A 115,343-nucleotide genomic window follows, 5' to 3' on the forward strand; every position below is an offset into this window, starting at 1 on the left:
TGACAAAATTTTTTATACAGATGAAAATAATGAAAAATACAACTTAACATTTGATGAATATGATAATGTTACATTTAAATTTAAAGTTGGCCATGTTTATAAACTAAATATTGATTTTAAACATTTGACAAGATTTATTTTTAAAGATTCTGAAGGTAATATACTAGGTTCGCAATGATTTAAAGATGATGAAAATAATATGCTTACTCCCGATATCAATTTAAAAGCAATTAACGATAAAGAGGCAGAAGGATTTTATATAGAGACAAATAAGCTAAAATATGAAGTAGATAATTCAAGCTTTTCTTCTTCAGTGCCTATTCCCGATTCAGTTGCTGATAATTATAATAATATTTATGTAATTACCAAATTTAGATTAGGCAAACAAATTTCTATAGAAACAAAAGAGTTTGAAGAAGATTATGCCCAAAGCATTTCATCTAAAATTTTCTTAAGATTAGATGGAAGATTGCAAGAAAAATATGTTCCTAAAGATGTTGATTTTTCTTGATATAAAGGCGAAGGAAAAGGAATATTTACCCATAGCGAATTTCAAAATAATGAAGCCCTTGACAAAAGAAGTGAACAAGAGAAAGAAAAGGGTATAGTTTTTGATGGATGATATGCTGATCCTCAATACAAATATAAAATCGAATTTAAAGATGGTATATCAACATTTCCTATTTTAGGTAAAATGATATATCCAAAATTTGTTTCTGGTAAATGAGATAAGATTAGAGATATTCGTCACATTTTAGATGCAGTTTTTACTATTCTTGCTACTGCTGCTAATGTAGCAGGCGTAAAACCAGAGATTGAAAAGCACTCTAAACCAATTGAGCATGGAATTAATATTGTTAAATGAATTATTTTTTTAGCTTTGGGAGGAAAAATGAAATTATCCAAATTTTGAGACGGCTATCAAAATATTAATGATTTAATTTTTACAACAACAAAAGATAAGATTTCAAATTTGTGTAGTGCTTGTCAATGCGAAGAAAAAGATAAACCATGTAAGAATGAAATTTATGAAGCACTATTATGATTGTCTAAAGACTTATCTAAAAATATTTTTGGTATTTACCAAAAATATTCAAAAAATAAATTTAAGGGCACAGCATTTTTAGAAAGTAAGGATAATTTAGAAGATTGAAGTGTAGAAAATATTTTAGGTAAAGCTGATGAAGATGCAGAACTTAGAACTAAATACTTAAAATGTGCTTTTATGTGTTGTTGTAAAAATGTACAATCTGAAAAAGATGGCGAAAAAAGCAAAGCGGAAAAATTTGCTAATGCACTTGTTGGAAAAAGTGGCATTCTAGAAATTATTAAAACATTAATTAAACTTATAATTGATTCGGTTGCAAAAGAAATAAATACTACGCTTTTAACTACTAAGATTGTTCAAATTTCAGTTCAATTAACAATTGCTATTAAAGATATTGTTGCAAATAAATTTTGAGAAAAAGAAAATAAATAAAGGGAGAAAAAATGAAAAAAATAAAATTAATATTATTTTCATCTATTTTAACCTTGCCTTTTTCAATTATATCTTGTTCTTCACTCGCTAATGCTAGTTCTAAAATGATTTATTTAATGTCTAAAAAGAAATTAGAAAACTTTATTTTAAATAATATTGAGTTAAATACTAAAGAAATCACTATTTATGATGCACTTTTAGACTTAAATAGTATTATTCCTTTAAAAATTACTAATAATCGTAACTTTAAAAAATTAAATATTAATCTGTGATTTCATGAAACTACAATAGATTATGATAATGAACAACTTTTAATCACTTTTTATTATAAATTAAGCAATAGAAAAGAGACTTCGTTACTTAAAATAGCTAAAAACTTTTTTGAATTTAAAGAAATTGACCGAGATGATTGAGAAAGAATTTTTGCTAATTTAGCAAAAATATCTCAAATTGAATGGTATGAAAAAACTGATAAAGAAAGTGGACTTTTAAAAGTAAGTAATAAATATGCTACAGTTAGTAAAATAAGTTCAAGACCTATAAATTTAAAACAAGTAAGCCCTGATGATGTTTTATATCAATTACAAATTAATAATTCAAGAAAAATTACTGGTGAATCTAATGATAAAAGTTCTAATTCATTATTAAGTGGTGGTGTTTTATTATATAAAAAGAAAGTGCCTATAAAATTTAAATATCCTGATAAAGAAATAATATTAGAATCTTATCTTAATAAGATTAAGCCACCTAGCGAGATTCCTTTACTAGATAATCATATTTTTATTGGTTGATCAACAAAACAAGATGCTAAACAGCCTGATGCATTTCTTTCTAATTTTAATGGTCAATTTAGCGAAAATACAGTGTTTTATCCTGTTTTTAAAAAAAGAGCCGCACTAATTATTAATATTCCTTCTTTCGAAGAAGCAAAATTGCAAAAACAAGAGTTAATTATTAAAGAAGAGTTAAATAAAAATGATATCTTAAATTTTATTCATAGCAATTTACCACAGCCCGAAGATAAATGATCTTATCAACTTGATAAATTGCAATTCATTGATCAAAATCAGCAAATTTGTGATTTTATTTTTGATGAAAAAAATAAATTAATTAATAAGTTTGAACTTGAGCATAATTATACTATTAATATTCATTATAAACACAAACCCGTGTTTATATATCTTGATAATTTCGATAATAAATTTTTAGGTTATCAATGAATTGAAAATGATGAAAAAAATAATTTATATTACACGCCCGAAATAAATATTGACTTTACTAATTTTGAATCTATTGGTAAATATCCGATTTCTTATTTTTATAAAGATAGTAATGAAGCCTATAAACCTAAAACATTATTAAAAAATTATGTTGAAAAAGAAAATGAAAAAATATATATTCTTATTAATTTTCAGCAAACACAAAAAATAACAATTAATACTGAACAATTGGATAAACAAAAGTTATCTATTTTTGATTTATATTTAACGCCGCAACGAAAATTAAAAGAAAAATATTTACCTAAAGATATTGATCCTACTTGATATAAGGGCAAATATAAAAGACAATATCCTAATGAGGAAAACAACGAATTATTCGATAGGAGAAGTGAACAAGAAAAAGAAATTGCCCTTGTTTTTGAAGGATGATATACTGATTCTCGATTTAAAAATAAAATTAAATTTAAAGATGGTGTATCAACAACATCAATTAATTCTTCTTTTATATATCCAAGATTTGCATTAAGTAAATGAGAAACGATTCAAAACGCACGTGAAATAATTGATGTAATTTTTACGTTGGTTGAAAAATCTGTTAGTGCTGCAGCAGAAATTAAAGAGGAAAATGATTACATTATTATTGCGGAACACACAATTAAAATTATTAAATGGATTTTATATTTAATGTTGGCCGGCAAACAAACAGATGAAGCATTTTGAAAAAGTTTTGATAGCATTGCTGATTTAATTGTTGCCATAAATAAAAAAAGTGAGTTTATTAAATTTGGAGATAAGATAAAAGATGATACTGGTAAAGCCAATGCTATTAAAGCTTTATTTTGAGCGAATAAAGAAATTTTAAGAGCTATAACTGGTATTAATACTATATATAGCAAAGACAAATTTAAAAATAGTGTTTTTATTAATAAAGAAGTATTAGAGGGGTGAACAGCAAAAGATATTTTTAATAAAGAACAAAATGCTATTTTTAATCGTAATTTTTTAGGTTATTTAATTTATAAAACTTTGGTTAATAGTGGTGGTAGTTCGGATAGTAATTGTAATAGTAGTTTAGGCAACAATGTTTCAAATACAAACACACAAGATTGTTATACAAAATGAGCTACTGGCGAAGGAAAAAATATAGCACAAATTATTGGTGCACTTGTAAATCAAAATGGTGTTCAAGATTTAATTTGAGCACTTAAAGATTTAATATTTAATTCACAAAATAAAAAAAATTCTCAAATTGCTTTAAAAGTAATTGATTTAGCAGCTGATTTAGGTAGATTAATAAAAAAAGTTGTTGTCAATGTTTTAAAAGAAAAAGGAGACCAAAAAAACAAAACTAAATAATTTTAACTTTTGCTATTTGTTTTGCTTTTACAAATTGAAAATAAAAAAAACTCAAATATGGCTATTTTTAAGTCATTATTTGAATTTTTATTTAAAAAATAAATAACTTAATATTTTTATTATTAATATTTAAAATAACTATTTGAGTTTTTTAGCAAACTTTTTATATGTTTTTTAGGTTATCAATGAATTGAAAATGATGAAAAAAATAATTTATATTACACGCCCGAAATAAATATTGACTTTACTAATTTTGAATCTATTGGTAAATATCCGATTTCTTATTTTTATAAAGATAGTAATGAAGCCTATAAACCTAAAACATTATTAAAAAATTATGTTGAAAAAGAAAATGAAAAAATATATATTCTTATTAATTTTCAGCAAACACAAAAAATAACAATTAATACTGAACAATTGGATAAACAAAAGTTATCTATTTTTGATTTATATTTAACGCCGCAACGAAAATTAAAAGAAAAATATTTACCTAAAGATATTGATCCTACTTGATATAAGGGCAAATATAAAAGACAATATCCTAATGAGGAAAACAACGAATTATTCGATAGGAGAAGTGAACAAGAAAAAGAAATTGCCCTTGTTTTTGAAGGATGATATACTGATTCTCGATTTAAAAATAAAATTAAATTTAAAGATGGTGTATCAACAACATCAATTAATTCTTCTTTTATATATCCAAGATTTGCATTAAGTAAATGAGAAACGATTCAAAACGCACGTGAAATAATTGATGTAATTTTTACGTTGGTTGAAAAATCTGTTAGTGCTGCAGCAGAAATTAAAGAGGAAAATGATTACATTATTATTGCGGAACACACAATTAAAATTATTAAATGGATTTTATATTTAATGTTGGCCGGCAAACAAACAGATGAAGCATTTTGAAAAAGTTTTGATAGCATTGCTGATTTAATTGTTGCCATAAATAAAAAAAGTGAGTTTATTAAATTTGGAGATAAGATAAAAGATGATACTGGTAAAGCCAATGCTATTAAAGCTTTATTTTGAGCGAATAAAGAAATTTTAAGAGCTATAACTGGTATTAATACTATATATAGCAAAGACAAATTTAAAAATAGTGTTTTTATTAATAAAGAAGTATTAGAGGGGTGAACAGCAAAAGATATTTTTAATAAAGAACAAAATGCTATTTTTAATCGTAATTTTTTAGGTTATTTAATTTATAAAACTTTGGTTAATAGTGGTGGTAGTTCGGATAGTAATTGTAATAGTAGTTTAGGCAACAATGTTTCAAATACAAACACACAAGATTGTTATACAAAATGAGCTACTGGCGAAGGAAAAAATATAGCACAAATTATTGGTGCACTTGTAAATCAAAATGGTGTTCAAGATTTAATTTGAGCACTTAAAGATTTAATATTTAATTCACAAAATAAAAAAAATTCTCAAATTGCTTTAAAAGTAATTGATTTAGCAGCTGATTTAGGTAGATTAATAAAAAAAGTTGTTGTCAATGTTTTAAAAGAAAAAGGAGACCAAAAAAACAAAACTAAATAATTTTAACTTTTGCTATTTGTTTTGCTTTTACAAATTGAAAATAAAAAAAACTCAAATATGGCTATTTTTAAGTCATTATTTGAATTTTTATTTAAAAAATAAATAACTTAATATTTTTATTATTAATATTTAAAATAACTATTTGAGTTTTTTAGCAAACTTTTTATATGTTTTAATAATATTTTTTAAAAATATGTATTATAAATTGCTTCTAATTTTATTAATTTTTATTGTAATAAGAATTCTGATACAAAAGGCAAAAAATAAGAAATAATTAAAAGATAAACTAAAATTGAAAATTTTTTTATAAAAATTTAAATTTTAGTCTTGTTCTTAAAATGTACTTGTATTTAAATTTAATATTGTTTTAATTAAATATTAAATTGTTATACAATTTCTTCTTGTTCTAACAACTTAATGTCTTGATTATAACTTATACTTGATGAACCTGATGGAGTAATAAATTTAGGGTTTTTAACAAACTTATTAAATGCTTTTGAAACTTGCAGTTGTTGCCCAAAATCTCATCCATAAATAGAACTAATTTCCTGTATTAAAGATATGTGTTCTTCTATTGAATATTCTTCTTGAACATATAAAAAAAATTTATTTAATTGTGTTCTAAAACTTTCAATTCCATATTCTTTTAACTTATTAATTTGCATTAAATCTTGTTGATCTTTTTCATCTAATTTCTTTAATTCTCCATTAACTAATTTTGTAAATGAAAAATCTATATTTTCGTGCAGTACTTGAAAGTTAGTTGCCGTTGAAATATATTTTAATTTATAAGGTAAATATAAAATTTTATGTGCGTTTTTGCTATTTTTTTGCGGCTCATGCCTAACAAGTGATTCCATTTTTTTAGCTAATTTATATAAATGGGGAAGTTCTGTTTTATAAATATTGTTCCCTTTGCTTTCTTCCATTAAAATTGATGAAAGCAACATTACTAATGGAGATGCTGTAAAGCTGCTTAGTGCGCCATAATATTGTCCTATTCCTTCATAGTCATAGCCCCAGCTGCCATAAGATTTTGTTCCTTTATGCAAAATTATAGCGTTTTTAAGTTCAGAATAATCGGATGGAACACTAATTTTAAAATCTAATCTTGAATCAAGACCATTAACTAATTTTTCAAAGTTTCTTATCATTTCTTTCATTTTTGCGTCAGGGTTTGAATAACGATAAACATGATTTCAAGATACTTTTTCTTTTGTACTTCAGTTATTTTTTTGATAAATTTCATCTAATAATTCTTTCATTAATTGCTGAAGTTCTGTATAATATTTGCTTCTTAATCTTTCTAATGAGCCTACTTTATTCATAAATGAATAATCTGCATTGATTATATTTTTGCTATCTACAAAAGTATGCTTTTTTCCATTTTTATCAAATACAAATGTGCTGTTAAGTTCTTCTAGTTTATCTCTTATAGTTAATGATGTATCACTTTTAAAAACAGAATCGGGTGCCATTCCAGGAAGCAATGGTTGATCCAGTCCCAATGATATATAATCAACAAGTGCATACATGTTGACACTATTCATATAAATTGATCTAAATGATTTTGCATATTTTAATATATGGGAAAAAGTCGAAACATTTGTTTTATTATTTAAAGAAAGTTCTTTTCTTGTTAAACCGTACATAATTTTACTGTATTGATCATTAAAGTAAAATTTATCAATTTCGCTTAAAATTTTATTTTGAATTTCAGGCCTTTTGTCATTAATATCTTTAATGTTTGATAAATATCAAGGGTCTGGCGCCTGCGTTTCTATTAAGTTAAAAATAGTTTTGTTTTTGTTTTCTGATTTTGAGTAAACTATTGGCATTCCAGGAACACCTGAAATTAGCTCTTCTCTTGTTGATTCTGGTAAATCTACAAAAGAAATTAAATCTATTAATCCAACCTTATAGGCATTTAATTGTTCAGATGCAAATTCTCTTGGAGATAATGGAAAAGTTTTGTATTCGTTTTGAATTATTTTGATGTTATTAGGCGATTTAACTCATTGTTGATCTCAGAAGTTAGGGTTTTGAAAGTAAATTTTCTTTTGCGTAAACTGATCATATTTTTTTGGAATATATGGTCCAATATATAAAACATTTTCTAATGATTTACCATATCAGTAAAATCCAAGTTTTCAAGATAAAGAATCTTTATCTTGAATTAATTCCTTTAATGAAAGTTTTCCATCATAATGATCTTTATCATTTTGATCTTGAATATATTCATAAGGTAGGGGGCTAAAAGTTGAATCATTAATAAATGTAAAAAATAAGTTATGAAAATCTCCACCTATTTCTTTATTCTTAGCATGTAAAGTAAATGCCATTTCTTCTTGCATTGAAGAGCCTTTTATTGCTTCAATTGTTTTTTCTTTTTTTGACATTCACTCCAAATTTATATTAAAAAGTTCAAATAAATAAGCGTTAGGAAAAATTTGATCCGGCCTAAACATTTTAATGTTTGGGTCATTTAAAACAATTTTTATTTTTTCACCAATAGCATCAACTTTCGCTTTGCCTTCACCTAAAGAAATTCCGCCATTTTCCATTCTATAATGGAATGATAATAACTGAGTGTTTAATCAAGAATAATAAAAATCTTCTGCTTTTAATTTATATTTTGTTTTGTTTCCTAAATAATCTGAATAATAAACATCGCGAGGAATTAAAGAAATTTTTGACGCACCTTTCATATTTTTTAAAAAATCAGGATGGTTAATTGATTGTGGATCATTTGAAGTTAGTTTTAATGAGACACTTTTTCCATCTCATTTATATAAATTTTTTATCTCTTCAATAGCTAATTTATGTTTTCCTTCTTTTGCCATTTTATCTCATTTTTGAATTTCTTCTTTAGTTGGCATTTTTTCATGTTTCGAGTTTGTATATAATACTTGTTCGCCATTTAATTTTGTTATAATAATTTCTTTTATTAATTCGAGATTATATCATTCAAATGTTGGTCTTAAAATTAATTCAGAACTTGCTTTTCAACTTTTTTTATTTTTATCTTTAACATCAACAATATAGTCAATAACTTTTGTTTCTCCCATTCTTTTGTATCTTCAAAAGTTACCTCCTATATCAGCCGATTTATATGAACCATAACTAGCTGAAGCATTATTTGTGAATGGATCATCTTTTTTTGTTGAGTTATATCTTGTAATTAATTTTTGTCTTCTCTCTAATGATTGATTTTTGATATTATCAAGAACATTTAAAGAGCAGCTTGCTGAAATACTTGTTAAATATAATGGGGCGCTAGTCGCAACAATTAAAAAAAATTTTTTTAATTTCATATGTTTTCCTTTCTTTTATATTTTCTTGTTTTGAGTGTTTAGTATACTTTGCAAGCTTTAAAAAATTATTTAAGCTTACTTAAGTTAACGATTGTAATAAATTTCTTTAATTCCGCTTTTCATCATTTTTCCTTTATATAAAACAAAAACGATAAAGATTATTCCTTTATCGTTCACAAATAAATATAATAAAACAAAAACGATAAAGATTATTTCTCTATCGTTTTTATAAATAAATAATTTATACTAAATAAAAAATTAAACGATAGAAATAAAAATATGTAAAGAAATTACAATATTATTATTTCTATTTGATTTTTTAAATAATTTAACACTCATAAATTTAAATATATAGAAAAAAAATAATTTTTTTTAAAAAAATGCTACAAATTTTTTAAAAAAAGTAATTTACAAAAATTTAAGAAAAATATAAGTAAAAATGTTTGTTTAAGTCTGTTTTAAACTGGGTAATTAAATTTTTACATATATTTAATTTAATATTAAATTAGTTAAACATTTATTAAATAAATTATGTTATTAATAAAGATATACCTCCAATTAGTGTGCTTATAAATGAAATGATGTTTATATTTTAATTTGAGCTTTTAAGAATTTAATATTTGATTCATAAAAAAATCAATTTATTTTAAAAATAGTTGTTTTAGTGACAATTTTGATAAATTAATAAAAATAATTATTGATAGTTAAAAAACAATCTATATAAAACTAAAATAAAAAAATGCCACAGTAAATTACTGTAGCATACTATATAATAGTTTAAATGTTTTTTATTTAATTTGCTTTATGTTTAATTTTTTTAATCCAATATTACTTTAATTCTAAAATTAAATCCATAAGGCAATTCATTAATTTTTTGTAATTCTTCTAAATCTTTTTTAGGCAATTTAACGAAAAAATCTAATCATTTGCGTTCATTGACATAACTTGCAATAATTTCTTTTTTATCTTTTAATTCTTTATTTTCAGAAGTAATAAAATCGTCAGAATAAACTAATTCGTAAAAATCGGGTTTTGTTTCGCCTTTAATATTTTCCAATTCATTAATAGGAATATATTTATTATTAAAAGAAACTAATAATTCGGGCGTAAACACTTCAACAACAACTTCATCAAGTTTATCATTTATATATTTTTTAAAAATTTTATTAACTTTCAATGAAGTTTTAGATTTTAATACGCCTATTTTATTTTCATCTTTTAAATTTGCTAATTTAGGGCCATAAATTTCAAGAATATTTTGTGGCAAAGAAAACTCTACTAAGTAATTTTCATCAAATAAACTTTTATCAACAAATTGTGATAATTTTCTAAAATTTTTTGCTCCTTCTACATTTGAAAGATCAATTGGATTATAAGAAGTATAAGCTTTAAAACCTGAACCAATAATGTCAACTGCTAAATCTTTTTTATGAATATAATCACCATTATCCATAACTGTTGAAAGATTTTCATATTTTATTTCTTTTTTTACTACGCCATTTTTTATATCGTCAATTAGTTCATCAAGATCCTCAATTTTTCTAACAATTTTAATGTAATTAGTTCTTAATTGTTGTGCTGTTTCACTAACTTGTTGAAGTTTAATAAAAGAATCTCTAGCTTCTTTAGCTAGCATTTTTGATTTTTCATTTAATCTTAAATAATTTAAGGTTTTTTGATAATAATCTCTTAGCTTATCATTTTTTTCTTTTTTAATAAGTTCTTCTAAATCATCGCTTTTTTGAATTGAAAAGCTTTTTTCAAGTTGTATAAGTAAACTTTCAATATCACTTAATATATTTGAATTTACTGCTAATGTTAAAGAAGCATTAACTTGTTTAACTTCAGGTTTATTATCTTTATTTTCAGCTTTTGGAACATTTTCATTGTTAACTGTTGGGTTTTGTTTTGATTTATTTTCTTTTTCATCTTCAATTTTTTTTGCTTCATTATAAGCAATAATTCCGGCTGAAATAGCAATAGTTCCTAAAAAAATTCCGGGTGTTGCTAATGCAATTTTTAATTTTTTATTCATTTTATACCTTTCATTATTAATTACTTATTGAAATTAAATTCTATATAATTAATGTTTTTGCCTTCCGAACTTCATTTTTGTTCATAACCTGTCATTATATTATTTTTATTTTTGATGCTGTTATGTAAATCACTTGTTTTAAAAATTATGTTAGCTCCAAACTCATTAAGTGATTCAATACTAAATTGAAATAAAAAATCATTATCCGTTTTAAATTTAATAATTCCGTTTTCATTTAATATTTTTTTATATTTTTCTAAAAAATCTTTATAAGTAAGTCTTCTTTTGAAATGCCTTTTCTTTGGTCATGGATCGCTAAATGTTATTCAAATTAATGATACACTACCAATTAAAAACTCATTAATTTTTTCAATATCTTCACAAATAATAAATAAATTATTCAAATTATAATCAAGTGCTTTTTTAGCAATTTTACTAGCAACTGTTGGATACTTTTCAATTGCAATATACCTTATATTAGGATTATTTTTTGCTAGCTCACAAATCATTTCGCCCTTACCAGCTCCAAGCTCTATAACATCATTCGTTTTTAATTTAAAAGGAAATGTATCAACTAGAAGTTTGCTTTCTTTTAATTTTTCCATTGCATAGGGGTCATTTCTTAATCTCATAGCTTTAATTATAAAAAAAGAAATAATTTTTATGTCTAAATAAAAGAAAAAGAAGAATATTTCTTCTTTATTTATTATCTTTTTCTTGCAATAATTAATGTTGAGTGCGGTGCAACATAATTATCTGCTTTAATCTCTGAGCTTGGAATTCCATTCTCATTAGCAAGAACTATTCATTTATTTTTTCCAAATCAATTTGTTAATTTCATATCAATTTTTTCTCATGTATCTTTTGGATTAGTTACAACAATAAATTCTGAATATTTTTTATTATTTGGAGCTTTAATATGAAATTGAATTGTTTCAGCTGCGGCTGTATAATTTTCTGGATATACTTTTTGATTAGCAATAAGTAAATCAACAGTCGCACTTTTTTCTGAAGAAAGGGAAGAAATTGGTAACTTAGTATTTGCTAATCCTGCATATGCAGAATCAATAGTTTCTCAACTACCTTCTTCTTTTACCAATTTAAAGTTAAACTCATTCCCATTTGTTCCTCAATTGCTATTAATATTTTTTTCAAGATTTTTAAATGCTTGACCTTTTATAATTACACTACCTTTGCCTTGAAAATCAATATCAACATATGCTGGCATATTATTATTTAATCCATCTTTAGCTGCTTCTCCTGCTAAATATCATCTTTGATTACGATATTTTTCAGGCGCATTAATAAAATTAATTTTAAATTCACCATTTAAGTCACTTAATGTTTTATATGGTCCAAATTTATTACTTATTTTTTCTTCGCCGAAAAATCTAACATTCTCTTGAATTTCTTTAGCTGTTTCAAATCTAAATTCATAATTTTCTTGTCTTATTCTAATTAAATCTTTTACATAATTTTTTAATTTTATAAATTCTGAATTAGCATATCCTTTTTTAATTCTATCTCATTTAAATGAGTTGGCAAAATCAGATGCTTTATAAGAATTTTCATGATATCTATTTCCTATAACATCTTTAATATCTGGAAATAGTTTTAAAGAAGAAAGATTATCTGAAGTATTAGCTCTTTCGGGATTAGCATCACCTAATGAAAGGGGCTTACTTCTTCCCATTTCATCACCACCTTGTATGACAATTCTGCCTTGAGAAGTTAATAAAATGCCAAATGCTTGTTTCATTAATCTAATTTTATATTGAAGTTTTTCTTCTTCTGTTGCATTTTTTATGTTTTTTACTGAAAGATTAATTTTATCTCATAATGTAAATCCATCATGAATGGCTAAATATTGAATTGCCTCATTAGGTTCATCAGTAAATCTTGAGTAACTTGGTGAATTATCAATATTTGTAAAATCTTTTTTTGTTTGTGTAGATGATTGAGGAAAATTTTTAATTCCAGCTATAATTCCGGCCCTTACACGAGGTGCATCTTCAAAATTTCCTTGAATAAATCCTTGATTCAGTGCTTCACCATGCCCGGCTCCACCTTTAATACCATCTCTAGTAGAATCGTTGAAATAACCAACATTAGCAATCCCCGCTTCTAATGATGAAATTTCACCCTTAACAAGTCTTTCACCTTTAGGTAAGTCAGAAAAATCTCAAGATTCGCCGTAAAGAATAATGTCATGTCCTTCTTTTGTCTTTACTTTTTCTTTAATTAATTTAATTGTTTCTTTATCAATGAACCCCATTAAATCAAATCTAAATCCATCAATACCATATTGATCTACCAATCATTTAGCACTTTCAACAATAATTTTTCTAGTCATTTTATTTTCTGAAGCTAATGCAGGAGCGCCAACTGGTTGAGGACCTCCTGGATTTCTGAAGTAATAATTAGGAACAATATCGTCAAGTATTTTATTATCGTACATATGGTTATAAACTACATCGGCAATAACGCCAATATTATTGTCATGTAGTTTTTTTATTAAAGCTCTTAATTCTGAAATTCTTGAATATGGATCTTTTGGATTTGATGAAAGTCATCCTTCAATTGAAAAGTAATTATGTGGGTCATAGCCTCAATTGTAATTAGGATTTTTTATATTTTTTATTTCATTTTTTTCAACTTTTCCTTCACCTTTAGCAAACATTTTATCTTCTTCGTTGACAGTTCAATAATTTTGAAGCGGTAAAAATTGAACATGTGTATATCCAATTTCTTTTAAATATTCAATACCTTTATCTCAATTAGCAAATCCCTTAAATGTTCCTTTATCTGGTATATTTTGAGTAATTGTATAATCTCTAACATGAATTTCTGTTGCAATCATTTTATTCAGTTTTCCTTCCATGTTACCTGAAAAAATACCTTTTGAAGGAGAAAGAACACCAGCTCTAGGCGAATTAAAATTAACAAAGGCGCCTTTTCCAGGATGGTTATCTTCTGGAGAGAAGCTAGCCATTGATTTAGCATAAGGATCTAAAACAATTTTTTCAAATTTAGTTCCTTTATTAAGAATAAGCTCATAAAAGTATCCATCAAAATTTTCTAAATTGGTATTTTCTTTATTTAAATTTATTTCAAAAATACTTTCTTTTTTGTCGTTTCCTCTTTTTAGTTCAATGGCATTACCAACTGCATTATTTTTATTATTTTTATCATATAGTTGAATATGAACTGTTTTTGAAACTGGAGCTCATAATTTAATATTAACATTTTTAAAATCATCACTTAATGTGGCACCTAAATCTGGTACTCAAGAATTTTCATTTTCATCATATTCATTTTGTTCCATTTTTAAAAGTTGCCTTGAATATGTATGTTCGCCAACATTAATTAAATTGCCTTTTGATCCAAATTTTGCAAAGAATTTATCTCCAAGAGTAATATTTTTATCTTTAATAGTTACTTTTAAAATATGAAAATGCTTACTATTTTCATTTTTCCTTAAATATTCTACTGTGTATTTTTCTTTTTCATATTCATTATCTGTAAATAAATCATAAAGTTTTAAAAGTGTAGGATCAATATTTTTTTCCTTTTCACTCCCCGCTAATTTAAGTACTATTTGATTTTTTGCTACTCTTGAAAATTCTGAAATAAGATATTTGGGTCTATCACTATTTGGATTTACATTACCTTGTGTAAATCAAAACTCATTTCCTTCATTTTTAGGAATCATAGCATCTGTATTATTCTTTAAATCACCTTTATGAATAATATAATTAACGCCTTTTAAAATATCTGCATTTTTAACAGTGGCTCTATAAAAACCTGCTACATTAATAACATTGCCATTTTCATCTTTATCACCAAATAAAATCGGTTCCGTTCATTGAATAACATCACCAGTATATCCTTCTCCCCAAATATGAAGACCTCAGTTTTTATAATCATTTGGATTATCTGGTTTAAATCAAAAATAAATATAATCTTTTTTTGCTGGTAATTCAGAATCTAAATTAGCTTTAAAACCATCAATTTCTATAGTTATTGTTTGCTTAAATGAATTAGAATCTAAAATTGGATTATCAAATTCATCTGCTTTTGAAAATGTAAAAACATCAATTTTTGCATTAAGTGAAGTTTTGTCTTTACCTATATTATTTTCTATAGAACTAATTTTATATCAAGAGTTATTAGGGAGCGTTAAACCATTTTTAAAAAGTATATTTCTTTCTTGTCCCGATAATAATTTACTTAATGTTTTAATATTAATATTTTTTGTAAAATCTTGATTAATGCCTTGAACTTCAAATAATGATTTAATATTAATTTTTTTATTAAAAATTAATGAAAAATCAATATTTTTTTCAAGATTACTTACTTCTATTTTAACTTTTTTAAAAGTTATGTCTTTATATGGAGACACTAATTTAACATATAAAATTAATTTATCAGAACCTGCAATTTCATTTTTTTCTATACTGTCAATTTGTAAAAAATATCCACTTTTTAATTTATCTTTTAAAATTGCTCCATTAAATCCATTTTGAGAGTATGTTTGTTGAGAAAGTAATTCTCTTCAAACTAATGAATATTGATTTGAAAGAGCAAATGGCATTCTATTACCTTTATAATTAAATTTTGCTTGAACATTAGTATTAATTTTCATTAATTCATTGTCATATTCTTGTTGCTTTAATGTGGAGCAACTTATTAAAGTTAATGCTGTATTTGCAACAAAAGTTAGTGCTATTGTGCTTAGTAGGAACTTTTTATTTTTATTTATTATTTTTTTCATACTTATAATTATATGAATTTAGTATTTTTGTAATTAGTATCAAAAATCTATGTGGTAAATTTAAGAAAAAACACGATCACAAAAATCGTGCTAATTAAACTTTAAGCTTTATTTACTTTATCTACAAATTTTGAATTTAAGGTATCTTCATAACTTTCAATACTTTCTCTTAATTTTTTTGTAATTTTAGAATTGAGAGTTGGTAATTGTAATTTTAAAATTAAAACCATTGAACCATTTTTTGAAGCAATACCTTTATTTTTAATAGTAATTCTATCATCAGTTTTATATGAAGATTTCATCTTTATTGTAACTGTTCCATGTGGTGTTGGCACGACAACATTTTCTTCATTTATTAATGAAAATACTGAAACAGGAAAGTCCATTATAATATTATTTCCATCTCTTTTATAATATGGATGCGGTTTAATATTAATTTCTATATACAAATCACCATTACCATCTTCGCCAAATTGACCTAACCCGCTAATCTTCATAGTGCTTCCATCCCTAATACCTTCAGGGATTTTTAATTTGACAGTTTTCTTTACATTATTGTATTTTTTTCCATGACACATTGAACATTTTTTAGAATATATTGATCCCTGCCCATCACATTCTTCACATTTAACTGTTTTTTTGCTTCTTCCAAAAATAGATTGAAACATTTTTGTAACATGTCCAGCACCCTTACATACTTTACATGTTTCTTTTGTGGAAGAAAGATCATAACCGGTTTTATTACATTTATTACATACTTGTTCAACATTAAAATCTCTTTCAATAGTTGTGCCTAAAATTGAATCCACAAATGAAATATAAATCTCCGTTTTATAATCATGACCAAAGCGCTGTTCTTCTTGATGTGATCCACCATGATTAAAGAAAGATTCAAAAATATCAGAAAAACCACCAAAACCTGAACTAAATCCAGCTGTATTGAATCCTGAAAATCCGTGAGCACCTGGGCCTTCATGGCCAAATTGATCATAATTTCTTCTTTTTTCTTCATCACTTAATGTTTCATAAGCTTCATTAATCTCTTTCATTTTATCTTCGGCTTCTTTTGAAGGATTTTTATCAGGGTGATACTGATTAGCTAGTTTTCTGTAAGCTTTTCTAATTTCTTCTTTACTTGCATCTTTAGAAACGCCTAAAATTTCATAAAAATCTTTTTTATTCATAATATTAAATTTTAGCATATTAATTATTTAAGTGCTAAAATTTGTTTCCTTATTTATGTTTTAAAAATTTGTTTTAAATATTTTGAAATTAAATTATCAAATAATGAAAATATAAAGGAAAATGAGGCTGTCGTAGGGCCATTAGTAATATTAATTACTGAATTAATATTTCCATATCTAACTAAACTTAATTCAATTTCTTTTTCAAGATATATTCCACTAGTTAATATTAATGAAATAATCAATGTTAAGTATATATATCACCTTGTAAAAATAGCTGCTTCATTTTCCCAATTACATAACATTAAAAATCCAACTGTTAAAATAATAAAAATTGTATTTTTATATAAAGTGATTTTTGGTATTATTCCAATATTTTTAGCATCAGTATTTAACTTTAATTCTTTATTAAGTTTTATAAATTTCTTATAAAAAACTACTGCAATTAATTTTAAAAATAATAAAATAATTATAAAAGCAAAAATCAATGTAAATGTTCTTCAAATAAATCCTAAAAATGATTTTAAACATATCTCTATAATTGAAAGATATCCAGCAAAATATATAAATATTATATTAAATTGAGTAATATTAATTGAAGTTGTTTTTAAGCGGGAATAAATTTTTTCATTATTAAGTTTGTAAATTACATAGCCAATTAAAATAGAAAAAAGATAAGCAAAAAGAATAAAAACAGATGTTTGTCACATTTCAATTAATTTATAAAAACTAGTCAAATAATTGATAATTAATAAAATATTGTTTGAAAAATTAGCTTTTTGAATAAATATATTATTCGAAGAAACATGCATATAAAAAGAATCAAATGCTCTGGGTCTAAGTAAATAGACAAATAATAAAGTTATAATACTAATTATGATAAAAATAAAGTTATTTATAAGTATTTTAATTCATTTACTGCTTATAATTGCTCTTGTTTTAAACATTGAAAATGTTGAAGTAATTATTGCCAATATTACATAAATAAAACTTAAAAATAAAAATATAGAAATTATAAAAGTATTCGTTGATGAAATGTAATTAATTAATCTAAATAATTGTATTGATGAAGAATCAATTAACTTGAATTCCAAAAAATAAAATGAAATTAAAAATGAAATTATTACAGCACTAAAAAAACAAATTCCTTGTGCTAATAAATTTTTTTTAAATTTAATGACTATTAAAGAACTAATTACAAAACTAAAAATTAGCACTAAGAAAAAAATAAATAAAACATTCATAAAAATAATAAAAAAGACACTAGTCTATTAACTCTATGTCTTTAAAATCAAATTCATATTCAATTAATCTTCCAAATGTTTCAATTTCAACAATTACTTTTTTAATAACATCATCACTTTTTAAAATTTTAACCTCGGTGCCTGAAAATGGGCCATTAATAATTCTAATAAATGCACCTGGAATATATTCTGTTTTAATAATTCCATTTTCAAAATCATCATGAGCTTGTTTTTCTTTATTAAACATTTTTTTCATTTCTCTTGAAGAAACTGGTGTTGGTTTGGCTCCTTTTCCTGAAGATCCAATTAAACCAGTAACATATTGTGTATTACGAATAATAAATCAAGCTTCATCAGTCATAATCATTTTAATAAAGATATAGCCTACATACATATTAACCATTTTTACCTTATGCGGCTCTCCAGCTTCTTTTTTAAGAAGCTCTTTTTTTGTTATTCTTGGTTCCTTAAAAATATGAATTTCTTCAATTACATCTTGAAGCTGCTCAGAAACTATTCTGTTTTGCAATGATTCAAATACCTTATCTTCTTTGCCAGACATAGTAGAAATCATATATCATTTTTTTGTATTAATTAAATCGCTCATTTTATCCTCCTAATGATGTAATAATTATGTTAACTATTGTTGTAATTGCTAAAGTAATTAATGTAAATATTAATGTAAATACTAAAACAATAATCATAGATTTTTTCATCTTTTTGCCATTTGGCCATCTAACCATTTTTAACTCTTTAATAAATTTTCTCATATAGAGCTTTTTATTTCCAAGAGATTTACCATAATATTTTTTATTTAATTCCTCATACTCTTCTTTAGCTCACTCATTAATATAATTTGTTTCTGCTTCTTTTCACTTTTTTAATGAAATTCATTTATTATGAATTGCTTCATATAAACTTTTTCTAGAAAAAGATTTAGAATTATTCTGAGTTTTTCTAACTTCTTCTTCAAAATTTTTATACTCTTTTATTTTTTGTTCATACTGAATTTGAAGTTCTTGAAGTTTATTTTTTCTTTCGCATTTTAAATTTTCTAAATCCTCTTTAAACTTTAAAGATAATTCTTGGAGCTGCTTTTTTTCTCGTTCTTTTTTAAGTTTTTTATTTTCTTTTTCATTCATGCTATTTCTCTTCTTTATGTAATGTATGCTCTTTACATTTCATGCAATATTTTTTAATTAGTAATCTTTTATTAATTAATGAGTTATTAACTGTGTAGTTTCTAATACCGCACATTTCACAAGCTAATGGAACTTTTTTAATATTTTTCATAATGTATTTAAATTATATTAAAAAATCTATTTTTTATATAAATAGACTTATAAATATCTTTACTTAATTTTATTTGCAATATCTCTTAAAATATACATTACTTTTCTTATTGGACGACGAGGGATATTTAAAATATTAACTACTTTTTTATAAGAATAACCACTTAAAAAGAGCATAAATATTTTCTTTTCTGTTTCTGCCAACTTTATATACTCTTTTTTTAAAATTGATAAAAAATATTCTTTATTTAATTTGTAAATAATACTTTGAAATGCTACGGGATCAACCACGTCCATTTCTCCACCTGTAAATATTGAAATATTTGTTTGTTTTAAAATAGGCTTATAATTAGACTTAAAAAAATATCTTATATGTATAGATAAATGGTTAATTAAATATTTATGAAAATCAGGATACTTAATAACATCGTACTTTTCTAAAATTATTGGAATTTTAGTTAATGAATAAAATATTGCATCATTAATAGTAAAAAGATGAAATGAATTTCAATGATTCATTCAATAAGTTGATAATTTTTCAAGATCAAATTTTAGTGATTTATAAATAAAACTAATTTTCTTTTTTCTGCTAAAAGATGATAATTTTTCTATTGTTATTCTATTTTCTTCAATCATTCATTAAAATTCCTGCTGCTACTGATGCATTTAAAGATTGAATATTTCCATACATTTTAATATGAACTAAAATGTCCGCCATATTGATTGTTGATTTAGAACATCCGGTTGCTTCTGAGCCAATCACTAATACGCCAGGATAATTGATTTCTATTTTTTTTATATCTACAGATTTAGAATTTAAAACGGAGGCATAAATTCAATATCCCATATTCTTTAATTTTAATAATGTTGAGCTAATTGAATTAACTTTAATAAATTTAATATTTAAAAACCCTCCAGAAGATGTTTTTAAAACTGTTGAAGTGATTTGGGCAGCGCGATCTTTAGGAAAAATGATATGATTAAATCCAAAAGCATTTGCACTTCTGATTATTGCTCCAAAATTTCCTACATCTTGAATATGATCAAGGACAAGCACATTTTGTGCTTGATCTTTTTTAATACTATTTAAATCATAATAAGAAATATTCTTAATTATAGCTATATATCCTTGATGATTTGTTTTTGAATACTTTTCAAAAAAAGATTTATTTTTAAGTATAAACTTAACATCACATTCAATTTTTTTTGAAATGTTATCAATATAAACTACTGAAATTGGTCAATTATTTTTAATTGCATCAATTACAGAATTTTTACCTGATATGTATAAATTTTCATTCATTATATTCATCCTTCTTTTAATAAATTTTCTCGTAAAAGATCCGCTTTTTTGTAGTTTTTTTTCTTCAATTCTTCTTTTCAGTTGTAATATTTTTCTAAAATATTATTTAAAGAAAATTCATCAATAAAGCTAAATTTAAATACTTCAAAAACTTTTTTGAGTGTATTTAAATTTAAATCAACTTCAACGTTTTTATTAATATTTTTTATTATTAATTCAATAAAAAATATAGCTCTATGATAGTCAAAATCATAAAGTGCTTTCATAATTTCCTTAACAGCGTTTTCATTTATATCATTTGAGGTTATTAACATTGACTTTAAATAATTTTTACGATATTTTATTAATATTTTTTGTAAATTTAAAATTGTATCTTGATTAATGTCAACTTCAGAATTAAATCGATGATTAAGAACTAACAATCTCAGCACATCACTACCATACTTAGTAATAAAATCTTTAGCTAAAATTACATTGCCAAGCGATTTACTCATTTTAATGCCATTATGTTTAATGGTTCCAACATATTTTCAAATATCTGCTAATGGCTTTTTATAAAGTGAATAAAACTGAGCATTTTCATTCTCATGATGTGGAAAAATTAGGTCAATTCCACCTGAATGTATATCTATAGTTTGACCTTTAAAATTCTTATCAATTATTGCAACGCATTCTGTATGTCATCCAGGTCTACCACTACCTCAAGGAGAATTAAATTTTACGCCTGTTGTAGTAAATTTTCACAGGTAAAAATCTTGTTCGTTTTTTTTGTTTTCATCAAACGCATTACTTATTGTGTTGCTCATATTTAAATTAGATAGCTTTCCATATTCTTTATTACTCTCAACATCATAAATGACACCATTTTTTGTTATATAGGCCGAATTATTAAGAACTAATTTTTCAATAAAATGAATTAAAATATTCATATTTTGTGTGACATTTTCAATTTTAGTAATTGTATCTATATTAAGCAAATTTAATAATTCAAGATATTTAGAAAAGTAAAATGAAGAAATTTCCATCTCACTTTTACCTTCTTGTTGGGCTTTTTTAATAATTTTGTCATCAATATCAGTTATATTATGTATAAAATTAAAATCAATATTCAAGTATCTATAAGCTTTAAGAACAAAATCGATTGATATTATTGGTCTTAAATTTCCGATATGAATATCGGAATAAACGGTAGGGCCACATACATATATTTTTTTCATATTTTAATTATATATAAATATTTTTTTATATTTAAAACTCCTTCCAATATTAATAAAGCAAAAATAATGACATTTTTCAAAAAAATAAAAAAAATAGGAAATATAATTGATTATTTCCTAGTTAGATTGCTTTAAATATCCATTTTTTAATAAATATAATATATTATCAAAATTTGTTTGAGGCATATTTTTGTCATTTTTATTGTGAATATCTTTTTTATCAAAATAATTAATATATGCAATTAAATTATCTCTATGATATTTTCTTTTTGGAAAAATTCCTAAAAATGAAAGCCCATCATAAGATTGGTCTTGTCAATCTTTACCAAATGTAATTTCAGCCAAATCACTAGAAACATTTAAAATATTAACTTTTTCTTGAAATGGCTGTAATGAATCATAATAAGCTTCTTTAAGTGCTATAAACATTTTTGTACTAATTGAAAGCGGATTTCAATCGCTTCAAAATGCAGCTGAATCTGCTTTAACTCTAATTAAATAGGCAAAAAGTGCTGTAATTCTATTTAAGGCATGTAAATCCTTATTAGTTTGAATCTTAATTTGACTTAAATCACCTTGTGAATTTTTGGCAATATTTCTTGCAAATGGAATAATTAAACTTTTATATAAATCTTTAATATTTGAAATATAATAGTCGCCTTGAAAAATATCTGAAATAGAAATATCTATAGAAGACGATTTATCATTTGGTAACTCTCTAAGAATTTCAAATAATTTAGAATTGTCTTTAGTTTTTTCAAAAATTGTATTAATCATTTTTACATATAAATTATCATCTCAATTTTTATCATTAATTGATTCATAAAGCGACTTATTTACTTCAGGAAGAATAGTTGAAAGTAAGAAATTAATTTGCGTAAAATTATTATCTTCAATAATTTTTTTAATAAAATTAATATCTAAAGCATCAAATCCTTGATTTAAAATTTTTTCTAGCGCCTGCTCAATTAAATAATCTATATTGCGACCATAAAAGGCATTTAATAAGTTAGAATTGATAATTTTTTGAATAACAACTGAAATATTTTGCGATTCAGCTCCAGTAGAATAATCTTCTCCAGTTAAAGAAGAAATTTGAGATAAAGCTATATTTGAAATTAAAGAAGTATTTTGATTAATTAATTTTATTCCAACTTTAAGTATGTGTTTAACGTTTTGCTTTAATTTTGGATCGGTAATAATTGTTTGTTTCGTTTTAAAAATTAGGAAATTTAAAACATCTCTAAATGTTTTAAAACTTGGGTTTTTGAAAGCATGTAATATTCACTCTTCAAAATAAGTAATTGAGTCTTTAACTAAATTAAAAATAATTGAATCTCTTTTAATAAAATTGCTTATTTTTTGAATGCTTTCAGCTGAAGTATTTTGAAGAAGGGGTACTAAATTAAAAATTTGTGTTAAGAATTTAGACAATAATTTTGAATCATTGTCTTTAAATGCATAATCTAAAACTTTAAATAAAATTTCTTTAAGAGTTCCGCCACCAATAATTTCACTGTCCAACATATTTCTTAAAAAATTCATTCATAGTTGTTCATTAAGAATTGTTTTAGAAACAATATCTTTAAAAATTTCTGGAGTAATATTTTTATATTTATAATTTCCCTTATCATCTTTTTCTTCTAATATTTTTTGAAACTCACTTAACATATCTCTAATAACATTATTATCAACAAACTTAGTTAAAAGATCGAAAACAACTTTAAAATTATCTTTTGAAAGATAAGCATAAATTTTTCCCTCTTTATCAAAAACATCAAGAATATTATCTTTAAATGACTTAATTAAAATTGGTACTGAAGGAACATAATATGGTTCGCCTTTTTTAGATTGTTCTATATAATATCTAAAAAGAAGATCAATTTTTTTGTAATATTCATCGGCTACTGAATAATCTTTTATTAAATCAAAAACTTTTGATTCAATTTCACTTTTATCAAAAATTCATTTAGCGCCATCATTGCCAAATGCTCTTTTTAATACTTCTAAATCATTAATATTAAATTCAATTAACTTGTCATTTTGAATGAATTTTTTGTAATAATCATCATCTAAGAAAATTTTATTTTCTTCTAAATCTTTTTTATTTTTAGAAGTTGAAATAGCTATAAAAATATCTTGAGCCAATTTTTTATATCCCTTGATTGATGGATGAATTGAAAAGGCTATACGCCCAACTTTGTCGGCATTTTTTATTCAATACTTATTATCAAATGCATTAACAATTTTAATATTTGGATTAATATTTTGTGAATATTTTTCAATTACTTCATTCATTGTTCTATTAACAATATTTAAAAAATCATGAATAATTGTTAATTGTTCTTCTGAATTAAAAAGAATAGATAAATATGTATTAATTACATCAGCAAGACGAATTAATGCTAAAGGATAACTAATAAATAAAATTTTAGCGTTAGAATTAATCAAAGTAATTTTTTCAAGAAATGCTGTTACTTCTTGGCGAATTGTTATATCAATTTTGTCAAAAATTCTTACTACTAAATCTAATAAGTAATTTTTTAAATCTTTACCTTTTATTTTAAAAAATGCACTAAGATCAATTTCATTATAAAAATATGTTAACATGCTTTTAATATAATCATTAGCACCCAAAGTAATAGTAATTAAATTCGCATCCTTTATTTTGCTAACATATTCTTCTTGGCTTAAATTATTATTTCAATCTTTAAATGTTGAGCCTGAAATTGCAATATTTTCGAATGAAGAAAGTAATTTCGGATTAACTTTTTGAATTAAATCTGCTAAAAAAGATGGATATCCATAACCTGATATGTTTCCAGATTCAAGTTTTCCTTGTATTAAATTATTAATTTCAGAAGTAAAACCATCAGTAATAGAATCGCCCAGAGCAATATATTTTACTGGATTAGATTCATTAAAAATACCAACATTATTTTTTATTTCATCATTATTAGAATTTTCTTTAGCATTAAAATCAAATGCTTTGCCATTATTATTTTTATCATTTTTTAATCTAATATTAGGATCTTCAGATTCAATTACTTTTTCTTTATTAAATTTATTTGAAAGATATACAGTACCAACAATAAGTGCTGTGGCAGCAGTAATTGTCCCAACTAAAATTCAAAATAGCTGTTTCTTTTTCATAAAACTCCTTAAATAAACATAGTTTTAATTATATTAAAAAAAGCGTTTTAATAAAAAAAATGCTTTTTCAAAATTTAATTTAATAGATTAATTTTCTTCTATCTGTTTAATTCTTTGAATGTGTCTGCCGCCTTCAAATTCTGTATGTGTAAATGCTTCAATCATTTTTCTTGCATCACATATTGAAGAAATTCTTCCGCCTATTACAAGAATATTGGCATCATTATGTTTTTTTGCTAACATAGCATCTTGTTCAGAAGTACATCTTGCCGCTCTAATTCCTTTATGTCTATTAAGAGCGTAAGAAATTCCTAATCCTGTTCCACACATACCAATGGCTAAATCTTCCTGATTTTCTAATACATAATGTGCAAGCTTATGCCCTTGCAATGAATAAGAAGTTGGTTCATTAGTTATTGGTCCTAAATCTACAACTTCATATCCTTTTTCTTTTAAATAATCAATAATTTCTGCTTTTAATTCAAATGCTGCATGATCTGATGCTATAACTGCTTTCATAAACTCCTACTTTTCCTAAATTTTTCCTTTTTTTAAAAATTATATAGCATTTTAACATATTGACAATTAAGATGCAAAAACAAATAGATTTAAAAGATTGTGGATTATTCGCAATCGCGTACTTATATAAGTATTATGAAAAAAACAATTTAGAAATTAATGAATTAAAAATGAAAGCAAAATATGATGTGGAGGGAATTAATCTTTTAGAATTACAATACATTGCTAAAGAATATGGTATTTTTCTTGAATCGTATGAAGGTAGTTATGAAGCATTTTTAAAATTAAAAATTGAAAAGCCATTTATATGTGTTATTAAAAATAATGAAATATATCATTATGTAATTATTATAAAAAAACATAAAAATATTTTAAGTATTTTTGACCCCGCAAAGGGAAAAATAAAAATGAGTATTGAAGAATTTAAAAAAATTTATTTAAATATTATAATTACTGCAACTTATAAAAAAGTTATTAAAAATAACACAAATTATCAAAAAACTAATAAGATATTTGTTCCTAATATGTTAATGTTGCTTTTAATACCTTCATTACTCTTATTACTTATATCTAATTTTATTATGAATGGATTTATTAAAATTATTTTAGATTTTTTTGCACTAAATAAAAATAATTACATATTTATTATATTTATAGTTTCATACTTATTTTTAATAATAATTCACGGATTGAATAAGTTTTTTTATTCACTAATCACTAAGTTTATAGAATTAAAAATAGCCAAAAATATTTGACAAGAAATTTCAAAAAAAATAGCATCATCATACTCTAGTTACATCAGAAAACTAACTAAAGAAGATTATATTCGTAGATATTCAGTTATTTTTGAAGTTGCATCATTTCAATCAAAATATATCTATACATTAATTTATGAAGCAATAGTATTAATATCATCTATTTTATTATTAATTTACTTTGAATATAAATTATCAATTATTGCTTTTATTACTTCGATATTAATTTGTATTATTTCAATATTTTTTCAAAATTTGAAAAATAAAAAATATGAAGAAATTCTCAAACAAACACTTGAAAACAATTATAAAAGTATTGATTTTATTTTTAATATTAATAATTTAAAAAGAAATGAAAATTTATTGATAGATTGAGAAAAGTCAAACAAAAAACTAATAATTCAAAACTTTAACTATTATAAATATGAACAATTAAATTTAATGATTAATATTATTATTTCATTAATAGCACCAATATTGATAGTGTCATTTTCTCTTGAAAATATTTATAATAAAACGCTTAGCGTGGGAACATTGGTTTTATTTCTTAACCTATTTAATTATTTAAATAATTCTTCAATTTATTTTTCCGGTTTTATATCCAATTATAAAAAATATAAAATTAATATAGAGATGTTGAATTTTATAATGAATTTCAAAACAGAAAAAGATAATGATAATGGTTTTGAAATTGACAATATTGAAAATATAGAAGTACAAAATTTAAATTTCGAATATTCAAAAGGTCATAATGTGCTTAATATAAAAAATTTTAAAACAACTAAAAACTTTAATATAAAAGGAAATAATGGTAGTGGAAAATCAACTTTGCTTTCGATTTTTGCGCTTGATGAAAAAGTAGAAAATGTTTTAAGAATCAATAATATTGATATAAATCAATTTAATAAGCGGAGATTTAGAAACGAATTAATTTTGCTAAATAGTAATATTATATTGCCAACAACATCAATTATTTCATATTTAACTAAAGGTAATTACTTATTAAAGAAAGAATTATTTGAAAATATTAAAAAATACAATTTATTATTTGTATTTAATGAAATGAACTTTAATATAAATTCTTCTATGATAAATGCAGGAAGTAATATGTCAAAAGGGCAACAAGATTTAGTTAAAATACTAAATTTGTTTTGCAAAAAATATAAATTAATTTTATTAGATGAAATATTCGAAAATCTTGACAAAAAAAATTTTGAATATTTAAAATTTGCAATAAAAGATTATCAATGTAATGCTTTTTTTATTGAAATAAGTCACAATAATAATTATATTTATGAGGAGGAAACTCTTGAAATTTAAAGATAATTTACATTGATTATTTTGATCATTTTTAATCGTAATATTATTGTTAATTATAATTATCTCTATAATTTTAACAATTAAATTAGATGTAAAAGTTAATATTAAAATTTCTAAAGAAAACTCTACATTAGTAGGATTTTTAAATAATGAACAAAGAGTTAAAATTACAAGTGATTTAAAATTGATGTTGCCATATAAAAATGATATTTATAAGTTACCAATTAAAGACTTTTTAAAAATAGAAAATAATATTTGAAAATACGTTTTTGAAACTCCAAAAGATATAAAAATTAAAACTAATTCTTATATAAATGGTTGATTCTTAATAAATGAAATTAATATATTAAATATATTATTTAAAGTATAATAATTTTATGAATTTAAATCATGAGGTAAATTTTCAAAATAATACAAATTATAAGTTTAATTTCAAAAATGAAGTTGATCAAATTATTAATGAATTTGCAAAATACTTTAATATTAAAACAAAAATTATTGTAGACCTTACTTTTGAGAATCCTGATGTTGTCCATCAACTTAATAAAGAATATAGGGGGGTAGATAAAACTACTGATGTTCTTTCTTTTGGACTAGAAGCAATTGAATTTTATAATCAAATGAATATTTTGCCACTTGGAGATATTATTATTAATTATGAAAAGATAATTTCTCAAGCAAAAGAATTTAATCATTCTGAAAAAAGAGAATTTTGTTATTTATTTACACATTCGCTTCTTCATCTATATGGTTATGATCACATCAAAATCTCTGAAGCAAAAAGAATGAATTTTATTACCGAGTGAATTATGAATAATATCAATGTTAGGAGAAAAAAAATGAATGAATCAATGTTTAGTAAAGTAAAATCTCTACTTAAAAAGTCATATGCACCACACTCAAATTTTCAGGTTGCTTGTATTTTAATTGATAAAAATGGAAAAGAATATAAAGGGGTTAATGTTGAGTCTATTGCTTACCCAAGTGGTTTGTGTGCTGAAAGAAATGCTATTTTTTCAGCTGTTACTAAAGGGGCAAAACCCCATGATTTTAAAGAAGTTCACATTATAAGTAGAAAAGAAGATGATGTGATTAATTGTTGTGGAGCATGTTTACAAGTAATGAATGAATTTCTTGATAACGATTGTGTAATCTACTGCTATAACAATAGTGGCTCAAAAGTTAGAAAATCTTCTATTAGAGAAATGATGCCATTTGCTGTTGATAGAGGATTATTTAAATAATGAAAATTTGTTTTGCTACTATTATAGGTCGTCCTAATGTTGGAAAAAGTACATTACTAAATAAATTATTAAATTTTGAAACAGCTATTACTTCACCTGTTGCACAAACAACAAGAGATCAGATTCTCGGCGTTTATACAAATGGTAATTTACAGATTGTTTTTACAGATACTCCTGGAATTCATAAGCCACAAAATAAACTTGGTGAAAAATTAAATAAAAATGCTATTGAAAGCTTAGAAGATATTGATTTAGTAATGTTTTTAACACCGATTAATGAACCAATTGGTAAAGGCGATTTATATATTTTAGATTTAATTAAAAATATAAAAAATAAAGTTGCAATTATTACAAAAACTGATTTAAATGTTTCTATAGATAAATTTCAAGAAAAAGAAAGAGAATTAAAAGAACTAGGTTTTAGTGAAATTTGAATGTTTAATGATAAAATGCAAGGATATTCAAATTTAATTATAGAAAAAATTGAAAAGTATGCTTATGAAGGAGCTTTTTTCTATGATGAAGATACTATTACTGATAAACCATTAAGATTTTTTGCAAGCGAAATTATAAGAAAATATGCCAATGAAAATTTAAGAGATGAGCTACCTCACTCTATTTCAGTACAAATAGATGAGTTTAATGAAGGCGAAGAATTTTGAGATATTTTTTCAACAATATATGTTAAAAAAGAATCTCAAAAAGGTATTATTATAGGGAAAGCTGGCTCAATGATTAAAAAGATTGGAACAGAAGCAAGAAAACATCTTGAAAATCAATTTGGAGTTAAAGTTAATTTAAATTTAAAAGTTAAAGTTAATAAAAACTGAGTTGATAATGAAAAACAATTAAAACAATGAGGTTATTAAAAAATAAAAATAGAGATTTACTAGTCTCTATTTTTATTTTAATTATTTCGTCTTATAAAAATGATAATCCACCAATAATAAAGCCTGCTATAATTGGTGCTATAACTGGAATTCATGAATAAGCTCAGTTTGCGCCAATATATTCTTGTTTTCTTTTTCTTAAAAAAATTTTTTCAGTAAAAAAGTAGATAATTCTTGGTCCAAGATCACGCGCTGGATTAATGGCATAACCTGTACTTGATCCTAGTGAAATACCAATTGACATAACTAAAAATGTGACAGGCAAGGGGCCTAAATTAGAAATATTTGCTTTTCCTATTGCTACAATTGTTCCAAGCAAAACTAATGTGCCAATTAATTCATATGCAAAATTAAAAATAGTTCCGCCTTCTTTATGATTATATGCTGGTCCTGTTGAGTGTGCTGAACGAACTACAATTAATTCTGTTTCTTGAATATGTTTTCAGTTAATAAAGTTTAAAATAATTTGAGCGGCCATTGCTCCTAATATTTGCATAGGTATAAATATTAATTGTAAGTGATTTGAAAATTTACCTGATACTCAACTTCATATAGTTACTGCTGGATTTAAGTGTGCGGCTCCATTAAGTGCTAAACTTATAATTACACCAACCATAACTGCAAAACCTCAACCCATTACAATAACTATTCATTTTCCTGATTGGTTTGCAAACATGCGTTTTGCAGATACGCTATATACAACACCATTACCAAGCAATATTAAGAATAATGTACCTAAAAATTCCGATAAATATATCATGTTACTCTTCTATTAAATTTCAATATCATTTGTTCAGTTTAATGTTTTTGAAACTGCAGTATTTCAGCCTTTTAATAAACTTTGTCTTTGTTTTTCTTCAATTTTAGGTACAAAAACTTTATCAGGCATATTTAATTTTTTGAGTTCATCAATATCTTTTCAATAACCTACAGCTAATCCGGCTAAATATGAAGCGCCCATACCTGTTGTTTCTGTATTTGTTGGACGCTCAACATTAATATTTGTAATTGATGATTGAAATTGCATTAAATAATTTGATTTTGAAGCTCCTCCATCAACTTTTAATAAAATAATTGGTTTTCCAAGATCTTTTTGCATTGCATAAATTAAATCATTTGACTGATAAGCAATTGAATCTAGTGCTGCTTTAATAATGTGTTCTCTTTTTGTTCCGCGTTCTAATCCAAAAATTGCTCCACGCGAATGCGAATCTCAATATGGCGCTCCCAATCCTGTGAATGATGGTACTATATAAACCCTTTGATCGTCATCCACTAATGAAGCAAAGAAGTCTGATTCAGCTGAATCATAAATAATTCTAATTGAATCTCTTAATCATTTAATTGCTGCTCCAGCAATAAATACCGACCCTTCTAAAGCATATACTGTTTTTTCTTTTCCAATTTTTCAAGCAATTGTTGTAAGAAGCTTGTTTTTGCTTTTTATTGGTTCATGACCTGTATTAACTAATGTAAAGCAGCCTGTTCCATAAGTATTTTTCACCATACCTACTTCTGTACACATTTGACCAAATAATGCAGATTGTTGGTCACCAGCCACACCAGTAATTGGAACTTCTCCAACCGCTTTATTTGATCAGTGCGTTGGTTTTACATATCCATATAATTCTGAAGATGATTTAACTTCTGGCAAAATGTCTTTAGGAATTTCTAATAAATCTAAAATTTCTTGATCTCATTCTAGTGTATGAATGTTAAATAATAATGTTCTTGAAGCATTTGAAACATCAGTAGCGTGAACTTTACCGTCTGTTAATTTTCACATTAATCATGTATCAATAGTTCCGGCTAATAGCACACCTTCTTCATATTTAAGTTTTGCTTCGGGAACATTTTGTAATATTCATCTGATTTTTGTACCACTAAAATAAGGGTTAATAATTAGTCCTGTTTTTTTAGTAAACATATCAGAATATCCTTGTTCAACTAATAAATCACAATATTCTGATGTTCTTCTATCTTGTCAAACAATGGCATTATAAACGGGCAAGCCTGTTTCTTTATCTCATAGAACAATAGTTTCACGCTGGTTTGTAATACCTAAAGCCGCAATATCAATTGATTTAATTTTAGCTTTATGTTTTGCTGATTGCATTGTAGAAAGTTGAGTATTTCAAATTTCTAATGGATCATGTTCAACTCATCCAGATTGTGGAAACATTTGCGTAAATTCAGTTTGTGAATTAGCAATAATTTTCCCTTCATGATTTACAACTAATGTACGACATGATGTCGTACCTGAGTCTAATGTAATTATATACTTTTCCATATTTACTCCTGCTTTGTATTAAAACTCAACTTTAAATTTTGGATTATAGTTTAAATCTTTTTCTAATTTTATTCCTGCTTCTTCTACTAATTTAGCAATTTCAATAGCAATAGCTGGTGATGATGCTATAGCTGGAGATTGCATTCCGGCAGCATTAATTCATTTTTTATTTTCTTTTGCTGACCTAATAATAAAATCATTTGTTTCTATATCAATAGGACGAGATCCAGCAAGAGTCATTTCTGTTTTTTGTAGACGGATCGTTGGGATAATTTCTGTACCAATTTTTCCTATATAATCAAATTTTTCTTTAGTTACTAATCTTGTTTCTTCTTTAGGAACACCTTCTTCAGCAGTTGGTCCCACTAAAACGCGGCCATCTAACATAGGGGCAACAATTACACCTTTCCCGTGAATTGTAGGAACTTTAAAGCAAATTGAATTTACAATTCCCGCTTCACTACGCGCTAAAATTCTATATTCGCCGCGTCTTGTTGTTTGTTTAAAATCGCCATATCCTGCTTTTTCAGCAAGAATATCAGCATAATGGCCAGCTGCATTAATAACTACTTTTGAATAAATTTTTTCGCCATTTTTTAATGTTAATTCAAATATATCATTAATATATTTTATATCAATAACTTCGGCATTTGTTTTTAACTCAGTACCATTTTGTTCACTAGCACCCATAAATGCATATGTAGCGCGCACAGGATCAATTGCTCATGAGCTTGTGCATAATAATGCGCCAACAACATTTGGATTAACATTAGGTTCTTTAGCTAAAACCTCTTCTTTTGAAATAACTTTCAAAAATTCTTTTGGAACTTTATTTACTAAACCACGTTCATATAACATGTGAACATGTTCCATCTCTTCTTCATTAAAAGCTAAAATCAATGAATCTAGTTGTGCTTTTGGAAACTCTAAATCTTTAAATATTTTAGTTCTTCATAATTCATTACCTAACACATTTAACTTTGCCTCAATTTTATGTGGTTCTGGGTCAAATCCGCCATGTATTGCGCCTGAATTTGCTTTTGATGTTTCATCGGCAAATAATGGATTTTTTTCTAATACTATTGTATTCAACTTATATTGAGAAAGTTCATAAGCAATAGTCCCGCCTATAATCCCTCCGCCAATAATCGTTATGTCATATTTTTTCATTTTAAAATTATCTCCTTTTTATTTTTTGTTTTGTCTACATAATTAATTTTAAAATTTTAAAACCTATTTTTCTTTGTGACAGACGTGTTATATGGAAAAATATGAAAAAATTGCAATTTAAATATAATAGAATTAAATTTAAATAAAATAAAAATTAAATTGTAAATTAATTAATTATTATTTTATTTAGTACAAAAGTAATCATTTTTTTGTTTTGTTATTTGCAGATATATAAAAAATAGAGCCTTAGATCTCTATTTTTTATATATCAATTTCTTGTTCTTTTAGTTTTTTTTGTTCCTGTTTTCTTTTATATCATTTAGAACAAATTATATAATGGATTGCAAGAGTTTGACTAATTGTTCATATACCACCTAATATTCAATAAATCTGAACACCAGCATTAATTGCTAAAATAAAGAATGAAAATATAGCAATCATAATATATTGAATTCTATTTTGTTTTCTTATTTGTTGTTTTTCAAGTAAGTTTGTGCGTTCTTTATTTCTTTTGGCAGTTAATATCATTGGTAATAACATTGAAATAGCTTGCATAGTAATAGCTAAAATTAATAATGGCAAGTAAACTCAACCTCCAGATAAAAGAGAGCTTGTTGAGTTTGCTGAGAATGTAATTCCTAATCATGTAGTTGATTTTAATTCAGGAATTGAGTTAATGCCTCTATACATTGCTAAAAAAATCGGCATAGAAACTACTGCCATTATAATAGGACTAAACATATTTAGACCATTTTTTTTATAAAGATCTTGAATTTCCATTCTTTTTCTATTTTCCATCATTTTATTGCCTTTATAGCTAGCATATTTTGCTTCAATTTTAGCCTTTTTAGGTGTAAGTTCTTGCTGTTTTTGTTGTGAAAATAATGATTTTCTCGTTATTGCTAATGCAATAAGTCTTACAACAATAACACTAACTATAATAACTAAAATACTTGATCAACCATATCCATATGGTAATACATCTAAAAATGAAGTCATCATTTTAATTAATGGGAAAGCAACTAAAGCATGGAAATGATCAATTTTTCAAGCATCTAATCATGAAGATAAAACAGTTTGATAATCGGGATTATAAATATTTTGTTTAATTGTTGCTTCACTAAATTTTAAATTTGCTTTATATGGTGCGACATCTTGTGAATCTATTTGATAACCTAAAAGTCTAAAATATGAAGTTACTGCTTTAATATAAGTATCTAATAATACTTTTTCTGGTTGAGATAATTCTTTATCTACAGGATTATAAATATTTTTTTCTTCATCATAAGTTACTAAGCTATTAATAAAGTCTAAAACTGATGTCTGTTTAATTTCTTTTAAAGCATCCACATAATATTTTTGTGTAAATGTTTTTTCTAAAAGTGAAGAAAGTACATCTCTAGCATAAATTTCATCAATATTTTTAGGATTCATCAATCCTATTCTTGAAAAATGAATATGTTCAATTTTATTTGGGTCAGTTACTTTATAAGTAACTAAAGCATTATCTTTTGTCATCAAATACTTTATTTCATCTTTGTTAATTGATAAAATTTTTTGAGATGGAACTAAATAATCAACTAATTTGTGACCTAATACATTATCAAAATTATTTAAAGGTTCATATGTATGCAAATTATTATTAGTTCTATTTAATTCTTCTTGTTTTTGTGTTGGCTGATATCTAAATAAGTATCTTCCATTTTTTGAGTATGGCGCTTTAATTGCATTGCCTTTAACGATTTCTTTTTCATCATCAAAAACAACTGATGAAGAATAGCCTTCACCGTAAGTTGAAAAATCTTTTTCACTTTGTTCAATTAATGGCTTTGTATAATCTTTATGAATATATTTAATGTCCTCATTATTTATTTCATAAATTTTTGTTATTTCATTATATTTAAAGGTTTTTACAATAGGTGATGCTTCTTCTCTTTTTGTATAATATTCAAAACCTGACCCTGGTATAGTACCAGTTTTAAAAGCTAACAACTGTACACAGGCTGTAAGTGCTATTGTTAAAAGAAATACAAATGAAATAATTTTCGCAACTTTTCAAATAATTCTTATAACTTTTTTTATTTTATGATTTTTATTATTTTCAGGGTCATTAGTTTTTGCACTATTTACAAAATAATCTAAAAATTTAGATCTTTTTTTCTTATTTATTGGCAAGGGCACCTCCTAACTTATTAAATATATTTTTTAAAAATTTGACTTTTTCTTCGAAAGCTGCATCAATATATTCTTTTCTAATTATTAATACAATTCTTAATTTAAGATTAAATAAATTTAAAGTTCTTAAAATGGCTTTTGTTTGTCTCTTAATCTTATTTCTACTAACGGCATTTGCAAACTTTTTCGGTATTGAAATTCCAATTTTAAAACTTTGACTTTCTTTATAATATAGGACCAATCACTTGTTAATTACTTGCTTTTTAGAGGCCATTATCGATTGAAAATCTCAATTTTTTTGTAATCGATATTTTTTTTGCATTTAAATTATTTATCAGATACTGTTAAGTTTTTTCTTCCTTTAGCACGTCTTGCTGCTAAAACTTTTCTACCACCAACAGTTGCCATTCTTGCTCTAAAACCATGTGTTTTAATATGTTTTAGTTTATTTGGTTGATATGTTCTTTTCATGACTCTCTCCTTTTATTTATATTTGTTCTACATCAGTTAAAACTGATTGTCACTGTCATACAGCTTTTAACATTCATTTATTTAAATTATCGATGACTGGTTGCATTAACATATTTCATTGAGTTGTTGTTGTAAATTCTAATATTTTTTGAAAATCTTCAATAAGAATATCGGCAATAAATAATGAATCAAATTTCTTGCTTGGTTCAGAATTTATTAATGATTCTTTTGAAATTTTATTAAATTCTACTATAGGCAATCCGCCTAATTGAATAATTAAATCACCTATCTCATCATAGCTAGATGAGCAAGTAAAAATCAAATCATTTAATTGTTTATAAGCTTCAAAATGATCTAGGCCAACAACATTTCAGCGGAAATTCTTTAGTTTAAACTCCATTTGTGCTAAAGTTGCATGAAGTTTCATTAATTTATTCTCTAAATCTCTCATCACTAACCCTTCTAAATCAATGTTTATTTATAATATTTCATAATTATAATATAAAATATATTAATATAATTAAAAAAAGAAGGTAGTGAAAATGCTTGATATTAAACACATTTTTGAAAATAAAGAAACTGTAAAAAACAAGTTAAATTTAAGAGGGTTTAATACTAAAATTATTGATGAAATTTACAAAAAGGGTAAAGATTTAGGAAAAATTAAGTTTGAAATCCAGAATTTACAATCTGATGTAACTAAGAAATCAAAAGAGATAAGTTTAAACATAAAAGATAATAAAAAAGTTGAAAAAATAAAAGAAGAAATTTTAAAAATTAAAGAACAAATTTTTCAAAAAAATGAAAAATTTGAGCAACTTAATTCTTTTATTTTAAAGGAAATGTTATTAATTCCAAATCTTCCACTTGATGATGTTCCTGTAGGCAATTCAGAAGAAGAAAATGTAGTGATATCTACACATGAAAAATTGGGTAGAGGCTTAGTAAAACAAGAAATTTCTCATTCAGATATAGCTCATGATTTAGGAATAATTGATCTTCCAAGAGCAGTTAAAATGTCAGGTTCAAGATTTGTTATTTACAAAAATGATGGAGCAAAATTAGTTAGGGCTTTACAATGATTTATGTTAGAAGAACATATTTCTCGCGGTTATGAAGAATATAATATTCCTTTATTAGTTAAATCACAAATGTTAAAAGGAACTGGACAATTACCAAAATTTGAAGAAGATTTATTTAAAATTGCTAATGAAGATTTATATTTAATTCCTACAGCTGAAGTTAGTTTAACTAATGTCTGAAATAATGAAATTTTAAATCTTGATGATCCAATAAAAGTAACTGCTTTTTCTGAATGTTTTAGGTCAGAAGTAGGTTCTGGAGGCAAAGATAATAAGGGAATTATTAGAAATAAACAATTTAAAAAAGTTGAATTAGTAAAAATTGTTAAAGAGGAAGATATTAAGCATGAATTTGAAAAAACTCTTGATGATGCCAAAAATATTTTAGAAAAACTTGAAATTCCTTATAGAGAATTACTATTATGTACTGGTGATTTAGGCTTTTCAAGTGAACAAACTATTGATTTAGAGTTATGAATGCCTTCTGAAAATAAATTTCGTGAAGTTTCAAGTGTTTCAAGATTTGGAGATTTTCAAGGCAGAAGAGCAATGATCAGATATAAAAATGGTAAAGAAAATAAATATGTTTTTACAATTAATGGTTCAGGCTTAGCTATTGATCGTTTGATTGCTGCTATTATTGAAAATGGTTATAATAAAGAGGATGGGTCTGTAAGTATACCTAAAGCTCTTATTCCTTATATGCAAATTGATAAAATAACAAAAAGAAAATAGCCAATCAAGCTATTTTCTTTTTGTTTCAATTAAATTATCAAAAAGCGAAAATACTGTTAAAGGTCCAACTCCACCTGGAACTGGCGACATCAATGATACTCATCTGTCAAGTCCATCTGGATCAACATCACCTATAGGCTTACCTAAATTATCTTGATCTTGATTAATTCCAACATCAATTACTATAGAACCTTTTTTTAGGTTTTCTTTTTTCACAAGTTTTGCTACACCTGTTGCAACTATAACAATATCATTATTTTCAAGACCGCTAATTCCTGTTTCTTTATCATATCTAGAAAGTATGGCGCCACGGCGGGCTAATAGTGTAGAAAGTGGTTTCCCAACTAAATCAGATTGTCCAACAACTCCAACAGTTTTTCCTTCAACTTCTATTTCATAAACATCAAGCAATGTTAAAACAGACTTAACAGTGGCAGGAATAAATGTTTTTTGATTTGAATATAATTTTTCAAGGTTTTTAGTTGTTAAGCCATCCACATCTTTGTCAATTTCTATTAAGTCACAAACTTTGCGCTTATCAAGATGAGATGGAACAGGAAGCTGAATAATTATCCCGTCATAATGTTCATTAATATATTCCATTTCTTTTTTTATTTCTTTAAAAGAAATTGTTTCTGAAAATTTAAATAATTTTTTATTAACGCCAAGTTCAGTTGCTTTATTCATTTTAAATTGAATATATTTATTCGAAGCAAAGTTATCACCTATTTGAACTATTGCTAATGTTGGTTTTTTTGTTAATTTGTTGATTTCATCTTTTAAAATTTCTGTTAATTTTTGAGAAATTTCTTTACCATTCATTAATTGCATAATTTCTCCTTTTGATAAAATTTTAGTTGAGATTTATAATTCTCATATTTATCTCTTTCCTCTTGAATTTTAGATTCAGGAGCTTTAGAAATAAATTTTTCATTGCTTAAAATTGCAAGAGATCTTTTAACTTCGGCCTTAAAAAATTTAATTTTTTCTTCTATTTCTTGTTCTTTTTTAATTTTAATCTCATCAGTTAAATAAAATGAAATAATTCCAGTTTTAAGTGAATGGCTTGATACACTCTCATCTTTTTTAATAAATAAAGAATTAGTCATTTTCTCAATAGTTTTACTCATTTTTTCAATACTTTTTGTATATTGTTCTTCAAGAGATTCAAAGTTTCACTCAACTAATTGTTTATTGCTAATTTGATTATTCTCGCGATGAACTCTTATTAAGGTAACAATATCAATAATCATTTCTACATCAATGTTATCTTCATAATTTTCAAAATTTGGCATTGTCATTTCAAATATTGAATCATTAAATAATTCTAGATGAATTGCTTCTGTAACAAATGGTAGAAATGGATGAATAATAAATAATAATTTTTTAATATTTTCTAAATTAAATTTTTTATTATTTTCGTTTTTAGAAAGTTCTAAATATCATGAACTAAATTTATTAAAAATAAAATCAGAAATTTCCTTTGTAATTAAATTAAATTCATATTTAGATATATGTTTATCAATTTTTTCATTTAATGAATAAAGCTCATTTTCAATTCATTTATCATAAATTGTTTTAGAACTTTCAGATTCTTTTTTAGAATTTATATATCTTGCAGCATTTCATAATTTTGTAATAATTGCTTGACTATTTACAAAATCTTTATTACCAATTCTTAAATCTGTGCCTGCTTTCGTTCCTGAAATAAGTGCTCATCTAAGTGCATCGCTTCCATACTTATTAATAACATCAATAGGATCAATTCCATTGCCTAATGATTTAGAAAATTTGACATTATTCTCATCTCTAACAAGTCCATGGATCATAATATCTTTAAAAGGTGCTTTTGATTGAAATTCTAATGAAAACATGTACATTCTTGCAATTCAAAAGAAAATTAAATCTCGACCAGTAACTAATAAATCAACAGGATAATATCTATTAATTAATTTTTCTGATTGTGGTCAACCCATAAAAGCAAATGGCGCTAATCCCGAACTAAATCATGTATCAAGAACATCTTCATCTCTAATTCATCCTTCGCCAGGAGATTCAATTTGAACTAAAACTTTATCATTTTTATATCATGCCGGAATTTGATGCCCTCATCAAAGCTGTCTTGAAATTGTTCAATCATAAACTTTATCCATTCATAACTTAAGCTCTTTTTCAAATCTTTCTGGATAAAATTTAGACTTGTTTTTACTTTTTAAATCTTTAATAATCATATCAGCAAATTTATCCATTTTAACAAATCATTGCTTTCTAACAAGAATTTCAACTACTTCTTTACTACGATCACTAATTCCAACACTTGATATAGTTTTTTCAATTTTTTCAATAAAATTTTGCTCTTTTAAATATTTAATAATTTCTTTTCTAGCAGTAAAACGATCAAGATTATTAAATTGATTTGCATTATATAGAATTCCACTCTCATCAATTGTCTCATTGATTTCTAAGCCTAATTTTTTAATAATTTCTATATCATTAGAAGCGTGAGCAGATAATTTCATTAAACCTGTCCCAAATTTCATATCAATATATTCATCACTAAGAATTGGTAACTCTTTATTTAAAAGTGGATGAATAATTTTTTTATTTTTTAAATGTTTGAAGCGTTCATCAGCAGGATTATAAAGAACAGCTACGTCAGAAAATAGTGTCTCTGGTCTAACTGTAGCAATTGTAAGAAAATCATTACTATTTGCAATAGGATATTTAATATATACCATTTCTTGTTCTATTTCTTTATTAATAACTTCTACATTACTTAATGCGGTTTTTAGTTTTGGGTCTCAGCTAATTGCTTTAGAATCACGATAAATTAATCCTTTTTTATATAATGTTATAAATGCTTTTAAAACTGCTTCATTAGCATCCTTATCAAGAGTAAATCTTTCATTTTCATAATCTAAAGAAAGACCAAGCCTATCCCATTGCTTATGAATATTTTTTGAATACTCTTCTTTTCATTTTCAACATTCTTCAAGAAATTTTTCACGACCTATATCCAATTTATTAATTCCTTGTTGATATAATTTTGACTCTACTTTTGATTGCGTTGCAATTCCAGCATGATCAGTTCCTGTTATAAATCAAGTATCAAATCCTCTTAATTTTTTATATCTTAAAATTGAGTCAGGCAAATAAGTATCAAGAGCATGTCCTAAATGTAAAACACCTGTAACATTAGGAGGAGGCAATAAAATTGTGAATGGCTTTTTTGCTTCGTCTCTTTTTGTAAAATATTTAGCATCTTGTCATTTTTCATAAATTAATTTTTCATACTTTGCAAAGTCAAATATTTTTTCCATATACACCTCTTAAGCCAAAGTTTTATGACTTGTATAATATAATTATTATTATATTAAATAAGTGATTTTTTATATAATTTTATAATATGAATAACGCAAAAAAATTAGTTAGTGGTATAACTGCAACTGGAAAATTAACTTTAGGAAATTATCTTGGAGCAATTAAAAATTTTGTTAAACTTCAACATGAATATGATTCATATTTTTTTGTTGCCGATTTACATGCTTTAACAATAGAAATTAGTCCGAGCGAATTAAGAAAAAATAGAAAAGATATTTTTGCATTATATTTAGCTTGTGGGATTGATCCTGAAAAATCTACAATATTTTTTCAATCAGATGTATCACAACACTCTGAATTGTATTGAATCCTTACAAATAATTCAACAATAGGCGAATTATCAAGAATGACTCAATTTAAAGATAAAAGCTCAAAAATAAAAAACTCAAATGGCACTGAAAGCGTTCCGACTGGATTATTTATGTATCCAATATTAATGGCGAGCGACATATTATTGTATAACGCTGACATAATTCCTGTTGGTCATGATCAAATTCAACATGTTGAATTAACTAGAAATCTTGCAAATAGGATTAATAATAAGTATAATCTTAATTTAACATTACCTAACGCTTTTGTTTCAAAAGTTGGAGCAAAAATTAAATCTTTAACAAATCCTGAAAAGAAAATGTCAAAATCTGATGAGAATTCAAAATCTACAATTTACTTACTCGATGACCCAAACATTGCTTACAATAAAATTATGAAAGCAGTTACGGATAGCGAAAATAAAATTTATATTTCAAATGAAAAGCCTGGAATTACAAATTTATTAACAATATATGCTTCATTAAATGAGATTACAATACAAGAGACCGAAAATATATTTAAAGAGAAAAGTTATTTTGATTTAAAACAGGCGGTTGCTAATGATGTTAAAAACTTATTGATTGAAATTCAAAAAAAATATCAAGAATCTTTAAAAAATATTGACAAGTATTCAAAAATAGGTGCACAAAAGGCTTGCTACACAGCGAAGAAAGTGATGAACAAAATTTATAAAAAAATTGGTTTAGGAGACAAAAATGAAAGTAAATAAAAACTTAAATCACACTACAGCACATTTAATGGCTGCTGCTGTATATGAACTTTTTCCAGATACTCAATTAGCATTTGGACCGGCTATTGAAGAAGGTTATTACTATGATTTCAAATTTGCTAATCCTTTATTATTAGAGGATTTGATAAATATCGAAAAAAGAATGAAACAACTTTCAAAAAGAAATATCCATATGATTGAAGTTGATGAAAAAACATATTTTGAATTTTATTCAAAAAGAAATGCTGATCAACCATTTAAAAAATATATGCAAGAAAAATTAGCAACTGAAGAAAAAAACATTACATATTACTCATTATTTGACGAACAAAAAAAAGAACATGTTTTTGTTGATTTATGTGCTGGCGGCCATGTTGAGAGTGTTTCACAAATTAAATACTTTAAAGTGCTTAATTTATCAGGTTCATACTGATTAGGCGATTCAAATAATGAACAGTTAACAAGAATTTATGGAACTTGTTGAGAGAGTGATTCTGAATTAAAAGAATATTTAGATCTTGTTAAAATGAGAAAAGAAAATGATCACCGCCAATTAAATAAACAACTTAAATTATTTAGTTTTCATAAATTAGGCGGTCAAGGTTTACCATTTTGACTTGAAAACGGAATGAAAGTACGTAATTCATTAAGAAATTTAGTTTTAAAATTAGATAAAAAATATGGATTTACTGAAGTTTTAACTCCTCACTTTGGTAGTGAAGATTTATATAGAACATCGGGTCACTTAGATCATTATAAAGATGATATGTTTCCCGTTATTGAAGCTGAAGGTGAAAGAATGATCCCTAGACCAATGACTTGTCCACACCACTTAGTTTTATTTAATTCAGAATTTCACTCATATAGAGATCTTCCAAAAAGATATAGTGAACAAGCTAGACTTTATAGATATGAAAAATCTGGAGCTTTAACAGGACTTGAACGTGTTAGAGGGATGGATTTAACAGAAGGTCACTTACTAGTTACTCCTGAACAAATTGAACAAGAAGTATTTGCAATGTATTCACAAATTACTGAAATGTTATCAAAATTTGATTTAAAAATTGATTACATTTCTTTATCGTTAAGAGATAAAGAAGATAAAGAAAAATACTTTCAAGATGATTTAATGTGAGAAAGTTCAGAAAAAATGTTAAAAAATGTTTTGAGCAAAATGAATGTAGTTTATGAAGAAAAAATTGGCGAAGCCGCTTTTTATGGACCAAAAATTGATATTCAAATTAAAACAATGCTAAATCATGAAATTACTGTTTCAACTATTCAGCTTGATTTCTTATTGCCAAAAAGATTTGATTGTTGATACATAAATAAAGATAATGAAAAACAAACACCAGTAATGATTCATAGAGGATTAATTGGTACTTATGAAAGATTCATTTCTATTTTATTGGAACAATATAAAGGTAACTTCCCTCTTTGATTGGCACCTAATAAAATTAAAATTATTCCTGTAGCTTTAGATGATAAATTAGTTGAATACTGTAAACAAATTCAAAAAGAATTTGCATTTAACGAATTAGATGCTGAAATTGATTTGAAAGATGAAAGACTACCTAAAAAAATTCGTGAAGCTCACTTTGAAAAATACAAATACCAATTAATTATTGGTGAAAACGAACTTCAAAATAATGAAATATCAGTTCGTGAATTTGGAAGTAATGAAACAAAATTATATAAATTAGATGATTTTATTTTATTAGTTAAAAACAAAATAAGTAAATATGAGTAAGAAAATCAAAACATATCTTTTTATAACTTTCACATTAATATTTGTTGTTATTCCGCTTTTTATCTTGTGAATGTTATTTGGTAGAGATATATTATATAAAGAAAAAAATGGAAGTAGTTCTGTTGAACTACTTCCATTGAAATATAATTTAATTATAGTTATTTTTGTATCTTTATTAATAATTGTAATTAATGTCTTGTTGATTCATTTTAATATTTTTGAAATTAAATCAATAACTTATATACTACCATTTACAGTTGTTATGATTGCTTTAATATATACAGGTTATCAAAAAGAAATATTAAAATGATGAGGTAGGGTTTTAATAATTCTTTCTACAGTATTAATAGCTATTCCTACAAACATAATTGCTTTTAGATTTGAAGAAAAGCAAATAGCTAAAAATATTAATAAAATAAGAAATAATAATAAATAAATTTAATTAAAGTAAATAAAACTCAAATACAGATTCAAATTTCTGTATTTGAGTTTTTTTTGTTTTAAAATCTTGGAGCAATTGAGTACACTTAAAGTGATAATTCTCTGTGCCTTTTCAAGTATTTTAAGAAAATAACAATAAATTGCTCTTTAAGTATCATAATTTTATAAATTGGAAAATTAGGAAATTAAATGTAGATGAATATGAAAAAAGGAACGAAATTGGCCGGCGTGCTTACTGGTATAGGCGCACTGGATATTATTACACTATCTTCTAGTTATTCTTTCATTCAAACTACAGAAACTAATAAAGAAGTTAAGCTGAAAATTGATAATTTATAAAGACCAAGAACAAGTTATAAAGTTCTAGAAAAAAATGCCGCAATTACAACAACTCATTTTAAAATTCCAAGATTAACTATTAAAAAAAGAAAAAAGCAAAAGCTCAAGAAACTAGAAAAACTATCATAGATCAATATCTTAAATATAAGCAAGAACATGAGAAAGAACAAAGTAATGGTCTACTTATTGTTATAGGTTCAGTTCTTGGCAGTGCTGCTTTTATTGGTAGTATTATAGGAATTGAATATTATTTTGAAGAAATAAATTCAGTTACAAAACACAATATCAAAACTTCAGTTATTTCCAAACTTTATGTTAATATAGCTCATAAAATCTTTGTATATCCAAATCCACAAATTACTAAAAATTTCAAAAAGTTATTATGAGATATTTATGATGCTAATGATAAAGATTCAAATAGTGTTTTGAGTTGATTAAAAGCTAATATTCCTAATATATTTAGTCAAAGCGATCTTATTAAACTTTTTTCTTCTAGTACAACTGATGAAATAATATCTAGTTTAGAAAATTTTAATTTTAAAGAGACTTTATACAACTACAAAAACTCAAAAGACCCAAATGGATTTTTTTCTCTATTATTTAAAATATTTAAAAGCGATTTATATTTAACTAATTCATTTTTAGATTTTATATTTTCATTAAAAAACAATAAATCTAAATTAAATAATAATAGCTATTTAGACTTTCTTTTAAGTGGATATGTATGAAAATCCAACATATAAAGGCAGAGGAAGAGGGTTATTAGGAACAATTCTTTCATTTCTTCCTAACCCAGAAAAAATAGCTTTAGAAAAACGTATAAGGGAGCAAGATCCTAAAGTTTTTATTGGCTTGTTTAAAAAATATACAAAAGAAAGTATTGAAGAATCCAAATTCATTAACTTTTTAGAGATTTCTTAGATAAATATGGTGATTTGCATCCATTAGATACAATATATGCTTTAAGTCAATTTGAATGAGTTGTTGATAAAAGCTATATTTCATTTTATTTTAAAGATTTATTAAACTCTATTGACTTAAATACAATTTTTGTTTTTTTGAGAAACTTAGTCCCAATGCTGTAACTTTTAAGGGTATTCTTGATGTTTTTAAAGAGGGATTAGAATCTTTAAAAAAAGGAATAAGAAAAATAAGGGGACAAGAAATTTCTGAAAAATTAAAAAATGAAATTTACTAATTAGTTGAATTTCTCAACAAATTGATTGATAGGTGTTTTTTAGCAATTTACGGTCTTTATCAGCATTCAATAGATTTAAAACCCTATTTAAAAAATTATTTATATGGCGAAAACATTAATTTTAAAACTAAGGAAGAACTATATGAAAAGTAGAGAGGTTAAATTCAGCTTCTCTATATTTTTATAATGTTAAAAATTTATTAATTTAGCAATATTTACACAACTAATATGGCTATAAAAACAAATTTCTTTCTAAATTTTGCATAAAGTTTTCACCATATAAATAGCTTTATAAATTTAAGTAATCTAATGAATAATAAATTAAGAATATTGAGCACGCATATTGGTATAAGTATAATGAGTTTAGCTTCATTTTCTACTAGTTGTACTGTAAAAAATAAATCTAAAAAGAGTAAAACATATTACAAAGATACAACTTATTAAATAAACAACAAGAAGTTAAACAAATTGAAACTAAACTTGTTTCATTAGAAAATTCTCATTTAAAAATTCTTAAATTACTTTCTAATAATTACCAAAACAATAACAATGTTTCAATCCTTAAAATGGCTTTTAATAAATCGAAATCGACCACTAAAGAAATTAAAAAATCTTTTTATGACTTTTAAAAAAAGGATAAAATAATCTAGAAAAAATAATAATAGTTGATGAAATATTCAAAACATTCTTACAGTAGTGGGGGGGGCAGCTTAGGTGCTGCAGCTGCTGTTGGACTTGGTGTAGGTTTGGGTTATTATTTTGAAAATAAAAATGAGAGCACTAAACACAATTTGAAAAGTTGATTCTATTCAAATATATATCAAAATATTGTTAATAATATTTTGATAAACCACTCCGCAGAATCAACAGCAGCTTTTAAAAAGATACTTAGAAAGTTACTTATTGAAAATGATTCAAAACCAAATGATGTTTTGAAATGATTAAAAGATAAATTCGGAGCTGTTTTTAAATCTAAAAGATTATTCAAATTATTAAACCAATTAACTTCTGATGAATTTAATAATCTTTTAAAAACTTTAAACTTAGGTGAATTGTTACACTCGTATATTTATAAAAAAAGTAGTTCAAATTTTATTTCCATATTATTTAAAACATTTGAAGAAGATCCAGAATTATTAAAATTATTTTTAGAATATTTTTCAACATTAAAAGGTGTTAACTTAAAGAATAAAATTATTGACGGGTTTGATCAACTTACAAGAACTGATAATACTGATTACGATAAAATTAAAAGAAATAAGCTAACTATTACCTTTGGTGATGATATATATAATATACTTGAGGCAGATCAAATTTATTGATGAAGGATTAAAAACTCCGCTGAATCTCTTTCTAAAATTTTTAGTAAGTATTCAAAAGGTTATGCTGATGTAAATTTTTTAACTGACTTGTTTAGCAATTTTTTTAACTCACAATGGTCATTTGCACCCTTATGATTTAGTAGTTGTTCTTGGTAAATATTCGTTAAAATATTATGTTACATTTTATAACTTAACAGAACAAATTGATTTTAACTCAATGTTCGACTTATTAAAATTAATGAATCCTAACGCTGTGACATTAAGCAACTTTTTCAAAGCAATGAGAGATGGACTAGAATCTCTTAAAAAAGGAGTTGAAAAACTCAAAAAGAAAGAACAAACTGACAAATTAATTAACGAAGTTAAATGAATTGCTGAAGTAAATGCAAAAATCATTAACAATTATTTAGCTAGATTATATAGTGATCATGAATATGGTTTTGACATGGCTGGTGTTATTTTTAGATACTTGTATATAGAAGCAGCAGCTAAAGAGAGTTCCTACTTACTTGAAAAGGGTTATAATTCATATAGCGATTCTATCTATCCTGAAAAATAAAAACATAGCTAGATTACTATCCTAAATCCAAATTTAAATATACATAAGATTAACTAATAGTTAATCATTTAATTTTAATATATCTACTGTTGAATTAAAGTACTCATATATTTCTGTTTCAAAGTTCTTTTTTAGATTTTTAAACTCTTTTGAGAAACTTGATTTTTTCTCTTTAAAGAAAGATGAAATTGTATAAGGATCAAGATTGATTTCGCCTTTTTTAAAACAGTTTTCATAAACATTTCTAAATTTTACTCCATCAAGATTATATTTTTCAATTAGTTCATCAATTTTTATATTATGATCATTTTTTGAAAATTCAACAAACTCTTTAATAAATACTGAACTGATTGCTGCCATTTCTCATCTTTGTTCTCCAGTGTAATAATCTGAATTGAAGAAAATTAAAAAACTTCTTATCTTATCAGCTTTTAAGTGTTCAACATTTGAAGATCTTATTGCATTAGTTTGTTCATCAATAGTTTTATAGCTGATGGTATTCGACTTTTCATGCTGAGAATTATTAATAATTATTTCATTAATTGTTTTTCAAATATAATCAATACCAATATCAGTTGAATCAGCTAAACCATTTTTGAAAGCTAGTGATTCATTAATATTTATTTGTTTGCTTCTTAATGCATTATTTTGTTTTCTATAAAGCTCATTATAAATAGCTTTATAGTTATTAAATTCATAAGGAGTCATTAATCATAACTCTTTATTACTGTATCATTTTTCAAAATTTGTTAAGTAGTTTCTTCTTTCTAAAAGTTGACCAAATATATTAACAAAATGTTTCTTTTGTTCTGGATCTGAATTATTTCATTCACTACATGTTTTAGATCTAACAACTTCAACTATTTCTTTTCAACTTCTTTTAAAATCTTTATGGTCAAAACCATTGTAATAATCTTCAAAATCTTTTATTAATACTTGTTCGTCATGATTTTCACCACAAAATAGTCTTATAGCTTCTTTTAAATCGCTTTTTACTCTTGGTACAAATGAAACAATATTACCAAAAGGTTTTGCAGCATCATATATTCTATTTGTTCTTGATATTGCTTGAATTAATGAATGATATTTAAGCGGTTTATCTAATCATAAAGTATTCAGTTTAACAGCATCAAATCCTGTTAAATACATATTAACTACTAATAGAATATCAATTCTATCTTTTTTTTCTTCTTTTATATTACCAAGTCTACGAGAAATATCATTATTATAATCAGCAAATGCTGAAGCATTGTCAATTGAAAATTTTGTTCCAAACTGTTCATTATAATCTTTTACAATTCTTGCTAATACTTGTTTATCACTTTCTGATAAATTATCAAATCCTGATATTGCTTCAGTATTAATATCATTAGATAATATTTGAAAATCATTTTCATTAGTTTTATTAGGTTCATAACTAAAAATAGCTGCTATTTTTAGTTTCTTTAATGGATCTATATCTTTTTGTTGTTCTTTAAATTCATCATAATATCTTCTTAAGGTATCAATAGAATAAGAAGCAAAAATAGAATTAAATCTTCCACCTACTGTTTTATTTTCAAAATTTTTTAGAATGTATTCAACATTCTTTCTTATTCTTTCAGGCGCATTCCAAATTGCATCTGTATTAATAGAATGTTTAGTAGTTTCTTCTGATTGTTCTTCTTGATCTTTTAATCCTATTAAACCAGCAATTTCTAAATTAAATTTTAATACATTCTCATCATTAATAGCTTGAGCCATTGAGTATTTATGTAAAATATTACCAAAAATTTCTTCTGTTGTATTTTGTCTGGTTGAACTGGAATTAATTTCAATTTTAGAGATATCAGCAGTGCCTTTTGTACTATTTATTTTAAAAATAGGTGTTCCTGTAAAACCAAAAATTAAACTATTATCAAACGATCTGATAATATACTCATGTTGTGTTCCAAATTGAGAACGATGACATTCATCAAAAATGAAAATCATTCTTAAGTTTTGTTTTTTAATTGATTGATCTTTTACTAATTTTGCTAATTTCTGAATTGTGGTAACAATCAACTTATCATTATCTTTTTTTAGAAGCTTATTCTTTAAATCATTTGTTGAATCCGGTGAAACAGCACTTTCTTTTTTAAATTTATTAAAACTTTTAAAAGTCTGGACATTTAAATCTCTTCTATCAACAATAAATAAAACTTTATCAATTATTTGATATTTATTGTTGATATTTTGTGTTATAAGAGTTGCAACTTTAAAAGAGGTTAGAGTTTTACCTGAACCAGTTGTATGTCAAACATAACCACCTGTTAAATTCTTTTTTCTAGAATCAAATAAGGTCGGATCTTCAATAGCCTGATCTACTTTAGCTAATATTGATTCAGTTGCCGCAATTTGATATGGTCTCATTACTTTTAAAACATTATCTGAATCAAAAACACAATATTTAACTATTATGCTAAATATAGTGTTTTTTTGAAGAAAGGTATTAGCAAAATCAATAATATCGCTAATTTTGCGGTTTTGTCTATCTGTTCAAAAAGAGGTATATTTAAAATTGTCAGAAAAAACTTTGACCTTTTTAGAAGTATTAGTTTGGAAATTATCAACAGCTATTTCTCTAACACTGTTTGCAAAGTACTTAGTAAATGTACCATTAGAAATAATGAAAATCTGAACAAATTGAAATATTTTTGATTCTTCTCCACTTGAAAAAGATTCAAATTCATATCTTCTTATTTGACCAAAAGCTTTTTCAATTTCTTGACCGCGTTTTTTTAGTTCAATATGAACTAAAGGAAGACCATTAATAAGAATTGTTACATCATATCTATTTTTAGTTTTACTATTATTTGCTTCATATTGATTAATAACTTCAAAGAAGTTATTATCTAAATTTTCTTTATCAAATAAATTGATATTTTTAGAAGTGCCATTTATATTTAGATTATATAAACTATTTCCTTGAATAATATCCGTCTTATCAGTAAGTATGGAATTTCTTTTAAACAATCATTTATCTTTTAACTCATTTCAATCTTTATCGCTCAATTTAACATTATTAATCTTTTCGATTTTCTCTCTTAAATTGTTAATTAATGATTCTTTGTTTTTAATATCGTTACGATATATATAACCATTTTTAACAAGTCTATTAATTAAGTCTTTTTCCATTGCTTCTTCTGATTCGGAGAAAGGGACATTTCCTTGAGGAATAATTGATTGATAATTATCTAGAATAATTGGTTCATATTTTCTTTTTTGTTCCATATTTGCCTCTTTTTTATTAGTTAAACTCTAATAATTTTTTTAAATAGTATTGATATTGAGTTTCTCTTAACTCAATATCTTTTGGTAGTAGTCCGGTTACTTGTTTTGTGTAATCATCAAATTTATCAAGTAAATTGATTAAACAGTTTTGAATAATAGGATTAAAATAAGTTATTTTAAAGTTTTGAATATTACTTAATTTGATAAATGGAATTACACCACCTACAATAACATCTTTAATGCTTTCTTTAAAGAATGCTTCAAAGAAATATTTAGCATATTTCATATTAATTAAATCTGTTTTTCTCGTTAATACATATGTTCATTGATATGCATTAAATTTACCTTTATAGTAATTAATATGTCCAAAATTTCCATTACCAGCAATTAAAATAGCTTCCGAATCAAAAGCATGCGTGTTGATTCTTTTAGGATTTTCATTACATGTGAAAAATGGAAATTTACCATCTTTTTCTTCGGCATTTGCTTTTAATATACCTGTTTGAATCTTAAATAAAACAGAAGAAAATATTTTTCTTTCAAAAAATAGATTAAGTTCTTGGATCGCAAGAGCTATCTCTCTCTTGTGAAGTCTAATAATCTATTTAGATAATATTGATGTTGAATCTCACGAAACTGTACTTCTTGAGGTAATAAACCTTGAATGTTTTGTGAATATTCTTGTAATTTGTCTAATAAATTAGTAATTGTGTTTTGAATTTCGATAGGAGGGATGGGTATTGAAAAATTCTTAAGAGATTCTCTTCTAAGAGAAGGTAAAATTTGACCTTGTTTTAATGAATTTATTGTTGGTTCATTTATTTTTAAAATATAAAAAAGGAATTTCTGTGATACTTTGCTTTCATCTATTGTATTAAGAATATAAGAGTGGGCACCAGCTCAAAAATCAGTTTCCATATATTGAGCAAATCCAGCAGTAGGTCCGCCTTGTATAACAGTTATACAACCTTTTTTATAATTGAATTTATCTCAATATCCTGTTGGTTTCACTCCACCATTTATAACAGGATATTTACCTGTTTGAGATAGCAAATTCTTATTAACTTGTTTACTAATTTCAATTATAGAAACTTCACCAATAGTCTTATATTCTGTTTTACTTATTTGTGAAATTTGCTCTTTTAATAGTTCATTATTAAATGGAATTTTAGAATCAACACTATTAAGTAATAGCGAACTAATCGCAAGAGCTATCTCTCTCTCTCTCTCTTGTAAAGTCTAATAATCTATTTAGATAATATTGATATTGAGTCTCACGAAGCTGTGCTTCTTGAGGCAATAATCCTTGAATGTTTTGTGAATATTCTTGTAATTTATCTAATAAATTAGTAATTGTGTTTTGGATTTCAATAGGAGGAATGGGGATGATAATATCTCTTACATTATTTGCTCAAAATTTCTGCATTCCACCAACTCCTTTAACATGAGCCTTAGAAACCATGTTAAAAATCAATGCTAAAAATTTTTCTGAAATCAGCATATTATCTTTTGATTTTAAAACACCACAATTTTTATTTACACTGAACTTACCATTTCTATATGTTGCCTCACCCGCTTTACCTGCTGTTGTTCAAGTTACATATTCTCCATCATAATCATAATGGTTAATTCTGCCTAATTCACCATTATTCAATGTGGCGCTTGAATAGACTGGATATTCTCCTTTGTTGCTTTCAACATATCTTTTGTCGTATATTCCTTTGCCTACAAAAATATCACAAACATCTTTTATAGTCTTATATTCTGTCTTTTTAATTTCTTGTTCTAAGTAATTAGGAAGAAGCTTTTTAAGATATTTATTATTTGATAAATTATCAATATTTAATAATTCACTACGATAATAATTGTATTGTTCACTCCTTGCTTTTAGCTCCGCTTTTAGCTCCGCTTTTAGGATATCGAATTTATCCAAAATTCGAGCAATTTTTTCTTGGATTTCAATAGGTGGGACGGGGATTACAATATCACTAACCATTACTGTATTTAATTTGTGATATCCTTTTTTTGTTCCTTTAATATAGTTATGTGAAACTTTATTAAATACTGCAGTTAAATATTTGTAATTTAAAATATTTGTATCTTTTATTTTTAAAACACCACACAAAATTGTTGCACTGAATTTCGCATTTCTATAAAATGCTGCTCCAGCATATCCATCAGCAGTTCAAGTCATATATTCGCCATCAAAATCATATGTATCAATTCTTCCAAATTCTCCATTATTAAATGTGGCACTTGAATAAACAGGATATTCTCCAACGTGAATATTTACATAATGTTTAGAATAAGATTTGCCTCTATATATATGGCACAACTCGCCAATAGTCTTATATTCAATCTTATCTTGTTCAACTAGCTCATCAATAAGTTTAAAAATATTTTTACTCATCTTCTAACTCCTTAACAATATCTGAAATTTCATTTCTTAAAGTTTGAATGTTTGTAGCTAATTCTTCAAGTTGAGCATTTAATTTTTTAATATCAATTTTTTCGGAATTATCAACTTTAGGAATATAAGTGTTTACTGATAATAAATAATTTCTTTTGATAATTTCTTTTTTAGTTACTAATTTAGAAATACCTTCAATATCTTTTCTTTCTTTTAAAAGAGTAATAATGTTTTGAATATTTTCAGGGCTTAATTTATTATTTTTACCTTCTTTAACAAATTCATTAGCAGCATTAATAAATAAAACATCTGAATCTAATTTGTTTTTTCTGAATACAATAATGATTGTTGAAGTACTTGTTCCAAAAAACATATTTGAAGGTAATTGAATAATAGCTTCAATCATGTTTTCTTTAACAAGTTTTTCTCTAATGGCTTGTTCTTTTCTATCACGTTCTAAAATACCTGGAAATTCAACAATAGCCATTGTTCCGTTTTTTTCTAGCGAATAAAGAGAATGAATGATGAAAGCAAAATCACCACGTTTCTTTTCATTAGGAAGTGGTCAGTTAATAAAACGCTCATCGGTTTCTAATTCAGGATTGTTTTTAGTATCAAAAGTTTGAGAAAATGGCGGATTAGAAACAATAGCTTCAAACTTAACATCAATGTGTTTAGGGTCTTTTAAAGTATCTCCTCATTTAATATTAAATTTTTGACGAGAGATGTTGTGTAAAATCATATTCATTCTGCCCATGTTGTAAGCATTTGCTTCAATCTCTTGTCCATAAAATTTATCTACTACAGAAGATGAGTTTTTTAGAAGTTTAACTAATTTAAGAAGTAAAGAACCTGAACCACAAGTTGGATCATAAGCATTTTTAATATTTTGTTTTTGTCTTTTATCTTTAGAATTAAAATCAATTAAAACAATATTAGCAAGGAGCTCACCAACTTCTTGAGGTGTAAAAAACTGTCCTCCGGTTGATCCAGATTCAGCTGCTATTTTTGACATTAAAAATTCATAAATGTCACCAAGAATATCAATCTTGCTTTCATTAATATCATTAAGCGGGAAGTTAGCAATACCATTAAGTATTTTTCTTAATACTCTATTTCTTTCAACTACGCTATTACCTAGTTTGTCATTATTTAAATTAATAGATTTAAATATACCACTCAAATCTTCTAATTCAATATTGACATTTGCTTTGATTTGGTCATATTCTTTAAAACTATCTTCAATCTGTGCAAAAGCATTAGCTAATTTTTCATTTAAATTTTCATCATTAGATGATTTCAATATATTTTCATATAAGTTATTTGGTTCAATAAAATAACTTAAATTTCCCATAACATCGTATTTAATTTCATAAGATGCTTCATCATTTATATCAAAATTGAAATCTTCATATTTACCTTTAAACGGTTTTTCATCTTCAGTATCAATCTTAGCCATTTCAACATTAATAAACATCTTTAAATTTTCTGATAAATATCTGTAAAAAATAAAACCTAAAATATAATCTTTTGAGTCTCAAACATTCATTGAACCTCTTATTTCGTTGGCTATTTTTCACACTTCACTATGCAATTTTGCTCTTTGTAAATCTCTATTCTCCATTATTCTCCTGATTCTATAACCTTAATATTATTAATATTATAACATATTAATAATTAAGGAAATCGTGCCAATAACTATTATTAAAAAGATAAAAAATTGCAAAAGAAATAAGTTGTGGTATTTGTGGATAATACCTAAAAGAGGATAACAAAAACTCAAGCAGGCTTTATTGCTTGAGTTTTAGTATTAATAAAAATTTATTCTTTGAATAATAACTATTTTTAATCAGGTTTATAGTTATGAGTTAATACTCTATGACCTTCTTCAGTAACAAGAACATCATCCTCGTTTCTTGCTCCACCTAAACCTTCTATATAAATTCCTGGTTCAACAGTAATAACCATTCCTGGTTGCAATATAGTATTTGATCTAGTACCAACAGAAGGAAATTCGTGAACATCAATACCTAAACCATGACCTGTTGAATGAACAAAATATTGTCCATATCCTTTTTCTTGAATATAATCACGACATATTTTGTCAATTTGTGCAGTTGAAACTCCTGGTTTAACCGCCGCTCTACCTAAAGCTGCTGATTCTTCAACTATTTGAAGAATTTCAACTAATTTTGGATCTGTAGCATTTTCGTTTCCGCCAAAAATGTGAGTTCTAGTTACATCAGCACAATAACCTTTATAAAGAGCACCAAAATCAATTTTAACGATGTCACCGAATTTAAGTTTTCTATCAGTAGGGTGGTGATGAGGTTCTGCTGCATTTTCACCAAAAGCGATGATGTTGTCAAAACTTTCTTTATCAGCGCCTTCTTGTTTTAAGTAGTAGTTTAATTCGTGATCAACTTCTTTTTCACTAACACCCTCTTTAAGTCAATCTTTAACCCTATAATATGCTTTCATTGAAATATCAATAGCTTCTTGCATTAGTTTAATTTCATCTTCATCTTTTAAGATTCTTAAATCTTGTCCACTAACATATCCTACTTCAACATTTTCGTTTGCTAAAGTTATTAAACTTTTTAAACGATCATGAACTTCGACAGTTACATAATCCTTTTCAAAAGCAACTTTAGAATATTTTTTTTCTAAAAAGAATTTTTTTAGTGAGTCAGCAACTAATAATTTAACTTCTACATTTTTAGCATTATTTTGTGCATATTCAATATATCTACCATCAACAAATAAATATGCTTTTTCTTTTTCTATTATTATATATCCATCAGAAGTAGCTACTTGTGAATATCATAATCTTGTTTGTGGTGCTTCAGATATAATTGCATCATAATTATATTCTTTAAAAACATCATTTAAAACTTTACGTTGCATAAGTTCCTTTCTATAAGAAAAAACAAAGAAATTATTTTTTTTCTTTGTGATTTACATGTTTTTGGCATTTTTTACAGTATTTTGATAACTCTATTTTTTCTGTTTGAGTTTTTTTATTTTTCTTACTAATGTAATTTTCATCTTTACATGCTGTACATTGTAAAGTATATCCTTCTCTTGGCATAAATCCTCCTAAACTTTTTTAAAAGTATATAAATAAAATATACTATTTATTATAAATTATTTTAAAAAATTCAAAACATTTTATTTTAATGAATCATTTGATTTTATCTTTTAAAATACTGAAAAATTAATAATTATTTGTATAATTTTCAATATGTCTAAAACGCTAAAATATTCTATTGAAGAGCAATTTAATGAAGAGGCGAGAAAACTAATTGAATATTTTACTAAAAATAAAATTAACTCAATAGTAGAAGGTTTTTCTTTTATAAAATCAATAAAAGAAAACTTCATAATTTTTGATCTTTCAGAAAGTTCATTATCTCAAACGCAGAAGCTTTATTTAAAAGAAAAAAAGCATTTTAAAAATTTAATTAAAATTATAAAAAAAGATTTATTTTTAATTTATTTTAATAACTTTATCGAAATAACGCTAAATGATATAGAAAAAATTCAGCAAAATAATATTTTTAATTTTAAAATTATTGAACAAACAAAATTTGAAGTTATTGTTGATAATATTATTAAGAATGAAGAAAATTTCAGTGGGTCTTGTGTTTTTGATTTATCCTATATTTGAAATCAATTTTTTAAAAATAATCAACAACAAGATTATTCAAAATTTATTAAAAAAATCAAAAAGTCGATAGAAAACAAACGAATATTAATTTTAAAAAATAATTGAATAATTCGTTTCGAAATGTATAATGAGCTTGAAAATATAGCGAAATCATTAAAGAAAATTTCACAGCAAACTAATATTAAATTACCAATTAGCTATGATCTACTTTCCAAATTTGATTATGAAAAGAAAAATGCGATTGAATTAATTAATAATAATAATATTTCAATAATTTATGGAAATGCAGGAACTGGGAAATCAAAAATTATTGAAATATATACTGCTATTCTTAATGAAAATGAATTTGATAATTTTGCCATTTTAACCCCAACAGGAAGAAGTGCTAGAAATTTAAAAGCAAAAATTCAAAATGAATATGGAATTGTTCCATACTTTATTAAAACTATTCATTCTTTCTTGGGTGTATATGACAATTTAAATAGAAATATTAGATATAACTATGAAATGTTAAAACAAATTAATATTGTTATTATTGATGAATTTAGTATGGTAAATATTCACCTTTTAAATAAATTATTTCAAGATCTAGAAAATTTAAAAAAAATTATTTTTGTTGGTGATAGTAAACAATTGCCGGCAATTGGTCCTGGAGATTTATTAAATGATTTTATTAATTTTGATAAATTTGCAAGCTTTGAATTAACTAATAATTATCGTTTAACTATTGAAAATAATTTGACACAAATTATTAAAAATGTTATTCAAAATAAAATACCATATGATAATAATATAATTTTTACTAATCAAATGGTAAAAGATGTTGGTAATTTATATCTTCAAAAAATTCAAGAATATAATCAAGATAATGTAATTATTATAGGGCCTACATGAAAAGGCGCTAAAGGACTTGATGTTTTAAATAACTATATTCAATCAAAGCTTACACAAAATAATAAAATAGTTTATGAATCTAAATTTATTAATAATAATATTAATATGAGACCAAGATTTTTTATTGGTGATAAAGTAATGATTATTAAAAATCTTGCAAATGGTTTATGTAATGGCGATATTGGATATATCAAGAATTTTATAAATAATAAGATTTATGTCAAATTTGTTGATGAAAAAAATGAATACGCTTTTGAAGCAAATGAATTTGCTTCACTATTCAAACTTTCTTATGCAACAAGCGTGCATAAATATCAAGGTAGCGAGGAAGAGTGTGTTATTTTCGTGAATAGTTCGGAACCATATTACAAAATGAGAGATAAAAATCTTGTTTATACAGCGATAACTCGAGCTAAAAAAGAGTTGATTGTTTATGAAGATGTTGATTATGAACATGAGAAGTTATGATACTGGATTTATAAGAATAAAACAAATAGAATAACGTTAATGTCTCAATTTTTAAATAAGTTTTTTGATAAGTAAAAACTAGCTTGTTCAGCTAGTTTTTTTTCAGTTTTATGTTCAAATTTGCTGTGTTTTAAATAACTTTTTTAAGGTAAACTTTTCCTAGAGGAATGGGGGTTTCCTTTTCCTCAAATACTTGAATAATTTTTCCATCTATTTCAATACTATATGAATCTCCTAATAGATAAACATCTAAATAACCATTTTTAAGAACATCATTCAAATTAAATGATTTTGTCTGATTTTCAGCTCCTTCATTAGCTGTTTTTAGAATAATATTAGTTTTATTTGTGTCAGTGACATTCTTTAATATAGTAGTGTATTTTCCATTTCCTTCGTTTGTAAGTGTAATATTTGCATTATCATTTTGATTTGTTCCATTATTAAATGTACCAATTTTGCCACCCTCAAATCCTTCACCAAAACCATATATAGATCAAGATTTTTCTTTATATTTATCTTCATCCACTCGAAATGATAACTCATAATTTTTTGATTCATCTAATAGTCTTTGATGTTCAATAGCTTTATGAATTCCATATCCAACACCACCAAGAGCACCTAAACCAAATAATGAAAGAAAGCCACCAACCAAATATTCTTTAAGACCAAAATTAGAAAAGAGACCAGATAATATTCCAAATTTTCTAGGGTTTGATGTTTTAAAAGTTTGTAATCTAGCTTCTGGAAAAGTCACTGTATTAGAAACAAAGCCTTGTAAATGATTTTTAATATCTTGCTCTAAAGATTCATTTTCTAAATCAACATTTTCAATTATAATTTCTTCATTTAAATTAAGATTATTATATTCTTCAGTAAATTCTTCTTGTAATTTTAATTTTTTATATCCATATGAAAGAACGATTTTATCTAATAATTTTAGCAATTTAATATCTTTATTATTTGAAGAAAGAAAACTTATTTTAGCTTCTTTGAAGCCTTGATATTCTTTTATAAGGTTAGGTTTTAAAACAATGTCGCCAGTTTCTAAAGAAGATATGTTATCTAAGGGAAAGTTATATTTTTCATATACTCAATTAACAAAAATATAACCTTCTTTTGTTTTAGGTATATTTAAATTTGTATTTTGATTGGCCGTATAACTTCTTGTTAAATTGTTAATGTAAATATTGTCAATTTCAGAATAATAAATTGAAAACTGTTTACCAAAATTTTTTGTTGAAATTAATGGTAAGGTAATAATTGGAACACTAATTGTTGCTAATAAAGTTTTAATTTTTTTGTTCATATTTTCTTCTTTTATTAAAAAATAAATTTAGTTTACTCATAATTATAAAATTAATGACTATATAATTTAAAAAATTTTTCAATAAAGAAATTTAGTTGTTATAAAATGGATTATGATAAAAATATTGACACCTAAACTAGGACAAAAAATGGCACTCTTTTATAGAGTGTCTTTTTATGTTACCTGTATATTATAGGAAAAAAATGTCTAGACACTTTACTAAAAAAGAAAAGAAATAATTTTTAAAGAGCATGAGCAATTAGGGACAGCAAGAGCTAAAATGGTAGCCATTAACATTTCTCCCAAGTTAGCTTTTGTCGATAAGCGTAGCTTGACCAGAAGGATTAGAAAGATTGTTTGATATTATAATAAAGGAATGCAAGATTTATTAGTTGAAGGTAAGCGGGGCATAAATAGAAAACCTGGTAGCGGCGCTCCTGGTAAGAAGAAATTGAGAAATAAAAGTACATTGAAAGAAATGAATCCTACTAAAGTTGATAAATTGCTTTCAATCCTTGAAAATAATATTGCTCTTACTAAGGAACAAATGAAATTGATAGTAAGAGATTATAAAAGAAAGTTATCAACAAATGAATTAGCAAAGCTGTTTAATGTTTTTAAAAGAACGCTATTTAGATGAAAAAAGTCAGCAAATGTTGTAAAAACTAAAAATTATGATGATATAGTCATAGATGCTTTTGTTTCATTTAGAAAAGTTTATGGAAGAGTGTGTTTAAGTCAATTTATTGCTAAAAAGTACAATATTTATATAAATTCACGTACTTTAAGTCGTGATATGAACCGTTTAGGTCTAAAATGCGAGATTAGAAGAAAACGTGAAGAACGCAAAAAGAAAGATACAGCTGTTAAAATTGAGAACATTGTAAATAGAGATTACAATGATAAACAAAATTGAAATATCTATGCAACTGATGTTACTTATATTGATGGTACAATTGATTCTAAACAAAATTATGTTTTTTTCTGCAATTATAAGTCATAAAACTAAACAAATTGTTAGTTGAAAAATTTCAACTAGTAACGACTTAAATCTTGTTTTAGATAATGTTAATGACTTATTTAAAATAACAAATGGTAAAAAATTCATTATTCATTCTGATCATGGATTTCAATATACTAACAAAGTATATATTGATAAAATAAGAAATAATAATGGTTAAGTATCGCTTTCAAGAATTGGCAATTCACTTGATAATAGCAAAATTGAATATTGATTCTCAATTTTAAAGTCAGAATATTTAAACAGAATCAATATAAGCAAAATGAGATTAAAAGAACTTAAAAAAGTTATAAGAAATTTCGTAAATTGATACAACAATGAAAGAATTCAAAGTAATTTAGGATGAAAACACCACAACAAGTAGCCGTGGTATAAAGTAAATTTAATGGTGACATTTTTTTGTCCATGTTTATCTATAGTTACTTTTTTTATTCTTTGGACTTGCAATATAAAACTAGTTAAATTAGCTAGTTTTTATCTTAAAATTTTCCTTCTGGAACATAAACAAAACCTTGAACATTTCTTATATGTTGAACATTTATAAAGGCGTTAGGATCAAGTTTATGAATTCGTTTAATCATTCTAGGAACATGCGTAAATAGTGTAATTGATATAGTCATTTTATAATCTTGTTGCGAATATCCAGCTTTTACATCATAAAATACCATTTGGTTAAATGAGCGCTCGTCTTCTAAAATAGCTTTTTTAATTTGTTCAATTTCCTTTGAAATAATTTCAACACGCACAAATTTATAACGTGGATATAGCTTGTTCAAAAAAACAGTAAATACAAAATTTGAAACAAATGTGGCAAAAAAATTGGGTGAGAAATACATGTCTGCTCTAGTTCAAAGTGGAATTGATGTATATTTAAGCAATCCGCTTTCATATAATAAAGTTTCATTCAACCCCATTGAATTTACTTTAGATAATAAAATATTACCAGCAAGATATGAACCAATAAATATTGAAACAATCATAATAGCAAAATTCATATAACCTGCTATTTGTGCAAATGATTTGTGTTTAGCTCTTGAATAAATTTCACCAATAATACCGCTAACTCCAGCAGTACCACCTAAAATTCCAATAATAGCAAATGAAATTGCTAATACTAATCCATATAAAATAGCATAAACAACCATTAAAATTGTTTCCCCGCCATCAGATCAAGTGATTGGTAAAATACTTAAAACCTTTGAAGGAGTTGAAAGAGAAGAATTTCCTACTTTTGAAATTTCTCCAAATGGTAATCAATTAGATAGCCCGTATTTATTTAAAAAAATACCAATACTATTAGCAACTAATGTGCCAATTACTAAAAAAACAACCGAAATAAATGTAAATTCTTTACCTAATTTTTTATAACTTAATATAAATAATGGAATTGAAATAATAATATATAACGATCAAAATAATATTTCATATAAAATTCGCAATTGGTCTGGCGTAATGTTAATATTGCTATTTCATAATAATGCCATTGTTAGCTTGGCAATTCCTTGTCCAATTGCTGCAATACCAAAATCATAAATTCCTGTGCTACCAACTAAAAATACTCTAGTAGTGCCATAAATAATTCCTAAAATTGTTGAAATAAATAATATAAATCATAATTTTCTAGGTTTGTACAAAAAAGATAATTTTAATGCAAAGTTAGAAATATAATTTCTTTTATATTTTGTATTTAAACGAAGAATAGCTTTACGGTGTTTTGGTGGTTGTGATAATTTTTTATATTTATCTTGTGCTTTTTTAAGTCTATTGTATTTTATGCAATAATAAATTTCTATTAAATTTTTGTTTTCTTTATTTCTCAATAATTTATATTTTTCAATCATTAAATCAGTAATTTTTTTAATGTGCTCATATTTTTCGCGATATTTAATATTTTTTCTTGAAAGGGGGGATTTTTTTTCAGCAGAAGAAATATTCTCTTTTTGTGTTTTAATTTCATTGATTAAAAAATTATCATTTTTTTCTTTTTGAAAACTTTTTTCTACTTTTTTTTCATTTATTTCTTCCATATTAACCTCTCTCTGCCAATAAATACAAATTCTCTATGCAATATTATTATATACCTATTAAATGTATTATTATTGATAAAAAAGATTAAGAAAAAGCATTTAAATAAAGAATTTTTCTCTATTTAAATGCTTTTTAAAATGACATTAACTTTAAACTCTAAACAGATTTTTTAATTTTTTGAGTCTTTTTAGTTTTAACTATTGTAAATATTACAGAACCAATTAAAGTAATAATCATTAAAGTAGCTCCAACTACTAAACCTCAAGTTCTAAAAACACCTTCATATAACTTTGTTCCTAATGTAGAAGTATTAGATAATAATCTTGTAACAATAAAATCATCAAATGAAAAGAAAATTGAAATTGTTGAAGAAAAGATAATTGATGGAATCATATGTGTTAAATATAATTTGAATCATGATCTTATTTTTGAATAACCTAAATCTTGAGATGCTTCAAATTGATTTTTATTAAATTTTTCAGAAGCTGGATACATGATAGAAATACAGTAAGGAAGCGAAATAATCACATGTCCAAAAATTGCTCTTAACATTCCTTCTGATTTATAACTTAAAGTAATTCCCATTGCACTAAAAGTGATAATTAATGATATGGCGGTTATAACTTCAGGATTAATTAAAGGAATATTATATGTTGTTTTTACAACTGTTTCTGGAAGTTTGTTTTTTTGTCTTCATAAAGCGAAAACTGTTATTAGTGAAAGTGGAATAACTATTAAAATAACACTAATAGCAATAATTACCGAGTTAATTAAAGCTATGTCTCTTGATTCATTAAAAAATGTTGTTCAATTTGAAATAGTAAATCCATTTCATGATGTTGGAACATATCCTTTATCTGTCGGTTTATTAAATGAGAAGATTAATGCAAATATTAACGGAATATATGTTAAAACTAAAATTAATATAATAAAAGAATTACGAAACGCTTTATTAATTTTACTCATATCTTCTCCCTCTAAATTTGCTTATTAACTTAGGAATTAAATATAAAATAATAGAAATACCAAAAATAACTAAAGTAATTAAAATAACTAAGGTAGAGGCAATTGATAAATCAAGTTTTATTCCTGGATTAGCATATTGATTAATTAAATTTCCAACTGTTTTAAGAGCATTAGGATTTGACACTAATTTATCTGAAATTACAATTGAAGTTGCTGAAGAAATAAATACTAAGGTTATCCCTGAAATTATTGCTTTAAAACAGTAAGGTATAACAACATTAAACATTGTTCTAAATTTTGAGTAACCTAAATCTTGAGATGCTTCAACAATATTTCTTGGCATATCTTTCAATACAACATAAAGCGGCATAATCATAAATGGCAAGTTAAGATAAACAAGCCCGACTATCATAAATCACATCGCATTTGTATTACTATCATTATATAAAAATGTTAAAAAAAGACCTCTAATAGCAAAAATTTTGGCAATTGTAAAAATTAATAAAGGGCTAATTATTAAACACATTGTCAAAGTGGTAAAAATTTTATTTTTTGATGTCGCAATAATATAAGCAAATGGAAAAGCAATAATTAATGAAATAATACATGTTGATATTCCTAAAATAATTGATCTTTGAATAATTACTCATGTTTTCCATTCAGTAACAATTGTTAATGATGAAGAATTTGCACTATTATTACTAAATGCTTCAACAATAATTAAAATAATTGGCAATACTATAAATAATATGGCAATAATTAAATAAGGAATTAAAAGTGATGCTCTTAAATTGAACTGAAAAATTGATTTAATTTTCTCTTTCATCTTTTTTCTCTTTTTTCATTAAGTGAATTGAGTCTAATGTTCAATCTAAGAAAATTATTGTTCCAACTTCGTAATGCTTAGTAGTTTCAACATACATAATAAAATCTTTAGAAATTTCTACTGTTGTAAAGTAGTAACTTCCTCTATAAATATTTTTAATAACTTTTCCTTTTAATTTGCCCTTATGTTCATGGATATCAATATCTTCAGGTCTAATTAATACATCAACTTCTTCATTTTCTTTAAATTCATTATGAATTGTTTTAAATTGATGTTTATTAATTTCTACAAGTTTATTACCTAAAAATCTACCATTCATAATATTTGAGTCGCCAATAAATTCTGCTACTCATTTATTGATTGGATAATCATAAATATTTTTTGGTGAATCATATTGTTCAATTCTGCCATCACGAATAATTGCTACTTTATCAGATAATTCTAATGCTTCATCCTGATCATGAGTAATGAAAATAAAAGTTAATTTTAGTTCTTTTTGAATATTTTTAAGTAAAACTTGCATTTTAACACGAATTTTTGCATCAAGAGCACTAAGCGGCTCGTCAAGTAGTAAAATACTTGGTTCAATAACTAAACTTCTAGCTAAAGCTACACGTTGCCTCATTCCACCTGATAACTCACTAATAAAGGCTTTTTCGTTTCCTTGTAAACCTACGAGATTAATCATTTTAGTAATTTTTTCTTTAATCTCTTCTTTAGTTAATTTTCTTTTTAAATGAATATTTTCAAAATTCTTTGTTTTAAGATCAACATAAGTTTCTCAATAAGAATATTTAAAATCAATATCATCAAGCTTATTTTGAAGACGATGATACTTAGGACTTCCTTCTTCAACAAAACTTTGTGCCGTTTCTAACTTTTCAATAAGTAAATCCAATTCCTTCATCTTTAAAGTTGCTTTTTTGGTTCACTGTTTTTTATTGTATTCAAGCTTATCTTTCACATTTTGCGAAATATTTTCTTTAAATATTCTTTTTAAGTGTAATCCATACATAATATTTGATTCAACATTTAAATGTGGAAATAATGCATAATCTTGAAAAATTGTCGAAAGATCTCTTTTGTGAGGTTCTAGATCTTTAATATCTTTATTATTAAATAAAATTTCTCCTCTTGTTGCTCATTCAAACCCAGCAATTAATCTTAAAATTGTAGTTTTACCAGAACCACTAGGTCCAAGTAAGGTTACAAAATCACCCTTTTTAATATCTAAATTAATACTTTTTAATACTTTTTTATTTTCAAATTCTTTAACAACATCAACTAATTCAATGATGCTTTTATTTTTTTTCATATTTACCTACTATTTATATTTTATTATGTTTTATATCTTCAATAACTTTAGATAATCCTCCAGATTTAAAAGAATAAGGAGCAACAACATCAGCTAATGCTTTTACACTTTTACTTGCATTATACATAACTATTAATTTACCAATTTTATTCTTTGTTGTACTATCATTCATTGAATCTCCAATATGAAATGAATGAGAAGGATTTACTCCAAGTTGCTCACACATATATAATTCAGCATAACCTTTTTGTGCATCTATATGCGTAACTTCCATATAATTTTTATGTGTATTTAAAGCTATAATATCTTTAAAATTATTATTTATATATTCAACTGCTTTTTTAATTTTGTTCTTATTTATTGAAAAGAACATAATCTTATTAATATCAGAATTGATAGCCATACTTTTGTAGCTATATGTTTTTTTATAAGTAAAAAATTTTATTAAAAATCTAAATCAAGAACTCTTAACATAAATTTTATCCATATCAGAATTTATAATGATATTAAGATCATGTTCTTTTGCATAATCAATAATTTGTTTAGCTTTTGACTTTTCAATGACTAAATTTTTAACTAATATATCATCAATCACTATTCCTGCGCCGTTTCAAAAAATATAATTTTTTGAACCTATAGATTTTACAATTCTTTTAAGCTTTTTATTATTTGCTCTTCCTGTGCTAATAATTACTTCATAATTATCCGGAAGATTTTTTATTGATGATATATTCTTGATGGACATTGCATTAAAATTATTAAATATGCCTTTTTCGATTTTTTTATCAAGAGCAGTACCATCTAAATCAATAAATATAATTTTTTTAATCATAAAAAATATTATATAGTATCTTTTTTTTAATATAATTTTTATTAATTGAAAGGAATTTTAAATGAAAAATATAAATTTAAAAAATATTAAAAATGTGCAACAATTATGAAATGAAAATCATATAAGTTTTAGGAAGTGAATGTATGCGGCTATTTCCTCAATTATATTTCTTTCTTTCTTATTTTTAATTCAATTGCTAATTAATATCATTTTTAAAGATTTAATAATAAACACTATTCAAAAAAATGCTGAAGAAATTATTAACAATAATGCTAAGCAAGGATCTATACCAACTAATGAATTGATTTTAGCTAAATTATTAGTTCAACCCTTATTATTATCAATAATATCAATATGAACTGCAGTATTATTTGTTTTATCATTTATTAGTGGAGAAAAAAATAAAACATATGAAAAAATTTCTGGTGGGGTAAATTTATTTACTTTAATAATGACTTTTTTTTCTATTTATCAAATTATTTTTTCAAGTGTTATATTGATTTCTAATAGTTCTTCTAATAATTCTTCAATTTTATTGATTATTCAAACACCAACATATATTGTATATTTAACAACACCTTTTTTATGGGGTTTTGTAATAAGAAACATAACAATTATTAAACGTTCATTTATTAGTGTTAGAAATATCGAACAAATGCAACAACTAATGAAGGATGAAAATATTAAAAAAATTTTTAATATGTTTAATATTAATATTGATGAGAATACAAAAAATGATGTTTCTGATGAATCAAAAGATTCTACACAAAATAGCTCACAAAATCATAAAGCTGAAGAAGTTAAAAAAGTTGATCCTATTTTAAACAAATTAGAAACATTAACAGATGAACAATTAGCTTCTATGGCAGAAAAATTAAATATTTATGATTTTGCTAATCTTTCTAGAGAAGAATTAATTAAAAAAATATATGAAAATATTAAAAAGTAAGACACAAGAGTATGTCTTACTTTTTAAACATCTATATTTTTAACATATTTCGCATTTTCTTCAATAAATTCACGACGAGGAAGAACATCTGCGCCCATTAATGTTGAGAATATATTATTTGATTCACTAATGTCATTTATTTGAACTTGTAACATTCTTCTTGTTTGTGGGTCCATTGTTGTCTCTCATAGTTGTTCAGGATCCATTTCTCCAAGACCTTTATAACGCTGTATTACATATTTTTGTTCTTTAAGATGTTGATTAATAATTTGTTCTTTTTGAGTATCTGAATATGCATATCAAATTTGTCTTCCTTTAGATATTTTATATAAAGGGGGTTGTGCTATATACACAAAACCATATTCAATTAATGGTCTAAAATATCTATAAATAAATGTTAAAAGTAATGTTCTGATATGAGCGCCATCAACATCTGCATCTGTCATTATTATTATTTTTTGGTATCTTATTTTATTAATATTGAATTCTTCACCAATACCTGTTCCAATTGCTGTAATTAAAGTTCTGATTTCTTCATTTGCTAAAACTTTATGCAATTGATTCTTTTCAGAATTAATTACTTTACCTCTTAAAGGCAAAATGGCCTGAATTTCTCTATCTCTACCCATCTTTGCACTACCGCCAGCCGAATTACCTTCAACAATATATAATTCAGTTATCTCGGCATTTTTCGAAGAACAATCAGCTAATTTTCCTGGTAATGCCCCAATATCAAATGGTGATTTTTTTCTAGTGGCTTCACGAGCAGCCATTGCTGCTTCTCTACCTTTTTTAGATAAGAGTGCTTTTGCGCAAATTTCTTTTGCTTCTTGAGGATTTTCATTTAAATATCTTTCAAATATTTCACTAAATACAATATTTACAGCTTTTCTTGCATCTTTATTTGCAAGTTTTCCCTTTGTTTGACCCTCAAATAATGGATCAGTATGCTTAATTGAAATAATTGCAGTTAAACCTTCTTTGATATCGTCTCTAGTTAATTTTTCTTTTTCTGTTTTAATTAAATTATTTGTAATTATATAGTTATTTAAAATTCTTAATAAACCATCAAAAAATCCTGTTTCATGAGTCCCGCCTTCAGGAGTAATTATATTATTTGCATATGAAATAATATTACTTTGAAAATTTTCAGCATATTGTAAAGCAACTTCGACTGTTACTGGAATATCATCTTTACCAGGATATTCTCCTTCAGCATAAACGGGGGCGATATTTAAAACTCTTCTATTTTTATTTAGCTCATTAATATAATCAATAATCCCGCCTTCAAAACAAAAACTTTTAAAATAGTTAACTCTTTCATCAGTAACTGAAATTAAAATTCCTTTATTTAAATATGCTATTTGTTTTGCGTGATCTAGAATAATAGATAAATCAAAATCATTATTTTCCATAATTGTAAAATCAGGTTTAAATTTAATAATTGTTCCGGTTGAATTATCATCAACTACACCAATAATTTCTAATGGTTTTAAACTCTTGCCACCATTATTAAATTTAACATAATGAATTTTTCCTTCTCTTTTTACTCATGCTTCAAGTTCTTCACTAAGAGCATTAACTACAGAAGCACCTACACCATGTAATCCTCCAGAAACTTTATAAGTGGTAGAATCAAATTTTCCACCAGCATGTAAAACACTTAAAACAGTTTCAACAGCCGATAATCCTGTTTTAGGATGTTTAGAAACAGGTATGCCTCTACCATTATCTTCAACTGAAACAGAACCATCATTTCCAATTATAATTTTAACTTCTGAAGCAAACCCAGCCATAGCCTCATCTATTGAATTATCAACAATTTCTCAAATTAAATGATGTAATCCTTTTTTTCCTATACTTCCGATGTACATTCCCGGTCTTTTTCTTACTGCTTCAAGGCCTTCTAAAACTTGTATACTGCTTGAATCATATGAACTACTATTTTGTGACATAAATCCCCTTTATAAAATATTAATAATTATATAATAATTATTAAAAAAACCTCTTATTAGCTATATAAATAAGCAATATTTTAATTTTATATGAATATAAAAAGTTATTGTATTTATTAAAGAATAAAATAACTATTTAATAGTAAATATAATAAATATTATTTTTAAAAATGATTAATAATTGCCAGATTAAAATTTACTTATAAAATTGTATAATTTTAATTATGTTAAAAATTAATGAAATAAGACAATTAGATAGTGTTTTAAATTCGCCTGGTATTTATATTTGACTTGATGCTAATCAAGAAATTATGTATATTGGCAAAGCTATAAAACTTAAAAATAGAATGAAACAATATTTTAAAGGTCGTATTAATTCATTTAAAACTGAAACGATGGTTAATAAAATTTATTATTTTTCAGTTATGTATACTAGAAATGAACGTGAAGCTTTGAAACTAGAACAAGAATTAATAAAAAAACATCGACCTAGATACAATATATTATTACTTGATGATCGTAAATATCCATATTTAAACATTAATTACAGTAGCAAAACATTATTATTCAAAAGAATATATCATTCAAAAGATACTGGATTTACATTTGGACCCTTTATTCCTCATGGCGGAATAAAACAGCTAATTGATAATTTATCTTCAAAATATTTATATGAAAATGGTATCAAAATTAAAATTGTAGATGAAAAATACTGAGAGAGTAAATATAATGAAATTATATTTAAACTTAAAAATATTAAAAAATTTAAAACAGAATTAGAAAATAATATTGAAAAATATTCAAATAATCTTGAGTTTGAATTAGCTAATGAAGATAATAAATTACTTGAAACATTAAATTCATTTAACGATGTTCAAAATATAGAAATAAATAAAACAAATAATATTGATGTATTGGCATTTGAAAAAAATGATGATATTTTATATGTTCAAACACTTTATTATAGGGGTGGTATGCAACTTTCTTCAAATTTTATTATAGCTAAAACAGAACTAAATTTTGCAAACTCAATTAATGAATATATATTTAATAATTACTATAATAGTGATACACAGCTTATACTTGATACAAATATAAAAGATATAATTTTAGAAAATTATAAAATAACATTTCCTCAAAGAGGTGAATTAAAAATGGTTTTTGATTTATGTAAATTAAACTTAAGTAATAATATTAAAACATTTATTTCACAACAAAAAACTGCTAAAAATATTCTTTTAATGTTTAATAAACTTCTTAAGATTAAAATTAATAATTTTTTAATATTAGATATTTCTCATACTTCTCAAAAAGATAAAATTGGTGCTATAAACACTTATATTAATGGTATACTTCAAAATAACTTAAATAGATATTTTAAATTAAGTAGCAAATCCAATTCTGACTTTTATTTAATGAAAGAATTAGGCGAAATAATTGCTAAACATCATTTAATATCAAATTGAAATATTGATACAATATTTGTTGATGGTGCAAAGGCTCAAATTAAAGCTATAAAAGAAACTATTAATAATGAAATTAATATTATTGGCATTGTTAAAAATGAATACCACATTGCTAAATATTTAATATTTAAAAATATTCCTATTTTTATAGAAAATTCTAATTTACTTAATTATATTAAAAATATTCAATATAAAGTTGATAAATTAGCAAAAATAAAAATGAATAAAGCAAAAATAAAAAGCTATTTTGTTGATACATTACTAAATATTCCAGGTATAGGTGAAGCTACAGTTAATAAGCTAATTTCCAACTTTTCAACTTATGAAGCTATTGAAAATGCTTCTTTAAATGAGCTTTGCGAATGTGTAGGAAATAAATTTGGTAAAAAAATATATGATTATTTAAAATAAAAAAAAGCAATTGTTTTAGCAATTGCTTTTTTATATGGCAGAGGTTGTAGGAATCGAACCCACACAAGCAGGTTTGGAGTCTGCAGTACTAGCCATTATACTAAACCTCCATTTATTTATTATATCATAAAAAAATAAAAACACCCTATAGGTGTTAATAATTCTTTAAAAACTGAATGCATTAATTATTAATAAATGGTCATTTAAATATCTCAAAAAACTTAAATATATTAAATCTATCGATAAATTAGTAATGGTCAGCTAAATGTATTACTACACTTACACCTCCATCCTATCAACCTCGTAGTCTACAAGGTATCTCAAGGGAATATTCATCTTTGAGGAGGCTTCCCGCTTAGATGCTTTCAGCGGTTATCCTTTCCGTACTTAGCTACCCAGCTGTGCTTCTGGCGAAACAACTGGCACACCAGTGGTACGTCCACTCCGGTCCTCTCGTACTAAGAGCAGCTCTCATCAATATTCCAAACGCCCACATCAGATAGGGACCGAACTGTCTCACGACGTTCTGAACCCAGCTCGCGTACCGCTTTAATGGGCGAACAGCCCAACCCTTGGAAGCGACTTCACCTCCAGGATGCGATGAGCCGACATCGAGGTGCCAAACCTTCCCGTCGATGTGATCTCTTGGGGAAGATAAGCCTGTTATCCCCGGGGTAGCTTTTATCCGTTGAGCGACGGCCTTTCCACGAAGTACCGCCGGATCACTAAGTCCTGCTTTCGCACCTGCTCGACTTGTGGGTCTCGCAGTCAATCACACTTTTACCTTTGCGCTCTACATACGGTTTCTGACCGTATTGAGTGTAACTTTGAACGCCTCCGTTACCTTTTAGGAGGCGACCGCCCCAGTCAAACTACCCACCACGCACTGTCCTCCAACCAGATAATGGTTGCAAGTTAGAAATTCAATTTAATAAGGGTGGTATTTCAAGGATGACTCCAAGTAAACTGGCGTCTACTCTTCATAGTCTCCCACCTATCCTACGCATATTAAACCAAATTTCAATACGAAGTTGTAGTAAAGCTCCACGGGGTCTTTTCGTCTTGATGCGGGTAGCCAGCGTTTTCACTGGCACCATAATTTCACCGAGTCTAGTGTTGAGACAGTTGAGAGATCATTGCGCCTTTCGTGCAGGTCAGTATTTAGCCGACAAGGAATTTCGCTACCTTAGGACCGTTATAGTTACGGCCGCCGTTCACCCGGGCTTCACTTTCTTGCTTCGCAATTGCTAACAAGTCCGCTTAACCTTCGGGCACTGGGCAGGCTTCACCCCCTATACTTCAGCTTGCGCTTTAGCAGAGAGTTGTGTTTTTGATAAACAGTTGCCCCTCACAATTTACTGTGGCCTATTTTAAATAGGCCCCCCTTCTCGCGAACTTACGGGGTTAATTTGCAGAGTTCCTTAACACTAGTTTTCTCGCTCGCCTTAGAATACTCATCTTGGGGACGTGTGTCCGTTCTCGGTACAGGTCACCATTATTTTATAACGTTTAGAAGCTTTTCTTGGAAGTATGAAATCATTTAATTTGGTACTAACTTACGCTTTCCCTATGCATAATAACTCACGGTTAAACAGTGCGGATTTGCCTACACTGACCACTAATTACTTACCCCGGAATCCAATAACCGGTAAAACTATCCTTCTCCGTCACTCCATCACTAATAATAGCAAGTACAGGAATATTAACCTGTTGTCCATCGACTACGCCTGTCGGCCTCGCCTTAGGTCCTGACTAACCCTGGGTGGACGAACCTTGCCCAGGAAACCTTCCCCAATAGGCGTGGGAGATTCTCACTCCCAATCGTTACTCATACCGGCATTCTCACTTCTAAGCGCTCCACCAGTCCTTACGGTCTGACTTCAACGCCCTTAGAACGCTCCTCTAACGCAATTTAATTTTGCCCGCGGCTTCGGTTTCGTGTTTACTCCCGTTACATTATCGGCGCAGGGTCTCTTGACTAGTGAGCTATTACGCACTCTTTAAATGATGGCTGCTTCTAAGCCAACATCCTAGTTGTTTATGAAACCCCACAACCTTTCTGACTTAACACGAATTTGGGACCTTAGCCGGCGATCTGGGTTGTTTCCCTCGCGAGCATCGACGTTATCACCGATGTTCCGACTGCATGACAATACATATTGGTATTCAGAGTTTGATTGTAGTCAGTACAGCTAGGCGCCGCCATTCCACATTCAGTGCTTTACCACCAATACTTAACGTCACACGCTAGCCCTAAAGCTATTTCGAGGAGAACCAGCTATCTCCAGGTTCGATTGGAATTTCACCGCTATTCACAAGTCATCCGGGCACTTTTTAGCGTACTACGGTTCGGCCCTCCACTATGTTTTACCACAGCTTCAGCCTGCTCATGAATAGATCACCTGGTTTCGGGTATATATCAACATACTAAACGCCCTATTAAGACTCGATTTCTCTTCGGCTCCGCTTTTTTCTACTTAGCCTTGCATGTTAACATAACTCGCCGGTCCATACTGCAAGATGTACGCCATCACCCATTAACGGGCTCTGACTAATTGTAAGTAAGTGGTTTCAGAATCTATTTCACTCCCTTTTCAGGGTTCTTTTCACCTTTCCCTCACGGTACTATTTCGCTATCGGTGTCTAGTTAGTATTTAGCCTTACCGGGTGGTCCCGGCAGATTCAGACAGGGTTTCACGTGCCCCGCCCTACTCAGGATTCATTCAAGAGAATTACACATTTCGCTTACGGGAGTATCACCCTCTTTGCTTGCTTTTTCCAAAGCATTCTGCTATATGTAATTTTTGTAACTCTATTTAGAATGTCCTACAACCCCGTCAAAATGACGGTTTGGGCTTTTCCACTTTCGCTCGCCGCTACTAATGGAATCATTATTTATTTTCTTTTCCTCTTGCTACTAAGATGTTTCAATTCACAAGGTATTTCGTACTATTAGCTATGTATTTACTAATAGTCAATTAGAGATTAATCTAATTAGGTTTCCCCATTCGGAAATCCCCGTTTCAAAGCATATTTCCAGCTAAACGAGGCTTATCGCAGGTTATCACGTCCTTCTTCGACTTCTAGACCCAAGGCATCCACCACAAACTCTTACTTATTTAATATTACTCTTACTTATTTCAAGTTGATTAAGTATAGTATTTTCCTATTGTTGTTTTGTTTTTATTAAGTATTTTAAGACATTTAAATAATCATCTATTTAAATTTAACTCAGTAAAATTATTTTTTATAAAACTATAAAAACTAATTTTTAATTTGATGTCTTTTCATATTAATGCATTCAGTTTTCAAAGAACTACTTTTTTAGAGAGTAGAACTCTCAAAACTAGATATGAATAAATGTTGGCACCATTAACATAACAGACTTTAATACTTAAAGTGTATTAAAGATTTTGGTAAATTGCCAAGTAAAAAGATTGTACTCTCCGTAGAAAGGAGGTGATCCATCCCCACGTTCTCGTAGGGATACCTTGTTACGACTTCACCCCAGTCACCAGACCTGCCTTAGACAGTTGCCTCCGAAGTTAGCAAACCGGCTTCGGGCATTTCCAGCTCCCATGGTGTGACGGGCGGTGTGTACAAGATCCGAGAACGTATTCACCGTAGCGTAGCTGATCTACGATTACTAGCGATTCCGACTTCATGAGGTCGAGTTGCAGACCTCAATCCGAACTGAGAACGATTTTTTGAGGTTTGCTTGCCGTTACCGGGTTGCTTCTCTTTGTATCGTCCATTGTAGCACGTGTGTTGCCCCACACGTAAGAGGCATGATGATTTGACGTCATCCCCACCTTCCTCCCGATTACTCGGGCAGTCTCATTATAGTCCCCAACTTAATGATGGTAAATAATAATAGGGGTTGCGCTCGTTGCAGGACTTAACCAAACATCTCACGACACGAGCTGACGACAACCATGCACCACCTGTCATTCTGTTAACCTCCGCTATATCTCTATAGCATTGCAGAAGATGTCAAGTGTGGGTAAGGTTCTACGCGTATCTTCAAATTAAACCACATGCTCCACCGCTTGTGCGGATCCCCGTCAATTCCTTTAAGTTTCACTCTTGCGAGCATACTACTCAGGCGGATCATTTAATGCGTTAGCTGTACCAGCGAATATCTCCGCCAGTTAATGATCATCGTTTACGGCGTGGACTACCAGGGTATCTAATCCTGTTTGCTCCCCACGCTTTCGTCTCTCAGTGTCAGTTGATATCCAGTTAGCTGCCTTCGCCATTGGTGTTCTTCAATATATCTACGCATTCCACCGCTTCACATTGAATTCCACTAACCTCTATATAACTCTAGCTTACCAGTATCTAACGCGGAATGGGGTTGAGCCCCAAGATTTAACGTCAGACTTAATAAACAACCTACAGACGCTTTACGCCCAATAATTTCGGATAACGCTTGTGACCTATGTATTACCGCGGCTGCTGGCACATAGTTAGCCGTCACTTTCTGACAAGGTACCGTCAAGACTAATTCATTTCCTAATTAGTTTTTTCTTCCCTTATAACAGCACTTTACACCCCGAAGGGCGTCATCGTGCACGCTGTGTCGCTCCATCAAGCTTTCGCTCATTGTGGAAAATTCCCTACTGCTGCCTCCCGTAGGAGTCTGGGCCGTATCTCAGTCCCAGTGTGGCCGGTCAGTCTCTCAACCCGGCTAAATATCATCGTCTTGGTGAGCCATTACCTCACCAACTAACTAATATTCCGCACCCCAATCTTTTAGTAGGGCAATCGCCCCTTTCATATTTTTTTCATGCGAAAAAAATAAACATTCGGTATTAGCAACTGTTTCCAGTTGTTATCCCAATCTAAAAGGTATGTTAAGTACGTGTTACTCACCCATTCGCCGCTAAGCTCTAAAAGCAAGCTTTTAAAACTCCGCTCGACATGCATGTATTAGGCACACAGCCAGCGTTCATCCTGAGCCAGGATCAAACTCTCAAAAAAATTGACTGTTATGATTTCATATCTAGTTTTCAAAGAACTACTACATTAAATTTTTAATATTTATTAAAATTTAATGCCTCAATATTATATAATAATTTATTTAAAACAAAAATTTATTTTTTATTTTTAAATAAATTAACGTTATTACATATATTATTAAATATTAAGTAGTTATATTATATGTTATAATTTTAAATAAATATAAAAAAAATATAAATTTTTTAATGTTATTTTTGTGCTATTTTTTTACATTACTATAATACAAAAAACTATAAATATTATTACCATATGATGTATAATAAAATATTTTATTAGTATTTTTAAATTGCTTTAAAATTTAAAAAAACACCCTATAGGTGTTAATAATTCTTTAAAAACTGAATGCATTAATTTATTAATAAATGGTCATTTAAATATCTCAAAAAACTTAAATATATTAAATCTATCGATAAATTAGTAATGGTCAGCTAAATGTATTACTACACTTACACCTCCATCCTATCAACCTCGTAGTCTACAAGGTATCTCAAGGGAATATTCATCTTTGAGGAGGCTTCCCGCTTAGATGCTTTCAGCGGTTATCCTTTCCGTACTTAGCTACCCAGCTGTGCTTCTGGCGAAACAACTGGCACACCAGTGGTACGTCCACTCCGGTCCTCTCGTACTAAGAGCAGCTCTCATCAATATTCCAAACGCCCACATCAGATAGGGACCGAACTGTCTCACGACGTTCTGAACCCAGCTCGCGTACCGCTTTAATGGGCGAACAGCCCAACCCTTGGAAGCGACTTCACCTCCAGGATGCGATGAGCCGACATCGAGGTGCCAAACCTTCCCGTCGATGTGATCTCTTGGGGAAGATAAGCCTGTTATCCCCGGGGTAGCTTTTATCCGTTGAGCGACGGCCTTTCCACGAAGTACCGCCGGATCACTAAGTCCTGCTTTCGCACCTGCTCGACTTGTGGGTCTCGCAGTCAATCACACTTTTACCTTTGCGCTCTACATACGGTTTCTGACCGTATTGAGTGTAACTTTGAACGCCTCCGTTACCTTTTAGGAGGCGACCGCCCCAGTCAAACTACCCACCACGCACTGTCCTCCAACCAGATAATGGTTGCAAGTTAGAAATTCAATTTAATAAGGGTGGTATTTCAAGGATGACTCCAAGTAAACTGGCGTCTACTCTTCATAGTCTCCCACCTATCCTACGCATATTAAACCAAATTTCAATACGAAGTTGTAGTAAAGCTCCACGGGGTCTTTTCGTCTTGATGCGGGTAGCCAGCGTTTTCACTGGCACCATAATTTCACCGAGTCTAGTGTTGAGACAGTTGAGAGATCATTGCGCCTTTCGTGCAGGTCAGTATTTAGCCGACAAGGAATTTCGCTACCTTAGGACCGTTATAGTTACGGCCGCCGTTCACCCGGGCTTCACTTTCTTGCTTCGCAATTGCTAACAAGTCCGCTTAACCTTCGGGCACTGGGCAGGCTTCACCCCCTATACTTCAGCTTGCGCTTTAGCAGAGAGTTGTGTTTTTGATAAACAGTTGCCCCTCACAATTTACTGTGGCCTATTTTAAATAGGCCCCCCTTCTCGCGAACTTACGGGGTTAATTTGCAGAGTTCCTTAACACTAGTTTTCTCGCTCGCCTTAGAATACTCATCTTGGGGACGTGTGTCCGTTCTCGGTACAGGTCACCATTATTTTATAACGTTTAGAAGCTTTTCTTGGAAGTATGAAATCATTTAATTTGGTACTAACTTACGCTTTCCCTATGCATAATAACTCACGGTTAAACAGTGCGGATTTGCCTACACTGACCACTAATTACTTACCCCGGAATCCAATAACCGGTAAAACTATCCTTCTCCGTCACTCCATCACTAATAATAGCAAGTACAGGAATATTAACCTGTTGTCCATCGACTACGCCTGTCGGCCTCGCCTTAGGTCCTGACTAACCCTGGGTGGACGAACCTTGCCCAGGAAACCTTCCCCAATAGGCGTGGGAGATTCTCACTCCCAATCGTTACTCATACCGGCATTCTCACTTCTAAGCGCTCCACCAGTCCTTACGGTCTGACTTCAACGCCCTTAGAACGCTCCTCTAACGCAATTTAATTTTGCCCGCGGCTTCGGTTTCGTGTTTACTCCCGTTACATTATCGGCGCAGGGTCTCTTGACTAGTGAGCTATTACGCACTCTTTAAATGATGGCTGCTTCTAAGCCAACATCCTAGTTGTTTATGAAACCCCACAACCTTTCTGACTTAACACGAATTTGGGACCTTAGCCGGCGATCTGGGTTGTTTCCCTCGCGAGCATCGACGTTATCACCGATGTTCCGACTGCATGACAATACATATTGGTATTCAGAGTTTGATTGTAGTCAGTACAGCTAGGCGCCGCCATTCCACATTCAGTGCTTTACCACCAATACTTAACGTCACACGCTAGCCCTAAAGCTATTTCGAGGAGAACCAGCTATCTCCAGGTTCGATTGGAATTTCACCGCTATTCACAAGTCATCCGGGCACTTTTTAGCGTACTACGGTTCGGCCCTCCACTATGTTTTACCACAGCTTCAGCCTGCTCATGAATAGATCACCTGGTTTCGGGTATATATCAACATACTAAACGCCCTATTAAGACTCGATTTCTCTTCGGCTCCGCTTTTTTCTACTTAGCCTTGCATGTTAACATAACTCGCCGGTCCATACTGCAAGATGTACGCCATCACCCATTAACGGGCTCTGACTAATTGTAAGTAAGTGGTTTCAGAATCTATTTCACTCCCTTTTCAGGGTTCTTTTCACCTTTCCCTCACGGTACTATTTCGCTATCGGTGTCTAGTTAGTATTTAGCCTTACCGGGTGGTCCCGGCAGATTCAGACAGGGTTTCACGTGCCCCGCCCTACTCAGGATTCATTCAAGAGAATTACACATTTCGCTTACGGGAGTATCACCCTCTTTGCTTGCTTTTTCCAAAGCATTCTGCTATATGTAATTTTTGTAACTCTATTTAGAATGTCCTACAACCCCGTCAAAATGACGGTTTGGGCTTTTCCACTTTCGCTCGCCGCTACTAATGGAATCATTATTTATTTTCTTTTCCTCTTGCTACTAAGATGTTTCAATTCACAAGGTATTTCGTACTATTAGCTATGTATTTACTAATAGTCAATTAGAGATTAATCTAATTAGGTTTCCCCATTCGGAAATCCCCGTTTCAAAGCATATTTCCAGCTAAACGAGGCTTATCGCAGGTTATCACGTCCTTCTTCGACTTCTAGACCCAAGGCATCCACCACAAACTCTTACTTATTTAATATTACTCTTACTTATTTCAAGTTGATTAAGTATAGTATTTTCCTATTGTTGTTTTGTTTTTATTAAGTATTTTAAGACATTTAAATAATCATCTATTTAAATTTAACTCAGTAAAATTATTTTTTATAAAACTATAAAAACTAATTTTTAATTTGATGTCTTTTCATATTAATGCATTCAGTTTTCAAAGAACTACTTTTTTAGAGAGTAGAACTCTCAAAACTAGATATGAATAAATGTTGGCACCATTAACATAACAGACTTTAATACTTAAAGTGTATTAAAGATTTTGGTAAATTGCCAAGTAAAAAGATTGTACTCTCCGTAGAAAGGAGGTGATCCATCCCCACGTTCTCGTAGGGATACCTTGTTACGACTTCACCCCAGTCACCAGACCTGCCTTAGACAGTTGCCTCCGAAGTTAGCAAACCGGCTTCGGGCATTTCCAGCTCCCATGGTGTGACGGGCGGTGTGTACAAGATCCGAGAACGTATTCACCGTAGCGTAGCTGATCTACGATTACTAGCGATTCCGACTTCATGAGGTCGAGTTGCAGACCTCAATCCGAACTGAGAACGATTTTTTGAGGTTTGCTTGCCGTTACCGGGTTGCTTCTCTTTGTATCGTCCATTGTAGCACGTGTGTTGCCCCACACGTAAGAGGCATGATGATTTGACGTCATCCCCACCTTCCTCCCGATTACTCGGGCAGTCTCATTATAGTCCCCAACTTAATGATGGTAAATAATAATAGGGGTTGCGCTCGTTGCAGGACTTAACCAAACATCTCACGACACGAGCTGACGACAACCATGCACCACCTGTCATTCTGTTAACCTCCGCTATATCTCTATAGCATTGCAGAAGATGTCAAGTGTGGGTAAGGTTCTACGCGTATCTTCAAATTAAACCACATGCTCCACCGCTTGTGCGGATCCCCGTCAATTCCTTTAAGTTTCACTCTTGCGAGCATACTACTCAGGCGGATCATTTAATGCGTTAGCTGTACCAGCGAATATCTCCGCCAGTTAATGATCATCGTTTACGGCGTGGACTACCAGGGTATCTAATCCTGTTTGCTCCCCACGCTTTCGTCTCTCAGTGTCAGTTGATATCCAGTTAGCTGCCTTCGCCATTGGTGTTCTTCAATATATCTACGCATTCCACCGCTTCACATTGAATTCCACTAACCTCTATATAACTCTAGCTTACCAGTATCTAACGCGGAATGGGGTTGAGCCCCAAGATTTAACGTCAGACTTAATAAACAACCTACAGACGCTTTACGCCCAATAATTTCGGATAACGCTTGTGACCTATGTATTACCGCGGCTGCTGGCACATAGTTAGCCGTCACTTTCTGACAAGGTACCGTCAAGACTAATTCATTTCCTAATTAGTTTTTTCTTCCCTTATAACAGCACTTTACACCCCGAAGGGCGTCATCGTGCACGCTGTGTCGCTCCATCAAGCTTTCGCTCATTGTGGAAAATTCCCTACTGCTGCCTCCCGTAGGAGTCTGGGCCGTATCTCAGTCCCAGTGTGGCCGGTCAGTCTCTCAACCCGGCTAAATATCATCGTCTTGGTGAGCCATTACCTCACCAACTAACTAATATTCCGCACCCCAATCTTTTAGTAGGGCAATCGCCCCTTTCATATTTTTTTCATGCGAAAAAAATAAACATTCGGTATTAGCAACTGTTTCCAGTTGTTATCCCAATCTAAAAGGTATGTTAAGTACGTGTTACTCACCCATTCGCCGCTAAGCTCTAAAAGCAAGCTTTTAAAACTCCGCTCGACATGCATGTATTAGGCACACAGCCAGCGTTCATCCTGAGCCAGGATCAAACTCTCAAAAAAATTGACTGTTATGATTTCATATCTAGTTTTCAAAGAACTACTACATTGATATAATATTTTACTAACAAATCAATGTACTAATATTATATATAAATATTTAAAAATCAAAATTATTTTTTTATTTTTTTCTGATGACTTTTTCTTATATTAATATTAAGTATATGCATTATACATAAAAATATAAAATGTACAAAAAAAATAAAAATTTTTTTGTTGTTTAATAAAAAAATAAATATGCAAAAAATATTTAAATATAATCAAAAATAAAAAATTATCATCAAATAATGATAACTTTATAAAACTTATTCTATTAAATTTGTTTTATTTTATATATAGATTGTTGTAATAAATCAGTATTAAATTCCATTACAACACCATTAATTTGGCATTTATTATTGCTTACACTAAAACGAGAATTTTCATTATATCTCATTTTTAAATAAACACTTTCAAAACTTACACCAATAGCACTTTGTATTGGGCCACACATTCCAGCATCTGATATATATAAAGTGCCATTTGGCAATATTTGATCATCATTAGTTTGTACATGAGTATGAGTTCCTGCTAGTCCATTAATTTTTCCATCTAAATATAAAACTATTACATGCTTTTCACTTGTAGTTTCACCATGAAAATCTATAAAATGAAAATCTGTTTTTTCTTCAAGAAGAATTTCATCAATTTTATCAAAAAAATTATCCGCATATTCTTCATTTCAAGGCCGATTTAATTTATTAAAAGTAATACCCATTAAAGATGTTATTCTAATACTAATATTATTAATATAAAAAATATTTGTCCCTTTGCCTGGATAGTGACTTGATATATTAGCTGGCCTAATTACATCTTCATTTTCAATAATTTCATGAATATCTTCATTTGCTCATACATGGTTGCCTAATGTAAAAACATTAACTCCTGCTAATTTTAAACGATTATAATCAGAAGGAATAAATCCTTTTCTTCCACTAACATTTTCAGCTTGAGCAATAACAAAATCTATTTTATGTTGAGCAATGATGCTCGGTAACTCTTTTTCTACTATTTTGATGCCTGGTTCTCCAAAAATATCACCTAAAAATAAAATTTTTAACTTTTTGTTTTCTTGTTTTTTCATGTTTCATTAATAATTATATATATTAATTAAAATAATTTAATTCAATTGTTTCAAAATTTCATTATATAAATCTTCATTTTCTTTAAGAAGGGTTGTTAAATTTGAAATTCCTTGAGCAATATTTTCATTATTGTAAGAGTATCATGTCCCTTTGCGCTCTATTACTCCTTTTTCTATAGCTAATTGAATAATTTCTCCTATTATATTTATTCCTTTTGAATAAATAATTTCAGATTCAACAGTTTTAAATGGTGGGGCTAGTTTATTTTTTACCACTTTCATTTTAATACCATTGCCAAGTGTTTCTTTGTTTTCCGTAATCTGCGATAGTTTTCTTACTTCTACTCGAATTGAAGCATAAAATTTTAATGCCCTTCCTCCAGGTGTAGTTTCAGGGTTTCCAAATATCACACCAATTTTTTCTCTTACTTGATTTATAAAAATAATCGAAGTATTATTTTTTGATAAAGTTGCTGTTATTTTTCTTAATGCTTTTGACATTAATCTTGCTTGTGAACCAATAGTTTGATCTTTCATCTCTCCATTCAATTCTACTTCAGGTACTAAAGCTGCTACTGAATCTATTACAATAAGATCAATATGACCACTTCTAGCTAAAATATCAACAATTTCTAAAGCTTTTTCTCCGCTATCTGGTTGTGATAATAATAATTTATCAATATCAACTCCTAAATTTTTAGCATAATTCGGGTCAATAGAGTGCTCTACATCAATAAAAACTGCTGTTCCACCACGTTTTTGAACTTCAGCTATAGCATGTAAGCTCATTGTTGTTTTACCAGAAGATTCTGGTCCAAAAATTTCAATGATTCTTCCTTTGGGTCATCCATTTATTCCTAAAGCATTATTAAGGAGTAATGAACCTGTTGAAAATGTTTCTACTTCTAAAGAGGGTTTTTCACCTAGCATTAATAATGTCTCTTTTCCGTATTTTTTTTCGATCTCTTTAATGAGCTCTTTTAATTTATTTTTTTGTTCCATATGTTTACCTCATTCGCAATAACAAAGAGTCTTAATAAATTCTCAAAAAAGGAAAAAATTAGGAATTTTTGTAAAAATATAAAAAATGGCAGGAGTAGCAGGACTCGAACCCACAACACACGGGGTTGAAGCCCGTTGTTCTACCGATTGAACTATACTCCTAATAGCCAAATATTATTATAAATTATTTTCAAAATTCAATAATAAAAAAACAGCATTATTTAAAAAAATATTTAGTTTATAATTATTAAAAAGGAGTTTTATGCCTGAATTACCGGAAGTGCGTGTTGTTGCCAAAAGTTTAAAAAATGCAATTTTAAATAAAACTATTATTGATATTGATATTATAAACACTAAATTTATTAAGGAAATTGATTCATTCACTTTTAAAAAAGCAATAATCAATCAAAAAATAATTGATATAACTAATAGAGGAAAATTTCTTTTATTTTTTCTTTCTAATAATAATATTATTTTATCACACTTAAGAATGGAAGGAAAATATGCTACTATTAAAAAGGGAAATTTTCCAAAACATACATATTTAGTTTTCAAACTTGACAATGATGAATCTTTATGTTATTCTGATTCAAGAATGTTCGGAACTTTTCATTTAAGAAATATCGATAATTATAATAAAATATTACCTCTATCAAAATTAGCAAAAATTCCTGCTGAAACAAATTTAAATGAGTTGCATTTTAAGCTACTTAAAAAGAATATTGCTATTAAAACCGCTTTACTAGACCAAAGTTTAGTAGTTGGTTTAGGAAATATTTATGTAAATGAAGCATTATGGGCATCAAAAATAAATCCTAATAGAAAAGCAAAAAATATATCTAAGGAAGAATTAAAAAATATTCTTGATAATTCAACCAGAATTATGGATGAATCAACTATTTTGGGTGGATCTACAATTTCAAGTTATCAGTCATTAAATTTTCAAGAGGGTTCATATCAAAACTTTTTAAAAGTTCATAATAAAGAAGGGAAAAAATGTCTTAGATGCGATAACTTAATAATTAAAATAAAAGTTAATGGAAGAGGGACATATTATTGCTCTTATTGTCAAAAGTAGGAAAACAGTAGTTTTTTAGGCTACTGTTTTTTTAGGTTATATGTCCCAATATAAGGAAGATTTCTTAAACGATCTTTTAAATCTAAACCAAAGCCAATAACAAATTCATCACCTATTTCAAAACCATATATATCTGGAAAAACATCAGTTTTTCTATGTATTTTCTTTTCAAGTAATGTAATAATTTTTAAACTTTTTGGTTTTCTTGCTAAAAGAAGTTTTTTAACTTTATCAAGTGTTTGTCCAGTATCTATAATTTCTTCTACAATTAAAATATTTTTATCTGTAATATCTCTGTCCAAGTCAAGAACAATTTTCACATTATTTGTTGACTGAAAATTATCTCCATAAGATGAAACAATCATGAAGTCTAAAATGCACTCAACTTCAACTCCTTTTATTAATTGCATCATAAAAGGTAATGCCCCTTTTAAAAGACCTACCATAATTAGTGGTTCTTTTTCATTTTTATAGGTTTCATTAACTCAAGTAGAAAGCTCACTAATACGAGCTTCTAGTTGTTCTTGCGAAAATAAAATCTTATCTACTTCATTGTGTTTTTCCATATCTTTCCCCTTTTTATTTACAGTATTGTATAACAAAAATAAAGAAGATAATAAAAAAACCTGAAACTATCAGGTGATTTTAATCATATGGTGGCTCCGGCAGGAATCGAACCAGCGACACACGGAGCTTCAATCCGTTGCTCTACCTACTGAGCTACAGAGCCATGGCGGTCCAGACGGGGATCGAACCCGCGATCTCCTCCGTGACAGGGAGGCGTATTAACCACTTTACCACTGGACCATTGGTTGCGGAGATAGGACTTGAACCTATGACCTTCGGGTTATGAGCCCGACGAGCTTCCAACCTGCTCCACTCCGCGATATGATTTTATATATATTTAATTTTAATTTAGTACCTGCAAAACAGGTATATGGCGGGCAATGAGGGATTCGAACCCCCGCGGGCCGTGAAGCCCCTGTCAGTTTTCAAGACTGATCCCTTCAGCCGGACTTGGGTAATTGCCCTTGGTGGACCCAGCAGGACTTGAACCTGCAACCTACCGGTTATGAGCCGGGTGCTCTAACCAATTGAGCTATAGGTCCTACTGTGTATTTCCGTATGGTAGCACTGAAGAGGCTCGAACTCTTGACCTTCCGGATATGAACCGGACGCTCTAACCAACTGAGCTACAGTGCCATATGGTGGAGAGGAAGGGAGTCGAACCCTCTACCTCCTGCGTGCAAGGCAGGCGCTCTAGCCAGGTGAGCTACCCCCCCAAATGGTGAAGAAGACAGGATTTGAACCTGCGACCACTACGTCCCAAACGTAGCGCTCTGCCAAGCTGAGCTACTTCTCCGCATTATTTGCTAATTTATTATACTATAAAATAAAAATTGTTTAAAACTTTTTTTATTTTTTTCTCAACTTGACTATTATTATTATATATAAAATTATTTTTTAAAAATATATTTTTGTAAAAATAAAAAGGAGAAATATGAAGGTCGTTTTGTGTGGTACACCAAGCTTTGCTGTTCCTGTTTTTGAAGAAATTAATAATAATATTAATGTTATTGCTATTATAACACAACCTGATACACCCTCAAATAGAGGACAAAAATTGAATGAAAGCGCAGTTGCAACTTGAGCAAAAGAAAAGGGAATTAAATTATTTAAACCTAATAAAATAGGCGAAATATATGAAGAGCTGAAAGAATTGGATTATGATATTATGTTAACCTTTGCTTTTGGTCAATATATTCCAGAAAAAGTACTTGAATTACCTAAAATAGCATCAGTAAATATTCACGGCTCTTTACTTCCTAAATATAGGGGGGCAAGTCCGGTTCAATATACTTTATTAAATAATGATGAATATGCTGGTATAAATTTGATTTATATGACTAAAGATATGGATGCTGGTGATATTATTTTTGAAGCTAAATTAAAAATTCAAGAAGAAGATACAACAAGTAAGTTATTTGTAAAATTAGCAAATTTAGCTAAAGAAAATATTGTTGAATGACTAAATAAGCTTTACAAAAATGATATTGTTATTACTAAACAAGATGAAACACTTATTACATTAACAAAAAAATTACAAAAAGAAAATGGTGAATTAAGTCAATGCGATGATATACAAACAAATTTAAATAAAATTAGAGCTTATGCCGATAATCCTGGAGCTTTTTATTTTAATAATGGAAAAAGAGTGAAAGTATTTATGGCTAAAAAAGAAATTATTAAGAATGCGCCAGTCATTCCATGTGCCAATGGCAATCTATATGCAACTGATTATCAATTTGAATCTAAAAAAAGAATTAAATTATAAATAAAAAATGTCAAGGTTTCCTTGATATTTTTATTCTTCTTCTTTTTCTATAACAGTTAATGCTTTTGTAACACTTGGGTTAATTTTGTTTGATATTTTAGTAATTGTATCTGTTAAATTATTTGCAGTTGTTAAATCATCGATTATTTTTTGTGCTTTGTTTTTTGAATTATCTAAATATTTTTTAATATTAGCAAATTTCTTTTGAATATTATCAAGCAGCTCTTGAATATTTCCAATATGCTTGTTAGTTTCAAAATTCTTTCATTGTAATAAAATGTGATTAATAAAAAAAGTAATTGTTGAAGGGCCAGCTAAAAACACTTTATATTTGTTTTGTAATTCAAAATTAAATTCGCCATCTTCAACAGCTTGTGCATAAATTGAATCACTAGGTAAAAACATAATTGCATAATCGGTAGTAATGCCTTGCTTCAAATATTTTTTAGATATTGATTCAGCTTGTGATTTAATTGCAGTTTTAAATTGTTTTTTAAGTTTTTTTAATTCTTCTTTTGAGTTAGCTTCAAAAATTTTATTGTAAGCTTCGATTGGAAATTTTGAATCAATTGGTAAAAATTGTTTTTCGTTTTTCTTGCTAATAACTTCAACAACAAAATCTACAATCTCATTCTTGATTTCTACTTCATGCTCATTTTTTAATTTTGAAAGATTAACTTGTGATTTTCATAAAACATTTTCATTGCTTAAATTATTAGTAAGTATTTTTTGTAATGATATTTCACCAAAAATCCCTCTCACTTTTGGATCATTAAATGTTCTATTTAATTTTTCTAGTGATTTATCAACAGTTTCAACTTTTTGAAGATTATTCGTTAAATCATTCATACTTTGATTAATTGAAGTAAAATGCTCTTGAAGTTGTTTTGACAATTTAGATTCAAAATGTGCATCCATTTCTTCTTTAATTTTTGCTAATTGTAGATTGTTATTCTTTTCCAAATCATTAAGAGTTGTTTTTGTCTCTTGTTGAATTTCTTTAATTCCATTATTAATTTCTTTAATTAAATCAATCATTTTATTATTGATCAATTCAATAATATTTTGATTAAAATTATTAATTTTTTCTATTAGAGCTTCTGACAACTTATTTATTGAATCATAATTTAAATTCAATAAAGTTAAAATAGATGAAAAATTTTCATGCATTTTTTCTTTAAACTCTTGCGCTTTTTTATTTTTATCTTTTTTTTGAAAATAAAAAACAATATTTAATATTATTATCAAAAAACTTAAAGCTATTAAAAATGCTAGAAGTCAATAAATATTATTCATAAATCCTTTTCCTCTTTGTTTTAAAACAAATCAGAACAAGTAGAATTTTCCTTGTTCTGATTATTTTTAAATTATTTTGTTATTGCCTAATATTATAAGAATTATTATGATTAAAATAGAAACGCCTAATAATCCAATTGAAATTAAAAAGAAACGATCAAGTTTTTTCTTAATATTTTTTGAATTTAAAGATACAAAATCTTCATATGTAGGTTTTCTTGGTACTTTAACTGAAACATTATTTTCAAAGTCTACTGGACAAAATCCTGCTTTAGGCTCAGAAACTATTTCTGCTTCAAATTCGTTACCTTGTTCTATATTTTTTTCTTCATCAAAAAACATCTTGTGCCTCCTTAGTTAATTTTAACTTCTTCTCAAAATTCAAGAACATCATCTTCTTGAATATTATTGAATCCTTTAATATGTAATCCAAATGTTTTACCTTTTACTACTTCTTTAGCATCATTTAATTCTCTTCTTAATGAATCAATAAATCCAAAATGAATTACATGATTATTTCTAATAACTTTTACTTTAGAATTATATCTCACAACTCCCTCATCTTGAACGCAACCAGCAATTTTTCCTACCTTTGAATAAGTAAATACCTTAATAATGTGAGCAAGACCAATTTTTTTATCTTCGTAAATAGGCATTTCATTATTTGAAAGAATTAATTCAACATCTTCAATAATCTTATAAATTGTTGAGTGAGTTGTATGTTTAATACCCATACTTTTAGCACCTTGTCTAATAACTGCATCAGGCTTTACATTAAAACAAAAAATATAAGCGCCTGATGTTTGAGCTAAAAGAAGATCAGATTTTGTTAATTGACCGCCTGCAGATGATATTACTCTAATAATTGCATCATTATTAGATTTTTTATCAATAGCGCCCTTAATTGCTTCAGCAGTACCTTGAGTATCTGATTTAATTATTACATTAATTATTTTTTTGCCGTCATTATCAACATCTTGAGATTTTTCATATAAATTTACTTTTTTATCATGTTCTTCTTTTTCAGTTGCTAATTTTTTTGCAAATTTCTCATCCTTAAATCCTACAAAGCGATCACCTGCAAGTGGAAGATAATTAAGTCCCGTCACAAGAACAGGCGTGCCTGGATGGGCATGTTTAAGCTCATTATAATTAGAATCCATTAATTTTCTTACGCGACCATATTTACTTCCAGCTACAATAAAATCACCTTTATATAAAGTTCCATTTTCAACAATAAGAGTAGTAACAGAACCAACGCCTTTATCAAGTTTTGATTCTATAACAGTTCCTATTGGATACCTTCTTCTATTAGCTTTTAAATCTAAAAGTTCAGCTAAAAGAGTAATTCTATCAAATAATTCATCAATACCCTTGCCTTGAAGAGCAGAACCTAATACAACTTGAGTGTCACCGCCATATTCTTCAACAATAACATCTTCGGCTGAAAGCTCAGCTTTTATTCTCTCAATGTCTTTATTGGGTTTATCAATTTTATTAATAAACACAATCATTGGCACTTTAGCTGCTTTTGAGTGAGCTATTGCTTCCTTGGTTTGTGGCATAACCCCATCATCAGCTGCAACTACTAAAACAACTATATCAGTTATTTTTGCGCCTCTTGAACGCATTTGAGTAAATGCTTCATGACCTGGTGTATCAATAAAAGTAATTTTTTTCTTTTTATGAATAACTTGATATGCACCAGTATGTTGTGTAATTCCATGCGACTCAGTTTCAACAATATTAGTTTTTCTTATTTTATCTATAAGAGTAGTTTTACCATGATCAACATGACCCATAACAGTAACTACCGGAGGACGAGAAGTTAATTGAGAATCATCATCCACAAATTCAACTTCATTTAAAAAGTTAGAGGCATTAATTTCATTTTCTTTTTTTATATCAATTCCGCGATCAAAACAAACTTCAGCAATTTCTTCTTCGCTTAAAGCATATGTAAGTGGGTATGCTTTTCCTTTTAATAAAAAATACTTAATTAATTCATTTGCATTAATCTTAAGTTTTGAGGCTAAATCAGCCACACTCATCTTTCCAGAATAAATTAATACTCCATCCTTAACTTCAGATACTACATCCTTTAATTGAGATTTTATTTGTTCTATATTTGATGTTTGATGTCTTTTATCAGCCATAATTCTCTACCTCCTTGATTATTTCATTGTAGATTGTTTTATCAACATTCATTCTAAAAGCTTTGTTGATAATTTTCTTACTTAAAGCTTGCAATATAATATTTTTATCTTTAATTAAATATGCTCCTCTACCCTTAAGTTGAAGATTTCAATCAACTTTTATAATATTATTTTTATCTTTGTTGATTCTTAGTAATGAATCTATAGGTAGAATTTGATTTGTATAAACACACTTTCTTGTAATACTATTCTCAATCTTCATCATCAATGTCATCAAAATCAAAATCACCAAGTGTGTCTACCAAATCTTTATCAGCGGTGTAATCTTTCATTTGTTGTTCAATTACAACAAGATCTTCATCATCTTTTGATTCAATAATTTTATCTAAATCTTCTTGTTTTACATTAAAATCAAAATTATTATCTTTTAATTTTACTGCTTTTTTAACGAAATCAGTAGTTGATTTTGTTTCAACTTTATCCTCTTCATCTTCAATTTGAGTTTTATACTCATTCATTTCAGATAAAATTAATTGAAGATCTTTATCGGCTGTAAAATCTCTTGGACGATAGGTATTTTCGCTTCTTTGAAATCTTGGCATAAATGAGTTTCTTCTCATATTTGGGTTATATACTTGATTAAGTTCTTCAAGTTCTTCACCTTGAATATTACCATTATATTGGAATCTCATATTTTGTTCAATTGCTTGCGCAAAACTTAAAACATTAATTTTAATTTTTAATAAATCAGCGATTAATGAAACATTAATTCCTTTTTTACCAATAGCAAGCGATAATTGAGAGTTAGGAACAATAACATCAAAGCTGCTTAATTTTTGATTATAAACAATAGATACTACTCTTGAAGGCGAAAATGCATTTGCTATATATTTCAAAAAGTTTTCATCATATTTAATAATATCAATTAATTCTCCACCCAATTTAGCTGAAACTGCAGAAATTCTTGAACCATCTCTACCAATAATTGAGCCAATTTCATCAAAATTAAATGTTACACCCTCTGCTTTAGCAATAGCAACTTTAGCTCTTTCTCCTGCTACTCTGGAAATATTAACAATCTTAATAAGACCTTGGGCTAATTCTGGAATTTCATTTGCTAATTCAATTTTTAATAACTCGTTTGATGATGTGGAAAGAATGATCTGTGAATGTTTGGTATCTTCTAAAACATTTTCAATAAATGCATCAATTTCAGTAATATTATCGTGATTTTCAATTAATTTTTTATTTGCAAATCGCAATGGTAAAAAGGCAGGAGTTTCATCTTTAATAATCAAAGCATTAAATCCTTGTTTTCCTTTAGTAGTAATTTTCACTTTTACAATTGTTCCAATTTTATCTTTAAAATTAGCATAAATATTTTCTTTTACTTTTTTGCTTAAAGCCTGTCTAAATTGAGAAATAATTGCATTTTGCACTTTCCCATGAAGACTTTTTATTTCAAATGTTTTAACTACTAAATCATCAATTTCTGATTCTTGTGAAATTTTTTTAGCTTCTGATAACTTAATAAAAGTTAATTCATTAGCAATTTTTTCAATATCGTCTTCTTTAAGTGTTAAAAATAAATCGCTGAACTCTTCATCTGAATAAACAATAAATTCCTTATTTATTCAAATATTTTTTTCATCTTGATCAATATCAATAGTAACATTAGCATCAGGATCATATTTTGCTATAACCTCTTTAATTGATTCTTTAAAAAGTTCTAATACTATTTCCTTTTCAATTTTTTTAGTTGAAGCTACCTCTTCAAATAACAAATTAAAATCAAATGATTCATTGAAATTTTGATTTGCCATATTTTCCTTTCGATTTTTTATAAATATTTAATTAAATAAAAAGCTACGCAAGCGCAACTTTTTTGATTACAAACTGCTTTTTAATTATAGCAACATATTAAATATTTTTATAAAATAAATTTTTAAATAATATAATAATAAAATATAATATGTATTAATTTATTAATAATAAATGTAATTTAATGCCTTTTTATTTGTTATAAAAAATTGATAAAAATAAAAATGCTGTTATAATTATTTCATATGGGTTAGTACTCAAGAGGCTGAAGAGGCGGTCCTGCTAAGACTGTAGGGGAAGCAATTCCCGCGAAGGTTCAAATCCTTTCTAACCCGCCATTTTTTTATGCTTTTTTTATGTGGTAATTTTTATCTGTTTATTTTTCATTTAATATAACTATTTATTTAAATGCATTTATTTCATTAAATATAATTATAAAAATAATATAAAAATAGTAAAGGACAATTTATGATTAAAAGAATCGCAGCAGTTGATATCGGTGGCACAAACACAAGATTCGCTTTATTTGAGGGGGAGAAAATCATTCTTAAGGAAAGATTTTCAACTGAACCAGTTGATTGAAAAAAAACATTGGATGAAATCGTGGAATTATGTGATACACATAAAGTTGAAAGTTTAGGATTATGTTTCCCAGGGCCAGCAGATTACAAAAATGGTAATATCATTTTAACACCAAATTTACCAGGTTGAACAAATTTAAATATCAAAAAATACATTCTTGAAAATTCTAAAACTGTAGATAAAATTGAATGTGAAAACGATGCTAACGTTATGGGTCTTGCTAACCATCATTTCTTTGGAAAAGGAAGAGGTGATGTAACTCAATTCTTTACAATTTCAACAGGATTAGGGGCTGGACTTGTTATTGATAATAAAATTTTTACAGGATCATATGGTCTTGGACAAGAAATAGCTAGAGCTCCATTAGGAAGCGTATATGATTCTAAAACATATCATTTACTACCTTTTTCTGTAGAATTATATGCATCAGGAGCAGGTTTAAAACTTAGAGCAAAAACAAAAGGTTTAGATTTAGATGCTAAAGAAATTTTTGAAAAATACAGCACAAATGATATTTGCAGAAAACTTATTGATGAAGGTATTGATTCATTGGCTAGAACGATTGCAACAAGTGTGGCATTTTTAAATCCAAATTTATTTGTATTTGGAGGTAGTGTCGCTAGAAAAAATCGTTGATTTGTTCAAGAAGCAATTCAATTGGCTAAAACATATTCAGCACCTGAACACTTCCATAATGTTGATTTTAAATTTGAAGAATTAGGCGATGATTCAGCATTATTTGGACTATTTCATTTAGTAAAATAACTGATATTAAAAAAATCAAGTTAGTTTGTTTTAAACTGGCTTGATTTTTTTAAATTTTTGTTCTATTGTTAAATGCTTGCTTTAATGTTACTTCATCAATATAATCAATTTGTGATCCAAATGGTAACCCGATTGCTAATTTTGAAATATTTTTTTCCTTAAAAATATTAATTAAATACTGTGATTTTACTTCACCTTCAAGATTGGGACTAAGTGATAAAATTATATTTTTAAATGAATTAATAAATTTATATTCTTTATCTTGAAGTATTAGTTTTTTATTATTTTCTGGCTTAAATTCCCAAATAAAATATCTGCCACAAAAAATTCCTGTTTTTTCAATTTTATCTACATCATTAATACTTTCAACAATCATAATACTATCAAAATCTACTCTTTCGCTATTACAAAATTTACAAATATTGGCAACTTTTAAATATTTGCAATTTTCGCAAATTGAAATGTTATTTTTGATACTCTCAAAACTTTTTATTAAGCTTTCAATATCATACTCTGGATTAGTAATTAAAAAATTAGCTATTTTAATTGAAGTTTTCTTTGTTACTCCAGGTAATTTATTAAGTTTTTCAATTAAATCTTGAATTAAAATATTGTCCATTTTTAAAATGGCATATTGCCAGGCATCTTAGGTTGTGAAGCTTCAAGCTCTTCATCTATTTTATTTAAAGTATCATTAATTGTTAATTTAATAACATCTTCTAATAATTCAATATCGTCCTCATCAATTAAAACTGGATTAATTTTAATTGATTTAATTTTTTTGTCACCTGTTATTACAAGCGAAAGGCCTTGTTTTTCAACTGAAAATTCTTTTTTGTGAAATTCTTTTTCTTTAAGTTCCATTTCGGCTTGCATTTTACGAGCTTGTTTCATTAGTTCATTTATATTCATTTTTGCTCCTTTATAAATCTTCTTCAGAATCTAATAAATCGAATGTATTTGGTTGTGATTCTATTAGATTTGAAATAGTTCCTTTATATTTTATTTCTATTTTATCTGGTTTTGCAATTTCTCTTGCTTTTAATTTTCTTAAATTTTCAGTTAAAATTTTATAGTCGTTTTGAGTAATAAATATTAATTGTTTTTCATCATATGAACCAGATAAATAACGATCTGAATCATTAAATAAAAAATACATAATTATTTCAATTTTTAACTGATTCTCATCTTTAGATAATTCAGCTAAATATTCATCAATTGAACTTATTAATACAAATTGTTTTCCAGCAAATATAACATTTGAATTTTGCAATAATGAAAGTAATGAATTAAATGTACTAATTGCATCATTATCATTAGAAGTGAATTGCTTTCAAAGTTGTGGAAACTTTTGAATCATATCAGATGTTACTCTTTCAACTATTTGTTTAAATAATTTAATGGCTTGTTCTGAAGAATCTATATCTTTTGAATATAATAAGCTTAAGTATTCTAATTCACTTAATTTTTTTATTTTCACCGCTTCCTCCATAATATCTATTTCTATATTATTATCTTCTTCAAGGGCTTTTTTTAATTTGGTAATTTCATCAATTATTTTTACTGGTTTTTGCATTGCTAATTCAACAAATTTCATTTGAATAAATTCAAATTTATTTTCAATATAGTAAAGCGAATTAATCAAATCATACATTTTAAAAATATAAGATTCAGCTTTTTCCTTATTAAAATGTATAGAATTAATTTGTTCTTTAAAAAGTACTGAAAGATGAGAACTATTTTTTGTTATTTTATAAATAATAAAATCTCTTAAAACATTAATAACGCTATTTAAAAAATTATATGGCTCAATGCCAGAACGATATAAATTTTGCATTTCATTAATAAGTGTTGCAAAATCATTAATATTAAGTGCATTCAAAATCTCAATAACACTTTCATTTGAAATTATTCTAAATTGCTTAAATAAATCTTCAAGCTTAATAATGTTATTTCCATAACTAATAGATTGATCAGCAATAGTAAGAGCATCTCTCATTCCGCCACTTGAAAGTTTTGCGATATATTCTAATGTATTAGGTTCAAAGCTAATTTTTTCTTTTTTAAGTACTTTCTCAAGGTGTTTAATAATAACATCTTGAGAAAGTAATGAAAAATTTAATCTTGTTACACGCGAAAGAAATGTAGGTTTAATTTTTTGAGGATCAGTTGTAGCAAAAATAAAGACAACATCTTTTGGTGGTTCTTCAAGCGTTTTTAACATAGAGTCAAATGCGCCCGAAGAAAACATATGTACCTCATCAATAATATAAATTTTGTATCTGCCATAAGTAGGTGCAGAATTTATATTAGCAATAATTTTTCTAACATTTTCAACTTTATTATGAGTTGCAGCATCAATTTCAATAATATCAAGTTGACTATCAAATGAGGCTATACAATCGTCACAAGGCTCAACATCAACTTTATGAAAACAGTTAAGTGAAGAAGCAAGAAGTTTTGCTAATGTAGTTTTGCCAACTCCTCTAGGTCCTGAAAATAAATATGCATGATTAACTTTATCAGCTTTAATAGAATTAATTAAAGTTTGAACAACATGTTCTTGACCTACTACGTCAGCAAATTTGCGCGGTCTGTATTTTCGATATAAACTTAAATACTCCATTATCCTCTCCTAAAAAAACTTTTAATGGTATTAGATTTAACAAACTTAAATACTCACTTATTATTTTCTTTATTCAAATAAATAGTATCTTGAAGAAAATAAAAGCCTAAAAATAAGAAGAATCATGCAATACCACCACTAATAAAAGTAAATGGAAGTGCATATCATTTAAATATTCAAAATTTTTGAACTAATACATTCGTATTTTTAAATATTGAATTAATTTCATTATTACCTAAATAAAATCAATTTGCTTTTCAACCACGATCAAGAGCATAAACAAATAAAATTCAGTTTAAAAAGAAAATAAATAATGTTAAAAGTATTAAAAAAGTAACAGATTTTAAAGAATTTCTTGCTGTATAAAAGTTATTTGAAAATGTTAAAAATCAAAATCCAATAAATAATGTTGAAAAATGAACAATAATAAAATCATAAAATGCTCAAGAATCAAGACCAACTGAGTATCTAACAGTATCTTCGCCATTAGGACCTTCTCCAGTTCCTAAAGTAGTAATTGGAGAATTAGTTAAATCAGCTAAAATAATTCCTACCAAAGCTGTGCCAATCATGATTCAAGAAATAGTTGAAATATATTTTGCTTTCCCCATAATTAACATAATGCTAGAGATAAGCAACATTATCCGACAAAAGTGTAATGGAAGTGATTCAAATTTAAGTGGATAGCCTTGAATCATATAAACAATAATTCTAAAAAATGTGCCAAAAAGCAAACCAAAACCAATTATGCCTTCAATAATACTGGCATTGTCTAATAAATATTTATTTGAAAAAATTGTGGTTTTAATTGGTCTTTTAAAAAGCCAAATAAATATCATTAATAATGCTAATAATGCAAATAAAGATCAATATAAAGGTAGTGATTCATTAAATGATCATCTATTGCCTCTTCAGGCAAAAAAATGGTTATAATCTGTTAATTTCATAATAATTATTTTACTAATTTTTGTAAAATATAAATTAAATAACACTATAAATATAATAAAATTATATTAATTATTAATAATTGAAAAGGAGAATTAATGAAATTATTAAATTTGGATTTATCTACTGCAATTGATGAAAAAGAGCTATTAAAATATAAAGCCGATGTTAAAAGAGTACATAAATCAATAATCAACAAAACAGGAAAAGGAAGTGATTTTCTTGGTTGAACTAAGATAGTTGATAACTATAAAAATTCTGAATTTGAAGCAATGAAAATAAAAGCTAAAAAATGACAAGATGAAGGTATTGAAGTTGTTGTTTCAATTGGTATTGGTGGCTCATATCTTGGCATTAAAGCAGCTTATGAATTTATGTTTGGGCAATACAGTGAAAATCAACCTAAAATAGAATTATTATTTGCTGGAAATAGCATTAGTAGTTATGATTTAATTAATAAACTTAAATATGTTGAGGATAAAAAGTTTGCTATTAATGTTATTTCTAAATCAGGAACAACTTTAGAGCCTTCTATTGCTTTTAGAGAATTTAGAAAATTACTTGAAGATAAAGTTGGAGAAGAAAAATCAAAAGATTATATTGTTGCTACGACAGATAAACAAAGAGGAGTATTGTTTGATTTAGCTACAACAAATGGTTATGAAAAATTTATTATTCCTGATGATGTTGGCGGAAGATTTAGTGTTCTTACACCAGTTGGATTATTTCCACTAGCATGTGCTGGATTAAATATTGATGATTTAATGCAAGGGGCTAAAGATGCTCAAGAAGTATATTCTAATATTGAATTAATGGAAAATGATGCTTATAAATATGCAGTTGTTAGACATATTTTTGGCGAAAAATACTCAGTTGAAACATTAGTAACTTATGAACCTAACTGAAGTTTTTTAAGCGAATGATGAAAACAGCTATATGCAGAGTCAGAAGGGAAAGAAGGAAAAGGATTATTACCTTATTCATTAGTTAATTCAACAGATTTACACTCATTAGGACAATATGTTCAAGAGGGTAAAAAAATTATGTTTGAAACTGTTCTTTGATTAGTAAATCCAGTTAAAAATAAAGAAATTTTTATCGATAACGCTAATGATGTAGATAAATTAATTTATTTAAATGGAAATAATATTCACAATATCAATAAAGCCGCTTTTGAAGCTACAAGAAGAGCTCACTTTGAAGAAGGAAAGGTGCCAAATATTATTTTAAATGTTGAAGAAGTTTCAGAAAAATCATTAGGTTGAATATTCATATTCTTTGAATGAGCACTTGCAATGAGTGGTTATTTATTAGATATAAATCCATTTGATCAACCTGGTGTTGAAGTTTATAAAAAAAATATGTTTAAATTATTAGGAAAAGATTCTAAATAATGGAGAAAATGATGAGTAAAAGTTACAAAATTATGGTTGAGATTCCTTTTAATTCAGAAATAAAGTATGAATATAATAGAAAAACTGGACAAATTGAAGTAGATAGAATATTAAGGGATGGCTATAAATACCCGGCTACATATGGATTTTTACCTGAAGCTCTTGATTGAGATGGAGATGAATTGGATGTTTTAGTATATTCAGAAAGAGCGTTTGTTCCAGGTGTTATGCTAAATGTTAGAGTGGTAGGTGCTTTAAGAATGATTGATAGTGGTGAAACAGATACTAAATTAATTGCAGTTCATGAAGATGACTTTGCTACTGATCATATTAAATCAATCAACGACATTCCTCAAAAATGATTAGATTCTGTTAAATACTTTTTTGAACATTATAAAGATTGAAAAGGTAAAAATCAAACACATGTTCCAGGATTTGAAAATGAATTATGAGCTCAAGAAGAAATTAATGAATGTATTCATTTAATGAAAACTTACGGAAAAATGGACAAAGAAGAATTTGTTAAAAAAATGATGAAAGAGCACCCTGAAAAATACATTATTTAAAATTTTAAAATATAGTATAATAAAAAAGTTATTAAATTATTAATTTTAATATAATTAAAAAATCAATTAGATTAGATTTTAAGTATTTATAGAAAGGAATTGTTATGTCAAGACAAGATATGTTAACAGGAAAAAGAGCAATGTCAGGAAATACACGTTCACACGCTCTAAACGCTTCAAAACGTAAGTTTAATTTGAATTTACAAAAAGTTACAATTATTGAAAATGGTCAAAAAAATACTTTGCGTGTTACAGCTAAAACAGCTAGAACACTTAAAAAGTATGGTGTTGCTTAATAAAAAAATAATAGAACGTTTTATGAAAATAAAAAAATGTTCTATTATTTTTTTATTTCAAAAGCTTTAAAAATGTAATAAAATTTAAATTATAAATATAAGGAGAAAAAATGAAAAAAATAGCAATTAACGGGTTCGGAAGAATCGGTAGACTAGTTTTTAGAAGAATTTTCGAAGAAAATGCTGGAAAAATTGAAGTTGTTGCAGTTAATGACTTAACTGATGCTAAAACATTGGCACATTTATTAAAACACGATACAGCATTAGGAAAATTTAAAGCTGAAATAAGTGTAAAAGGTAACGAAATCTTAGTAAATGGGAAATCAATTCCTGTTTATGCAGAAAGAGACCCAAGAAATTTACCATGAAAATCATTAGGAATTGATGTAGTTGTTGAATCAACAGGGTTCTTTAGAACAAAAGAAACAGCAGGATACCACATTGAAGCCGGTGCTAAAAAAGTTGTTATCTCAGCACCTGCTGGTAAAGATATTAAAACAGTTGTTTACAATGTTAATGATGAAATTTTAACAAGTGAAGACACAGTTATTTCAGCTGCTTCATGTACAACAAACTGTTTAGCACCAATTATTGATGCTGTTAAAAAATTTGGTATTATTGCAGGAACAATGACAACAGTTCACGCTTATACAGCTGACCAAAGATTACAAGATGCTCCACACTCAGATTTAAGAAGAGCTCGTGCAGCAGCACAAAACATTATCCCTACAGCTACAGGAGCTGCAGCAGCTATCGGATTAGTAATTCCTGAATGTGCTGGTAAATTAGATGGTTACGCATTACGTGTTCCAGTAATTACAGGTTCAGTAGTAGATATGACTCTTGAATTTGAACAAAGCCCTTCTGTAGAAGAAATTAATGCAGCAGTTGAAGCTAAAAAATCTGAAACACTAGAATATTCAACAGATCCATTGGTTTCTTCAGATATTATTGGAAATACACATGGAACAATCTTTGACTCAGGATTAACAAATATTGTTGAATCAGATGGAAAAAGATTATATAAACTTGTTTCATGATACGACAATGAAATGTCATACGTTTCACAATTTGTTAGAACATTAACAAAATTTGCTTTAATCTAATAAATAATAAAAAGATGCATTTGGCATCTTTTTTTTGTACAATACTAATATGTTTTACATAATTAATAAAGAGAAGGGGATTTCTAGCTTTAAAGCTATTAATCAATTTGCCAAAAAAAATAAAATTTTAAAAATAGGACATAGTGGTACTCTTGATCCGCTTGCTAGTGGTTTATTGCTTTGCTGTAGTGATGATGATTTAAAATTATTAAATTATATTAATAATAAAAGTAAGAAATATAAAGTTACGCTTATATTAGGTTTTAAAACTGATTCTTATGATATTACAGGAAAGATTATTGAAACAAGCAATAATATTGTTAAAGATGATTATAAAATTAAAAAGTTTTTTGATAATTTAATTGGTAAAAGTTTACAAATACCGCCAGTATTTAGTGCTAAAAAAATTAATGGACAAAGATCATATGATTTAGCAAGAAAAGGCGAATTTGTTGAAATTAAACCTGTTGAAATCACTACATATTCATATGAAATACTTTATCTAGATTTACATAAGCAGGAATTATGCTTTAATATTCATGTTTCTAATGGAACATATATAAGAAGCATTGTGAATGATTTAGGAAATTATCTTAATACTTTTGCAACAATGAGTGAATTAGATAGATATGAAATTTCTTCTCTTTTATTTAATGAGGATCTTTCATATCAAAATATATTGCCAAAACTATTTCAAAATTTAATAAAAATTAGTAAAAATGATGTTATAGAAATACAAATGAATCATTTTAATTATATTATTAAAACTGATTGATTTAATCGAATAGTTAACAATAATGGTCAATATATACTTATAGATCAATACTCATTTTTACCTTATGGAATAATAGAAATTTCACAAAAAAAGTTAAAAATAGTGAAATTATTCGGTAAAAGATTAATTTAGTAATATAATATAATCCCTAACCTTAAAAACTGGAGGAAAAATATGAATTATAAAATTAAATTTGCCGCATTTGATATTGATGGCACAACACTTCCATATGCTAAAGAAACATTTAGCCCAAAAATAGTTGAAGCATTTAAAAAATTACATGAAAAAGGGATAAAAATTATTTTGGCTTCAGGTAGAGAATTTGTTACTATTGGCCATTTATTAAAATCATCTATTTATGCAGATTACTTTATTGGTGCAAATGGCGCTTTTATTTATGATATTAAAAATGATAAAATTATTCACGAACAACCAATTTACTATAAGGATTTTGAAATTTTATTTGAAAAATTAATACCACATGTTGATTCTATCTCAATAATGGATAAAGATTATGGACATATGTCAAAAGATAGTGTTACAAATACTTGATTTTTAGCTCCACACCAAGATAAGTTGGTAGAACTTGATAATAGTTTTAGCAAATTAGATAGACAACATTTACATTTAATTACAGTTGTAACAACAAATTTAAATGCTTATAATTTAGCAGAAGATATTATTGAAAATAATTACTTAAATTTACAAATACAATCAATTTGAGAAAGAGGATTATTTATAGCTGCTAAAGGTGTTACAAAATCTAGCGCTTTAAAAAGATTAATGATTCATGAAAAATCAAGCTTAAAATATTTAATAGCTTTTGGTGATTCTGGAAATGATATCGAAATGATTAGAGATGCCGGAATTGGCGTTGCAATGCAAGATGGTGATGAAAAGCTTAAAGAATACAGCGACTTTATTGCCCCTAAATGTGATGAAGATGGTGTATATTTACAACTTGAAAAAATGGAAATAATCTAATATTTTGAAATTAAAACTACAGTGATTATTATAAATTAGAATAATAAAAATTTAACATCTGCTAACGCGGATGTTTTTTAATAATAATTACTAAAAAAGTATATGTATATCAAAACATTTTACAAAAATAAAGTAATTTTTTTGGAATATAAAAAAGGCGATCGCTTTTATGCAATTAAAAAAACGAAAATAATGTTTTTAATATTAAATGAAAGTGCTTATGATTCTAATGCGCAAAAATTTAATAGGATTATTTTATATTATAGTATCAGAATGCAAGATTTGTTAATTGATAATAAAAAAGAGAAGTAAATAGAAAGTCTAATTTTTGCAGTTCTCAAAGAACAAAAAATAATATGATTTGCTCTAAACCTGATTAAAATAAATTTAAAATTGAATAGTTAAAGAGAATAGCTAAATGTTATTTTGAAATTGTAAAAAACTACATAGATAAAGAAAAGTGAAGTAAGTCTAATTAAAATAAGAATAATATTGTTATTAAAATTAAGAATAACAAGGTAAATTATTTCAAAAAATATAAAATTGTTAGAGAAAATAACTGATAATGTCACTAATTTAGAAAAAAATAAACAAAATAAATTAATTATAAAAGCATTTAATGACAATAAAAAGTATATTGAAGGGTCAGATTGAGCCAATATTTGGCTCAAAAGTGCTCAATTTTAATAAATTATCGCATTTTAGAGCATGATATGAATTGTTTAAGCCTAAAAGTGAAATTATACAAAAACGCAAAGAATGTGAATTTATATAAATATTATGCTTTTTTAGCAATAAATTGACTTAAACGCACTCTTCCATAAACTTTTTTGTGTGAAACAAATGTATCTATGATAATGTTGTCATATTCTTTAGTTTTCACAACATTTTCTAACTTTTTTTATCTAAATAGTGATCTTTTAGAAACATTAAATAACTTTGCTAATTCATTTATTGATAGTTTTCCTTTATATTCTCTTACTATTAACTTCTTTTGTTCTTTAGTAAGAGCGACATTTTCTTCAAGGATTGAAAGTAACTTATCAACTTTAGTAGGGTTCATTTCTTTCAATGTACTCTTAATTCTCAATTTCTTCTTTTCACGTGCTCCACTACCTGGTCTTCTATTTATGCCCCGCTTACCTTCAACTAATAAATCTTGCATTCCTTTATTATAATATGAAACAATCCTTATAATCATTCTGGTAAGGTGGCGTTTTTTGATGAAAGCTAATTTGTGCGAGACGTTAATAGCTACCTTTATAGCTCTTTCCATTCCCAATTGCTTATACTCTTTAAAAATAATTTTATTCTACTTTTTAGTAAAGTGTCTAAACATTTTACTCTCTTATAACATACAGGTGGCACAAAAAGACACTCTATAAAAGAGTGCCATTTTTTTGTCCTAATCTAGTGATACGTTATGATGTAATATAATTTTATATTAAATTTATTATCCTAATCTAAGTAGACTTTGGCGTTCTCATCAATCTATCTATGCTTATAAACCCGAATAATGCTAATCCATGCAAAATATCATCAGGATTTGAAACAGCTACATAAGAAACCAAAAACGTTCCAGATATTGCTAATAAAGTTGCTCCAGTAACACCTGCCAAAACAATTCCTGCAGTCTTATAAGGGTTTTTAGTTATTCATTTTAAAATATCAGTTTTTTTGGGTTTTAAAGAAAAATTTTTATTAATTTCATCCGGTATTTTATCTTGAATTTTTTTTAATTTTGCTTGATTTGCAACATATGGCTCAACTGCCGTAGATTCCAATTTAACTAACTTTGGTAAATTTATTTCTTGTTTTTTTAAAAATGCTTCTTTTTTAATTCTTAACTTTTCACTAATGTTTGGCTTTGTGACCTTTATTAATTGTTTAGTTTTTTCTAAAAAAGATATATCAAATTGTTTTTTATTTAAATTATATGCAATAATACCCGCTGAAATTCCTATAATACCTAATAAAGCCCCTGTAGAAAAAGGAACTATTTTAAATCTCTTACTCATTTATCCTTTCCTAATTTATATTTAAAAAATATGAATATTTTTATTATTATAATTAAATATTTTGGCAATATAAATAAATTATAAATAAATATAAAAAAACTTCAGCTTCAAAACTTAATGTAATGAAAATAGTGTATATTTTTAACTTAAAAAATGGAAATAATTTAATATTTTAAAATTAATTAGTAATAATAAAAAAATAAAAACATCCTTTAATTAAAATACAATTACAATTGTTGAATAAAAAGTAGTTTTTTTATTTTGCTATTTATATTTATGAAATAATTTTTTATCTATTAATCCAAAATAACCTAACCCATGTACTAAATCAGAATATCCTCCTGTTGCATAGGAAAGCAAAAACGTTCCAGATATTGCTAATAAAGTTGCTCCAACAACACCCACCGAAATAATTCCTGCAGTCTTATAAGGGTTTTTAGTTATTCATTTTAAAATATCAGTTTTTTTAAACTTTAAAAAGAAAGTTTTATCAATTTCTTCAGTAATTTTATCTTGAATTTCTTCTAATTTTACTTGATCATTAATTGGTAACTCAACTACTGCAGATTCTAATTTAACAAGCTTTGGTAAATTTATTTCTTGTTTTTTCAAAAACACTTTTTTGTTATTTTTAAACTTTTCACTAATGTTTAACTTTGAAACTTTTATTAATTGTTTGGGTTTTTCTAAAGAAGATATATTAACTTGTTTTTTATTTAAATTATATGCAATAATACCCGCTGAAATTCCTGTAATACTTAAGAAAATTCCTGTAAAAAATAAAGCTATTTTAAATCTCTTAGTCATTTTATCCTCCCTATTTATAATTTGAAAATATAAATATTTTTATTATTATAATTAATTTTTAACAACGTGAATAAATATAAAAATAAAGCTTACTTATATCTATTTTGGAATAGTAATTTGTTAATATTTTCTTGCGAAGGATCTTTAACGATATAGCTTCCTGCAACAATTAAATCAGCTCCTGCTTTTCAAGCTAATTTAGAAGTTTCTTCATTAATTCCGCCATCAACTTGAATAAGATATGAATATTTTAAATTAGATGATCTTAATTTTTTTAATTTTTTAATTTTATCTAAAGAGTCGACTATAAATTTTTGCCCGCCTTTGCCAGGATAAACACTCATAACTAAAACTAAATCTATAAACTCAAGAAAAGGAGTAATATCTTCAACATTAGTATCTGGAGAAATTGCTAAACCTATTTTATAATCATGATGATATCTATTAATAAATAAAGCTAAATCAATATCACTAACTGCCTCAAAATGTAATGTCACAATCGAAACATAATCTTTATATTTTTCAAACTCATCAAGTGGATTGCTAATCATTAAATGTACATCAGAAAAATGCTGTGGAGCATTATTATAAATATTAATAATTTCTTCTAATTCAATTGCTTTATTAGGTACAAAAATTCCATCCATTACATCATAATGAATTCATTTAATGCCTTTATTTGTTATTAAATCAGTAACAAATTCTAATCTATTTTCTTTTTTTACATCAAGAATTGATGGGCTAATATTCTTTCAACGCATTGCACTCCTTTAATATTTTTAGATAATTTTCATATCTAAAAATAGGTATTTTTCTTTCATCTACTAGTTGTAATATTTTACAATATTTTTTATCAACATTTGCATGTAAACAAGAACGAAACTTACAAAATACTTTATTTTCTTTAAACATTTTAAAACTGCGTGATAGCTCTTGTTGAGTTAATGGGACAACTAAATTTGAAAAACCTGGCGTATCAATAATCTCAGAATTATTAAACCTATATATTTCTACAATTCTGGTTGTATGTTTGCCACGATTAAGTGCTTTAGAAATTTCATCAATCTTTAAATTCATTCCTGTTATTGAATTAATTAATGTTGATTTTCCAACTCCTGATTGCCCCATGAATACACAAGTTTTGTTTTTAATAAGTTCATTAATTTTACATATATTTTCATTAATAATTTTTTGTTCAGTTTCTTGATTAAACTTGCCAATAGTAAAACATTTATAACCTAATTCTTGATATTGATTAATCCAATAATTATCATTTGCTAAATCTGCTTTAGTAAAAATAATTATTGGATTAATTTCATTATATTCCACCATTGAAAGATATTTATCAACCATAAAAGAACTAAATTCTGGTTGTTTTAAACTATAAATAATAAATGCATTATCAATATTTGCAACTTTTGGTCTAAGTAATTCATTATAACGAGGCAGTACATCTTCAATAAAACCTTCAGATATTTTAACATAATCGCCTACAAGTGGTGTTATATTCTTATTTCTTAATTTTCCTGCACCACGCAATCTAATTAATTTTTCGCCGTTTCAAACATCATAAAACCCTGAATTTATTGAGTATATTTTATTTTTATTCATTATCCAAATACTCCAATCAAAATTAGTACAAGAATTATAATTAACAATATTAATATTACAAAAAATAAAAAGCGTGTTGAAGCAATAACTTCTTCAAATCTTTTTAATTTTGCTCCTTTAGAAGTTATAGGTCTTTCATTAACTCTTTTTGGATTTAAACAAGTGCTTAAATCATTTTTAAAATGTGTCATAGAAGAATATCTATCATTTGCTTTTTTCATTGTTGCTCTTTGCACGCAATTTGAAAGAGCAATTGAAAAATTTTTATTAAGTTGATAAATCGGCGTAATACGACCCTTTAATATTCGTTGTGCAATTTCATAATCAGCTACACTTTCATTTTGCTTCATAAATGGATGAATTCCCATTAACATATAATATAGCACAAGACCTAATGAATAAATATCACTTCTAACGCTAACTTCTCCTCATGAAGAAATAACTTCAGGAGCAAAGTAAGAAGTTGTACCAATTATGTTTGCTTCCTTTGTAACTCTATTACTCTCACAAGTAACTGCAATACCAAAATCAATAATTTTAGGAATATTTTCATTTGTAATTAAAATGTTTTCAGGCTTAATATCGCGATGAATTATTCCTGCTTTATGAATCTGTGCATATCCTTCACAAAGTTTTGTAGCTATATCGACAGCCATTGTTGAAGTAAAGGGATGATTCTGTATCATTGATTTTAAAGTTCTGCCATTAACATACTCTGTTAAAACAAAAAGCTGACTATTATCATTAAAATCTAGTGAACTTTCATAATATTTAATACAATATTTAGAATTAATCTTTTTAATTGCTGCAATTTCATTAGTAAATCTTGAAATTAAATCGGGTATATTAACATCTTTCTTTTGAGCAATTAACTTATCAATTTCAATAACTTTTAATGCATATTTTTTTGTTGTTTTATCTTTTTTTGTAACTAAATAAACTTTAGAAAATCCACCCTTACCAATTTTCTTGATAATATTATATCTATCGCGATAATCCATTATTCAATCTCCTTGATAAATATACTTAAATTATCTTTAGAACCATTTCTCTTTGCTGTTTCAATTAAGTTATCTGCTTTTTGCTCAATATTAAAATTTTCATTATTTAAAATTAATTCAAACGTTGGGTTATCAACATAATTATGAATTCCATCAGTAGTTAAAATTAATAATTTATATTCAGAATTAGGCTCAATTATAAAAATGTCCATTTTGGCTTTTTTATTGGGACCAAGAGCAGAAATTAGTTTTGTTGCGTTTGAAAGTAAAAATGCTTTCTTGTAAGAAAGCCGATTCTTTTGAATAAAATAATTAGTAACATTTTGATCAATTGTAATTTGCTTCAATGTTCTTCCAAGTAAATAAGCTCTAGAGTCTCCTATATTTAAAATTAACATTGAATTGTCTTTTTTATTAATAATTGCCGCCACTAAAGTTGTTCCCATATCAACAAGAATTTGTTTTTTAATAGCTTGCTGCTCCATAAAATACTGAATTTGATCAATGCTATTTACCATTCATTTTTGCAAAAAACTTGGTTTATGAAAGGTTTTTGGTAAACTACTTTTAAATAATTTTCCAAACTGTTCAACAACTATAGAACTAGCAATTGAGCCGCCAAAATGACCGCCCATCCCATCACATAAAATAAACAAAGAATAAAAGCCGTTATCTCAATAACCGCCTTTGTCCTGATTTTCTTTTCTTTTTATACCAATATCTGTAGCAAACTTATACATTGAAATTATTCACCTACTTTAATATGTTTAATAATAATTTTAGAGATTTCATTAGCTGCTTGCTCAGGTGTGTGATTTGTCACGTGATATTGAAATAGCCCTGATTCGCCAATTTCACTTTTGGCTTTTTCTAATCTTAGCCTAATATTTTCTTCAGATTCAGTATTTCTATTTCTGATTCTACTTTCAAGCTCTTTCATATCAGGAGCATGAACAAAAATTGAAATGATATCGTACTCATTGGTTATTTCATTTTCTTCAATTATTTTTCTTGCTCCATTAGTTTCAATTTCTAAAAATGGAATTGAGCCATTAGTAATAATTGTATCTACTTGTTCCTTTAATGTTCCATAATAATTGTTAAAATGTTTACTATATTCAATTAATTTATTATCGCGAATTTTTTGTTTAAATTCTTCTTTTGAAATAAAAAAATAATGAATTCCTTCAATTTCTCCTTCTCGCGGAAGTCTACTTGTTACTGAAATTGAAAGTGCTAATTTTAATTGTTTATTATTAAATAAGTATCTTTCAATTGTACCCTTACCAACTCCGCTAGGTCCACAAAAAATAATTAACATTTTGTTAGATTTATTCATAATTATTATTATATTAGTAAAATTTTGATTTCTTTAAAAATAGACAATTAAAAACTTAATTATCCTTTAAGCATTTTTAACTTATCACGATATTTAATAGCAGTTTCAAAATCTTTTTTGGCAGCAGCAACTTTCATTTTTTCTTCCATTTCCTCAATAATAAGCGCAAGTGTTTCGGCATTTTCATTTTTAGTGCTCTCTTTAGTTATTTCAACTAAATCAACTAAAGATAGTGATTCATGAATTGATTTTACTACTGTTGTTGGCGTAATATTATGTTTTTTGTTGTAATCAATCTGTATACTTCTTTTTCTTAAATTATCATCAATACAATCTTGCATATGTTTAGTAATTTTATCAGCAAAGAAAATAACTCTACCATTAACATTTCTAGCAGCCCTACCAGCAAGCTGTATTAAACTATTAGAATCTCTTAAAAAGCTTGTAGCATCAGCATCAAGTATCATAACTAAAGAAACTTCAGGAGCATCAATACCTTCTCTTAATAAGTTAATACCAACAACAACATCAAAAATTCCTTTTCTTAATTTAATAAGAATTTCATGACGTTCAATCGCATTGTGATCGCCATGTATATACATTACTTTAATGCCTTGAGATTTTAGCTTTTTGCTTAGCTCTTCAGCTGATTTTTTAGTAATAGTAATAATGAGTGTTCTCTCATTTTTCTTAATTTGGTTAATAACATTGTCATAAATTTTTTTATAAAGATTATTACTAGAAACTATTGTAATTTCAGGATCCAATAATCCTGTAGGTCGATTAATAATTTCACTAACTAGACCATTTGATTTATTAATTTCATATTCACCTGGTGTTGCAGATACATATACTTTTTTAAAATCATATGTATTAAATTCATCAAATTTTAAAGGACGATTATCTAAAGCGCTTGGAAGTCTATAACCATAGTTCACAAGATTTTCTTTTCTTGTTCTATCACCATTATACATTCCTCTTATTTGCCCCATAGAAATATGAGACTCATCAATTATAAATAAAGAATTTTTAGGAAAATAATCAAGTAATGTATAAGGTTTTTCGCCTTCTTCTCTACCATCAAAATAGCGAGAGTAATTTTCCATTCCCTTACATATTCCTGTTTCTCTTAAATCATCTAAATCTTTTTTAGTATGCTCTAAAATTCTTTGAGCCTTAATGTAATCTTCTTTTTCTAAAAAAATTTGATGAACTTGTTCAAGTTCTTGTTCAATTTTATCAGCAGCTACTAAAGTTTTTTCATAATTTAAAACATAAGCATTTGCCGGAAATATTCTTATTGTTTTAAATCTTTTTACCACTTTTTTACTATCTGCATCAATAAGATTAATAAATTCTATTTCATCTCCAAAAAAACTAATCTGAATAATTTTTTGCTTATTATCGGCAGGAACAATTTCAACTATATCGCCTTTAATTCTAAATGAACCATATTTATATGTAATTTGATTTCTTTGATAATTTAAATTAACTAATTTTCTAGCTAATTCTTTAATTTTTATTTCTTCATTAATGGCAATAGAAATAATTTGCTTGTCGTATTCATTAGGATTGAATGTTCCATAAATACATGCTACTGAAGATACTACAATAGTATCGCTTCTAGTTAAAAGTGAATTAATTGAAGCCATTCTCATTGCATCTAATTCTTCATTAATACTTGAAGATTTATCAATATAAACTTGTGTCGTGGGGTTATATGCTTCTGGCATATAAAAATCAAAGTTTGAAACATAATATTCAACCTTATTATTTGGAAAGAAATTTTTTATATCATTATAAAGTTGTGAGGCTAATGTTTTGTTGTGCGACATTATCAACACTGGTTGCTTTTGTGACTTTATTATATTTGCCATAATAAAAGTTTTACCTGATCCAGTAACGCCTTTAATGACTTGGTCATTTTCCCCATTTTTTAAATTATTATTTACAATTTCTATTGTTCTTTGTTGATCTCCAGCGACATCAAAATCTGAAATTAATTCAAATTTTTTATAACTTTTCATATTCTTTCCTTTTTTAAATAAATAAAATGAAATTAAAACTTTATGCTAAAAAACTTTCAAGTCTCACATTTGTGTGTTTATTTTTTTTATTTTTATTATATATATTAAATAAAAATTGCAAAGTAATTATCACGCTCTTGAATAAATAATAGGATCATATTTTAAAATAAATTGTTTTTATTTTAAGCTAATTTCATGTGGCGATTTTGAATTAACAAAAGTAACAAGCTGTATCTTTTTTTAAAATAGCAAATTAATAATTATTAAAATAGCTAGAATTTTTTTAATTTTTTTAATGCTGTAAAATGACTTTTTTGTTTTTTATAAATAGTACGTATGCTTGTATTATTTTTTATTGCACAACTCATATATTTTTTTTAAATCTTAAATATAAAATAACTTTTTTATTTCTAAAATAAAAAAATTCAGTGTAAATATAAACAAAAATGGCACTCTTTATAGAGTGTCTTTTTGTGTCGCTCGCGTGTTATAGGAAAATAGAATATTCAGATACTTTACAAAAGAAAAAGACAAAATAATTTTTAAAGAATACAAACAATTAGGAATGACAAGTATTAAGAAAATTGCAATTATTATTTCACACAAATTAGCTTTTATTACAAATTTTTATCTGACCAAGAAGATTAAGAGAATTATTACATATTATAATAAAGGAATGCAAGATTTGTTAGTTGAATGCTCTAAATTAATAACGACTTAAATCTTGTTTTAGACAAGTTAATGATTTATTCAAAATAACGAAAAACAAAAAATTCATAATTCATTCTGATCACAACTTCTAATATACTAATAACGATTACATTAACAAAATAAGAATGAATAATGATAAGTCGTCGCTCTCAAGAATTGGCAACTCTTTAGATGATTGTGAAATTGAATATTGATTTTCAATTTTAAAATCAAAATATTTAAATAGAATCAACATAAGTAAGTTAATATTAAAAAAACTTAAAAAAGTTATCAAAAGCTTCGTAAAATAATACAACAAAAAAAGAATTCAAAACAACTTAAAATGAAAAACACCACAGCAAGCCGCTATGGCGTAAAATAAATTTTATGGTGACATGTTTTTGCCCTACTTTAGCAGGTTCTCTCACATTTAATTTTTGTAAAATTAAGTGTGTTGCACTTAAACTTGTAATATAACATGAAGTTATAAAATTTACTTTATTTTTATTTTTTACTTATTTGAAGATTCTGTTTTTGAATCTGATTTTATTTTAGTTTTCTTAGAAGTTTTTTTCTTTTGTTTACTATCTACTTTTAATTCTTCAGCTTCTTGCTTCTCTTCTTCATTAATTTCTTTAAAAGCTTTTTCTAAAGCTTTAGAAAAATGTTCTTGAAATAAACTTTTAATTAATTCAATATTTGCTTTTTTTTCTGATATTGAAAGCTCATTTTCTTCATTTTCTTTTTCATCTTCATTTTCTAAAAAATCAAATAGCCCCTTAAATGTAAACTCTTCGTTATTTTCTGAAAACAAGTTTTCTAGAAAATTAGTATTTTCGCTTTCTTTTTCTGATTGTTCAATTTCTTCAGAACTATTATTTGTTTCAGTGGCAACTTTATTTTCCTCTTCAATAGAATCTATTTCATAAGGTTGCTCAGAAGTTAGTTGTGTTTCAACAATATTAGATTTTAATAATTCATCTTTCATTTGATCTTGCTTAATTTTTTCTATTTCTTGTTTATTTTTAATAAGAGCTAATAAAGGTTCTACTCTATTATATATTTCGATAAATTTATTTTCGTCTTCTGATTCAATTGCATCAATAATTTCATTGATATCTTTTGAAAATTCTTCATTATCTTTATAGGGAAGAATTTGCTCAAGAACTTCAGCTTTTTTTGCACTAATTTCTTTTTCAAACTGTCTTTGTTCAAAAATTTCAATTCACTTTTTGATTCTGTGATATTTTGGCTCATCTACAAAAGTAAATTCTTCCATAATTTTGACAAAATCTTCATCATCAAGATAATTTGATGGAATTTCAATTTCATTTGCATATTGTGAATTAAATAAACTAAAAATAGAATCTACAGCAATGTCACTAATCATATTGTCAAACATTTTTCCGCCTTGTCTAGTATACTCTTGATATGGGTTTTTTTGAGCATACTGAACTAAATTAATATTTGATCTTAGTCTATCCATCTGGTTAATATGATTTTTTCATTTATCATCAAGAATAGAAATAATTGTTCTTTTTTCAAGAGAATAAAGAAAATCTGCACCATAATTTTCAATAATTTTATGAGCAATAATATCATAAAAACTATTAAACTTTTCGCCTAGTGCTTCATCAAATTTTTGAGTAGGAATATGAATGATATCTTCAACAGTAAGTTTTAAATTAATTTTATTTAACATTTCTTCATTAACAAAATTAACAAATTCATCGTACATGAATATTCCTGATGAATTAACAAATCTAACTGCTTTTGAAATGTGAGGAAGTGCAAAATTTATCATTCTTTCAATGATTGGATTTTTCTTAAAGTCATCAATATTTGAAATAATAACATCACGTTGTGCATACATTAAATTTCTTTGTTGTCTAATTACATCGTCATAATTAAGAACTGTTTTACGAATATCATAGTTAAATCCTTCAATTTTCTTTTGAGCCATATTAACAAGCAATCTTAGGCTTGGATCATTAATAGCATTATCGCCTTGATCTTCATATCCCCGTTTAAACTCATCAGGATTAGCAAATCTTTTAATAAGCTGATCTTCTAATGAAATATAAAATACACTTGTTCCAGGATCGCCTTGTCTTCCGCTACGCCCTCTAAGCTGATTGTCAATTCTTCTTGATTCAGCTTTATCTGTACCAATAACAAATAAACCGCCTAACTGTTTTGATTCATCAGTTAGTTTAATATCAGTTCCACGACCGGCCATGTTTGTAGCAATTGTTACTGCGTTTTTAATACCTGCTTCAGCAATAATATCGGCTTCTGATTTATCTTGCTTAGCATTAAGAACTGTATGCGGAACACCTAAGTCTTCTAACATTTCATGAATATATTCAGAATCCTCAATTTGTGCAGTACCTACTAAAATAGGTTGACCTATTGCGTGTAACTCTTGAATTTTTTGTGCAACAGCTTTTCACTTAGCGTGTGCTGTAGCAAAAATTATATCTTTTTGATCATCTCTTATTATCGGTTTGTTTGTAGGAACAACATTTACTCTCATATTATAAATATCAATAAATTCTTGTTCTTCTGTTTTAGCAGTACCAGTCATACCACACAATTTATTAAACATTCTAAAAAAGTTTTGGTATGTAATAGTTGCTAATGTTTTTGTTTCAGGCTCAATTTCAAGTCTTTCTTTTGCTTGTAATGCTTGTTGTAATCCTTCAGAATAAGCTCTACCATCCATAATTCTTCCGGTAAAAGCATCAACTAACTCTATTTTTCCATCTCTTACAATATATTCAACATTATTAAACATTGACTTATGCGCTCTTAAAGCATTTTGAATTCTATGAACAGTTTCTGAATTATGAAAATCATATAAATTCTCAAATCTATAAAATTTATTTGCTTTAGCAATACCTCTGTGCGTTAATACAACAGCTCTAGATTCTTCATCCATTTCATAATCTTCTTCATCAAGCATTCTTACAAATTGATCAGCTTGCTCATATGTTCCGGCATCATTAGATTCGCCACCTGAAATAATAAGCGGTGTTTTTGCCTCATCAATTAAAATAGAATCAACTTCATCAATTAAACAATAATTTAAACCACGTTGTACTTTTTCATCAATGTTTTCAACCATATTATCTCTAAGATAATCAAAACCTAATTCAGAGTGAATTGAATAAGTTATGTCGGCAGCATAAGCAGCTCTTTTTTGTTCGTTGCTCATTTTGGTTTTATTAATACCTACAGTTAAGCCTAAAAAATTGAACACTGC

89 protein-coding genes, 11 tRNA genes and 4 rRNA genes (1 of these 104 running past the window's edge) are annotated in these 115,343 nt (G+C 26.8%); 31 read left to right on the plus strand and 73 right to left on the minus strand.

Annotation, left to right across the window (positions count from 1 at the left end; genetic code table 4):
• From QMA87_RS01300 to QMA87_RS01310, 3 genes are all read left to right on the plus strand, one after another.
• The coding region (locus tag QMA87_RS01300; protein ID WP_283833711.1) for a hypothetical protein at positions 1-1,480 on the plus strand (1,480 nt) is incomplete at its 5' end.
• A gap of 11 nt (positions 1,481-1,491) precedes the next feature.
• Positions 1,492-4,056, plus strand: a complete 2,565-nt coding sequence (locus tag QMA87_RS01305; RefSeq protein ID WP_283833712.1) for a hypothetical protein — start codon at positions 1,492-1,494, stop codon at positions 4,054-4,056.
• Positions 4,057-4,473: 417 nt separating this feature from the next.
• The gene (locus QMA87_RS01310; protein WP_283833713.1) at positions 4,474-5,601 is read left to right on the plus strand and encodes a hypothetical protein; all 1,128 of its coding nucleotides are present in this window, start codon (positions 4,474-4,476) and stop codon (positions 5,599-5,601) included.
• Positions 5,602-5,987: 386 nt separating this feature from the next.
• Here the strand turns inward: QMA87_RS01310 and QMA87_RS01315 are convergent, their stop codons facing one another.
• The 14 genes from QMA87_RS01315 to rpiB form a co-directional block, all read right to left on the minus strand.
• The gene (locus tag QMA87_RS01315) at positions 5,988-8,915 is read right to left on the minus strand and encodes an OppA family ABC transporter substrate-binding lipoprotein (RefSeq protein WP_283833714.1); all 2,928 of its coding nucleotides are present in this window, start codon (positions 8,913-8,915) and stop codon (positions 5,988-5,990) included.
• Positions 8,916-9,732: 817 nt separating this feature from the next.
• A complete protein-coding gene (locus tag QMA87_RS01320) occupies positions 9,733-10,950 on the minus strand; it encodes a hypothetical protein (protein WP_283823776.1) in 1,218 nt (405 codons plus the stop codon).
• A gap of 20 nt (positions 10,951-10,970) precedes the next feature.
• Positions 10,971-11,582 carry a tRNA (guanosine(46)-N7)-methyltransferase TrmB gene (gene trmB, locus QMA87_RS01325; RefSeq protein WP_283823775.1) on the minus strand — a complete coding sequence of 204 codons (612 nt, stop codon included), beginning with the start codon at positions 11,580-11,582 and terminating at the stop codon, positions 10,971-10,973.
• A gap of 74 nt (positions 11,583-11,656) precedes the next feature.
• Positions 11,657-15,724, minus strand: coding sequence for a pullulanase-associated domain-containing protein (locus tag QMA87_RS01330; RefSeq protein WP_283833715.1), 4,068 nt, complete (start codon positions 15,722-15,724; stop codon positions 11,657-11,659).
• Positions 15,725-15,825: 101 nt separating this feature from the next.
• Entirely contained in the window at positions 15,826-16,908 is a 1,083-nt protein-coding gene (locus QMA87_RS01335; protein ID WP_283830498.1) for a DnaJ C-terminal domain-containing protein, read from the minus strand.
• A gap of 53 nt (positions 16,909-16,961) precedes the next feature.
• Positions 16,962-18,152, minus strand: a complete 1,191-nt coding sequence (locus QMA87_RS01340) for a hypothetical protein (RefSeq protein ID WP_283833716.1) — start codon at positions 18,150-18,152, stop codon at positions 16,962-16,964.
• 19 nt (positions 18,153-18,171) lie between these two features.
• Entirely contained in the window at positions 18,172-18,759 is a 588-nt protein-coding gene (nusG, locus tag QMA87_RS01345; protein ID WP_283823771.1) for a transcription termination/antitermination protein NusG, read from the minus strand.
• A gap of 1 nt (position 18,760) precedes the next feature.
• Positions 18,761-19,294, minus strand: a complete 534-nt coding sequence (gene secE / locus QMA87_RS01350; protein WP_283833717.1) for a preprotein translocase subunit SecE — start codon at positions 19,292-19,294, stop codon at positions 18,761-18,763.
• Between the two features lies 1 nt (position 19,295).
• The gene (gene rpmG, locus QMA87_RS01355) at positions 19,296-19,445 is read right to left on the minus strand and encodes a 50S ribosomal protein L33 (RefSeq protein WP_283823769.1); all 150 of its coding nucleotides are present in this window, start codon (positions 19,443-19,445) and stop codon (positions 19,296-19,298) included.
• A 59-nt stretch (positions 19,446-19,504) separates the two neighbouring features.
• Entirely contained in the window at positions 19,505-20,080 is a 576-nt protein-coding gene (locus tag QMA87_RS01360; RefSeq protein ID WP_283823768.1) for a hypothetical protein, read from the minus strand.
• Positions 20,064-20,747 carry a 23S rRNA (guanosine(2251)-2'-O)-methyltransferase RlmB gene (gene rlmB / locus QMA87_RS01365; protein ID WP_283823767.1) on the minus strand — a complete coding sequence of 228 codons (684 nt, stop codon included), beginning with the start codon at positions 20,745-20,747 and terminating at the stop codon, positions 20,064-20,066. Before rlmB ends, QMA87_RS01360 begins: the two co-directional genes overlap by 17 nt.
• Positions 20,747-21,964: a class I tRNA ligase family protein gene (locus QMA87_RS01370; protein WP_283830495.1), complete on the minus strand. Its 1,218-nt coding sequence runs from the start codon at positions 21,962-21,964 to the stop codon at positions 20,747-20,749. Before QMA87_RS01370 ends, rlmB begins: the two co-directional genes overlap by 1 nt.
• 117 nt (positions 21,965-22,081) lie before the next feature.
• Positions 22,082-25,117, minus strand: a complete 3,036-nt coding sequence (locus tag QMA87_RS01375) for an SGNH/GDSL hydrolase family protein (RefSeq protein WP_283833718.1) — start codon at positions 25,115-25,117, stop codon at positions 22,082-22,084.
• An 87-nt stretch (positions 25,118-25,204) separates the two neighbouring features.
• The gene (rpiB, locus tag QMA87_RS01380; RefSeq protein ID WP_283823764.1) at positions 25,205-25,636 is read right to left on the minus strand and encodes a ribose 5-phosphate isomerase B; all 432 of its coding nucleotides are present in this window, start codon (positions 25,634-25,636) and stop codon (positions 25,205-25,207) included.
• 71 nt (positions 25,637-25,707) lie between these two features.
• Here rpiB and QMA87_RS01385 point away from each other — a divergent pair, with 71 nt between their 5' ends.
• The 4 genes from QMA87_RS01385 to era are packed head-to-tail and all read left to right on the plus strand — an operon-like array spanning position 25,708 to position 29,824.
• On the plus strand, positions 25,708-27,711 hold the full coding sequence (locus tag QMA87_RS01385) for an Mbov_0121 family peptidase domain-containing ABC transporter (RefSeq protein ID WP_283823763.1): 2,004 nt from the start codon (positions 25,708-25,710) through the stop codon (positions 27,709-27,711).
• Positions 27,701-28,081, plus strand: a complete 381-nt coding sequence (locus QMA87_RS01390) for an MAG1140 family protein (RefSeq protein ID WP_283827426.1) — start codon at positions 27,701-27,703, stop codon at positions 28,079-28,081. Before QMA87_RS01385 ends, QMA87_RS01390 begins: the two co-directional genes overlap by 11 nt.
• 7 nt (positions 28,082-28,088) lie before the next feature.
• On the plus strand, positions 28,089-28,955 hold the full coding sequence (gene ybeY / locus QMA87_RS03210) for an rRNA maturation RNase YbeY (protein ID WP_336619113.1): 867 nt from the start codon (positions 28,089-28,091) through the stop codon (positions 28,953-28,955).
• The gene (gene era, locus QMA87_RS01405) at positions 28,955-29,824 is read left to right on the plus strand and encodes a GTPase Era (RefSeq protein ID WP_283823761.1); all 870 of its coding nucleotides are present in this window, start codon (positions 28,955-28,957) and stop codon (positions 29,822-29,824) included. Before ybeY ends, era begins: the two co-directional genes overlap by 1 nt.
• Before the next feature lie 52 nt (positions 29,825-29,876).
• On the opposite strand, the gene QMA87_RS01410 is transcribed toward era, so the two are convergent.
• From QMA87_RS01410 to QMA87_RS01440, 7 genes are all read right to left on the minus strand, one after another.
• On the minus strand, positions 29,877-30,605 hold the full coding sequence (locus QMA87_RS01410; protein WP_283833719.1) for an MIP/aquaporin family protein: 729 nt from the start codon (positions 30,603-30,605) through the stop codon (positions 29,877-29,879).
• A 12-nt stretch (positions 30,606-30,617) separates the two neighbouring features.
• Entirely contained in the window at positions 30,618-32,135 is a 1,518-nt protein-coding gene (glpK, locus tag QMA87_RS01415; RefSeq protein ID WP_283823759.1) for a glycerol kinase GlpK, read from the minus strand.
• A gap of 18 nt (positions 32,136-32,153) precedes the next feature.
• Complete coding sequence (glpO, locus tag QMA87_RS01420) at positions 32,154-33,305, minus strand: type 2 glycerol-3-phosphate oxidase (protein ID WP_283823758.1); 1,152 nt, start codon at positions 33,303-33,305, stop codon at positions 32,154-32,156.
• A gap of 261 nt (positions 33,306-33,566) precedes the next feature.
• Complete coding sequence (gene yidC / locus QMA87_RS01425; protein ID WP_283833720.1) at positions 33,567-35,480, minus strand: membrane protein insertase YidC; 1,914 nt, start codon at positions 35,478-35,480, stop codon at positions 33,567-33,569.
• Entirely contained in the window at positions 35,467-35,802 is a 336-nt protein-coding gene (gene rnpA / locus QMA87_RS01430) for a ribonuclease P protein component (protein WP_283827430.1), read from the minus strand. Before rnpA ends, yidC begins: the two co-directional genes overlap by 14 nt.
• A gap of 5 nt (positions 35,803-35,807) precedes the next feature.
• The gene (rpmH, locus tag QMA87_RS01435) at positions 35,808-35,951 is read right to left on the minus strand and encodes a 50S ribosomal protein L34 (RefSeq protein ID WP_283823755.1); all 144 of its coding nucleotides are present in this window, start codon (positions 35,949-35,951) and stop codon (positions 35,808-35,810) included.
• A gap of 16 nt (positions 35,952-35,967) precedes the next feature.
• On the minus strand, positions 35,968-36,402 hold the full coding sequence (locus QMA87_RS01440) for a ferritin family protein (protein WP_283823754.1): 435 nt from the start codon (positions 36,400-36,402) through the stop codon (positions 35,968-35,970).
• Between the two features lie 91 nt (positions 36,403-36,493).
• Here QMA87_RS01440 and serS point away from each other — a divergent pair, with 91 nt between their 5' ends.
• Positions 36,494-37,768, plus strand: coding sequence for a serine--tRNA ligase (serS, locus tag QMA87_RS01445; protein ID WP_283833788.1), 1,275 nt, complete (start codon positions 36,494-36,496; stop codon positions 37,766-37,768).
• A gap of 9 nt (positions 37,769-37,777) precedes the next feature.
• Here the strand turns inward: serS and QMA87_RS01450 are convergent, their stop codons facing one another.
• Both QMA87_RS01450 and QMA87_RS01455 read right to left on the minus strand, forming a co-directional pair.
• Positions 37,778-38,599, minus strand: coding sequence for a bifunctional 5,10-methylenetetrahydrofolate dehydrogenase/5,10-methenyltetrahydrofolate cyclohydrolase (locus QMA87_RS01450; RefSeq protein ID WP_283827432.1), 822 nt, complete (start codon positions 38,597-38,599; stop codon positions 37,778-37,780).
• Complete coding sequence (locus QMA87_RS01455; protein ID WP_283833721.1) at positions 38,590-41,088, minus strand: valine--tRNA ligase; 2,499 nt, start codon at positions 41,086-41,088, stop codon at positions 38,590-38,592. The genes QMA87_RS01450 and QMA87_RS01455 overlap by 10 nt, the downstream gene beginning before the upstream one ends.
• 86 nt (positions 41,089-41,174) lie before the next feature.
• Here QMA87_RS01455 and trpS point away from each other — a divergent pair, with 86 nt between their 5' ends.
• From trpS to QMA87_RS01490, 7 genes are all read left to right on the plus strand, one after another.
• Positions 41,175-42,188: a tryptophan--tRNA ligase gene (gene trpS / locus QMA87_RS01460; RefSeq protein ID WP_283823750.1), complete on the plus strand. Its 1,014-nt coding sequence runs from the start codon at positions 41,175-41,177 to the stop codon at positions 42,186-42,188.
• Entirely contained in the window at positions 42,175-43,938 is a 1,764-nt protein-coding gene (gene thrS, locus QMA87_RS01465; protein ID WP_283833722.1) for a threonine--tRNA ligase, read from the plus strand. The genes trpS and thrS overlap by 14 nt, the downstream gene beginning before the upstream one ends.
• Entirely contained in the window at positions 43,931-44,374 is a 444-nt protein-coding gene (locus QMA87_RS01470) for an MAG3450 family membrane protein (RefSeq protein WP_283823748.1), read from the plus strand. The genes thrS and QMA87_RS01470 overlap by 8 nt, the downstream gene beginning before the upstream one ends.
• 200 nt (positions 44,375-44,574) lie before the next feature.
• Positions 44,575-44,718, plus strand: coding sequence for a hypothetical protein (locus tag QMA87_RS01475; RefSeq protein ID WP_283830486.1), 144 nt, complete (start codon positions 44,575-44,577; stop codon positions 44,716-44,718).
• 720 nt (positions 44,719-45,438) lie between these two features.
• Positions 45,439-45,639 (plus strand): hypothetical protein, encoded by a 201-nt coding sequence (locus QMA87_RS01480; protein ID WP_283833723.1) that lies wholly within the window; start codon positions 45,439-45,441, stop codon positions 45,637-45,639.
• A gap of 945 nt (positions 45,640-46,584) precedes the next feature.
• Complete coding sequence (locus tag QMA87_RS01485) at positions 46,585-47,394, plus strand: hypothetical protein (RefSeq protein WP_283833724.1); 810 nt, start codon at positions 46,585-46,587, stop codon at positions 47,392-47,394.
• Between the two features lie 82 nt (positions 47,395-47,476).
• Positions 47,477-47,797, plus strand: a complete 321-nt coding sequence (locus QMA87_RS01490) for a hypothetical protein (RefSeq protein ID WP_283833725.1) — start codon at positions 47,477-47,479, stop codon at positions 47,795-47,797.
• A 60-nt stretch (positions 47,798-47,857) separates the two neighbouring features.
• On the opposite strand, the gene QMA87_RS01495 is transcribed toward QMA87_RS01490, so the two are convergent.
• From QMA87_RS01495 to rpmG (QMA87_RS01525), 7 genes are all read right to left on the minus strand, one after another.
• The gene (locus QMA87_RS01495) at positions 47,858-51,049 is read right to left on the minus strand and encodes a type I restriction endonuclease subunit R (RefSeq protein ID WP_283833726.1); all 3,192 of its coding nucleotides are present in this window, start codon (positions 51,047-51,049) and stop codon (positions 47,858-47,860) included.
• A gap of 16 nt (positions 51,050-51,065) precedes the next feature.
• On the minus strand, positions 51,066-51,650 hold the full coding sequence (locus QMA87_RS01500) for a restriction endonuclease subunit S (RefSeq protein WP_347276986.1): 585 nt from the start codon (positions 51,648-51,650) through the stop codon (positions 51,066-51,068).
• Positions 51,623-52,285, minus strand: a complete 663-nt coding sequence (locus tag QMA87_RS01505) for a restriction endonuclease subunit S (RefSeq protein WP_347276987.1) — start codon at positions 52,283-52,285, stop codon at positions 51,623-51,625. Before QMA87_RS01505 ends, QMA87_RS01500 begins: the two co-directional genes overlap by 28 nt.
• Positions 52,248-53,459, minus strand: a complete 1,212-nt coding sequence (locus QMA87_RS01510; RefSeq protein ID WP_283833727.1) for a restriction endonuclease subunit S — start codon at positions 53,457-53,459, stop codon at positions 52,248-52,250. The genes QMA87_RS01505 and QMA87_RS01510 overlap by 38 nt, the downstream gene beginning before the upstream one ends.
• Entirely contained in the window at positions 53,452-55,083 is a 1,632-nt protein-coding gene (locus tag QMA87_RS01515) for a type I restriction-modification system subunit M (RefSeq protein ID WP_283827441.1), read from the minus strand. The genes QMA87_RS01510 and QMA87_RS01515 overlap by 8 nt, the downstream gene beginning before the upstream one ends.
• Positions 55,084-55,304: 221 nt before the next feature.
• Entirely contained in the window at positions 55,305-56,366 is a 1,062-nt protein-coding gene (locus tag QMA87_RS01520) for an aminopeptidase P family protein (RefSeq protein ID WP_283823744.1), read from the minus strand.
• A 31-nt stretch (positions 56,367-56,397) separates the two neighbouring features.
• A complete protein-coding gene (gene rpmG / locus QMA87_RS01525; RefSeq protein ID WP_283823743.1) occupies positions 56,398-56,550 on the minus strand; it encodes a 50S ribosomal protein L33 in 153 nt (50 codons plus the stop codon).
• Between the two features lie 153 nt (positions 56,551-56,703).
• Here rpmG (QMA87_RS01525) and QMA87_RS01530 point away from each other — a divergent pair, with 153 nt between their 5' ends.
• Entirely contained in the window at positions 56,704-58,566 is a 1,863-nt protein-coding gene (locus tag QMA87_RS01530) for an ATP-dependent DNA helicase (protein WP_283833728.1), read from the plus strand.
• 55 nt (positions 58,567-58,621) lie between these two features.
• On the opposite strand, the gene QMA87_RS01535 is transcribed toward QMA87_RS01530, so the two are convergent.
• Positions 58,622-59,797, minus strand: coding sequence for a hypothetical protein (locus tag QMA87_RS01535; protein WP_283833729.1), 1,176 nt, complete (start codon positions 59,795-59,797; stop codon positions 58,622-58,624).
• A gap of 280 nt (positions 59,798-60,077) precedes the next feature.
• On the opposite strand from QMA87_RS01535, the gene QMA87_RS01540 reads away from it, so the two are divergent.
• The 3 genes from QMA87_RS01540 to QMA87_RS01550 all read left to right on the plus strand — a co-directional run bounded on the left by QMA87_RS01540 (position 60,078) and on the right by QMA87_RS01550 (position 61,182).
• Entirely contained in the window at positions 60,078-60,800 is a 723-nt protein-coding gene (locus QMA87_RS01540) for a hypothetical protein (RefSeq protein ID WP_283833730.1), read from the plus strand.
• On the plus strand, positions 60,772-60,978 hold the full coding sequence (locus QMA87_RS01545; protein ID WP_283823738.1) for a hypothetical protein: 207 nt from the start codon (positions 60,772-60,774) through the stop codon (positions 60,976-60,978). Before QMA87_RS01540 ends, QMA87_RS01545 begins: the two co-directional genes overlap by 29 nt.
• 102 nt (positions 60,979-61,080) lie before the next feature.
• Positions 61,081-61,182 carry an IS3 family transposase gene (locus QMA87_RS01550; protein ID WP_283823737.1) on the plus strand — a complete coding sequence of 34 codons (102 nt, stop codon included), beginning with the start codon at positions 61,081-61,083 and terminating at the stop codon, positions 61,180-61,182.
• A 115-nt stretch (positions 61,183-61,297) separates the two neighbouring features.
• Here QMA87_RS01550 and QMA87_RS01555 read toward each other — a convergent pair whose 3' ends face one another.
• From QMA87_RS01555 to QMA87_RS01575, 5 genes are all read right to left on the minus strand, one after another.
• The gene (locus QMA87_RS01555; RefSeq protein ID WP_283833731.1) at positions 61,298-62,845 is read right to left on the minus strand and encodes a DUF2179 domain-containing protein; all 1,548 of its coding nucleotides are present in this window, start codon (positions 62,843-62,845) and stop codon (positions 61,298-61,300) included.
• A gap of 157 nt (positions 62,846-63,002) precedes the next feature.
• Positions 63,003-63,812, minus strand: coding sequence for an ABC transporter permease (locus QMA87_RS01560; RefSeq protein ID WP_283823735.1), 810 nt, complete (start codon positions 63,810-63,812; stop codon positions 63,003-63,005).
• Positions 63,805-64,638: an ABC transporter permease gene (locus QMA87_RS01565; protein WP_283823734.1), complete on the minus strand. Its 834-nt coding sequence runs from the start codon at positions 64,636-64,638 to the stop codon at positions 63,805-63,807. Before QMA87_RS01565 ends, QMA87_RS01560 begins: the two co-directional genes overlap by 8 nt.
• Positions 64,622-65,953, minus strand: a complete 1,332-nt coding sequence (locus tag QMA87_RS01570; protein WP_283823733.1) for an ABC transporter ATP-binding protein — start codon at positions 65,951-65,953, stop codon at positions 64,622-64,624. The genes QMA87_RS01565 and QMA87_RS01570 overlap by 17 nt, the downstream gene beginning before the upstream one ends.
• Positions 65,954-65,966: 13 nt before the next feature.
• The gene (locus QMA87_RS01575) at positions 65,967-66,785 is read right to left on the minus strand and encodes an HAD hydrolase family protein (RefSeq protein ID WP_283823732.1); all 819 of its coding nucleotides are present in this window, start codon (positions 66,783-66,785) and stop codon (positions 65,967-65,969) included.
• Positions 66,786-66,846: 61 nt separating this feature from the next.
• Here QMA87_RS01575 and QMA87_RS01580 point away from each other — a divergent pair, with 61 nt between their 5' ends.
• Positions 66,847-67,734: a hypothetical protein gene (locus QMA87_RS01580; RefSeq protein WP_283833732.1), complete on the plus strand. Its 888-nt coding sequence runs from the start codon at positions 66,847-66,849 to the stop codon at positions 67,732-67,734.
• Between the two features lie 23 nt (positions 67,735-67,757).
• On the opposite strand, the gene gyrB is transcribed toward QMA87_RS01580, so the two are convergent.
• Entirely contained in the window at positions 67,758-69,689 is a 1,932-nt protein-coding gene (gene gyrB, locus QMA87_RS01585) for a DNA topoisomerase (ATP-hydrolyzing) subunit B (RefSeq protein ID WP_283823730.1), read from the minus strand.
• Between the two features lie 224 nt (positions 69,690-69,913).
• On the opposite strand from gyrB, the gene QMA87_RS01590 reads away from it, so the two are divergent.
• Positions 69,914-71,566, plus strand: a complete 1,653-nt coding sequence (locus QMA87_RS01590) for a GIY-YIG nuclease family protein (RefSeq protein WP_283833733.1) — start codon at positions 69,914-69,916, stop codon at positions 71,564-71,566.
• A 35-nt stretch (positions 71,567-71,601) separates the two neighbouring features.
• On the opposite strand, the gene QMA87_RS01595 is transcribed toward QMA87_RS01590, so the two are convergent.
• The 8 genes from QMA87_RS01595 to QMA87_RS01630 all read right to left on the minus strand — a co-directional run bounded on the left by QMA87_RS01595 (position 71,602) and on the right by QMA87_RS01630 (position 84,022).
• A tRNA-Trp gene (locus tag QMA87_RS01595) sits at positions 71,602-71,676 on the minus strand.
• A gap of 116 nt (positions 71,677-71,792) precedes the next feature.
• Positions 71,793-74,691 (minus strand): 23S ribosomal RNA (locus tag QMA87_RS01600).
• Between the two features lie 327 nt (positions 74,692-75,018).
• Positions 75,019-76,549: ribosomal RNA gene (locus tag QMA87_RS01605) — 16S ribosomal RNA — on the minus strand.
• Between the two features lie 432 nt (positions 76,550-76,981).
• Positions 76,982-79,880: ribosomal RNA gene (locus tag QMA87_RS01610) — 23S ribosomal RNA — on the minus strand.
• 327 nt (positions 79,881-80,207) lie between these two features.
• Positions 80,208-81,738, minus strand: a 16S ribosomal RNA gene (locus QMA87_RS01615).
• The 16S and 23S rRNA genes sit together here with 1 tRNA gene alongside, the layout of an rRNA operon.
• 310 nt (positions 81,739-82,048) lie before the next feature.
• Positions 82,049-82,858 (minus strand): TIGR00282 family metallophosphoesterase, encoded by an 810-nt coding sequence (locus tag QMA87_RS01620; protein WP_283833734.1) that lies wholly within the window; start codon positions 82,856-82,858, stop codon positions 82,049-82,051.
• 36 nt (positions 82,859-82,894) lie between these two features.
• The gene (gene recA, locus QMA87_RS01625; RefSeq protein ID WP_283830259.1) at positions 82,895-83,860 is read right to left on the minus strand and encodes a recombinase RecA; all 966 of its coding nucleotides are present in this window, start codon (positions 83,858-83,860) and stop codon (positions 82,895-82,897) included.
• Between the two features lie 86 nt (positions 83,861-83,946).
• A tRNA-Trp gene (locus QMA87_RS01630) sits at positions 83,947-84,022 on the minus strand.
• Positions 84,023-84,122: 100 nt separating this feature from the next.
• Between QMA87_RS01630 and mutM the strand changes: the two genes are divergently transcribed.
• A complete protein-coding gene (mutM, locus tag QMA87_RS01635) occupies positions 84,123-84,938 on the plus strand; it encodes a DNA-formamidopyrimidine glycosylase (RefSeq protein WP_283833735.1) in 816 nt (271 codons plus the stop codon).
• A 20-nt stretch (positions 84,939-84,958) separates the two neighbouring features.
• Here mutM and hpt read toward each other — a convergent pair whose 3' ends face one another.
• From hpt to QMA87_RS01680, 9 genes are all read right to left on the minus strand, one after another.
• Positions 84,959-85,504 carry a hypoxanthine phosphoribosyltransferase gene (gene hpt / locus QMA87_RS01640; RefSeq protein ID WP_283823725.1) on the minus strand — a complete coding sequence of 182 codons (546 nt, stop codon included), beginning with the start codon at positions 85,502-85,504 and terminating at the stop codon, positions 84,959-84,961.
• 88 nt (positions 85,505-85,592) lie between these two features.
• A tRNA-Phe gene (locus QMA87_RS01645) sits at positions 85,593-85,668 on the minus strand.
• 1 nt (position 85,669) lies between these two features.
• Positions 85,670-85,745: transfer RNA gene (locus QMA87_RS01650), tRNA-Asp, on the minus strand.
• A 2-nt stretch (positions 85,746-85,747) separates the two neighbouring features.
• Positions 85,748-85,824, minus strand: a tRNA-Met gene (locus QMA87_RS01655).
• Between the two features lie 52 nt (positions 85,825-85,876).
• Positions 85,877-85,969: transfer RNA gene (locus QMA87_RS01660), tRNA-Ser, on the minus strand.
• Between the two features lies 1 nt (position 85,970).
• Positions 85,971-86,047, minus strand: a tRNA-Ile gene (locus tag QMA87_RS01665).
• A gap of 17 nt (positions 86,048-86,064) precedes the next feature.
• Positions 86,065-86,141 (minus strand) — tRNA-Met (locus QMA87_RS01670).
• Between the two features lie 3 nt (positions 86,142-86,144).
• A tRNA-Ala gene (locus QMA87_RS01675) sits at positions 86,145-86,221 on the minus strand.
• Between the two features lie 3 nt (positions 86,222-86,224).
• Positions 86,225-86,301 (minus strand) — tRNA-Pro (locus QMA87_RS01680).
• A gap of 138 nt (positions 86,302-86,439) precedes the next feature.
• On the opposite strand from QMA87_RS01680, the gene QMA87_RS01685 reads away from it, so the two are divergent.
• Positions 86,440-87,273: a methionyl-tRNA formyltransferase gene (locus QMA87_RS01685; protein WP_283833736.1), complete on the plus strand. Its 834-nt coding sequence runs from the start codon at positions 86,440-86,442 to the stop codon at positions 87,271-87,273.
• Between the two features lie 30 nt (positions 87,274-87,303).
• On the opposite strand, the gene QMA87_RS01690 is transcribed toward QMA87_RS01685, so the two are convergent.
• The 5 genes from QMA87_RS01690 to QMA87_RS01710 form a co-directional block, all read right to left on the minus strand.
• Complete coding sequence (locus QMA87_RS01690; protein ID WP_283833737.1) at positions 87,304-88,569, minus strand: DNA recombination protein RmuC; 1,266 nt, start codon at positions 88,567-88,569, stop codon at positions 87,304-87,306.
• Positions 88,570-88,635: 66 nt separating this feature from the next.
• Positions 88,636-88,911: a hypothetical protein gene (locus QMA87_RS01695; protein WP_283823722.1), complete on the minus strand. Its 276-nt coding sequence runs from the start codon at positions 88,909-88,911 to the stop codon at positions 88,636-88,638.
• Between the two features lie 11 nt (positions 88,912-88,922).
• The gene (gene infB / locus QMA87_RS01700; RefSeq protein WP_336619112.1) at positions 88,923-90,725 is read right to left on the minus strand and encodes a translation initiation factor IF-2; all 1,803 of its coding nucleotides are present in this window, start codon (positions 90,723-90,725) and stop codon (positions 88,923-88,925) included.
• A complete protein-coding gene (locus QMA87_RS01705) occupies positions 90,715-90,987 on the minus strand; it encodes a YlxR family protein (protein WP_283827288.1) in 273 nt (90 codons plus the stop codon). Before QMA87_RS01705 ends, infB begins: the two co-directional genes overlap by 11 nt.
• A complete protein-coding gene (locus QMA87_RS01710) occupies positions 90,971-92,548 on the minus strand; it encodes a NusA N-terminal domain-containing protein (protein WP_283823720.1) in 1,578 nt (525 codons plus the stop codon). Before QMA87_RS01710 ends, QMA87_RS01705 begins: the two co-directional genes overlap by 17 nt.
• A gap of 245 nt (positions 92,549-92,793) precedes the next feature.
• Between QMA87_RS01710 and QMA87_RS01715 the strand changes: the two genes are divergently transcribed.
• Together QMA87_RS01715 and QMA87_RS01720 are read left to right on the plus strand one after the other, a co-directional pair.
• Positions 92,794-92,884, plus strand: a tRNA-Ser gene (locus tag QMA87_RS01715).
• A 130-nt stretch (positions 92,885-93,014) separates the two neighbouring features.
• A complete protein-coding gene (locus QMA87_RS01720) occupies positions 93,015-93,893 on the plus strand; it encodes an ROK family protein (protein ID WP_283827287.1) in 879 nt (292 codons plus the stop codon).
• Positions 93,894-93,942: 49 nt separating this feature from the next.
• On the opposite strand, the gene QMA87_RS01725 is transcribed toward QMA87_RS01720, so the two are convergent.
• The 4 genes from QMA87_RS01725 to QMA87_RS01740 are packed head-to-tail and all read right to left on the minus strand — an operon-like array spanning position 93,943 to position 97,466.
• Positions 93,943-94,512: a toprim domain-containing protein gene (locus QMA87_RS01725; protein ID WP_283827286.1), complete on the minus strand. Its 570-nt coding sequence runs from the start codon at positions 94,510-94,512 to the stop codon at positions 93,943-93,945.
• A 2-nt stretch (positions 94,513-94,514) separates the two neighbouring features.
• Positions 94,515-94,805 (minus strand): YbaB/EbfC family nucleoid-associated protein, encoded by a 291-nt coding sequence (locus QMA87_RS01730; protein WP_283823717.1) that lies wholly within the window; start codon positions 94,803-94,805, stop codon positions 94,515-94,517.
• Between the two features lie 10 nt (positions 94,806-94,815).
• The gene (dnaX, locus tag QMA87_RS01735) at positions 94,816-96,519 is read right to left on the minus strand and encodes a DNA polymerase III subunit gamma/tau (RefSeq protein ID WP_283833738.1); all 1,704 of its coding nucleotides are present in this window, start codon (positions 96,517-96,519) and stop codon (positions 94,816-94,818) included.
• Positions 96,519-97,466, minus strand: coding sequence for a TMEM164 family acyltransferase (locus QMA87_RS01740; protein ID WP_283823715.1), 948 nt, complete (start codon positions 97,464-97,466; stop codon positions 96,519-96,521). Before QMA87_RS01740 ends, dnaX begins: the two co-directional genes overlap by 1 nt.
• Before the next feature lie 96 nt (positions 97,467-97,562).
• On the opposite strand from QMA87_RS01740, the gene QMA87_RS01745 reads away from it, so the two are divergent.
• The 6 genes from QMA87_RS01745 to QMA87_RS01770 all read left to right on the plus strand — a co-directional run bounded on the left by QMA87_RS01745 (position 97,563) and on the right by QMA87_RS01770 (position 102,585).
• A complete protein-coding gene (locus tag QMA87_RS01745; protein ID WP_283833739.1) occupies positions 97,563-98,858 on the plus strand; it encodes a glucose-6-phosphate isomerase in 1,296 nt (431 codons plus the stop codon).
• An 11-nt stretch (positions 98,859-98,869) separates the two neighbouring features.
• Complete coding sequence (locus QMA87_RS01750; protein ID WP_283830468.1) at positions 98,870-99,424, plus strand: inorganic diphosphatase; 555 nt, start codon at positions 98,870-98,872, stop codon at positions 99,422-99,424.
• A gap of 104 nt (positions 99,425-99,528) precedes the next feature.
• Complete coding sequence (gene rpmB / locus QMA87_RS01755; RefSeq protein WP_283827282.1) at positions 99,529-99,720, plus strand: 50S ribosomal protein L28; 192 nt, start codon at positions 99,529-99,531, stop codon at positions 99,718-99,720.
• A 110-nt stretch (positions 99,721-99,830) separates the two neighbouring features.
• Positions 99,831-100,826, plus strand: a complete 996-nt coding sequence (gene gap / locus QMA87_RS01760) for a type I glyceraldehyde-3-phosphate dehydrogenase (protein WP_283823711.1) — start codon at positions 99,831-99,833, stop codon at positions 100,824-100,826.
• Positions 100,827-100,875: 49 nt separating this feature from the next.
• Positions 100,876-101,733 carry a tRNA pseudouridine(55) synthase TruB gene (gene truB / locus QMA87_RS01765; protein ID WP_283833741.1) on the plus strand — a complete coding sequence of 286 codons (858 nt, stop codon included), beginning with the start codon at positions 100,876-100,878 and terminating at the stop codon, positions 101,731-101,733.
• 42 nt (positions 101,734-101,775) lie between these two features.
• Complete coding sequence (locus QMA87_RS01770; RefSeq protein ID WP_283823709.1) at positions 101,776-102,585, plus strand: YcsE-related riboflavin metabolism phosphatase; 810 nt, start codon at positions 101,776-101,778, stop codon at positions 102,583-102,585.
• 901 nt (positions 102,586-103,486) lie between these two features.
• Here the strand turns inward: QMA87_RS01770 and QMA87_RS01775 are convergent.
• The 10 genes from QMA87_RS01775 to secA all read right to left on the minus strand — a co-directional run.
• Entirely contained in the window at positions 103,487-103,861 is a 375-nt protein-coding gene (locus tag QMA87_RS01775) for a helix-turn-helix domain-containing protein (RefSeq protein WP_283833742.1), read from the minus strand.
• Between the two features lie 187 nt (positions 103,862-104,048).
• A complete protein-coding gene (locus QMA87_RS01780; protein WP_283833743.1) occupies positions 104,049-104,603 on the minus strand; it encodes a hypothetical protein in 555 nt (184 codons plus the stop codon).
• Between the two features lie 264 nt (positions 104,604-104,867).
• Positions 104,868-105,410, minus strand: a complete 543-nt coding sequence (locus QMA87_RS01785) for a hypothetical protein (RefSeq protein WP_283833744.1) — start codon at positions 105,408-105,410, stop codon at positions 104,868-104,870.
• Between the two features lie 89 nt (positions 105,411-105,499).
• A complete protein-coding gene (locus tag QMA87_RS01790; protein WP_283827272.1) occupies positions 105,500-106,171 on the minus strand; it encodes a ribulose-phosphate 3-epimerase in 672 nt (223 codons plus the stop codon).
• Positions 106,152-107,021, minus strand: a complete 870-nt coding sequence (gene rsgA / locus QMA87_RS01795) for a ribosome small subunit-dependent GTPase A (RefSeq protein ID WP_283833745.1) — start codon at positions 107,019-107,021, stop codon at positions 106,152-106,154. The genes QMA87_RS01790 and rsgA overlap by 20 nt, the downstream gene beginning before the upstream one ends.
• Positions 107,021-108,022: a serine/threonine-protein kinase gene (locus tag QMA87_RS01800; RefSeq protein ID WP_283823697.1), complete on the minus strand. Its 1,002-nt coding sequence runs from the start codon at positions 108,020-108,022 to the stop codon at positions 107,021-107,023. The genes rsgA and QMA87_RS01800 overlap by 1 nt, the downstream gene beginning before the upstream one ends.
• The gene (locus QMA87_RS01805; RefSeq protein WP_283823696.1) at positions 108,022-108,762 is read right to left on the minus strand and encodes a PP2C family protein-serine/threonine phosphatase; all 741 of its coding nucleotides are present in this window, start codon (positions 108,760-108,762) and stop codon (positions 108,022-108,024) included. Before QMA87_RS01805 ends, QMA87_RS01800 begins: the two co-directional genes overlap by 1 nt.
• 5 nt (positions 108,763-108,767) lie before the next feature.
• On the minus strand, positions 108,768-109,361 hold the full coding sequence (gmk, locus tag QMA87_RS01810; protein WP_283823695.1) for a guanylate kinase: 594 nt from the start codon (positions 109,359-109,361) through the stop codon (positions 108,768-108,770).
• Positions 109,362-109,420: 59 nt separating this feature from the next.
• Complete coding sequence (gene uvrB / locus QMA87_RS01815; RefSeq protein ID WP_283833746.1) at positions 109,421-111,388, minus strand: excinuclease ABC subunit UvrB; 1,968 nt, start codon at positions 111,386-111,388, stop codon at positions 109,421-109,423.
• 1,201 nt (positions 111,389-112,589) lie between these two features.
• Positions 112,590-115,343: the 3' portion of a preprotein translocase subunit SecA gene (gene secA / locus QMA87_RS01820; protein WP_347276982.1), read on the minus strand. Its footprint extends 426 nt past the window's final position; 2,754 of the gene's 3,180 nt are visible here — the last part of the coding sequence; its start codon lies beyond the right edge, outside the window — the gene reads right to left on this strand; it ends in the stop codon at positions 112,590-112,592.

It is taken from the genome of Mycoplasma phocimorsus (assembly GCF_030077875.1).
Taxonomy (GTDB): domain Bacteria; phylum Bacillota_I; class Bacilli_A; order Mycoplasmatales; family Metamycoplasmataceae; genus Mycoplasma_H; species Mycoplasma_H phocimorsus.